General features: G+C 72.6%; 103 protein-coding genes, 4 pseudogenes and 1 riboswitch (2 of these 108 cut by a window edge). Of the genes and pseudogenes, 67 read left to right on the top strand and 40 right to left on the bottom strand.

Annotation, left to right across the window (positions count from 1 at the left end):
- Nucleotides 1-933, bottom strand: the 5' portion of a protein-coding gene (locus ABZ937_RS13050; RefSeq protein WP_361690033.1) for an extracellular solute-binding protein. The gene continues 384 nt to the left of window position 1, outside the view; only the first 933 of its 1,317 coding nucleotides appear in the window; the start codon lies at nucleotides 931-933; the stop codon falls past the left edge of the window.
- A gap of 236 nt (nucleotides 934-1,169) precedes the next feature.
- On the opposite strand from ABZ937_RS13050, the gene ABZ937_RS13045 reads away from it, so the two are divergent.
- The 14 genes from ABZ937_RS13045 to ABZ937_RS12980 all read left to right on the top strand — a co-directional run bounded on the left by ABZ937_RS13045 (nucleotide 1,170) and on the right by ABZ937_RS12980 (nucleotide 16,565).
- A complete protein-coding gene (locus tag ABZ937_RS13045; RefSeq protein WP_361690030.1) occupies nucleotides 1,170-3,191 on the top strand; it encodes a beta-galactosidase in 2,022 nt (673 codons plus the stop codon).
- Nucleotides 3,192-3,297: 106 nt separating this feature from the next.
- Nucleotides 3,298-4,860, top strand: coding sequence for a glycosyl hydrolase 53 family protein (locus tag ABZ937_RS13040; protein ID WP_361690027.1), 1,563 nt, complete (start codon nucleotides 3,298-3,300; stop codon nucleotides 4,858-4,860).
- A gap of 177 nt (nucleotides 4,861-5,037) precedes the next feature.
- Nucleotides 5,038-5,325: an ArsR family transcriptional regulator gene (locus ABZ937_RS13035; RefSeq protein WP_361690024.1), complete on the top strand. Its 288-nt coding sequence runs from the start codon at nucleotides 5,038-5,040 to the stop codon at nucleotides 5,323-5,325.
- A gap of 210 nt (nucleotides 5,326-5,535) precedes the next feature.
- Nucleotides 5,536-5,997 (top strand): fluoride efflux transporter CrcB, encoded by a 462-nt coding sequence (crcB, locus tag ABZ937_RS13030; RefSeq protein ID WP_361690021.1) that lies wholly within the window; start codon nucleotides 5,536-5,538, stop codon nucleotides 5,995-5,997.
- Nucleotides 5,994-6,410 (top strand): DUF190 domain-containing protein, encoded by a 417-nt coding sequence (locus ABZ937_RS13025; protein WP_361690018.1) that lies wholly within the window; start codon nucleotides 5,994-5,996, stop codon nucleotides 6,408-6,410. The genes crcB (ABZ937_RS13030) and ABZ937_RS13025 overlap by 4 nt, the downstream gene beginning before the upstream one ends.
- A complete protein-coding gene (gene crcB, locus ABZ937_RS13020) occupies nucleotides 6,407-6,781 on the top strand; it encodes a fluoride efflux transporter CrcB (protein ID WP_361690015.1) in 375 nt (124 codons plus the stop codon). Before ABZ937_RS13025 ends, crcB (ABZ937_RS13020) begins: the two co-directional genes overlap by 4 nt.
- A 73-nt stretch (nucleotides 6,782-6,854) precedes the next feature.
- Nucleotides 6,855-7,691, top strand: coding sequence for an undecaprenyl-diphosphate phosphatase (locus tag ABZ937_RS13015; RefSeq protein WP_361690012.1), 837 nt, complete (start codon nucleotides 6,855-6,857; stop codon nucleotides 7,689-7,691).
- A gap of 172 nt (nucleotides 7,692-7,863) precedes the next feature.
- Nucleotides 7,864-8,541 carry a FadR/GntR family transcriptional regulator gene (locus ABZ937_RS13010; protein WP_361690197.1) on the top strand — a complete coding sequence of 226 codons (678 nt, stop codon included), beginning with the start codon at nucleotides 7,864-7,866 and terminating at the stop codon, nucleotides 8,539-8,541.
- Nucleotides 8,538-9,977: an amino acid permease gene (locus tag ABZ937_RS13005; protein ID WP_361690009.1), complete on the top strand. Its 1,440-nt coding sequence runs from the start codon at nucleotides 8,538-8,540 to the stop codon at nucleotides 9,975-9,977. The genes ABZ937_RS13010 and ABZ937_RS13005 overlap by 4 nt, the downstream gene beginning before the upstream one ends.
- A gap of 41 nt (nucleotides 9,978-10,018) precedes the next feature.
- Nucleotides 10,019-11,035 carry an asparaginase gene (locus ABZ937_RS13000; protein WP_361690006.1) on the top strand — a complete coding sequence of 339 codons (1,017 nt, stop codon included), beginning with the start codon at nucleotides 10,019-10,021 and terminating at the stop codon, nucleotides 11,033-11,035.
- A 117-nt stretch (nucleotides 11,036-11,152) separates the two neighbouring features.
- Nucleotides 11,153-12,562 (top strand): aspartate ammonia-lyase, encoded by a 1,410-nt coding sequence (aspA, locus tag ABZ937_RS12995; protein WP_361690003.1) that lies wholly within the window; start codon nucleotides 11,153-11,155, stop codon nucleotides 12,560-12,562.
- 50 nt (nucleotides 12,563-12,612) lie between these two features.
- On the top strand, nucleotides 12,613-13,551 hold the full coding sequence (locus ABZ937_RS12990) for a glutaminase (RefSeq protein ID WP_361690194.1): 939 nt from the start codon (nucleotides 12,613-12,615) through the stop codon (nucleotides 13,549-13,551).
- Between the two features lie 198 nt (nucleotides 13,552-13,749).
- Nucleotides 13,750-15,144, top strand: a complete 1,395-nt coding sequence (gene mptB / locus ABZ937_RS12985; RefSeq protein WP_361690000.1) for a polyprenol phosphomannose-dependent alpha 1,6 mannosyltransferase MptB — start codon at nucleotides 13,750-13,752, stop codon at nucleotides 15,142-15,144.
- Complete coding sequence (locus tag ABZ937_RS12980; protein ID WP_361689997.1) at nucleotides 15,141-16,565, top strand: glycosyltransferase family 87 protein; 1,425 nt, start codon at nucleotides 15,141-15,143, stop codon at nucleotides 16,563-16,565. The genes mptB and ABZ937_RS12980 overlap by 4 nt, the downstream gene beginning before the upstream one ends.
- 11 nt (nucleotides 16,566-16,576) lie before the next feature.
- Here ABZ937_RS12980 and ABZ937_RS12975 read toward each other — a convergent pair.
- Both ABZ937_RS12975 and rho read right to left on the bottom strand, forming a co-directional pair.
- Nucleotides 16,577-17,320: pseudogene (locus ABZ937_RS12975) on the bottom strand (serine hydrolase); the annotation flags it as partial.
- Between the two features lie 268 nt (nucleotides 17,321-17,588).
- The gene (rho, locus tag ABZ937_RS12970) at nucleotides 17,589-18,737 is read right to left on the bottom strand and encodes a transcription termination factor Rho (protein WP_361689994.1); all 1,149 of its coding nucleotides are present in this window, start codon (nucleotides 18,735-18,737) and stop codon (nucleotides 17,589-17,591) included.
- 320 nt (nucleotides 18,738-19,057) lie between these two features.
- Between rho and ABZ937_RS12965 the strand changes: the two are divergent.
- From ABZ937_RS12965 to ABZ937_RS12950, 4 genes and pseudogenes are all read left to right on the top strand, one after another.
- Nucleotides 19,058-19,419, top strand: a pseudogene (locus ABZ937_RS12965) (cytochrome P450); the annotation flags it as partial.
- A gap of 89 nt (nucleotides 19,420-19,508) precedes the next feature.
- On the top strand, nucleotides 19,509-20,384 hold the full coding sequence (locus ABZ937_RS12960; RefSeq protein ID WP_361689991.1) for a hypothetical protein: 876 nt from the start codon (nucleotides 19,509-19,511) through the stop codon (nucleotides 20,382-20,384).
- A gap of 91 nt (nucleotides 20,385-20,475) precedes the next feature.
- Nucleotides 20,476-20,952, top strand: a complete 477-nt coding sequence (locus tag ABZ937_RS12955) for a hypothetical protein (protein WP_361689988.1) — start codon at nucleotides 20,476-20,478, stop codon at nucleotides 20,950-20,952.
- A gap of 76 nt (nucleotides 20,953-21,028) precedes the next feature.
- Nucleotides 21,029-21,772: a class I SAM-dependent methyltransferase gene (locus ABZ937_RS12950; protein ID WP_361689985.1), complete on the top strand. Its 744-nt coding sequence runs from the start codon at nucleotides 21,029-21,031 to the stop codon at nucleotides 21,770-21,772.
- Between the two features lies 1 nt (nucleotide 21,773).
- Here the strand turns inward: ABZ937_RS12950 and ABZ937_RS12945 are convergent, their stop codons facing one another.
- Together ABZ937_RS12945 and ABZ937_RS12940 are read right to left on the bottom strand one after the other, a co-directional pair.
- Nucleotides 21,774-22,517 carry a GntR family transcriptional regulator gene (locus ABZ937_RS12945; protein ID WP_361689982.1) on the bottom strand — a complete coding sequence of 248 codons (744 nt, stop codon included), beginning with the start codon at nucleotides 22,515-22,517 and terminating at the stop codon, nucleotides 21,774-21,776.
- 153 nt (nucleotides 22,518-22,670) lie between these two features.
- A complete protein-coding gene (locus ABZ937_RS12940; protein WP_361689979.1) occupies nucleotides 22,671-23,861 on the bottom strand; it encodes a serine hydrolase domain-containing protein in 1,191 nt (396 codons plus the stop codon).
- Between the two features lie 182 nt (nucleotides 23,862-24,043).
- On the opposite strand from ABZ937_RS12940, the gene ABZ937_RS12935 reads away from it, so the two are divergent.
- The gene (locus ABZ937_RS12935) at nucleotides 24,044-24,220 is read left to right on the top strand and encodes a hypothetical protein (protein ID WP_361689976.1); all 177 of its coding nucleotides are present in this window, start codon (nucleotides 24,044-24,046) and stop codon (nucleotides 24,218-24,220) included.
- Nucleotides 24,221-24,239: 19 nt separating this feature from the next.
- Here ABZ937_RS12935 and ABZ937_RS12930 read toward each other — a convergent pair whose 3' ends face one another.
- The 4 genes from ABZ937_RS12930 to ABZ937_RS12915 form a co-directional block, all read right to left on the bottom strand.
- The gene (locus tag ABZ937_RS12930; RefSeq protein ID WP_361689973.1) at nucleotides 24,240-25,208 is read right to left on the bottom strand and encodes an acetylxylan esterase; all 969 of its coding nucleotides are present in this window, start codon (nucleotides 25,206-25,208) and stop codon (nucleotides 24,240-24,242) included.
- A 143-nt stretch (nucleotides 25,209-25,351) separates the two neighbouring features.
- The gene (locus tag ABZ937_RS12925; protein ID WP_361689970.1) at nucleotides 25,352-25,936 is read right to left on the bottom strand and encodes a hypothetical protein; all 585 of its coding nucleotides are present in this window, start codon (nucleotides 25,934-25,936) and stop codon (nucleotides 25,352-25,354) included.
- Between the two features lie 243 nt (nucleotides 25,937-26,179).
- A complete protein-coding gene (locus ABZ937_RS12920; RefSeq protein WP_361689967.1) occupies nucleotides 26,180-26,935 on the bottom strand; it encodes a ferredoxin reductase in 756 nt (251 codons plus the stop codon).
- On the bottom strand, nucleotides 26,928-27,533 hold the full coding sequence (locus ABZ937_RS12915) for a sulfite oxidase-like oxidoreductase (protein WP_361689964.1): 606 nt from the start codon (nucleotides 27,531-27,533) through the stop codon (nucleotides 26,928-26,930). The genes ABZ937_RS12920 and ABZ937_RS12915 overlap by 8 nt, the downstream gene beginning before the upstream one ends.
- Nucleotides 27,534-27,746: 213 nt before the next feature.
- Between ABZ937_RS12915 and ABZ937_RS12910 the strand changes: the two genes are divergently transcribed.
- Nucleotides 27,747-28,517: a GNAT family N-acetyltransferase gene (locus ABZ937_RS12910; RefSeq protein ID WP_361689961.1), complete on the top strand. Its 771-nt coding sequence runs from the start codon at nucleotides 27,747-27,749 to the stop codon at nucleotides 28,515-28,517.
- Nucleotides 28,518-28,521: 4 nt separating this feature from the next.
- On the opposite strand, the gene ABZ937_RS12905 is transcribed toward ABZ937_RS12910, so the two are convergent.
- On the bottom strand, nucleotides 28,522-28,920 hold the full coding sequence (locus ABZ937_RS12905) for a MarR family transcriptional regulator (RefSeq protein ID WP_361690191.1): 399 nt from the start codon (nucleotides 28,918-28,920) through the stop codon (nucleotides 28,522-28,524).
- 126 nt (nucleotides 28,921-29,046) lie between these two features.
- Here ABZ937_RS12905 and ABZ937_RS12900 point away from each other — a divergent pair, with 126 nt between their 5' ends.
- Both ABZ937_RS12900 and ABZ937_RS12895 read left to right on the top strand, forming a co-directional pair.
- A complete protein-coding gene (locus ABZ937_RS12900) occupies nucleotides 29,047-30,135 on the top strand; it encodes a hypothetical protein (protein WP_361689957.1) in 1,089 nt (362 codons plus the stop codon).
- Between the two features lie 253 nt (nucleotides 30,136-30,388).
- Nucleotides 30,389-31,174 carry a putative protein N(5)-glutamine methyltransferase gene (locus ABZ937_RS12895; RefSeq protein WP_361689954.1) on the top strand — a complete coding sequence of 262 codons (786 nt, stop codon included), beginning with the start codon at nucleotides 30,389-30,391 and terminating at the stop codon, nucleotides 31,172-31,174.
- Between the two features lie 66 nt (nucleotides 31,175-31,240).
- Here ABZ937_RS12895 and ABZ937_RS12890 read toward each other — a convergent pair whose 3' ends face one another.
- A complete protein-coding gene (locus ABZ937_RS12890; RefSeq protein ID WP_361689951.1) occupies nucleotides 31,241-33,319 on the bottom strand; it encodes a SpoIIE family protein phosphatase in 2,079 nt (692 codons plus the stop codon).
- Between the two features lie 326 nt (nucleotides 33,320-33,645).
- Here ABZ937_RS12890 and ABZ937_RS12885 point away from each other — a divergent pair, with 326 nt between their 5' ends.
- Nucleotides 33,646-34,527: a hypothetical protein gene (locus ABZ937_RS12885; protein ID WP_361689948.1), complete on the top strand. Its 882-nt coding sequence runs from the start codon at nucleotides 33,646-33,648 to the stop codon at nucleotides 34,525-34,527.
- A 94-nt stretch (nucleotides 34,528-34,621) separates the two neighbouring features.
- Nucleotides 34,622-34,996, top strand: coding sequence for a hypothetical protein (locus ABZ937_RS12880; RefSeq protein WP_361689945.1), 375 nt, complete (start codon nucleotides 34,622-34,624; stop codon nucleotides 34,994-34,996).
- A gap of 4 nt (nucleotides 34,997-35,000) precedes the next feature.
- On the opposite strand, the gene ABZ937_RS12875 is transcribed toward ABZ937_RS12880, so the two are convergent.
- Complete coding sequence (locus tag ABZ937_RS12875) at nucleotides 35,001-35,414, bottom strand: tautomerase family protein (protein WP_361689942.1); 414 nt, start codon at nucleotides 35,412-35,414, stop codon at nucleotides 35,001-35,003.
- A 160-nt stretch (nucleotides 35,415-35,574) separates the two neighbouring features.
- Here ABZ937_RS12875 and ABZ937_RS12870 point away from each other — a divergent pair, with 160 nt between their 5' ends.
- Nucleotides 35,575-37,590: an NADPH-dependent 2,4-dienoyl-CoA reductase gene (locus ABZ937_RS12870; protein ID WP_361689939.1), complete on the top strand. Its 2,016-nt coding sequence runs from the start codon at nucleotides 35,575-35,577 to the stop codon at nucleotides 37,588-37,590.
- A 20-nt stretch (nucleotides 37,591-37,610) separates the two neighbouring features.
- Nucleotides 37,611-38,168, top strand: a complete 558-nt coding sequence (locus ABZ937_RS12865) for a PadR family transcriptional regulator (RefSeq protein ID WP_361689935.1) — start codon at nucleotides 37,611-37,613, stop codon at nucleotides 38,166-38,168.
- Nucleotides 38,169-38,239: 71 nt separating this feature from the next.
- Here the strand turns inward: ABZ937_RS12865 and ABZ937_RS12860 are convergent, their stop codons facing one another.
- Together ABZ937_RS12860 and ABZ937_RS12855 are read right to left on the bottom strand one after the other, a co-directional pair.
- Nucleotides 38,240-38,776 carry a hypothetical protein gene (locus tag ABZ937_RS12860; RefSeq protein ID WP_361689932.1) on the bottom strand — a complete coding sequence of 179 codons (537 nt, stop codon included), beginning with the start codon at nucleotides 38,774-38,776 and terminating at the stop codon, nucleotides 38,240-38,242.
- A 166-nt stretch (nucleotides 38,777-38,942) separates the two neighbouring features.
- Nucleotides 38,943-39,917 (bottom strand): fibronectin type III domain-containing protein, encoded by a 975-nt coding sequence (locus tag ABZ937_RS12855; protein WP_361689929.1) that lies wholly within the window; start codon nucleotides 39,915-39,917, stop codon nucleotides 38,943-38,945.
- A gap of 428 nt (nucleotides 39,918-40,345) precedes the next feature.
- Between ABZ937_RS12855 and ABZ937_RS12850 the strand changes: the two genes are divergently transcribed.
- On the top strand, nucleotides 40,346-41,050 hold the full coding sequence (locus tag ABZ937_RS12850; RefSeq protein ID WP_361689926.1) for a glycoside hydrolase family 75 protein: 705 nt from the start codon (nucleotides 40,346-40,348) through the stop codon (nucleotides 41,048-41,050).
- Between the two features lie 21 nt (nucleotides 41,051-41,071).
- Here the strand turns inward: ABZ937_RS12850 and ABZ937_RS12845 are convergent, their stop codons facing one another.
- The 3 genes from ABZ937_RS12845 to dhaK form a co-directional block, all read right to left on the bottom strand.
- Nucleotides 41,072-41,482, bottom strand: a complete 411-nt coding sequence (locus ABZ937_RS12845) for a PTS fructose transporter subunit IIA (RefSeq protein WP_361689923.1) — start codon at nucleotides 41,480-41,482, stop codon at nucleotides 41,072-41,074.
- Nucleotides 41,475-42,083 (bottom strand): dihydroxyacetone kinase subunit DhaL, encoded by a 609-nt coding sequence (dhaL, locus tag ABZ937_RS12840; RefSeq protein WP_361689920.1) that lies wholly within the window; start codon nucleotides 42,081-42,083, stop codon nucleotides 41,475-41,477. Before dhaL ends, ABZ937_RS12845 begins: the two co-directional genes overlap by 8 nt.
- A 66-nt stretch (nucleotides 42,084-42,149) precedes the next feature.
- Entirely contained in the window at nucleotides 42,150-43,142 is a 993-nt protein-coding gene (gene dhaK / locus ABZ937_RS12835; protein WP_361689917.1) for a dihydroxyacetone kinase subunit DhaK, read from the bottom strand.
- 449 nt (nucleotides 43,143-43,591) lie between these two features.
- Here dhaK and ABZ937_RS12830 point away from each other — a divergent pair, with 449 nt between their 5' ends.
- Both ABZ937_RS12830 and ABZ937_RS12825 read left to right on the top strand, forming a co-directional pair.
- Entirely contained in the window at nucleotides 43,592-45,232 is a 1,641-nt protein-coding gene (locus ABZ937_RS12830) for a TROVE domain-containing protein (RefSeq protein ID WP_361689914.1), read from the top strand.
- Nucleotides 45,233-45,312: 80 nt separating this feature from the next.
- The gene (locus tag ABZ937_RS12825; RefSeq protein ID WP_361689911.1) at nucleotides 45,313-46,464 is read left to right on the top strand and encodes an amidase domain-containing protein; all 1,152 of its coding nucleotides are present in this window, start codon (nucleotides 45,313-45,315) and stop codon (nucleotides 46,462-46,464) included.
- Between the two features lie 61 nt (nucleotides 46,465-46,525).
- Here the strand turns inward: ABZ937_RS12825 and ABZ937_RS12820 are convergent, their stop codons facing one another.
- Nucleotides 46,526-47,083 carry an SHOCT domain-containing protein gene (locus ABZ937_RS12820; RefSeq protein WP_361689908.1) on the bottom strand — a complete coding sequence of 186 codons (558 nt, stop codon included), beginning with the start codon at nucleotides 47,081-47,083 and terminating at the stop codon, nucleotides 46,526-46,528.
- A gap of 334 nt (nucleotides 47,084-47,417) precedes the next feature.
- Between ABZ937_RS12820 and ABZ937_RS12815 the strand changes: the two genes are divergently transcribed.
- Nucleotides 47,418-49,421, top strand: coding sequence for a SpoIIE family protein phosphatase (locus ABZ937_RS12815; protein ID WP_361689905.1), 2,004 nt, complete (start codon nucleotides 47,418-47,420; stop codon nucleotides 49,419-49,421).
- A 15-nt stretch (nucleotides 49,422-49,436) separates the two neighbouring features.
- On the opposite strand, the gene ABZ937_RS12810 is transcribed toward ABZ937_RS12815, so the two are convergent.
- The gene (locus ABZ937_RS12810; RefSeq protein WP_361689903.1) at nucleotides 49,437-50,177 is read right to left on the bottom strand and encodes a VOC family protein; all 741 of its coding nucleotides are present in this window, start codon (nucleotides 50,175-50,177) and stop codon (nucleotides 49,437-49,439) included.
- A 399-nt stretch (nucleotides 50,178-50,576) separates the two neighbouring features.
- Here ABZ937_RS12810 and ABZ937_RS12805 point away from each other — a divergent pair, with 399 nt between their 5' ends.
- The gene (locus ABZ937_RS12805; protein ID WP_361689900.1) at nucleotides 50,577-50,927 is read left to right on the top strand and encodes a DUF3040 domain-containing protein; all 351 of its coding nucleotides are present in this window, start codon (nucleotides 50,577-50,579) and stop codon (nucleotides 50,925-50,927) included.
- Nucleotides 50,928-51,579: 652 nt separating this feature from the next.
- Here ABZ937_RS12805 and ABZ937_RS12800 read toward each other — a convergent pair.
- Entirely contained in the window at nucleotides 51,580-52,143 is a 564-nt protein-coding gene (locus ABZ937_RS12800) for a hemerythrin domain-containing protein (RefSeq protein ID WP_361689897.1), read from the bottom strand.
- 143 nt (nucleotides 52,144-52,286) lie between these two features.
- Entirely contained in the window at nucleotides 52,287-52,868 is a 582-nt protein-coding gene (locus ABZ937_RS12795; RefSeq protein ID WP_361689894.1) for a polysaccharide pyruvyl transferase family protein, read from the bottom strand.
- 597 nt (nucleotides 52,869-53,465) lie between these two features.
- On the opposite strand from ABZ937_RS12795, the gene ABZ937_RS12790 reads away from it, so the two are divergent.
- The 15 genes and pseudogenes from ABZ937_RS12790 to ABZ937_RS12720 all read left to right on the top strand — a co-directional run bounded on the left by ABZ937_RS12790 (nucleotide 53,466) and on the right by ABZ937_RS12720 (nucleotide 69,080).
- On the top strand, nucleotides 53,466-54,473 hold the full coding sequence (locus ABZ937_RS12790) for an NAD-dependent epimerase/dehydratase family protein (protein WP_361689891.1): 1,008 nt from the start codon (nucleotides 53,466-53,468) through the stop codon (nucleotides 54,471-54,473).
- 32 nt (nucleotides 54,474-54,505) lie between these two features.
- The gene (locus ABZ937_RS12785; RefSeq protein WP_361689888.1) at nucleotides 54,506-56,140 is read left to right on the top strand and encodes a carbamoyltransferase C-terminal domain-containing protein; all 1,635 of its coding nucleotides are present in this window, start codon (nucleotides 54,506-54,508) and stop codon (nucleotides 56,138-56,140) included.
- The gene (locus ABZ937_RS12780) at nucleotides 56,137-57,132 is read left to right on the top strand and encodes a glycosyltransferase (RefSeq protein ID WP_361689885.1); all 996 of its coding nucleotides are present in this window, start codon (nucleotides 56,137-56,139) and stop codon (nucleotides 57,130-57,132) included. Before ABZ937_RS12785 ends, ABZ937_RS12780 begins: the two co-directional genes overlap by 4 nt.
- Nucleotides 57,129-57,632: pseudogene (locus tag ABZ937_RS12775) on the top strand (HAD-IIIA family hydrolase); the annotation flags it as partial. The gene ABZ937_RS12780 and the pseudogene ABZ937_RS12775, both read left to right, overlap by 4 nt.
- Nucleotides 57,633-58,069: 437 nt before the next feature.
- Entirely contained in the window at nucleotides 58,070-59,080 is a 1,011-nt protein-coding gene (locus ABZ937_RS12770; protein WP_361689882.1) for a glycosyltransferase family 9 protein, read from the top strand.
- Nucleotides 59,077-60,039, top strand: coding sequence for a glycosyltransferase (locus ABZ937_RS12765; RefSeq protein WP_361689879.1), 963 nt, complete (start codon nucleotides 59,077-59,079; stop codon nucleotides 60,037-60,039). Before ABZ937_RS12770 ends, ABZ937_RS12765 begins: the two co-directional genes overlap by 4 nt.
- On the top strand, nucleotides 60,036-61,268 hold the full coding sequence (locus tag ABZ937_RS12760; RefSeq protein WP_361689876.1) for a glycosyltransferase: 1,233 nt from the start codon (nucleotides 60,036-60,038) through the stop codon (nucleotides 61,266-61,268). Before ABZ937_RS12765 ends, ABZ937_RS12760 begins: the two co-directional genes overlap by 4 nt.
- Nucleotides 61,265-62,002: an SIS domain-containing protein gene (locus ABZ937_RS12755; protein ID WP_361689873.1), complete on the top strand. Its 738-nt coding sequence runs from the start codon at nucleotides 61,265-61,267 to the stop codon at nucleotides 62,000-62,002. The genes ABZ937_RS12760 and ABZ937_RS12755 overlap by 4 nt, the downstream gene beginning before the upstream one ends.
- On the top strand, nucleotides 61,999-63,420 hold the full coding sequence (locus tag ABZ937_RS12750) for a PfkB family carbohydrate kinase (protein ID WP_361689870.1): 1,422 nt from the start codon (nucleotides 61,999-62,001) through the stop codon (nucleotides 63,418-63,420). Before ABZ937_RS12755 ends, ABZ937_RS12750 begins: the two co-directional genes overlap by 4 nt.
- 83 nt (nucleotides 63,421-63,503) lie before the next feature.
- Nucleotides 63,504-64,466: a glycosyltransferase family 9 protein gene (locus ABZ937_RS12745; protein WP_361690188.1), complete on the top strand. Its 963-nt coding sequence runs from the start codon at nucleotides 63,504-63,506 to the stop codon at nucleotides 64,464-64,466.
- Complete coding sequence (locus ABZ937_RS12740) at nucleotides 64,456-65,397, top strand: glycosyltransferase (RefSeq protein ID WP_361689867.1); 942 nt, start codon at nucleotides 64,456-64,458, stop codon at nucleotides 65,395-65,397. The genes ABZ937_RS12745 and ABZ937_RS12740 overlap by 11 nt, the downstream gene beginning before the upstream one ends.
- A complete protein-coding gene (locus tag ABZ937_RS12735; protein WP_361689864.1) occupies nucleotides 65,394-66,302 on the top strand; it encodes a glycosyltransferase in 909 nt (302 codons plus the stop codon). Before ABZ937_RS12740 ends, ABZ937_RS12735 begins: the two co-directional genes overlap by 4 nt.
- 130 nt (nucleotides 66,303-66,432) lie before the next feature.
- Complete coding sequence (locus ABZ937_RS12730) at nucleotides 66,433-66,882, top strand: STAS domain-containing protein (protein ID WP_361689861.1); 450 nt, start codon at nucleotides 66,433-66,435, stop codon at nucleotides 66,880-66,882.
- Between the two features lie 133 nt (nucleotides 66,883-67,015).
- Nucleotides 67,016-68,533, top strand: a complete 1,518-nt coding sequence (locus ABZ937_RS12725) for an ANTAR domain-containing protein (RefSeq protein ID WP_361689858.1) — start codon at nucleotides 67,016-67,018, stop codon at nucleotides 68,531-68,533.
- Between the two features lie 91 nt (nucleotides 68,534-68,624).
- A complete protein-coding gene (locus ABZ937_RS12720; protein ID WP_361689855.1) occupies nucleotides 68,625-69,080 on the top strand; it encodes an RpiB/LacA/LacB family sugar-phosphate isomerase in 456 nt (151 codons plus the stop codon).
- 51 nt (nucleotides 69,081-69,131) lie between these two features.
- Here the strand turns inward: ABZ937_RS12720 and ABZ937_RS12715 are convergent, their stop codons facing one another.
- Nucleotides 69,132-69,497 carry a DUF6479 family protein gene (locus ABZ937_RS12715; protein ID WP_361689852.1) on the bottom strand — a complete coding sequence of 122 codons (366 nt, stop codon included), beginning with the start codon at nucleotides 69,495-69,497 and terminating at the stop codon, nucleotides 69,132-69,134.
- Nucleotides 69,498-69,642: 145 nt separating this feature from the next.
- Here ABZ937_RS12715 and ABZ937_RS12710 point away from each other — a divergent pair, with 145 nt between their 5' ends.
- The 7 genes from ABZ937_RS12710 (at nucleotide 69,643) to ABZ937_RS12680 (ending at nucleotide 76,993) form a co-directional block, all read left to right on the top strand.
- Complete coding sequence (locus tag ABZ937_RS12710; protein WP_361690185.1) at nucleotides 69,643-70,017, top strand: ferredoxin; 375 nt, start codon at nucleotides 69,643-69,645, stop codon at nucleotides 70,015-70,017.
- A gap of 122 nt (nucleotides 70,018-70,139) precedes the next feature.
- On the top strand, nucleotides 70,140-71,318 hold the full coding sequence (locus ABZ937_RS12705; protein ID WP_361689849.1) for an acyl-CoA dehydrogenase family protein: 1,179 nt from the start codon (nucleotides 70,140-70,142) through the stop codon (nucleotides 71,316-71,318).
- A gap of 734 nt (nucleotides 71,319-72,052) precedes the next feature.
- Nucleotides 72,053-72,949: a TauD/TfdA family dioxygenase gene (locus ABZ937_RS12700; RefSeq protein WP_361689846.1), complete on the top strand. Its 897-nt coding sequence runs from the start codon at nucleotides 72,053-72,055 to the stop codon at nucleotides 72,947-72,949.
- Nucleotides 72,946-73,839, top strand: coding sequence for an ABC transporter permease (locus ABZ937_RS12695; protein WP_361689843.1), 894 nt, complete (start codon nucleotides 72,946-72,948; stop codon nucleotides 73,837-73,839). Before ABZ937_RS12700 ends, ABZ937_RS12695 begins: the two co-directional genes overlap by 4 nt.
- Nucleotides 73,836-74,567 (top strand): ABC transporter ATP-binding protein, encoded by a 732-nt coding sequence (locus ABZ937_RS12690; RefSeq protein WP_361689840.1) that lies wholly within the window; start codon nucleotides 73,836-73,838, stop codon nucleotides 74,565-74,567. The genes ABZ937_RS12695 and ABZ937_RS12690 overlap by 4 nt, the downstream gene beginning before the upstream one ends.
- A 45-nt stretch (nucleotides 74,568-74,612) precedes the next feature.
- The gene (locus ABZ937_RS12685; RefSeq protein WP_361689837.1) at nucleotides 74,613-75,671 is read left to right on the top strand and encodes an aliphatic sulfonate ABC transporter substrate-binding protein; all 1,059 of its coding nucleotides are present in this window, start codon (nucleotides 74,613-74,615) and stop codon (nucleotides 75,669-75,671) included.
- Nucleotides 75,668-76,993 carry an LLM class flavin-dependent oxidoreductase gene (locus ABZ937_RS12680; protein ID WP_361689834.1) on the top strand — a complete coding sequence of 442 codons (1,326 nt, stop codon included), beginning with the start codon at nucleotides 75,668-75,670 and terminating at the stop codon, nucleotides 76,991-76,993. Before ABZ937_RS12685 ends, ABZ937_RS12680 begins: the two co-directional genes overlap by 4 nt.
- Before the next feature lie 125 nt (nucleotides 76,994-77,118).
- Nucleotides 77,119-77,227: riboswitch (SAM riboswitch) on the top strand.
- 208 nt (nucleotides 77,228-77,435) lie between these two features.
- Here ABZ937_RS12680 and ABZ937_RS12675 read toward each other — a convergent pair.
- Nucleotides 77,436-77,711, bottom strand: coding sequence for a hypothetical protein (locus ABZ937_RS12675; protein ID WP_361689831.1), 276 nt, complete (start codon nucleotides 77,709-77,711; stop codon nucleotides 77,436-77,438).
- A 3-nt stretch (nucleotides 77,712-77,714) separates the two neighbouring features.
- Nucleotides 77,715-78,641, bottom strand: a complete 927-nt coding sequence (locus ABZ937_RS12670) for a LysR family transcriptional regulator (protein ID WP_361689828.1) — start codon at nucleotides 78,639-78,641, stop codon at nucleotides 77,715-77,717.
- A gap of 137 nt (nucleotides 78,642-78,778) precedes the next feature.
- Here ABZ937_RS12670 and ABZ937_RS12665 point away from each other — a divergent pair, with 137 nt between their 5' ends.
- The 6 genes from ABZ937_RS12665 to ABZ937_RS12640 all read left to right on the top strand — a co-directional run bounded on the left by ABZ937_RS12665 (nucleotide 78,779) and on the right by ABZ937_RS12640 (nucleotide 83,888).
- Nucleotides 78,779-78,859 carry a putative leader peptide gene (locus tag ABZ937_RS12665; RefSeq protein WP_361690182.1) on the top strand — a complete coding sequence of 27 codons (81 nt, stop codon included), beginning with the start codon at nucleotides 78,779-78,781 and terminating at the stop codon, nucleotides 78,857-78,859.
- A 175-nt stretch (nucleotides 78,860-79,034) separates the two neighbouring features.
- A complete protein-coding gene (gene sfnG / locus ABZ937_RS12660) occupies nucleotides 79,035-80,171 on the top strand; it encodes a dimethylsulfone monooxygenase SfnG (RefSeq protein ID WP_361689825.1) in 1,137 nt (378 codons plus the stop codon).
- 41 nt (nucleotides 80,172-80,212) lie between these two features.
- Complete coding sequence (gene ssuE, locus ABZ937_RS12655; protein ID WP_361689822.1) at nucleotides 80,213-80,770, top strand: NADPH-dependent FMN reductase; 558 nt, start codon at nucleotides 80,213-80,215, stop codon at nucleotides 80,768-80,770.
- Nucleotides 80,767-81,963: an SfnB family sulfur acquisition oxidoreductase gene (locus ABZ937_RS12650; protein ID WP_361689819.1), complete on the top strand. Its 1,197-nt coding sequence runs from the start codon at nucleotides 80,767-80,769 to the stop codon at nucleotides 81,961-81,963. Before ssuE ends, ABZ937_RS12650 begins: the two co-directional genes overlap by 4 nt.
- 33 nt (nucleotides 81,964-81,996) lie before the next feature.
- The gene (locus ABZ937_RS12645) at nucleotides 81,997-83,157 is read left to right on the top strand and encodes an LLM class flavin-dependent oxidoreductase (protein WP_361689816.1); all 1,161 of its coding nucleotides are present in this window, start codon (nucleotides 81,997-81,999) and stop codon (nucleotides 83,155-83,157) included.
- Nucleotides 83,158-83,687: 530 nt separating this feature from the next.
- A complete protein-coding gene (locus ABZ937_RS12640; protein WP_361689813.1) occupies nucleotides 83,688-83,888 on the top strand; it encodes a hypothetical protein in 201 nt (66 codons plus the stop codon).
- Here ABZ937_RS12640 and ABZ937_RS12635 read toward each other — a convergent pair.
- From ABZ937_RS12635 to ABZ937_RS12605, 7 genes are all read right to left on the bottom strand, one after another.
- Nucleotides 83,852-84,721 carry a carbohydrate ABC transporter permease gene (locus ABZ937_RS12635; RefSeq protein WP_361689810.1) on the bottom strand — a complete coding sequence of 290 codons (870 nt, stop codon included), beginning with the start codon at nucleotides 84,719-84,721 and terminating at the stop codon, nucleotides 83,852-83,854. The two genes, ABZ937_RS12640 and ABZ937_RS12635, sit on opposite strands and share 37 nt — an antisense overlap.
- Nucleotides 84,718-85,683: a sugar ABC transporter permease gene (locus ABZ937_RS12630; RefSeq protein ID WP_361689807.1), complete on the bottom strand. Its 966-nt coding sequence runs from the start codon at nucleotides 85,681-85,683 to the stop codon at nucleotides 84,718-84,720. Before ABZ937_RS12630 ends, ABZ937_RS12635 begins: the two co-directional genes overlap by 4 nt.
- Nucleotides 85,677-87,038, bottom strand: coding sequence for an ABC transporter substrate-binding protein (locus ABZ937_RS12625; RefSeq protein WP_361689804.1), 1,362 nt, complete (start codon nucleotides 87,036-87,038; stop codon nucleotides 85,677-85,679). The genes ABZ937_RS12630 and ABZ937_RS12625 overlap by 7 nt, the downstream gene beginning before the upstream one ends.
- Entirely contained in the window at nucleotides 87,035-88,033 is a 999-nt protein-coding gene (locus tag ABZ937_RS12620; protein ID WP_361689801.1) for a GNAT family N-acetyltransferase, read from the bottom strand. Before ABZ937_RS12620 ends, ABZ937_RS12625 begins: the two co-directional genes overlap by 4 nt.
- 48 nt (nucleotides 88,034-88,081) lie before the next feature.
- Complete coding sequence (locus tag ABZ937_RS12615; protein WP_361689798.1) at nucleotides 88,082-89,278, bottom strand: DUF1343 domain-containing protein; 1,197 nt, start codon at nucleotides 89,276-89,278, stop codon at nucleotides 88,082-88,084.
- Nucleotides 89,279-89,381: 103 nt separating this feature from the next.
- Entirely contained in the window at nucleotides 89,382-89,747 is a 366-nt protein-coding gene (locus tag ABZ937_RS12610; protein ID WP_361689795.1) for a peptidoglycan-binding domain-containing protein, read from the bottom strand.
- 154 nt (nucleotides 89,748-89,901) lie between these two features.
- Nucleotides 89,902-91,266, bottom strand: a complete 1,365-nt coding sequence (locus ABZ937_RS12605; protein ID WP_361689792.1) for an alkaline phosphatase — start codon at nucleotides 91,264-91,266, stop codon at nucleotides 89,902-89,904.
- Nucleotides 91,267-91,493: 227 nt separating this feature from the next.
- On the opposite strand from ABZ937_RS12605, the gene ABZ937_RS12600 reads away from it, so the two are divergent.
- Nucleotides 91,494-92,345 carry an oxygenase MpaB family protein gene (locus tag ABZ937_RS12600; protein ID WP_361690179.1) on the top strand — a complete coding sequence of 284 codons (852 nt, stop codon included), beginning with the start codon at nucleotides 91,494-91,496 and terminating at the stop codon, nucleotides 92,343-92,345.
- Nucleotides 92,346-92,403: 58 nt separating this feature from the next.
- Here ABZ937_RS12600 and ABZ937_RS12595 read toward each other — a convergent pair whose 3' ends face one another.
- Complete coding sequence (locus ABZ937_RS12595) at nucleotides 92,404-93,528, bottom strand: hypothetical protein (protein WP_361689789.1); 1,125 nt, start codon at nucleotides 93,526-93,528, stop codon at nucleotides 92,404-92,406.
- A 159-nt stretch (nucleotides 93,529-93,687) separates the two neighbouring features.
- Between ABZ937_RS12595 and ABZ937_RS12590 the strand changes: the two genes are divergently transcribed.
- On the top strand, nucleotides 93,688-95,250 hold the full coding sequence (locus tag ABZ937_RS12590; protein ID WP_361689786.1) for an NAD(P)/FAD-dependent oxidoreductase: 1,563 nt from the start codon (nucleotides 93,688-93,690) through the stop codon (nucleotides 95,248-95,250).
- 35 nt (nucleotides 95,251-95,285) lie between these two features.
- Here the strand turns inward: ABZ937_RS12590 and ABZ937_RS12585 are convergent, their stop codons facing one another.
- On the bottom strand, nucleotides 95,286-97,070 hold the full coding sequence (locus ABZ937_RS12585) for a serine hydrolase (RefSeq protein WP_361689783.1): 1,785 nt from the start codon (nucleotides 97,068-97,070) through the stop codon (nucleotides 95,286-95,288).
- 161 nt (nucleotides 97,071-97,231) lie between these two features.
- Between ABZ937_RS12585 and ABZ937_RS12580 the strand changes: the two genes are divergently transcribed.
- Nucleotides 97,232-98,356 carry a nitronate monooxygenase family protein gene (locus ABZ937_RS12580; RefSeq protein ID WP_361689780.1) on the top strand — a complete coding sequence of 375 codons (1,125 nt, stop codon included), beginning with the start codon at nucleotides 97,232-97,234 and terminating at the stop codon, nucleotides 98,354-98,356.
- A complete protein-coding gene (locus ABZ937_RS12575; protein ID WP_361689777.1) occupies nucleotides 98,353-99,903 on the top strand; it encodes an acyl-CoA synthetase in 1,551 nt (516 codons plus the stop codon). Before ABZ937_RS12580 ends, ABZ937_RS12575 begins: the two co-directional genes overlap by 4 nt.
- Nucleotides 99,904-100,280: 377 nt before the next feature.
- Here ABZ937_RS12575 and ABZ937_RS12570 read toward each other — a convergent pair.
- Nucleotides 100,281-100,434: pseudogene (locus tag ABZ937_RS12570) on the bottom strand (IS5/IS1182 family transposase); the annotation flags it as partial.
- A 682-nt stretch (nucleotides 100,435-101,116) separates the two neighbouring features.
- On the opposite strand from ABZ937_RS12570, the gene ABZ937_RS12565 reads away from it, so the two are divergent.
- Both ABZ937_RS12565 and ABZ937_RS12560 read left to right on the top strand, forming a co-directional pair.
- Nucleotides 101,117-101,869, top strand: a complete 753-nt coding sequence (locus ABZ937_RS12565; RefSeq protein ID WP_361689774.1) for a class I SAM-dependent methyltransferase — start codon at nucleotides 101,117-101,119, stop codon at nucleotides 101,867-101,869.
- Between the two features lie 453 nt (nucleotides 101,870-102,322).
- Complete coding sequence (locus ABZ937_RS12560) at nucleotides 102,323-103,819, top strand: acyl-CoA synthetase (RefSeq protein WP_361689771.1); 1,497 nt, start codon at nucleotides 102,323-102,325, stop codon at nucleotides 103,817-103,819.
- Here the strand turns inward: ABZ937_RS12560 and ABZ937_RS12555 are convergent.
- The 3 genes from ABZ937_RS12555 to ABZ937_RS12545 all read right to left on the bottom strand — a co-directional run bounded on the left by ABZ937_RS12555 (nucleotide 103,809) and on the right by ABZ937_RS12545 (nucleotide 105,798).
- Nucleotides 103,809-104,690, bottom strand: coding sequence for a TIGR03620 family F420-dependent LLM class oxidoreductase (locus ABZ937_RS12555; RefSeq protein WP_361689768.1), 882 nt, complete (start codon nucleotides 104,688-104,690; stop codon nucleotides 103,809-103,811). The genes ABZ937_RS12560 and ABZ937_RS12555 overlap by 11 nt on opposite strands.
- A gap of 162 nt (nucleotides 104,691-104,852) precedes the next feature.
- Nucleotides 104,853-105,179, bottom strand: coding sequence for a metalloregulator ArsR/SmtB family transcription factor (locus ABZ937_RS12550; RefSeq protein ID WP_361689765.1), 327 nt, complete (start codon nucleotides 105,177-105,179; stop codon nucleotides 104,853-104,855).
- 55 nt (nucleotides 105,180-105,234) lie between these two features.
- A complete protein-coding gene (locus ABZ937_RS12545; protein WP_361689762.1) occupies nucleotides 105,235-105,798 on the bottom strand; it encodes an ABATE domain-containing protein in 564 nt (187 codons plus the stop codon).
- A 78-nt stretch (nucleotides 105,799-105,876) separates the two neighbouring features.
- On the opposite strand from ABZ937_RS12545, the gene ABZ937_RS12540 reads away from it, so the two are divergent.
- Nucleotides 105,877-107,121: an MFS transporter gene (locus ABZ937_RS12540; protein ID WP_361689759.1), complete on the top strand. Its 1,245-nt coding sequence runs from the start codon at nucleotides 105,877-105,879 to the stop codon at nucleotides 107,119-107,121.
- A gap of 93 nt (nucleotides 107,122-107,214) precedes the next feature.
- On the opposite strand, the gene paaK is transcribed toward ABZ937_RS12540, so the two are convergent.
- Nucleotides 107,215-108,519 carry a phenylacetate--CoA ligase PaaK gene (gene paaK / locus ABZ937_RS12535; protein ID WP_361689756.1) on the bottom strand — a complete coding sequence of 435 codons (1,305 nt, stop codon included), beginning with the start codon at nucleotides 108,517-108,519 and terminating at the stop codon, nucleotides 107,215-107,217.
- A gap of 191 nt (nucleotides 108,520-108,710) precedes the next feature.
- Here paaK and ABZ937_RS12530 point away from each other — a divergent pair, with 191 nt between their 5' ends.
- Entirely contained in the window at nucleotides 108,711-109,547 is an 837-nt protein-coding gene (locus ABZ937_RS12530) for an alpha/beta hydrolase (RefSeq protein ID WP_361689753.1), read from the top strand.
- A 6-nt stretch (nucleotides 109,548-109,553) separates the two neighbouring features.
- On the opposite strand, the gene ABZ937_RS12525 is transcribed toward ABZ937_RS12530, so the two are convergent.
- Complete coding sequence (locus ABZ937_RS12525; protein ID WP_361689750.1) at nucleotides 109,554-109,925, bottom strand: hypothetical protein; 372 nt, start codon at nucleotides 109,923-109,925, stop codon at nucleotides 109,554-109,556.
- A gap of 309 nt (nucleotides 109,926-110,234) precedes the next feature.
- Nucleotides 110,235-111,772: the 3' portion of an acyl-CoA synthetase gene (locus tag ABZ937_RS12520; RefSeq protein WP_361689747.1), read on the bottom strand. It continues 79 nt past the right edge of the window; the window shows 1,538 of its 1,617 coding nt (coding positions 80-1,617); its start codon lies off the right edge, out of view — the gene reads right to left on this strand; the stop codon is at nucleotides 110,235-110,237.

Raw genomic sequence — 111,772 nt, 5'->3', positions numbered from 1 at the left:
GGAGGAGCCGCCCCAGCTGCCGGTGACGTCCTGGTCCAGCGACCACTGGGGGAGCGGGGCCATGGCCCACTTGCCCTTGGTGTCCGGCGCGGCCGTGGTGAGCGTGCCCGGCGCCCACACGGCGCTGACCCAGGCGATCTCCTTGCCCGTGTTGAGCGCCTTGTTCCAGGCCGGCTGGTACATGGGCTGGTTGTCGATGACACCTTCCTTGACCAGCCCGCCCCAGAACCTGGCCACCTTCTGGGTGGCCGCGTCATTGATGGAGACCTTCCACTTGTCGCCGGAGGTGGTCCACCACTTGGCGCCGGCCTGCTGGGCGAGCCCCGCGAAGAGGCCGGAGTCATTGGCGGAGAAGGTGGTCAGGGACTTGTCCGGCGCCTTCTTCTTCAGCGCGCGAGCGGTCTCGGCGAACTGGTCCCAGGTGGTGGGGACCTTCAGGTCGTACTTCTTGAACAGGTCCTCGCGGTAGTAGAACATCATCGGGCCGATGTCCTGCGGTACCGCGTACACCGCGTCGGTGCCGAGCGTGGTCTGCTGCCAGACGCCCTCGGCGAACTTGCTCTTGACGTCGCCGACCTCGTCGGAGATGTCGGCCAGCGCGTCATTGCTGACCAGCGTCGGCAGGGCCTGGTACTCGGCCTGCACCAGGTCGGGGGCGTTCTTCGCCTTGTGCGCGGTGAGGATCTTGGTGACCAGCGTGTCACCGCCGGCCTGCTTCTTCGCCGTGACGGTGATCTTGTCCTTCTCGCCCGGCCCCTTGTTCCACAGGTCGACGACCTTGTCCATGCCGGGTGTCCAGGTCCAGTACGTCAGCGAGACCGGACCCGACTCGGACCTGCTGCCGTCCTCGGAACCGCAGGCGGCTAGTGCGGTGGCGCCGAGAGACGCGGCGACGACGGTTGTCACGAGGCGACGACGCTTCGTGTGCGGCATGGTTTCTCCCCTGACCTGGGTCCCCGCCCGCTGCGGGGACCTGCCATGCAGATGTGCACGTTCACATGACCCGGGTGCTCACCACTGGGGAGCCCCTGCCATGCTTCTGTGAGCGTTCACAGTAGAGAAACGTCCCGGACACTTGTCAATGGTTGTTGCTGTGCGGTTATGTTGGCATCACACCGCCACCGTTGTGTGTGCACGTTCCCAAATGATCGATTTCCCGGGAGACATCCATGCCGGACACCAGTCCCAGGGGCCTCACCAGGCTCGCCTTCGGTGGGGACTACAACCCCGAGCAGTGGCCGGAATCCGTCTGGCAGGAGGACGTCCGGCTGATGCGGAAGGCCGGCGTCACGATGGTGAGCGTCGGCATCTTCTCCTGGGCCCTGCTGGAACCGGAGCCGGGGGAGTACGACTTCGGCTGGCTCGACCGGGTCATCGGCCTCCTGCACGACCACGGCATCCGCGTCGACCTCGGCACGCCCACCGTGGTGCCGCCCGCCTGGTTCTACCGGGCGCACCCGCAGGCCCTGCCGGTCACCGCCGAGGGCATGCGCTACGAGTTCGGCTCGCGCGGCGCCATCTGCCACAGCAACGCCGACTACCGCGCCGCCGCCGCGGCCATCACCACGAAGCTCGCCGAGCGCTACGGCGACCATCCGGCGCTCGCCCTGTGGCACGTCCACAACGAGTACGGCGTCCCCGTCTCGGCCTGCTACTGCGAGTCCTGCGAGGTCCACTTCCGCCGCTGGCTCGCCGACACCTACGGCAGCGTGGAGGCGGTCAACGAGGCGTGGGGCACGGCCTTCTGGGGCCAGCGCTACACCGACTTCGCGCAGATCAACCCGCCCCGGGCCACCCCGACCGTCGGCAACCCGGGCCAGGCCCTGGACTACAAGCGGTTCACCGACGCCACCATCAGGGAGAACTTCCGCGCCGAGCGGGACATCCTGCACCGCCTCTCGCCGGGCGTCCCGGTCACCACCAACTTCATGACCGCGCTCAGCCAGTGCGACTCCATGGACTACTGGGCCTGGGGCCGCGAGGTCGACCTTGTCACCAACGACCACTACCTGATCACCGACGGCCGCCGCACCCACGTCAACCTCGCGATGGCCGCCGACCTCACCCGCTCGGTCGCCGGCGGCGCCCCCTGGCTGCTGCTGGAGCACTCCACCTCGGGCGTCAACTGGCAGCCGCGCAACCCCGCCAAGGCCCCCGGCCAGATGGCCCGCAACTCCCTCGCGCACGTGGCCCGCGGCTCCGACGGCGCCATGTTCTTCCAGTGGCGCCAGTCCCGGCGCGGCGCCGAGAAGTTCCACTCGGCGATGCTGCCGCACGGCGGCACCGACACCCGGGTCTGGCGCGAGGTCGTCGAACTCGGCGCCTCCGTCGACTCCTTGAGCGCCCTCCGCGGCACCCGCACCGAGGCCGACGCGGCCATGCTCTGGGACTGGCCGTCCTGGTGGGCGCAGAACCTCTCCTGGCGCCCCAGCGAGGACCACGACCCGCGCGAGCGCGCCGACTCCTTCTACGAGGTCCTCTACGACCGGCACCTCACCGTCGACTTCGCCCATCCGGAAGCCGACTTGTCGAGCTATCCCCTTGTCGTCGTACCAGCTCTGTACCTGATGACGGAAGCCGCCGGGAACAACGTCCGGGAGTACGTCGAGAACGGCGGCACGCTCGTGGTGTCGTACTTCTCCGGCATCGTGGACGAGCACGACGCCGTCCACGATGGCGCCTACCCGGGCGCGCTGCGCGACGTCCTCGGGCTGGCCGTGGAGGAGTTCTCGCCGCTGCTGAAGGACGAGCGGGTGCGGCTGACCGGCCCGGACGGCTCCGTGTTGACCGGCGACGTGTGGACGGAGTTCGTGGTCCCGCGCGGCGCCGAGACCGTGTGGACGTACGCCGACGGGCTCACCGCGGGCCGCCCGGCCGTCACCCGGCACCGGCTCGGCCGGGGCACCGCCTGGTACGTCTCCACCCGCCTGGACGCCCAGGGCCTGGACACGCTGATCGGCTGGGCGGCCGAGGACGCCGGGCTCGCCCCGCGCGCCGACCTGCCCCGCGACGTCGAGGTCGTGCGCCGCAGCGGAGAGTCGGGCACCTACCTCTTCGTCATCAACCACACCACCGGCGACACCAAGGTGCCGCTGGACACGCCCGGCACCGAGCTGCTGACGGGCGAACGCGCCGCGGGCCGCCTGGCGGTCCCCGCGGGGGCCGTCCGGGTCGTACGACTCGACGGCTGAGCCGGCTCCCCTCCGCCCGCGTGTGCCACGAGAGCCGTGGGCGGAGGGGTTCTCCTCCAGCCCCACTGGGGCCCCCTCCCCAGTCACGTCGAAGGGACGACGGACGATGAAGTTCCATCCCAGACGCACCATCGGAGCCCTGCTGCTGCCGCTCGCGGCCGGGCTCGCCCTCACCGCCCTGCCCGCCCAGACCGCTCAGGCCGCGAGTACCCTCACCAACGGCGGCTTCGAGTCCGACGGTTCGGGCGTGGCCACGCCCGCCGGGTGGTCCGAGTACGGCGACACCGGCGCCTCGTACACCGAGTCCGGCGGACACGGCGGGAGTTACCGCCTCGCCCACTACTCGGCGTCCGCCTACAAGGTGGAGACGTACCAGTACCTGTCCGGGCTGACGAACGGGAACTACACGTTGACCGCGTGGGTCCGTTCCAGCGGCGGGCAGAACGCCGCGTACATGGCGCTCAAGAATTGCGGCAGTTCGGAGCAGCGCACGGATCTGCCGATATCGTCCAGCGGGTGGATCCGGATCGTCACGCCGATCAATGTGACCAACAACCAGTGCACCATCAGCATCAACAGTGATGCGAACGCCGGCAACTGGATCAATGTTGACGATCTCACCTTCACGTCCGGCACCACCGGTACATCCATCCATGGCGCCGACATCTCCTCCCTCGCCAAGAGCGAGGCCAAGGGCGGCGTCTACCGGACCGGCTCCGGCACCACCGCCGACGCCCTCGCCGTCCTCAAGTCCTACGGCATGAACTACGCGCGCCTGAAGGTCTGGGTGAACCCGGCCGACGGCTTCAACGACAAGGCGCACGTCCTCGCGATGGCCAAGCGCATCAAGGCGCAGGGCATGAAGCTCCTGGTCGACTTCCACTACTCGGACACCTGGGCCGACCCCGGCGCCCAGACGAAGCCGGCCGCATGGAAGGGCCATACATACAGTCAACTGAAGACGGACGTGTACAACCACACGTACGACGTGTTGAACGCCTTGAAGGCTCAAGGCACCACCGCCGACATGGTCCAGGTGGGCAATGAGATCAACGGCGGCATGCTGTGGTCCGAGGGATCCACGGACAACTGGAGCCAGCTCATCGGGTTGATCAACTCGGGCTATGACGCCGTCAAGGCGGTCAACTCGTCAACGGTCGTGGCGCTGCACCTGGCCAAGGGCGGTGACAAGGCCGGGACGGAGTGGTGGTTCGACAACGCGGTCGCGGGCGGCGCGAAGTTCGACGCGATCGGCCTGTCGTACTACGGCTACTGGCACGGCCCGCTCTCCGACTTCCAGACCACCCTGGACGACGCGGCCTCCCGCTACGGCAAGCCGGTCTTCGTCGCCGAGACGGCCTACCCCTTCCGCCTGGACAGCGACGACTCGCTCACCAACCAGATCGACACCACGGGCGAACTCGTCTCCGGCTACCCCGCGACCGTGGCCGGCCAGACCAAGTGGATGAACGACGTGGCGAGCATCGTGGAGGCCGTCCCGAACCGCCGCGGTCTCGGCGTCTTCTACTGGGAGGCCACCTGGACCGCCGTCACCGGCAACGGCTGGGACCCGACCGACGCCGCCTCCGGCAACGGCTGGGAGAACCAGGCCCTGTTCGGCTACGACGACAAGGCGCTCTCCTCCATGACGTGGTTCAGCCACCGCTGAGCCGTCCGTGACGGGCCCGGTCGCACGCGGCGACCGGGCCCTGCCGCGTTCCCGGGGCGCGCGAGGACCCTCCTCGGTCGCACTGCCGTTCGGTACCGGACAACGGTCGCCGAGTCCCGGACGCGTCGGCGTCGCCCGGGCCACAGTGGGAACACTGCGTACGAGGAGGGCGGACGGATGACGGTGACTCCCTCGGGCCGGATGCGGCAGACCATCCTGGAGTGGCTCAAGGACCCGGCCGTCCACTTCCCGGCCGCGCCCCGGCGCGACCCCGCCGAGACCGGCGTCACCGCGCGCGCCATCGCCGCCAAGCTGGGCGTACCCCACAGGACCGCCCTCGCCCACCTGGACTTCCTCACCCGCCTCGGCGTCCTGCGCACCCGCCGGATCCACTGGCGCACCCACTACCGGCGCGACGAGATCCGCATCGCCGAGGTGGCCCGGATCTTCGAGAAGGGCTGGTGACGAAGGAACCGGCCCCACCCGGGCCTCCTCCGGTCCGGATTTCCGCACGGCCACCGGCCTCCGCGCGACCGGCGATCGCCCGGTGCCCGGCAGCCTCGGCGAGCCCGGCGTGGCGGTCCGTGCGCGTCCTGCCGCCGCCTGGCCCGGCGGTACCCTGGTTCCGGCCGTGATCACCCGTCGGGGCAGGGCCCGAACAGGAGACGTACCAGCATGTCAGCCCCGGAAACGGAGACCCTCGGCGCCCGCCCCGTGCCACGGCGGAGGTCCGAGTGGCGCACGCAGGCGCCCGTCGTCGCGGTCGTGGCGGCCGGCGGCGCGTTCGGCGCGCTGGCCCGCTACGCGCTCATCCTCACCTGGCCCACGCCACCCGGCGGCTTCCCCTGGGCGACGTTCTGGACGAATGTCGTCGGCTGCGCGGTCATCGGCGTGTTCATGGTGCTCATCACCGAGGTGTGGGTCGCCCACCGTCTGCTGCGCCCGTTCTTCGGCACCGGCGTCCTCGGCGGCTTCACCACCTTCTCCACCTACGCGGTCGACACCCGGGAACTGGTCGGCGCAGGCCGCCCCGGACTCGGCCTGGCCTATCTCGCCGCGACGCTGCTCGCGGCCCTCACGGCGGTCTGGCTCGGCTCGGCCGCCACCCGCCGGCTGCTGCTCAGGAGGCTGCGATGACGTCACGTCCGGGCCCGGCCCTGCGGCTGACGGTCTACCTCGGTGAGGACGACACCTGGCACCACAAGCCGCTCTACTCCGAGATCGTGCACCGTGCGCACGCCGCCGGGCTCGCCGGTGCCAGCGTCTTCCGGGGCGTCGAGGGCTTCGGCGGCACCTCCCGGATCCACACCTCCCGGCTGCTGTCCCTGAGCGAGGACCTGCCGGTCACGGTCGTCGTCGTGGACACCGAGGAGCGCGTCCGGGCCTTCCTGCCCCAGCTCGACGGACTCGTCGGCGCGGGCCTGGTGACGCTGGAGGAGTGCGAGATCGTCCTGCCCGGACCGGAAGAGGACCCGGCCGACGGGAGCCGGGGCGCGCACCGGGCGGACAGTCCGGACGAAACGGACCCGGAGGGTAAGAAGTCGTTGTGAACTGGCTCCTGGTCGTGTCGGGGGCCGTGATCGGCGCGCCCCTGCGCTATCTCACCGACCGTGCCGTGCAGGCCCGCCACGACTCGCTCTTCCCCTGGGGCACCTTCGTGGTGAACGTGGCCGGCTGTCTGGTCCTCGGTCTGCTCACCGGCGCCGCCTCCGCCGGGGCGGCCGGTCCCCATCTGCGGCTCTTCCTGGGCACCGGGCTGTGCGGCGCGCTGACGACGTACTCGACCTTCTCGTACGAGACCCTGCGGCTGACCGAGGCGGGCTCCGGCCTCTACGCTGCCCTGAACGTCGGGGCCGGTGTGGTGGCGGGACTCGCGGCGGCGTTTACCGGCGTCTCACTCGCCGGCGCCCTGTGGGCCTAGGGATTGCCATCCGGCCTGACGCAGCAAGTACTGTCTACAGCACTGTCGACCAACTCTCGCAGAACTGGATCCCATGAGCGCCATCTCCGTCGGCCAGGCCGTCGTCCTCGGAGTAGTCGAGGGCGTGACCGAGTTCCTCCCCGTGTCCTCCACCGGCCACCTCAAGATCGCCGAGGGGCTCATGGACATCCCCGTCGACGACAAGTCGGTCGTCGGGTTCTCCGCCGTCATCCAGGTCGGCGCCATCGCCGCCGTGCTCGTCTACTTCTTCAAGGACATCAAGCGGATCGTCACCGCGTGGTTCCGCGGTCTGACCAATCGCGAGGAGCGCTACCACCACGACTACAAGTTCGCCTGGTGGGTGATCGCCGCCACCATTCCGATCGTGGTGGTCGGCCTGGCCGCGAAGCCGCTGATCGACGGCCCGCTCGCCTCGCTGTGGGTGGTCGCCGGCTCCCTGATCATCGGCTCGGGCGTGATGTGGGCCGCCGACCAGATGGGCCGGCACAAGCGCGGCGAGGACGACACGTCCTTCAAGGACGCGATGTGGGTCGGCTGCTCCCAGATCCTCGCCCTGCTCTTCCCCGGCTTCTCGCGCTCCGGTGCCACCATGTCCACCGCGCTCATCCTGGACCTGGACCGCGTCGCCGCCACCCGGCTGTCCTTCTTCCTCGGCATCCCGGCCCTGACCGGCGCCGGCATCTACGAGCTCAAGGACGCCCTCGGTGCGGGCGTGGGCGCCGCCCCGCTGGCCGTCGGCACGATCGTCTCCTTCGTGGTCGCCTACGCCTCCATCGCCTGGCTGCTCAAGTTCGTCGCCAAGCACTCCTTCAACGCCTTCGTGATCTACCGGATCCTCATCGGCGTGGGCCTGCTCGGCCTGCTCGCCACCGGCACGCTCAACAGCTGAGCGAACACCGCTGATCACCCGCGGGGTGCGGATGCCTGCATACAGGCGCCGCACCCCGCGAATGTTTCCATGCGCGATGCCTTGACAGTCGCCGCTCGCACCCCGCAGGATCGCTCCCGTGAACCTGTCAGACAGCCAGACAGGTGGTAGGGCCCCACGGCGCGTCAGCGCCATGGAAGCGGTGCTCGACCACCTCCGCAGCGCCATCGAGCGCGGCCAGTACGCCATAGGCGACAAGCTCCCCTCCGAGGCCGAGCTGTGCCGCACGCTTGAGGTGTCCCGGCCCGTGCTGCGCGAGGCGCTGCGCGCGCTGCAGACCATGGGCCTCACCGTCTCCCGGACCGGCAAGGGCACCTTCGTCGTCGCGGACGCCGTCGAGGACCCCACCTTCGGCGACTACGCGGCCAGCGACCTGCTGGAGGTGCGCCGCCACATCGAGATCCCGGTCGCCGGCTACGCGGCCCTGCGCCGCACCCCGGAGAACCTGGACCACCTGGCCCATCTGCTCGACCGCATGGAGCGGGAGACGGACACCACCGCCTGGGTCGCGATGGACACCCTCTTCCACCTCGCCGTGGCCGAGGCCGCCCAGAACCCGGTCTTCCGCCGGGTCATCGAGGAGATCCGCGACGCACTGGCGCGTCAGTCGGCCTTCCTCAACGAGCTGGGCGGGCGCCGCGAGCAGTCCAACCGCGAGCACCGGGCGATCGTCGAGGCACTGGTCGACGGTTCCGAACTCGACGCCGTGGAGGCCATGAGCCACCACCTGGACCGCGTCGAGACGACCCTCACCGACATCGTCCGTCCCCAGCGGACGGACTCCCCAACGGAAGGCGGACCCGAGGCGTGAGCGAGCAGCACCTCAAAGACGAGACGCGCCCCTCGTCCGGCCATGTCGACGCCGGAGACGCCGGCTACAGCAAAGGCCTGAAGCACCGGCACGTCAACATGATCGCCATCGGCGGTGCCATCGGCACCGGCCTCTTCCTCGGCGCGGGCGGCCGGCTCGCCGACGCCGGGCCCTCCCTCTTCATCGCGTACGCCGTCTGCGGCGTCTTCGCCTTCCTGGTCGTCCGCGCCCTCGGCGAACTCGTCCTGTACCGCCCGTCCTCCGGTGCCTTCGTGTCGTACGCCCGGGAGTTCCTGGGCGAGAAGGGCGCGTACACCGCGGGCTGGATGTACTTCCTCAACTGGGCGACCACCGGTATCGCCGACATCACCGCGGTGGCCACCTACACGCACTACTGGGGCATGTTCTCCGACATCCCGCAATGGTTGATCGCATTGATCGCCCTTGCGGTCGTGTTGACCGTCAACTTGATCTCCGTCAAGATCTTCGGCGAGCTCGAATTCTGGTTCGCGATCGTCAAGGTCGGCGCGCTCGTCGTCTTCATGTGCATCGGCATCTTCCTGCTGGTCACCCAGCACCCCGTCGACGGCGTCACCCCCGGCCCGTCCCTGATCACCGACAACGGCGGCGTCTTCCCCAACGGCCTGCTGCCCATGCTGCTGATCGTCCAGGGCGTCGTCTTCGCCTACGCCTCCGTCGAGCTGGTCGGCGTCGCCGCCGGCGAGACCGAGAACCCCGAGAAGATCATGCCGAAGGCGATCAACTCGATCATGTGGCGCGTGGGCCTGTTCTACGTCGGCTCGGTGATCCTGCTGTCGATGCTGCTCCCGTGGAACAAGTACACCGCCGGCCAGAGCCCCTTCGTCACGGTCCTGTCCCACATCGGCGTCCCGGCGGCCGGCGGCGTGATGAACCTGGTCGTCCTGACCGCCGCCATGTCCTCGCTGAACTCCGGCCTGTACTCCACCGGCCGCATCCTGCGCTCCATGGCCATGAGCGGCTCCGCCCCGAAGTTCACCGGCCGGATGAGCCGCAGCCAGGTCCCGTACGGCGGGATCCTGCTCACCAGCGGTATCTGTGTCCTCGGCGTGGGCCTGAACTACGTGGTCCCCGCCGACGCCTTCGAGATCGTCCTCAACTTCGCCGCGATCGGCATCCTCGCCACCTGGGGCATGATCATGCTCTGTCATCTGCTCTTCTGGCAGAAGACCCGGAACGGCGAACTGACCCGGCCGTCGTACCGCCTGCCGGGCTCCCCCTGGACCGAGCTGGTGACGCTGGCGTTCCTCGCCTCCGTCCTGGTCCTCATGTACGCCGACGGCGGCGCCGGACGCACCACCGTGCTCTGTCTGCCGCTGATCGTCGCCGCACTGGTCGCGGGCTGGTACGCCATCCGCGCCCGCATATCCCGCACATCCACCGGCGCCGACGCGTGACCCGCGTACCGGCCGGCCCCGACCCCATGATTCAGGCAGTGATGTACAGCAGTTCCCCCGCCGACGCACCCGTCGTCCGCGAACCCCTCCACACCCCCGTCGCCCACCTCATCCGCGGCGGGGTCGTCGAGGGCATCCACTACGGCTCCGTCGTCGTCCTCGGCGCCGACGGCCGGGTGCAGTTCCAGCTCGGCGACATCGAGGCGGCCTTCTACCCGCGCTCGGCCCTCAAGCCCGTCCAGGCCGTGGCCATGCTGCGGGCCGGGCTGCCCCTCGACGGCGCACTGCTGTCGCTGGCCGCCGCGAGCCACTCCGGCGAGGAGCGCCACCTGGCCGGCACCCGGCGCATCCTCGAACTCGCCGGCCTCGCCGAGGACGATCTGCGCAACGTGCCCGACATGCCGTACGACCCGGTCGTCCGGGACGCCTGGGTCCGCGAGGGCCGGGCGCCCTCCCGCCTCGCCCAGAACTGCTCCGGCAAGCACGCGGCCATGCTCTGGACCGCCCGGCTCAACGGCTGGTCCCTGGACGACTACCTCCACCCGGAGCACCCGCTCCAGCAGGCCATCGCCGAGATCGTCGAGGACCTGACCGGCCAGCGCGTCGCCCGGGTCACGGTGGACGGCTGCGGCGCCCCGCTGTTCTCCATCTCCCTGCACGGCCTCGCCCGCGCCCTCGCCCGGATCACCTCGGCCGCGCCCGGCACCCCCGAGGCCCGCGTCGCCGACGCGATGCGCTCGCACGCCGAGATGGCCTCCGGCGCACGGCGTGACGTGGCCGCGCTGATGCGGGCCGTGCCGGGGCTGCTCGCCAAGGACGGCTTCGAGGGCGTGCAGGTCGCCGCGCTGCCTGATGGCCGGGCCGTCGCGGTGAAGATCGCCGACGGGGCGAACAGGGCCCGTGTACCGGTTGCGGCTGCCGCTCTTGCCCGCGCGGGTGTCGACCCCGAGCTGCTTACCGAGTTCGCGGGGGAGCCGCTGCTCGGGGGTGGTGAGCCGGTGGGGTGTGTGCGGCCTGTGCGTGCGCTGGATCCGGTGCCGCTCACCGCGTGCGCGTAGCGCTCCGCTGGTCAGGCCGTTTTGATCTGCGGGCCGGTCGCGGCCGGTCGCGCAGTTCCCCGCGCCCCTTTCAGGGGCGCTGTCACCTCTGTACCTCAGAAAGAGGACCTGTACCTCATGACCGCCGCCACCCGCACCGAGCACGATCTCCTCGGCGACCGTGACATCCGCGCCGACGCGTACTGGGGCGTCCACACCCTGCGCGCGACGGAGAACTTCCCCATCACCGGCACCCCGATCTCCGCCTACCCGCACCTGATCGACGCGCTGGCCGCCGTGAAGGAGGCCGCCGCCCTCGCCAACGAGGAACTCGGCCTGCTGCCGCCCGAGAAGGCCGCCGCGATCGTCGCCGCCTGCCGCGAGATCCGGGCCGGCAAGCTGCACGACCAGTTCGTCGTGGACGTCATCCAGGGCGGTGCCGGCACGTCCACCAACATGAACGCCAACGAGGTCGTGGCGAACCGCGCGCTGGAGCTGCTCGGCCACGCCAAGGGGCAGTACACGCATCTGCACCCCAACGAGGACGTCAACCTGGGCCAGTCAACCAATGACGTCTACCCGACAGCCGTCAAGATAGCGACGGTCTTCGCGGTACATGGACTGCTCAAGTCGATGTCTGTACTGCAGGACGCCTTCGCCCGCAAGGCCGTCGAGTTCCGTGACGTGCTCAAGATGGGCCGTACACAGTTGCAGGACGCTGTGCCGATGACGCTCGGCCAGGAGTTCTCCGCATTCGCCGTCATGATCGAGGAGGACCGCAGCCGTCTCGCCGAGGCCGTCGAGTTGATCCATGAGATCAACCTCGGAGCCACGGCCATCGGCACCGGCCTCAACGCCCCGGCCGGATACGCCGAGGCCGCCCGCCGGCACCTCGCCGCCATCACCGGGCTGCCCCTGGTCACCGCCGTCAACCTCGTCGAGGCCACCCAGGACTGCGGCGCCTTCGTCCAGATGTCCGGCGTCCTCAAGCGGATCGCGGTCAAGCTCTCCAAGAGCTGCAACGACCTGCGCCTGCTGTCCTCCGGACCGCGCGCGGGCCTCGGCGAGATCAACCTGCCGCCGGTCCAGGCCGGTTCGTCGATCATGCCGGGCAAGGTCAACCCGGTCATCCCCGAGGTGGTCAACCAGGTCGCCTTCGAGGTGATCGGCAACGACGTCGCCATCACCATGGCCGCCGAGGCCGGACAGCTCCAGCTCAACGCCTTCGAGCCGATCATCCTGCACTCCCTCTCGGAGTCGATCACACACCTCCAGAGCGCCTGCCTGACGCTCGCCGAGCGCTGCGTGTCCGGCATCACCGCCAACACCGAGCGGCTGCGCGCCACCGTCGAGAACTCCATCGGCCTGGTCACCGCGCTCAACCCGCACATCGGCTACACGGCGGCCACCGACATCGCCAAGGAGGCCCTCATCACCGGCCGCGGTGTGGCCGAACTGGTGCTGGAGAAGGGGCTGCTGCCGGCCGAGCGGCTGGCCGACCTGCTGCGCCCCGAGGTCGTCGCGGGCAGCGGCGCACCGGCCGCCTGACCTGCGGCAACGCCGCCACGACTACGCTCCGGGGCCGACCGGGAGGCACAATAGTGATCATGACAACGACGTCGTCCCTCACCTTCCTGCCGGTCCTGGAGCGCATAGCCGAGGAGATCAATCACACGCCCGGGCGCGGCCGTCCCGCCGACTACATCCCGGCCCTCGCGGCCCGTGATCCGCGCAGCTTCGGCATGGCCGTCGCCGAACTGGACGGCACCGTCTACGGGGTGGGGGACTGGCGGCAGCCGTTCTCCACGCAGTCGATCACCAAGGTCTTCACACTCGCCCTGGACCTGGCCCGCGAGGGCGACGAACTCTGGGAGCACGTGGGCCGCGAGCCCTCCGGCAACCCGTTCAACTCCCTGGTCCAGCTGGAGTACGAGAACGGCATCCCGCGCAATCCCTTCATCAACGCGGGCGCCCTCGTCGTCACCGACCGCCTGCAGACCCGTACCGGCGACGCGGCCGGCGAACTGCTGGCGTTCCTGCGCGCCGAGAGCGGCAATGCCGACCTGGACTTCGACAAGGAGGTCGCCGCCTCCGAGACGGCCCACGGCGACCGCAACGCGGCCCTCGCCCACTTCATGGCGTCCTACGGCAACATCGACAACGACGTGCCGGTCCTGCTCGACCAGTACTTCCGGCAGTGCTCCATCGCCGCCTCCTGCGCCGACCTGGCCCTCGCGACCGGCTTCCTCGCCCGGCACGGCATCCGCGCCGACGGCAGCCGGCTGCTCAGCCGCAGCGAGGCCAAGCAGGTCAACGCGGTCATGCTGACCTGCGGCACGTACGACGCGGCCGGCGACTTCGCCTACCGCGTCGGCCTGCCCGGCAAGAGCGGGGTCGGCGGCGGGATCATCGCCGTCGTACCGGGCCGGTGCACGCTCTGTGTCTGGAGCCCGGGCCTGGACGAACGCGGCAACTCGGTGGCCGGGGTCGCGGCCCTGGACCGGTTCACCACGCTCACCGGTCTCTCCGTGTTCTGACCGTCGGGCCGGAAACGAGGCGGTCCGCCTTCCCGACGCCGAGGAGGTCGAGCAGTGCCACCACGTCCGCGGCCGGCGCCGACGCCGACATCACCCGATCATCACCGCTCACACGCCGGTCACGTGCGGGCCGCCGTCAAGTGGAGGGAGTGTCGCCTTCCGGCCACCCGGCGTTGACACGCTGACCCAGTGTTGGCCATGGCATTCCCCGTCGATCTCCGCCGCTGTCAGGTACTGGGCCTGGCCGGTACCGCCTTCCTCGCCCTCGGCGGTGAGACGGCCGGCGCCCTGCCCGTCCGGGACCTCCTGGCGCCCGCCTCGGTGCAGGCGGCGCTCGGCCTGGTCGGGGTGTACTTCGGGGTCGTCCTGCTGACAGCGGCCTGGGTGCTCCTCGGCCGCCTCGTGCGCGGCCCCCGGCCGCCCACCCCGCGCGCCCTGCTGCTCGTCCTGGCGATCTGGACGGCGCCCCTGCTGCTCGCGCCGCCGCTGTTCAGCCGGGACGTGTACAGCTATCTGGCGCAGGGCGCCATGGTCGACGCCCACCTGGACGTGTACGCCCACGGCCCGGCCGAGCTCGGCGGCCCGCTCGCCGACGAGGTCGCGCCCATGTGGCGGCACACCGGGGCCCCCTACGGCCCCGCCTTCCTGGGCCTGGCCTCCGCGCTGTCCGGGGTGACCCGCGGCGAGGTACCCGCCGGCCTGCTCGGCATGCGCTTGGTCGCCCTGCTCGGCGTGGCCCTCATGGCCGTGGCGCTGCCCCGCCTCGCCCGGCACAGCGGCGCCGACCCGGCCGCCGCGCTGTGGCTCGGCGCCCTCAACCCGCTCGTCCTGCTGCACCTGGTCGCGGGCGCCCACAACGACGCCCTGATGCTCGGCCTGCTCGGGCTCGGACTGGTCGCCGCGCGGGGCCGCAGACCCGCCGTCGGCGCCGTCCTCGTCACCCTCGCCGCCCTGGTCAAGGCGCCGGCCGCGCTCGGTCTGCTGGCCGTCGTGGCCCTGCGGGTCCGCTCAGGCCGCCCGCCGCTGCCGGCCGTCCTGACCACCGCCGTGGCCTCCGCCGCGACCACGGTCGCGGCCACGGCCGTCGCCGGCACGGGCTACGGCTGGATCGGCGCCCTGGACACGCCGGTCTCCGCCCACAACTGGGCGCTGACCAGCCTGCTCGGCCGCGCGACGGGAGCCCTGCTGGAACGCCTCGGCAGCGGTCTGGCCCCGCTCGCCGTCCCCGCCTGGCATCTGCTCGGCCTCGCCGCCACCGCCGTCGCCGTCCTGCTGATCTGGCTACGGCTGCGCCCACGGCCGGTGTACGCGCTGGGCCTGAGCCTGCTCGCGGTCGCCGTCTTCGGCCCGGCGATCCGGCCCTGGTACGTACTGTGGGGCCTGTTCCTCATCGCCGCCGCCGCGCCCAGCACCTCGGTACGGCACCGGGTGGCCGCCCTTGCGGGGGTGCTGGCCCTGGCCGTACTGCCCAGCGGCGGGCCCGCCGACCTCGGCCAGCTGGTGCTGGCCGTCTCCGGCGGAGTGCTCGGCGTGGTCGTCCTGTGGCAGGCCCACCAGGCGGCGCAGGCCCCGGTCCCGGGACGCACCGCATGACCGGGCCCTGGGGACGGCCCGGGCTGCCCGGGCGGGCGGCACCGCTGGGGCCTCGCACGGACCGTGGCCGGCTGATCCTCGTCCTGCTCCTGGTCGCCGCGGTGACGGTGTTCACGGCGACCGTGCCGCTGCTGCGCGACTTCTTCGACCTGCGGGTGTACTACGGCGCCGTGCACACCTGGGCGCACCACGGCGGCCGTATCTACGACTACCGGGTGCCGGGCACCGCGTACGGCTTCACGTATCCGCCGTTCGCCGCCCTCGCCATGCTGCCGCTGGCCCTGCTCGGCCGGACCGCCGCCATCGTCGTGTCCCTGCTGGTGAACCTGGCCGCGCTCGCCGCGGCCTTGCGGATCCTGGCCGGGCGGGACTGGCGGCGCCAGGGCTGGTACCGGTGGGCGCTGTGCCTGTGCCTGCTCGCCCTGTTCGAGCCGCTGCGGGACACGTTCAGCTTCGGCCAGGTGAACCTGGTGCTGCTCGCCCTCGTCCTCGGCGACTGCCGGCTGCTGGCGACCGGCCGGGGGCGCTGGGCGGGCGCCGGGATCGGGCTCGCCGCCGCCGTGAAGCTCACGCCCGCCCTGTTCATCGGACTGCTGCTGCTCGCCGGGCGCCGGCGGGCGGCCGGCACCGCCACGGCCGTCGCCGTCGCCGCGACCGCGCTGGCCGCCTGGGCGGACCCGGCGGCCTCCCGCTTCTACTGGACCGAGGCGCTGTGGGACACCGGCCGGGTGGGCCGCGTCGACTACGTGTCGAACCAGTCGCTGCAAGGTGTGCTGGCCCGCCTGGGCGAGACCGGCCGCCCGCTGTGGGCCACGGCGGTCCTGCTGACCCTGTGCGTGTGGGCGTGGCGCAGCCGCCGGGCGGCCGCGGCCGGCGACTGGACGGCGGCGTTCGCGCTCACCGGGGCGGCGGCCTGCCTGGTCAGCCCGATCACCTGGGTGCACCACCTGGTCTGGCTGCTGCCGTCCTTCGCGGTGCTGGTGCGCGCCGGACACCTGCGGGTCGCGGGCGCCCTGTACGCGGTGCTGTGCACCAGCGTGGTGTGGCTGTGGTTCGACGACGCCTCCGGCCTCGACGGGTTCCTCGGCAGCAACGTCTACACGTGGATCTCGCTGGGCCTGCTGCTCGGCCTGCCGGCAAGTCAGCCGCGGGCGGTCCGGCCCTTGGCCCGCAGCGCCAGCGCCAGGGCTCCCGCGCCGAGCCCGGAGAGCCCAGCGACGACGGCGGTCCCGGACCATACCGAGTCGTCGTCCGGCGCCGGTGACCCGGCCGCCGCCACCGGCGCGGCGGACCCGTCCGAACGGGAGGGCGGGCGCAGCCCGTCCAGCGAGCCGACCGGGTCCACCCGCCCGGCCGCCGCGAAGCCCCAGTCGAGCAGGGCGCGGGCCTCCTCGTACACGGTGAACCCGCCCTCGGCCTGAGGGTTCAGCACGCTGACCACGAGGGTGCGCCCGCCCCGGTGTGCCGCGGCCACCAGGGTGTTGCCCGCGTTGCTGGTGTAGCCGTTCTTGATCCCGATCAGCCCGGGGTACGGCGCCACGCCGTCCTCGCCGGTCAGCAGCCGGTTGGTGTTCTCGATGGGGTACGACGACCCGTCACCGGGGAAGCGGGCCTCGGCGGTGGAGCAGTACCGGGCGAAGTCGGGGTTGCGCAGGCCCGTCCGGCCGAACACCGCCAGGTCGTAGGCGGAGGACACCTGCCCGGGGGCGTCGTAGCCGTCCGGGGAGACCACATGGGTGTCCAGGGCGCCGAGCGAGCGGGCCGTGTCCTGCATCCGGGCGGCCGTGGCCTGCCAGCCGCCGCCCAGCCGGGCGAGCACGTGCACGGCGTCGTTCCCGGAGCTGAGGAAGACCCCACGCCACAGGTCGGCCACCTGGTAGGTGTGCCCTTCCTCGACGCCGACCAGGCTGCTGCCCTCGCCGACGTCGGCCAGTTCGTCGTACCGCACGGTGTGCTGCAGCCCGCTGGGCAGCACCGGCAGCACGGTGAGCGCGAACAGGGTCTTCAGGGTGCTCGCGGGCGGCAGTTCGCGGTGGGCGTCGCTCGCCGCCAGCACCTCCCCGCTGCCCGCGTCGGCGACCAGCCAGGAGAGCGCCGAGACGTCCGGCAGGCCGGGGGCGCCCGGGTGCGGCCGGACCTGGGGGCCGGAGCGGTAGAGCAGGGACGGCCCGGGCATCGTGGCCCGGGGACGGGGCGGGGCGGGTTCCCCGGCCCGGGGTCCGGCGGCGGCAGCGGCCGGCGTGAGCGCCAGCAGACCCGCCACACAGAGGGAGCAGGCCGACACAGCCGCGCGACAAGCGAATCCGGTAACCATATGATCAACGTACGAACATACTGAGCATGCACCACTGCGCCCGGTCCGTTCGGGTCGTCGGGCAACCCGGATGCCGCACCGCGGCCGTCCCGCGCCGCGTTCCCGCACCCGGCCGCCCCCTGACCGGGGGTCAGCCGGTCGGCAGCGTGGGCAGGATCCGCCGCAGGAACGTGGCGTTGTCGGGGGTGCCGCGCAGCCGTTCCAGGAGTGTCTCCAGGGCGGACGGCCCGCCCTCCCGGGAGCGCAGGGCGCGGCGCAGACCGTGGACGGCCGTCAACTCGGCCGGGGTGAGCAGGAGTTCCTCGCGCCGGGTGCCGGTTGCGTCGATGTCCACGGCGGGGAAGACGCGCCGGCCGGCCAGTTCCCGGTCCAGGCGCAGTTCCATGTTGCCCGTGCTCTTCAGCTCCTCGAAGAAGTAGCCGTCGGCACGGGAGCCGGTGTCCACCAGGGCCGTGGCGAGGATGGTGAGCGAGCCGCCCTCCTCGGCCTGGCGCGCGGCGCCGAAGAACCGCTTGGGGCCGATCAGCGCACCCGCGTCGACACCGCCGCTCAGGGTACGGCCGCCGGCGGCGGAGGCGTTGTTGTGGGCCCGGCACAGCCGGGTCAGCGAGTCCAGCAGGACGACGACGTCCTCGCCCGCCTCCACCAGGCGCTTGGCCCGCTCCACGACCAGCTCGGCGAGGGCGATGTGCTCCTTGGGCGACCGGTCGAAGGTGGAGGCGTACACCTCGCCGCGCACCGAACGGCGCATCTCGGTGACCTCCTCGGGCCGCTCGTCCAGCAGGAGGACCATCAGCCGGCACTCGGGGTGATTGCCGGCCACGGCGGCGGCGAGCTGCTGGAGCAGCACGGTCTTGCCGCTCTTCGGCGGGGCCACGATGAGGCCGCGCTGGCCCTTGCCGACCGGGGCGAGCAGGTCGGTGAGGCGTCCGGCCGGGCCGGAGGCGGGGTGTTCGAGGCGGAGGCGCTGGTGCGGGTGGAGCGGGGTGAGGTCCCGGAAGTGCCGCCGGGAGCGCAGCTCCCCGGGAGTGCGCCCGTTGACGCGCGCGACCTCGGTGAGGGCCCGCTGCGCACCCCGGACGCCTTCGACCAGGTCGCCCTTGCGCAGTCCGTGGCGGCGGATCAGCGCGGGCGCGACCTGCGGATCGGCGGGGGTGGGCAGGAGGCTCGGGGCCCGCAGGTGCCCCTTCCCGTGTGCGTCGATGTCGAGGACGCCGGTGACGAGCGGGGCGGCCGGGGCCCGCGTGGCCTCGGGAGGGTGTTCGAGTGTGGTGGTCATGGTGGGAGTCCTTTCGCGGACGGACGTCGGAAGAGAAGGGGGGAGAGGCCGCGAGCGGGAGGCGGCGACGACTGCCTCCGGGCGGCGGGAACGGCACCTCGGGTGCGGCGGAGAGAGCCCGTCACGAGGTGGTGCTGGGAAGCTGACGCGCCGGGAGCCGGACATCCGGACAGCGGCGAACGAGTCAGCGTGAGGAGAGAAACTGGCACCGGCGCCCATGATGGGCGTGCACGAGTGCTGATGGCACGGTACCACTCGACGGGGCGCTGTGTCCGTGCCTCACCCAACAAACCACCGGATCCGGCTGTTCCCGGGTGGGGGTCGTGGCCACCGACACCGGACCCGCCGAGGCCGTCGCCGCCAACTGTCCTGCTGCTGATGAGCATCGCCGTCACGAGACCACCCTGAACCTGATCACCAACGCCGTACGCGCCCTGTGCGCCCACCCCGAGCAGCTCGGCCGTTCCGCCACCCGGTACGGGACCTGACCGTCGACGGCACGTTCATCCCCGCCGGCACCCCCGTGCTCGCCTGCTACTTCGCCGCCGGCCGGGACCCGGCGGCGCACGGCCCGGATGCCGACCGCTTCGACCTCACCCGCCCCGCTCCGCCCGGCGCCGTACGTCACCTGTCCCTCGGCCACGGCGCCCACTACTGCCTGGCTGCGCCGCCGGCCACGGTGCCGTCCTGGATACGTACCAGATGTCCGCAGACCATAACGATCCCGGACGTCGGGGGACTTGACCGCCAACCGTGTACTATCTTCGCGGCATGTCCACGCCACCGCAGTCCCCGCAGCCGGCCGGCCAGCCCGCTCAGCCGCCCCAGCAGCCCGCGCAGCAGCCGGCCGTCCCGCCGCAGCCGACGGCCTATCCGTACCCGAACCCGCAGTCGCCGCCGGCGGGAGCCTTCTACGCGCAGCCCACGCTGGTCGGCCAGCCGGTGCCGGGGCAGCCGCAGCCGGGCAACCCCTACACGCAGCCGCCCCAGTTCGGGCCCGTCCCGCCGGCCGGTGGCGGCGGAGGGGCCGGCCGGGCGGTGCTGTGGGCCGCCGTCGGCGCGGTCGTGGCCTCCGCCGCCTGGGCGGCCGGTGTCTTCCTGATCGGCGGCAAGGGCGCCAGCGCGGACCTGCGCGGCTACTCGGCACCCTCCAACATGTGCTCCAGCGCCGACTACGCGTCCTTCAAGGACGAGTACCCCGAGAACGACTCCTCGCCGACCCGTACCTCCCTCAAGGACAAGGCGCTGGACGAGGGTTACTGCAGCCTGGGCCTGAAGAAGTCCGGCTCGTCGTACTCGGACGCCTACCTGACCATGCAGCTCGACCTGCACAAGAAGACCGACCCCGCAGCCGAGTTCACCGCCACCTGGAAGAACTACGGGGAGAGTCACACGGGTTACGACGTCGACCCGGTCGAGGACATCGGCGACGAGGCCTACCTGGTCAGCCAGGACACCACCAACGGCTCCTCCGGCGGCTCCCGGTACGCCACGCTCGCCGTCCGCGACGGCTGGGTGACGTACATCATGAGCTACAGCACCTACCTGACCTCCTACGACGAGGACAAGGACCCGCCCGCGCTCACCGACGTGACCGACTGGCTGAAGACCGATGCCAAGGCCACGCTGAAGCAGCTCCAGAACTGACGTCGCCGTCCGGGGGCGGGTGATCGCTCATGGGGGTGGTGCTGCCGCGCGGTTCGGCGTGTGACCGCGCGGGGTGCGGCACAGTGGACGGGTGCCTCGCCGACTTCTTCCGCTGCTGCTGGCGGCGCTGGTGAGCGTCGCCGGCTGCACCACCGTCAGCTCCGCTCCCGCGCCCGACACCGCCCCCTCCCGGCGCCCCCTCGCACCGGAGCCCGCGGTGAGACCGTCCGTCCTGCAGGACCCGGTCCGAGAGCCGTCCGCGCGGGCGGCCCTCGTCCGCACGGGCCACAAGCAGCCGAAGGAGTCCGACTCGGCAGCCGCGCCGAGGCGCAGCCTCCAGCCCGGCCGCAGACCCGTGCCCGCGGTGCCTCCCCGCGCCGCGGCACCTGCCGCGCCGCCGGTCCGGCACGCCCGCCCGGAGCGCCGCCCGCCCGTACGGCACCCGGCCCCGCGCCCCCGCCCGGCCTCTCGGCCGCCGGTCGCCGTCGGCATGCCCGACCTGTGCCGCCAGGCGGACGGCGTGGCCGCCGTCGCGATCGTCCAGCTCTGCCAGGACAGTTTCGGCTGAGCGCGCGGTGGTCGCCGGAGCCGCGGCCGACCGCGACCGGTGCGCCCGCCGCGGCCCGCCGTCATAGGCTGACGTCATGTACGGTCCAGAAGGCCCCACCCTCCGTGAACTCGCCGTGCAGGCGCTGTCGTCCGTCGAGCGCGGTTACGACCTGCTCGCGCCGAAGTTCGACCACACGCCGTTCCGGACGCCCGACGGCGTGCTGGACTCCGTGGCGAAGGCGCTGGCGCCGCTCGGCCCGTTCGCCGACGGACTCGACCTGTGCTGCGGCACCGGTGCCGGGACGCGGCTGCTGACCGGACTGTGCCATCGCAGCGTCACCGGGGTCGACTTCAGCGCCGGTATGCTCGACGTCGCCCGGCACCGGGTGCGGCCCGCCGGGGCACCCGGGGTCGCCTGGGTGCGCGGCGACGCCCGGGCCCTGCCGTTCAGGGCCGCCTTCGACCTCGTCGTCTCCTTCGGGGCGTTCGGCCACTTCCTGCCGCACGAGCTGCCGGGACTCTGCGCCCAGGTCCGGTCGGTGCTGCGGCCCGGCGGCCGCTTCGCCTTCCCGGTGTTCGCCCCGCCCGGCCCATCGCACCCCGCCTTCTGGCTGCTGCTCGGCTTCGACGCGGTGATGCGGGTGCGCAACGCGCTGTGGCGACCGCCCTTCGTCATGTACTACCGGGCCCTCCGGCTCGGCGCGTTCCTGGGGGAGCTGGAGCGCGCCGGCTTCTCGGTCGAGCTGCGCGCCCTGCCCGAGTTCGGCCGGCGAGCCGACGGCAGCCCGCGCGGCCGGCTGGTGGTGGCCCGCACCGCCGCCGCGCCGGCGACCCTGTAGGTCATCCCGCGGCGGGCAGTGTGAACTCGTAGACGAGCGCGTCCTGTTCGGCGTTCACCACCAGATCGGTGATCTCCAGCGGGCGCGCGTACTGGTCGTGCACGCGCCGGGTCACCCGCACCGACGAGGCGTCACCGACCTGGGTGATGGCGTCCCGGTGGTGCAGGGTCAGCCCGGCCTTGCGCATCCAGTCGTAGGCCCGCCGCAGCTGCGCGGGGGTGGCCCCGTCGGCCCGGTCCCGGTAGCGGGCCAGCTCCGCCACCTCGGCCAGCGCCACCGCCGAGAACGACGACACCGCCGTCCGTAGCGACCGGCCGTCCGGCGTCACCGACAGATAGCGGTGCACCAGCGTCGGCCGGTGCGGGGCCAGGCCCAGTGCCTGCGCGTGCTCCGGCGGCGGCGCCTCCCAGGTCACCGTGGCCCGGTCGACCGCACAGGGGTCCGCCGACCGGGCCCCCACCGGGAAGGTGAGCGACTGGGGCGCCTCGACCGGCCGGCCGGGCAGCGTGGCATGGCTGCCCCGCCGGTCGGTGGCGACCAGGCCGCCGCGGCGCAGCACCTCCAGCGCCTGTCGGACGGTCTCCCGGCTGACCCCGAAGTGTGCCGCCAAGTGCCGCTCGCCCGGCAGTCGTTCACCTGGTGGAATGGTGCCGCTGCGCAGTTCGTCGAGCAGCAGAGCCGCGATCCGCCCGTACAGGGGCCGGTCGTCGTCGTTCGGGGGGTCGTGCGGGGTGGTGCGGGCCATGCCGCGCCCTCCTGTCGGTGACAAGACGTAGTCGTGCGGGTTCGGTGCGCGACCACAATTAGCATTGGTCTAAACCACGAGGGAAGAGCGGTCCGTCGGTTCGACCGAAATCCACCCGCGCGCACGACCGTCACCAGGCGTCGGGGCGCGACCTCACAGAGCGCTGTAGACAGCGTCGACCAGCGCCGCCTTCCGTGGATCATTGGCGATGCGGGCCCCCATCCGGTTCATGACGTAGCCCAGCGACACCCCCGCGTCCGGGTCGGCGAGCCCGCAGGAGCCGCCGAATCCGTCATGGCCGAAAGCCCGCGGATTCGGCCCGTACGCCCCGTGGGGCCCGCTCAGCCACAGGCCGAGCCCGACCTCGGTCTCGCCCTCGAAGGCCGCGCCGAGCACCAGATCGCGGCAGCTGCCCTGTCCCTCGCGCACCCGCTCCGCAGCTTCCGGCGACAGGAACCGCCGGCCGCCGTGCGAGCCGCGCCCGGCGAAGACCCCGTACAGCGCCGCGACCGCCCGCGCGGTGCCGTGGCCGTTGGCCGCCGGGATCTCCGCCGCCCGCCAGCCGGGGCTGTTCGCCTGAGCCGCTCCGACGGCGGGGTTGGTCAGGGCGGCCAGCGCGGGCGGTGCCAACTGACTGAAGACCGCCGCCTGTCCACCGGCCGCCGCGGCCGGCGCGTGCACCAGTTCGGCCGCCCGGCCGGAGTCACGCGCCGGCAGGCCGACCGTGAAGTCGATCCCGAGCGGTCCGGTCACCTCCCGCTCCAGGAAGGCCCCCGGCAGCAGCCCCGAGACCCGCCGCACGACCTCCCCGACCAGGAAGCCGTATGTCAGCGCGTGGTACCCGGACCGGGTGCCCGGCTCCCACCAGGGTGCCGTGGCCGCGAGCCGCGCGGTGGTCAGCTCCCAGTCGTACAGGTCCTCCAGGCTGTGCGGCTCCCGCAGCCCGGACAGCCCGGCGCGGTGCGACAGCAGGTGCCGTACGAGCACCTTGTCCTTGCCCGCGGCGGCGAACTCCGGCCAGTACGCGGCCACCGGCGCGTCGAAGTCGAGCAGCCCCCGGTCGGCGAGGATGTGCGCGCACAGGGCCACCGGCCCCTTGGTGGTCGACCACACGTTCACCACGGTGCCCCGCTCCCAGGGCCGGGTGCGCGCCGCGTCCGCCCAGCCGCCCCAGAGGTCCACCACGGTCTCTCCGGCGACGGTGACCGCCACCGCGGCGCCGAGTTCGCCGCGTACCCGGAAGTTCTCCTCGAACGCCTCCCGTACCGCGGCGAACCGTGGATCGCAGTGCCCGTGGATCCGTGCGGGCGTCTCCGGTGTCTGCTGCGTCTCCTGTGCGGACATGTGGTGGCCTCCGTCGTCGCCGGGAACCCCGGGCCGCGGCGCAGCGGCCCGGGCGCTCCGAACGTACCGACTGGTCGGACCGTGGGGAAGGGCGGCTGCGCGGCCGGCCGCGCGCCGCCTCGCAAACCCCCTGAGTACGGGTACTCATGCGCGGACCGCCGGCGCGCCCTTACCGTCTCCGGGTGCCAGAGAACCCGACACCGCAGCCGGCCGCCGGTGACCGCACCGGCTGGTGCTGCCTCCTGCTGATCACCGCCCCGACCCTCCTGTGGTTCACCGCGGCCCGCCTCCTTCCGGAGCGGATCCTCTGGTACCCGATCTGGGCGGTCGCCACGGTGTGGCACGCCGCGGGCGGGTGAGGCGGCATCAGCCGCCTGCTCAGGCGTACGACCTCAGCCAGCGCACCTTCGCCGCCTCCTGGAAGGGGCCGCCGCCCTCGTGGTCGTTGAAGTCGTACACCTCGATCGCCTTGTCCTCGTGCGCCCACGCGTTGAACGCCGCGAACACCGTCGACGGCGGGCACGTCTGGTCCTCCAGGGCCGCCGAGAAGAGGGCCGGCGCCCGGCCCCGGGCCGCGAAGTGCACCGCGTCGAAGTAGGACAGGGTGCGCAGCACGTCCTCCGAGCGCCCGCGGTGGGTCTTGAGGAACAGGCCGATCTCACGGTACGGGTGGCGGTCCGTCAGGGTCGCCGCGCGGGGGAAGTCGCACAGGAACGGCACGTCCGGGGCGACCGCGACCAGGTCGGGGACCAGCCCGCCGACGGCCAGGGCGATGCCGCCGCCCTGGCTCCCACCGGTCGCCACGGTGCGCGCCGGGTCGGTCAGCGGATGGGAGCGGGCCGCCTCGACGGCGCGCACCGCGTCCGTGAACACCCGGCGGTAGTAGTAGTTCTCGGGGGTGTCGATGCCCCGCGTCATGAACCCGGGGTACGCGGGCGCCGCGCCCACCGGGTCGGGAGTGCCGCCCCCGCCGCCCCAGGCGCTGCCCTGCCCGCGCGTGTCCATCGCGAAGTGCGCCCGGCCCGTCGACGCCCACAGCAGGTTCTCGTGCGGCAGGCCGCGCCCGCCGCCGTACCCGATGAACTCCACGACCAGCGGCAGTGGTTCCATGGCCCCGGCGGGCAGCCGAAGCCAGCCCTTGACCGGGTGGCCGCCGAAGCCGGAGAACGTCACGTCGTACACCTCGACGGTGGACAGTCCGGTCTCCACCGGCTCGAAACGTGCGTCCAGTTCGTGCTCGCGGGCCTGCTGGAGCGTCTTGCCCCAGAAGGCGTCGAAGTCCTCCGGTTCGGTGGACTCACTGCGGTACGCGCGGAGTTCGTCGAGAGGCAGATCGAACAGGGCCATCAACAACCGCCTTTGTGAAGGGAGACCGTCCGGTCTCACCGTACGTGGGCGATCGAATGACTCGCCAGGGTTGTGCGGAGGGCTGTGCAAGCGCTTACTACGTGAGGGTGTCGAGAAGTTCGCGTGATCGGGTCATCGGGGTGTCAGGTCCGTGGCTGTGTCCAGCGTGGTCCCGTACGGGCCCACTCCCGCTCCCACTCGGCCAGCCGGTGGCGCAGGGCGATCCTGCGTTCGACCGCGTGGCAGAGGAACACCACGGTCGCCGTGCAGCCCGCCGCGGTCAGCCCGACGGTGATCGTGTGCTGCCAGACGGCCGCGTCGTCCGGCGGTGGCGCGACATTGCGGCCCCGGGAGTCGAACCACACGGAGACCGACTCACCGGCGCGGGTCCCCGCCGGCACCCGGGCCCACGCCGTCCGGACCCCCTTGCCCGGCTCGGTCCAGCGGACCTCGGCGCGGTAGGGGTGCTCGCGTTCGCTCTCCACCGCGGACAGCCGCTCGGGCGTGTCGCCGATCACCACGGCTCGCACCTGGTGGCGTTCGGCCCGCTGTGTCGCGGCGAGCGTCCGGGCCCGGTCATGTGCGTGCAGGCCCGCGGCCACGCCGGCCAGGGGCGCGACGACCGACAGCAGGACGCCGACCACGAGCAGCGTCCATGCCTCCACGATGTCCGACCGGCGTCGTAGCGGATTGCGCCGCCAGCGCCAGCCACGCACCCGGATACGCATGTCCACCTCCTCGCACGGCCGGAGCCGGAGAGCCGGAGGAGCCGGGTCGCCGGTCCGCTGCCCGCCGCTCACGCACAGGAACGTTCCACACCCCTCTCGTACCCCGTTCGGCGCACCTCGCGCATGCCGTGAACCGCAAGTTCCAGCCCACCTGGCGCACGACACGTGCCATGCGCCCCACGATCGCGCGCCGGTCCCGACCGCGCGACCCGGGCGCTCAGCCGAACCGTTCGACGCGTGCGTTCAGCCGAACCGTTCGATCCGGATCCGGTCCACCGGCTGGCCTGCCGCGACCAGGAGCCGGGAGGCGTGCTCGGCGAATCCGTTGGATCCGCACACATAGGCCTCCCACCCACCGGTGGGCTGCTCGGCCAGGAGCGGCGCCACATGTGCGGCTTCCATACGTCCCACCCGCACACCGGGCGGAGCGCTGCGGGTGAACACCGGTGTCGTCTCCGCGCCCAGCTCGGCCGCGTAGATCAGCTCCTCGGGGCTGCGCGCCGACACCAGCATCCGCAGCGGGACGGTGAGACCGAGCGCCCGGTGGTGCCGCACCATCGACATCAGCGGTACGACCCCGGAGCCGGCCCCGAGCAGCAGCGCCGGCCGGTCGCCCGGCCAGGCGAAGAAGCCGGCCAGCGGGCCGCGCACCTCGACGGTGTCGCCGGGCCGGGCCACGCTGTGGAACCAGCCGGAGACCTCGCCGTCCGGCACCCGGTCCAGGGTCAGCTCGATGTGTCCGGAGTCGTCCGGCGCCGACGCGATCGAATAGTGGCGCTGCGCCACATAGCCGTCCGCGGCGGTCAGGCGCAGCATCAGGTGCTGGCCCGGCAGATGCCCCGCCCAGCGCGGCACCGCGAGGCGGAACGTGGCCGCGTGGGGTGTCTCGCGGCGGATCTCGGTCAGTGTGGCGGTCTGCCACACCGCCGCCGTCTCGGTGTCCACGGCGATCCGGCCGGGCACCGCGAACCGTGTCCTGGGAGTCGTCGTCTCAGTCACCGGAGTACCGCTGCTCCTCCCACGGGTTGCCGCGCGCGTGGTAGCCGTTGCGCTCCCAGAAGCCCGGCTCGTCGTGGTCGAGGAGCGTGATGCCCGCGATCCACTTGGTGCTCTTCCAGAAGTACAGGTGGGGGACCAGCAGCCGCGCCGGGCCGCCGTGCTCGGGCGGCAGCGGTGCGCCGTCGTACTCCCAGGCGATCCAGGCCCGTCCGCCGGTGAGGTCGGCGAGCGGCAGGTTGGCGGTGTACCCGGTGTGCGAGTAGGCGACGGCATGGGTGGCGGACCCATGTGGCCGGACCACATCCAGGAAGGCGTCCAGCGAGACACCGCCGAACCGCACGCCGAACTTCGACCAGCCGGTCACACAGTGGATGTCGCCGTCGTACGCCGACGCCGGCAGCGCGTGGGCGGCGTCCCAGTCCCAGGTGTGCGGGTGCTCCACCAGGCCGTCGATGCGGAAGGTCCAGTCGGTGGCCGCGAGGTCCGGGGTGACCTCGGCGGACAGGACGGGCCAGTCGTCGCGCGCGTCGTACTGCCCGGGCGGCAGCCCCGGGTTGTGGACGCGCGGGCGGCCCGTGAAGCCTCGCGTGACGTTCATGCTTCAACCGTACCTGCCGTGCCGGATGCTCCGGCCCTGGTGGACGCCGCCATCGTTGCGGCCGTGTGAACACTGTCCGGGGCCGGGAATACCGGCCCGGCGCCGCTCCTTGCCGCCCAGTGCCGGCACCGGTGCGCCGGTGACAGCGCGAGAGAAGCGAGGAACGAGGATGCCCCAGCCGTACGTCTCCAGGACCGTGGTCGAGGTGACCGGATGAGCGTCGTGAGCAGCCCGGGCGGCCCCGGCCGGACCGTCACCGGTGACCCGCACGTCCTCGACAACCCGGCCCTCGCCTCCCTGACCGGCCCGCACGCCCACTTCGCCGAGCGGCGCGGCCGGGTGCTGCGCTACCCCGTCGACGTCTCGCCGTGGCTGGCGCTGCCCGAGGAACCGGACGCGCGGGACTGGGCGGACCTCGCCGCGCTGGCCGGTCCCGGCGCCGAGGTCCCGCTGCCCGGATTCCGCGGCGAGGTGCCGGAGGGCTGGGAGATCACCCTCCGGATCGAGGGCGTGCAGTTCGTGGACGACGGCCTCGCCGCCGCGCCGGACCCGGAGGCGGTCCGTCTCGGCCCGGCGGACGTGCCCGAGATGCTCGACCTGGTGGCGCGCACCCAGCCGGGACCGTTCCTCCCGCGCACGGTGGAACTCGGCACCTACCTCGGCATCCGGCGCGACGGAGCGCTGATCGCCATGGCGGGGGAGCGGCTGCACCCGCCGGGCTGGACCGAGATCAGCGCGGTCTGCACCGACCCCGCCTTCCGCGGCGAGGGCCTGGCCACCCGTCTGATCCTCGCGGTCGCGCACGGCATCCGGGAGCGCGACGAGACGCCGTTCCTGCACACCAGTGCCGAGAACGCGGGCGCCATCCGGCTGTACGAGGCGCTCGGCTTCCGGCTGCGCCGCCGCACGATGTTCCTCGCGGCCCGGGCGCCGCAGCGGCTGACGGACGACCACGCGGCCGTGCCGGTGCCGTTGCCCAGGTGATCCCTCAGTCCGAATCGACGTCCGCCGCCCCCGCGTTGTACCGCTCCAGATAGGCCGCGAACCGCACCAGATCCTCCTCCGCCCAGCCTTCCAGCCGCTCCCGGAAGGCGGCCCGACGGCTCCGGGTGACCTGGGCCAGGATCTCCTGGCCGGCCTCCGTCAGATGCAGCACCTGGACCCGGTGGTCCTCCGGGTCCAGCCGGCGCTCGATCAGCCCGGCCCGCTCCAGCGCGGCCACCTGGCGGCTCACCGTGGACTTGTCCAGCGCGTAGTGCGCCGCCAGGTCCGTCGCCCGGCAGCCGCCGCGCTCCTCCAGGTGGCCGAGCAGGGTGTACGACACCAGGGACAGCTCGGGGTGCATCCGGCCCGCCGAGGCGCGGGCCCGGCGGGCGAAGATGGTCATCTCGCGTTGGATCGTCTCGACGGCCGACTCCGCTGCGCTCACGGGAATACCTCCTCCGGCGTTCTAGTTGTATAGTACAACTTGAAGTGAAAGTTGCATAAGCCAACCTTTGGAGGGTCGCGCGCGATGAGGTCACCGGCACTGCGTCATGTGCTCACGCACCTGATCACCCCGCTGCTGATGTGCATAGGCATGGGGCTCGCGTACATGGGGGCGTTCGTCACCCCCGAGCCGCACCACATGCCGGTCGCCGTCGTCGGCACCGCCCCGAAGGCCAAGGTCTTCGCGCAGACGGTCAAGGACACGGCGGGGGACAAGCTCGACGTCCGTACCGTGGCCACGCGTGCCGAGGCCGTCGACCTGCTCACGTCCCGCGCTGTGACCGGCGCCTATGTGCCGAGCGCCAAGGCGCCCGAACTGCTGGTGGCGAGCGCCGCCTCCGACATGGGGGCGACGGCCGTGGAGAAGGTGTTCACTCCGGTCGCCGCCGAGCAGGGCGTACCGCTGAAGGTCACCGACGTGGCCCCGCCGGTCGCCGACGACCCCACCGGCCAGGGCCTCTTCTTCCTGCTGATCGCGGTCAGCATCGGCTCCTACGCCTCGGTCGCCGCGCTCGGCGCCGCCGGGGCGGGCCTCGCGATGCGGGTCCGGGCACTGCTCGCCCTCGGTGTCTCCGCCGTGGTCAGCGGCATCGGCGCGCTGCTCGCCGGGCCGGTGTTCCACCTCGCCCACCACGACCTCGCGGGCGTGTGGGGCATGGCCTGGCTGTACTCGGCGGGCATCCTCTTCATCGGCGTCGGCCTGCACACCTTCCTGAAGCGGTGGACCACGCTCACCATGATGGTGCTGTTCGTGATGCTGAACTTCACCAGCTCCGGCGGCCTGTTCCGGCCCGAACTGCAGGACGGCTTCTTCGGCACCCTGCACGCGTTCTGGAACGGCGCCGGCTTCGTCGAGGGCACCCGCAGCCTGCTCTACTTCGCCGACGACGGCCTCTCCCGCAACCTCTGGACCCTCGCGGCCTGGCTGCTGGCCGGCTTCGCCGTCACAGCGACAGCGGCCCTGTACGAACGCACCCGCCGGCCCCGCCAGGACTCCGCCGAGTCCGCCACCACGTCCGCCGTGACCGGGGCGGAGACGGAGACGGAGCACGAGACCGGACGGAAGGCCCAGCAGGAGGCCGAGGAAGAGGTCGAGGAGACGGTCGGCGTCTGACACCCGCACCGCGCCACGCCGTCTTCCCGGATTCGGCGTGGCCGGTGGCGTGTCGCAAGCCCCGTCCACCTCACGGGCGGTGGGGTAAGGTGGCCGTCCGGTCGCGGACGTTCGTGGCCCCGAAGATGAGGAGGTGAGACCCATTACCGCTGTGTCGGCTGGGGTGCTCTCTCCTCGTGACGGCGCGGCTCACCGGCAGCGGTGACCGCGGGAGCGCCCTGCAGTTTCGCGCTCCCGAAAGGCTCCGGCTTTCATGCCCTTTCCCGTACCGCTCTCCCCGTCCGCCGTCGTCGCCACGCTCCGCGCAGCCGGCTGTGTCTTCGCCGAGGACGAGGCCGAGTTGATCCTCGGCACCGCCCGTACCCCCGAGGAAGCGGCCCTCATGGTGGACCGGCGCGCCGCCGGGCTGCCGCTCGAACAGGTCCTCGGCTGGGCCGAGTTCCACGGGCTCCGTGTCGCCCTGGAACCAGGGGTGTTCGTCCCCCGACGCCGTACCGAATTCCTGGTCGACCAGGCGCTGGCCCTCGCGCCGGACGCCACCGTCGTCGTGGACCTGTGCTGCGGTTCCGGCGCGCTCGGCGCGGCCCTGGCCGCCGCCCTGGCCGGGGCCGAGGTGCACGCCGCCGACATCGACCCGGCCGCCGTGCGCTGTGCCCGCCGCAATCTCGCCGCCTTCGGCGGCCGGGCCCACCAGGGCGACCTGTACGGCGCCCTGCCCGCCGGCCTGCGCGGCCGGGTGGGCGTCCTGACGGCCAACGTGCCCTACGTACCCACCGCCGAAGTCGCCCTGCTGCCGGCGGAGGCCCGCGACCACGAGCCGCTCGTCGCACTGGACGGCGGCGCCGACGGCCTCGACGTGCTGCGCCGGGTGGCCGCCGGGGCCCCCGAGTGGCTCGCCCCCGGCGGCTGCCTCCTGACCGAGACCAGCGAGCGCCAGGCACCGGACGCCGTGGCGGCGTTCACGGACGCCGGCCTGACGACCCGTCTGGCGGTGTCCGACGAGCTGTACGCCCACGTGGTGATCGGCGTGCTGCCCTAGGCCGGCTGCCGCCGCTCGGCCGGCGCAAGGAGCCGTACGTCGGATCTACGGCGAGATCGGCCGCCGCTACGACAGCTCCTGCGCCCGGGCGATGAGAAGCGCCACGTCGTCGTGGTTGTCCGGGTGGTGGAGCGTGCGCAGCAGGAGGTCGCACATCTCCTCCAGCGGGCGGGCGGGGTCGTCGAGCAGGGACAGCATGGCGGCCAGGCGCTCGTCCAGCGAGTGACAGCGGGTCTCCACCAGGCCGTCGGTGTAGAACACCAGCTCGTCGCCGGGTTCGAAGTCGACCGTGACGGTGAGGAAGCCGACCCCGCCCACCCCCAGCGGCACCCCGGTGGGCAGGTCGAGCAGCTCGGGCGGACGGCCGGGCCGTACCCGGGCCGGCGGCAGATGGCCGGCGTTGGCGATCCGGCACTGGCGCAGATGCGGGTCGTGGACGGCGTACACGCAGGTCGCGATGGAGTGGTCCAGCGCCGAGGTCGTCTTGTCCAGGTGCTCCAGCAGCCGGGCCGGGTCGAGATCGAGGGCGGCCAGGGTGGTCGTCGCCGTACGCAGCCGGCCCATCGTGGCCGCGGCGCTGATGCCGCTGCCCATCACGTCACCCACCACGAGCGCGGTCTTGCCCCCCTCCAGCGGGATGACGTCGAACCAGTCCCCGCCCACCTCGCTGGTGGCCCCCGCCGGCTGATAGCGCGAGGCCACCTCAAGGCCGGTGGTGACCGGCGGATGGCTGGGCAGCAGACTGCGCTGCAGGGTGAGCGCGGTGTTGCGGGCGTTCTGGTACCAGCGGGCGTTGTCGATCTGCACGGCCGCTCGGGCGGCCAGCTCCCGCGCCAGCAGTACATCGTCCTCGTCGAAGGGGACGGGATTGCGGGTGCGCTTGAGGTCGAGCGCGCCCAGTACCTCACCGCGCGCGATCAGCGGCACCGCGAGGTACGAGTGCAGGCCCGCCCGGCCGAGCAGGACGGCCGCCTCGGGGGAGCGCGCGATGCGCGGCAGGTCCTCGTCCTTCACCTGGCGCACCAGCACCGCCTCGCCGGTGCGCACACACTCGGTGACCAGGCGGTCGGGCGCGTACCGGGCGATGTGGCCGGGCGGATCGGCGGCCCGTACGGCGTCCGTGCCCTGCGCCGGGCGCAGGGCCAGCGCCCGGATCACCGCGGGCTCCGAGGGGCCCAGGGTGACGGGGCGGCCCTCGACCACCGCGTCCAGCAGGTCCACGGCCGCAACGTCCGCCAGTTCCGGCACGGCGACGTCGGCCAGCTCGCAGGCGGTGCGCTCCAGTTCGAGCGTCGTGCCGATCCGGGCGGAGGCGTCGGCGACGATCGCGAGCCGGCGCCGCGCGGCCTCCGCCTCCACGGAGGCCCGGTGCTGCTCGGTGATGTCGACGACCGAGACCGCCACGCCCAGCACGTTGCCCATGGCGTCTTCGAGCCGGTACAGCGAGTGCGCCCAGGTGTGGTCCTCGTCCGGGTCGGCGGGGGTACGACCGGCCAGCGTGTCGTCGATCACGGGCACGCCGGTCTCCAGCACCCGCCGGGCTCTCTCCTCCAGGGGACCGGAGTCCAGCAGGGGCAGCACCTCGCGCAGCGTCCGCCCCACGTGCTCGGCGGCCGGCACGCCGTTGATCTTCTCCAGGGCCGGGTTGACCGAGACGTACCGCAGTCGGGTGTCGAGGACGGCGTAGCCGATCGGGGACTGCTTCACCATCCGCTCGGACAGCGCCACGTCCTGCTCCAGCCGCCGTACGGTCGACTGGTCGGCGGCGAGCCCGAGCGCGTACACGTCGCCGCGGTCGTCCATCAGCCGCATGTTGCGGAACTCCACCAGACGCGTGCTGCCGTCCTTGTGGCGGACGGGGAAGCCGCCGGCCCAGCTCTGCCCGGTGCGCATCACGTCGGCGAAGAGCTGGCCGACCAGCTGGATGTGCCGTTCGTGCACCATCAGCCGGGCGGCGTACTGGCCGAGGGCCTCCCGCGCGGTGTAGCCGAACAGCTCCTCCGCCTGCGGGCTCCACAGGACGATCCGGCCGGCGGTGTCCAGCACCACCGACGCCACGCCGAGTACGTCGAGCAGACCGCCCGGACGCATCGGCCCGCGCGCCGGCTCGCCGCTCTCCGTCGCCGGAGCCTCGGCTGCACTCATGCCACGCACCGCCTTCGCCCGTCCGCACGGCACGCCGTCCCCCGTGCCGACTCCCCTTGTTCTACCGCGCTCACACCCGACTCTCCGACGCCTTCGCCGTGTATCTCCACCATCCCTCAACACGGCGGCGGACGTCCGCCGAAGCCGCCGCGCCGGTGGTGCGCGCGCACGGGGCCTCCTGCCGAGACCGTACAGCGCGGTGCGGCGGGCCGTGAGAGTTCACGCTCATGTTGCTGTATTGGCCTGTACATGACCACGACGCCACGCCAGACTGTCCGCCGACCGAGTGTCCCCGCCCACCCCTACCCCCCTCAGAGGAGTCGGCCATGCCCGCGTCCGCCCGGCAACGGTGTCACGCAGTTCTCGCCGGACTCGTCACCCTCGCCACCGCCGCCGTCGTGTCCCTCGCCGCACCCGTGCCGGCCAGCGCGGCCGACACCTGGACCGAGACCGGCTCCGACCGCGCCGACCCGCTGACCGAGAGCCAGGGCCTGACGTCGGTGGAGGTCCCGGCGAACAGCCCCAACCGGTACACCGGCATCGGCACCATCCCCCTCGGGGTCTCCAGCCGCGGCTGGAACCACGTCGGCGACCCCGACGCCTCGTACAACGGCTACTACATCGAGCCCTACCAGCGGGACTCCGGCAACTCGAAGATGTTCCGTGTGCAGGCGCCCGGCGGCACCTGGTCGGAGTACGTCCACACGCTGAGTCCCGGCGAGGCCCTGAACAACTCCTGGGACGCGATCTCACCGGACGGCCAGTGGATGCTGTCGGGCGAATGGGGCACCATGAACCGCCTGCTGGTCTTCCCGACGCCGGGCGTCAACGCGTCCACCTCCCCCTCGGCGAATCTCCCGCAGGTCTCGGCCGTCCGCCTGGACCACGCCGTGCGCGACGTCCAGGGCTGCGACTTCTCCGGCCCGACCACCCTGCTGTGCTCCTCCGACGACCCGGACGGCAGCCTCTTCGGCATCACCAAGCCGCTGCTCCAGGTCGACCTGTCGGCCGCACCGAACGGCACCACGGACGTCTTCGGCCATGTCACCGCCCTGCGGCAGCTGCCGCTGCGCAGCTCCTGCTCGGGCACCTTCGAGGCGGAGGGCATCGACTACGACCGCCGCAGCGGCATCCTGCGCGTGATCGTGGTCTCGCCCGGCTTCTGCGTGCTGACGGACAGCAAGACGTACAAGTTCTCCCGCGGCTGAGGTGTGCGGGGCGGTCCGTGGTGCTTTCCTGAGGGTGGACGCGGTTCGGCGGGGTACCCCGTTCCACCGCAGCGCGGCCACGAAAGGAGCGATCATGGCAGACACGGAGCGGTCGCATCCGGAAACCGTCTCGGTGGAGATCAGCGGGTATTCCAAGGACGACGCCCGGCTCGTCTTCGAAGCGCTCAGCGCCTGCTTCGCCTCCGACCGGGCTCCCGAAGAGGTGCCGCAGCAGCTCCACGAGACACGTCCGATGGTGTGGCTCGGCACGTACGACGTCGCGGACGCCCGCGGCGGAGGCTGCCCGCCGGTCCACCTCGGCTCGCCCGTCCAGGCGGACCTGCAGGGCAGCTACTGGGCGGTGGAGCGCTTCCGCCACACCCTGGACTCGATCTTCACCGTGAAGGAGACCTGCACGGCCTCCGGCGACCAGGAGCGGGACCTGCACCTGCGCCTGGAGAGCCGCTGAAGACCTAGGGCAGCGCCCCGGCCGGCTCACCGTCGGCCGGGGCGTACTGCGCCAGGCCGTGCCCGAAGGACCAGTCGGCGGGGCCGTTCTCGGTCAGGGTGATGAACACGTTGCGCGGCTCGGTGCCGGTGCGCTCGTGCACCAGCTCGGCGATCCGCCGGTACATCGCCCGTTTGCGGTCCGCGCCGCGCCCGGCGCGCAGCGTGATCGCGACGAACACCACCGAGTCGTCGCGGTGCACGCCGAGGTAGTCGTCGTGGCGCAACGTGCTGGTGACGCCGTCGTGGCCGGTCAGCACCTGGAAGCGGTCCTCGGGCGGCACCCCGAGCGTCTCCACCAGGGCGTCCTGGACGGCCTGGCCGAGCGCGTCGAGGCGGGCGGGGTCGGTGCCTAGCGCGTCTATGCGGACGAAGGGCATGGTGAGGGTCCTTTCGAGCGGCGGTCGGTCGCGGCATGCGTGTACATACTAGTAGGTACAGAGTGGTTGGAGTCACTCCTCCTCGGTTGTGCAACTAGTTGCATAAAAGGGCGGGTGTCCTCTACAACAAGAAGCGACGACACCGCGCACGGAGGGCCCGATGAGCCGTTACCCGCACCTGATGACCCCGCTCGACCTGGGCTTCACCACGCTGCCCAACCGCGTGCTCATGGGCTCGATGCATGTCGGCCTGGAGGAGGCCGAGCGTGGCTTCGAGCGGATGGCGGCGTTCTACGCGGCCCGCGCGCGCGGGGGAGTGGGGCTCATCGTCACCGGCGGCATCGCCCCCAACGACGAGGGACGGCCGTACGAGGGCGGAGCGAAGCTCACCACCGAGGCGGAGGCCGAACAGCACCGGGAGATCACCGAGGCCGTGCACCGCGAGGGCGGCCGGATCGCGATGCAGATCCTGCACTTCGGCCGGTACGCCTACCACCGCGACCTCGTCGCGCCCAGCGCCGTCCAGGCACCGATCAGCCCCTTCGTGCCCCGCGAGCTGACCGACGCCGACGTCGAACGCACCATCGACGACTACGCCCGCGCCGCCCGCCTGGCCCGGCGGGCCGGCTACGACGGCGTCGAGATCATGGGCTCCGAGGGCTACCTGATCAACGAGTTCATCGCCGCCCAGACCAACCACCGCACGGACCGCTGGGGCGGCTCGTACGAGAACCGGATGCGGTTCCCCGTCGAGATCGTCAAGCGGGTGCGCGAGGCCGTCGGCGAGGACTTCATCGTCATCTACCGCCTGTCCATGCTGGACCTGGTCCCGGGCGGCTCCTCGCTGGACGAGGTGATCGCCCTCGGCAAGGCCGTCGAGGCCGCCGGGGCCACGATCATCAACACCGGCATCGGCTGGCACGAGGCCCGCATCCCCACCATCGCCACCTCCGTGCCGCGCGGCGCCTACACCTGGGTCACCAAGAAGCTCATGGGCGAGGTCTCCGTGCCCCTGGTGACCACCAACCGCATCAACACCCCGGAGGTCGCCGAGGAGCTGCTCGCCGGCGGCTACGCGGACATGGTCTCCATGGCCCGCCCGATGCTCGCCGACCCCGACTTCGTCGCCAAGGCCGCCGCGGGCACCCCGGAGGCCATCAACACCTGCATCGGCTGCAACCAGGCCTGCCTCGACCACACCTTCAGCGGCCAGATCACCTCCTGCCTGGTCAACCCGCGCGCCTGCCACGAGACCGAGCTGGTCCTCGCCCCCACCCGGCTGAAGAAGCGCGTCGCCGTCGTCGGCGCCGGCCCGGCCGGCCTCGCCTGCGCGGTCTCCGCCGCCGAACGCGGTCACACCGTCACCCTGTTCGACGCGGCGAGCGAGATCGGCGGCCAGCTCAACGTCGCCCGCAAGGTGCCCGGCAAGCAGGAGTTCGACGAGACGCTGCGCTACTTCCGCCACCAGCTCGACGCGCACGGCGTCGACGTACGCCTGGACACCTGGGTCGCCGCCGCGGACCTGGCCGACTACGACGAGGTCGTCGTCGCCACCGGCGTCGTCCCGCGCACCCCGGACATCCCCGGCGTCGACCACCCCCGCGTCGTCGGCTACCTCGACGTGCTGCGCGACGGCGCCCCCGTCGGCGACCGCGTCGCCGTCCTCGGCGCCGGCGGCATCGGCTTCGACGTCGCCGAATTCCTCACCGACGGCGGCGACAAGGCGAGCGAGGACGCGGAGACGTACTTCCGGCACTGGGGTGTCGACACGGCCTACGAGGCGCCGGGCGGGCTCGCCGCCCCGGAGCGGCCCGCGCCGCCCCGCCAGGTCCACCTGCTCCAGCGCAAGACCACCAAGGTCGGCGCCGGACTCGGCAAGACCACCGGCTGGATCCACCGCACCGAGCTGAAGCACCGCGGCGTGACCATGGTCCCGGGCGTGCGCTACGACCGGATCGACGACGCCGGCCTGCACATCACCGTCGGCGAGGAGAGCACGGTCCTGGAGGTCGACACGGTGGTGCTCTGCACCGGCCAGGAGCCGCGCCGCGACCTGTACGAGGAGCTGGTCGCCGCCGGGCGCAGCGCGCACCTGATCGGCGGCGCGGACGTCGCGGCCGAACTGGACGCCAAGCGCGCGATCAAGCAGGGCACGGAACTGGCGGCGGCGCTGTAGCCCGTCCCTAGGATGAGCCCATGTCACTCCCGCACGCGATCCTCACCGCCCTGCTGGAAAAGCCGTCGTCGGGGCTGGAGCTGACGCGCCGGTTCGACAAGTCGATCGGCTACTTCTGGTCCGCGACGCACCAGCAGATCTATCGCGAACTGGGAAAGCTGGAGGCCGAGGGCTTCATCCGCACGCTGCCGGCCGAGCAGCCGGCCCGCGGGCAGAAGAAGAGCTACGAGGTGCTGCCGGCGGGCCGCGCCGAACTGGCCCGCTGGGCCGCCGCCGCGCAGGACCCCAAGCCGCAGCGGGATCCGCTCCTGCTGCGGCTGCGCGCGGCGGCCGTGGTCGGCACCGGCGGCCTGGAGTCCGATCTGCGGCGCCATCTGGAGCTGCACCGGCGGCAGCTGGCCGAGTACCAGGAGATCGAGAAGCGCGACTTCCCGCCGGACCGGGACACCCCCGAGGACCGGCTGCGCCATCTGGTCCTGCGGGCGGGGATCGACCTGGAGACCTTCTGGACCCAGTGGCTCACCCACGCCCTCGCGGAGTTCGCCGAACTGCCCGGGGAGGCGCCCGAGCAGAACTGACGCCGCGCCGGGTGCCCTTGCCGCTACGGTCCTTCCGAGCCGCTACGGCCGCTCGGAGCAGTCACGGCCGCTCAGAGCCGGTACGGCTTGGAGCGGCGGCGCAGCACCCAGCCCGTGGCGACGACCCCGGCGCCGACCAGGGCCGCACCGATCCCCAGCGTCAGCGGGCCGTAGTCGCGGGCGGCGCCGCCGAGGCCGCCCATCACGCCCCGGGAAGGCGCCGGCTTGGAGGTCGCCGAGATCGTCGGGCTCGTGGACGAGGAGACGATCACCGACTGGCTGCCCGCGGTGCTGCCGCTGGAGCAGACCACCACCACCGTGTACGTCCCCGGGCTCACCCCCGACCAGGCCGCGGACTGGCTGACGGACGTGCCGGACAGGCTCACCTGCCGGCCCTGGGCGAAGCTCGCCTGCCGGCTGGTGAGCAGGGCGGCGGTTCCCCAGCTGCCGTTGATCTGGGTGCATGCGCTGGTGACGACCGAGACCGTGGAGCCCGTGGTGCTGACCGAGATGCCCGAGGCCGCGGCGGACGGCCCGGCGAGCGCGGCCGGGAGCGCGGCAGCCGCCAGGGTCAGGCCGGAGCGGAGCAGGAGTCGCGAGTTGTGCATGGGGTGGCCTCCGGCGGCACGGTTGGCGGTACGTCCCATGCGCCGCCGAGGGTCGGGAAACGCCCGTGCTGCCTCAACCGCAGCCAACGCCGCCCCGGGCACGCCCGCACGCGGGGCGGACCCGGTCGGGTGACGAATTCCTCCGACCGGCCCCCGGGTACGGCCGTCAGCCGCCCGTGGTCACCGTCCGCTCCGCCGAGTAGCCGCCCCAGGTGCCGTCCGGCAGTCGCGCCCGCAGCCGTACGCGGTGCTCCTCCCCGGCGGCGGTGCCCACATAGAAGCTGTGGTGCGCCCGGCCGGGCGGCGGGGTGCCGCCCCACACCAGCGAGGTGGCCGCGGTGCCGTCCAGCTGGATCTGGTACTCGGTGATCACCCCGTCCGCGCGCGGCGGGTCCCAGGCCAGGTCGAGGTAGTAGGCCCCGCCGGAACGGCGGGTGGCGGCGGTGAACGCGGTGGGCGCGGTGTTCCGGCCGTCGTCGCTGCCCGGCGTGGTGAGCCGGACCTGCGGACCGGCGGGGGAGAGGTTGTCGGCGGCGTCCCGGGCGCGCACCGTGAAGACGTAACGGCTGCCCGGGCGCAGGCCGGTGACGACGGTGGCGGTCTGGTTCCCGCCGACGCTGTGGATCTTCACCCCGCCCTGGTAGACGTCGTACGACACCACGCCCCGGTCGTCCTCGGACGCACCCCAGGCCAGCTGGACCGCGCGGCTGCCGACGGCCCGTCCGGTGGTCCTCGGCGGCCGGGTCGGTGCCGAGCGGTCCGCCGCCGCCACGGCCGGCGTCCGGGCCCGCACCTCCCGGCTCGGCGGGCCCAGCCGGTCCCCGGTGCCCCGGGCCCGCACGGTGAAGGTGTACAGGGTGGACGGCCTGAGCCTGGTGACGTCCACCATGTGCTGCGAACCCGGTACTTCGGCCGCTTTCGTGGTGCCTCGATAGACCTCGTAGGAGCGGACCCCGGAACCCTCCGGCGCCGCGTTCCACATCACATGCACGCTCGTGGCGCTGCCCGCCGCCGCGGTGATCCCGGCCGGCGCGCCCGGCGCCCGGCCCTCGCCGCCGTCGTCGGCCCGGCTCCAGCCGCAGGACGCGACGAGCAGCAGCGCCCCGCAGACCAGCACGGGCGGAAGGGGAACGCGTCGCACGGCTCTGCCTCCCCGGGACGGCCTCGGCATCACGTAAAGGTCCGGACCAATATGACCCGGCCGGTGCGGCCACGGCAAGGGGGCGTTGGTGACCATCCCCGGACGTTACGTATGCTGAGGCTCCCTACGGCTGAACTACCCGAGAGGGCAGGGCAGTTCATGCCTGTGGCGCGGACACGCTGTCGTCGCCGATCCCGCGCCCGGCGCGGGTGGCCGGGGGATCCGGTCCGGAGCAGGTCTGGATCCCCGGCCCCTGTTGTCGCCTCCGCCGACCCGGTTCCGTCTCCCCCTCCGGGGTGTCCCCTGACGGAGTGTCAAGGGCGTGCTCCATACGGCCCCTTCACGGCGGCTTCCGTGGCAGTGGGCCTGCCCCCGCCGCACAGTGGCCTGAATGTCCGCCTTGTCCCCCGACGAGAGGGTCCCTCATCGTGCGTGTCCCGTCGCTGACGCTCGCCGCGGCCGGTGCCGCCCTGCTCGCCCCGGCGGCGCTGCCCGCCCCGGCCACCGCTGTCCCGCCCTCCGAGCGGCGGAACGCGGCGGGCGGCGAGGATGCGGTCACCGCCGCCGACCTGCTGGCCCGGGTCGACAAGTGCACCCAGCTCTCCCCCCGCCGGTATCGCACCGACGCCGACGACCGTGCGACCGTCCGCGTCTGCGGCACCCGCGACGTCGTCTTCTGGAAGGCCGATCTGGACATCGACTGCGACGGGCGGCCCACCGCCCGCTGCAACCGCCGCACCGACCCGCTGTTCGCCGCCACCACCGCCTTCCAGCAGTCCGACGGCCGCCAGCTGAACGCGGCGACGCTGCCCTACATCGTGGTCCCGGCGCCGAGCCGCCGCTGGGACTTCCGCGAGCACGGCGTACGGGGCGGCGCCGTGGCCGCCGTGGTCTACCGGGGCCGGGTGCGGTACGCGGTCGTCGGCGACACCGGCCCGCGCGACCTGATCGGCGAGGCCTCCTACGCCACCGCCCGCAGCCTCGGCATCCGTGCCGACCCGCGCGACGGCGGGGTGGCCTCCGGCGTGACGTACATCGTCTTCCGGGACTCCCGGATCGAACCCATCGAGGACCACGCGGCGGCGGTCTCGACGGGAGAGCGGCTGGCCAGACGCTTCGTCGGGAAGAACTGACCAGCCCTGACGGGGAACCCGTCACACCTTCCGGTAGCTGTACGCCTCCATCGCCGCGGCCTGAACCGCGTCCAGATCGGCACCCGCTGCGGCGGTGACCACCGCGGCCACCGCGCCCTCGACGAACGGCGCGTCCACCAGGCGCGTGCCGTCCGGCAGTTCGTCTCCCTCGGCGAGCAGCGCCTTCACCGTGAGCACCGCGCTGCCCAGGTCGGTGAGCACCGCCACCCCGGCCCCGCGGTCCACCGAGGCCGCCGCGGCGGAGATCAGCTCGGCGCTGGTGCCGAGCCCGCCGCCCTCCGTGCCGCCCGCAGCGGCCACCGGCACCGCGGTCGCCCCGCCCGCCAGGCCCTTCGCCAGTTCGCCGACCGAGGCGGCGACCTCCGCGCTGTGCGACACCAGCACGATCCCGACCAGCTTCTCCTCACTCACCGTCCGCCTCCGCCGTGTCGGCCAGCGCGGCGATCAGCAGCGCCGACGAGGTCGCCCCCGGATCCTGGTGGCCGATGCTGCGCTCGCCCAGATAGCTCGCCCGGCCCTTGCGGGCCTGCAACGGCGTGGTGGCCAGGGCGCCCTCCTGCGCGGCGGTCCGCGCGGCGGCGAACCCGGATCCGAGCGCGTCCACGGCCGGCAGCAAGGCGTCGATCATGGTCTTGTCGCCGGGGGCCGCCCCGCCCAGCGTCATCACGCCCTCCACTCCCGCGCGCAGCGCCGCGGCCAGCTGCTCCTCGCCGACCTCGGAGTCATCGCCGAGCGCCTTGCCGGTCCGGCGCAGCAGCGTGCCGTACAGCGGCCCGGAGGCACCCCCGACCGTCGAGATCAGCTGCCGTCCGGCCAGGACCAGGACGGCACCCGGGGTGCCCGGCCCTTCCTTCTCCAGGGCGGCCGTCACGGCCCGGAACCCGCGCTGCATGTTGCTGCCGTGGTCGGCGTCCCCGATGGCCGAGTCGAGGGCGGTGAGCCGTTCCGCCTCGCGGTCGACGGACGCGGCGGCCGTCGTCATCCAACGGCGGAAGAAGTCGGCGTCGAGCACTGGATCTCCTTGCGTGGTGGGGCTGTCGGGCGTAGGGCCGAAGCGGTGGCCGGATGCCGCGCCGGATCACATCCCCCAGCGCAGCGCCGGGGTCTTCACCGGCGCGTCCCACAGCCGCAGCAGCTCCTCGTCGGCCTGGCACAGCGTCACCGAAGCGCCCGCCATGTCCAGGGAGGTGACGTAGTTGCCGACGAGGGTGCGGGCCACGGCGACACCCCGTTCCCGCAGCACCCGCTGCACCTCGGCGTTGAAGCCGTACAGCTCCAGCAGCGGCGTCGCGCCCATGCCGTTGACCAGCACCAGGACGGGGCTGCGCGGCGGCAGGTCCTCCAGAACGGCGTTGACCGCGAAGTCGGCGATCTCCCCGGAGGTCATCATCGGGCGCCGCTCCCGACCCGGCTCGCCGTGGATGCCGATGCCCAACTCCAGTTCGCCCTCCGGCAGATCGAAGGTCGGGCTGCCCTTCGCCGGGGTCGTACAGGCGCTGAGGGCCACGCCGAAGCTGCGGGAGTTCTCGTTGACCTGGCGGCCGACGGCCTCCACGCGCTCCAGCGGCTGCCCCTCGGCCGCGGCGGCGCCCGCGATCTTCTCCACGAAGAGCGTCGCGCCGGTACCCCGCCGGCCGGCCGTGTAGAGGCTGTCGGTGACCGCCACGTCGTCGTTGACGAGCACCTTGGCGACCTGGATGCCCTCGTCCTCGGCCAGCTCGGCCGCCATGTCGAAGTTCAGCACGTCACCGGTGTAGTTCTTCACGACGAACAGCACACCCGCCCCGCTGTCCACGGCCGCCGCGGCGCGCGCCATCTGGTCCGGCACCGGCGAGGTGAAGACCTCTCCGGGGCAGGCGGCGGAGAGCATGCCCGGGCCGACGAACCCGCCGTGCAGCGGCTCGTGCCCGGAACCGCCGCCCGAGATCAGTGCGACCTGCCCGGCCACAGGGGCGTCCCGGCGGACGATCACCCGGTTCTCCACGTCCACGTTCAGGTCGGGATACGCGGCGGCCATGCCGCGCAGCGCGTCCGCCACGACGGTCTCCGGCACGTTGATCAGCATCCTCATGGGTGTCTCCTCGCGAGCTCGGCACGGGGGCGCATGACCTGCTTGGTTGTATTGGCAGTATCGACCTCGCGTCAGGGAAGGTCACCTGCGTCTCTGTGTTTTCACGCTTCGTAGCACTATATGAACCAACGGTTATCATGATTTCTGTGCCCGCTGCGCGTCGGTCAGCGGCACACCGTCCGTGTCGTCGGAGCCCGGGGCCGGGCCCGCGTTTAATCGCTGGTGTGCGGTCCGGTGGCCCTTGTAGGTTGGCAGCGCGACCGCGCCTCCGATGCGCCCGGCTGCGGCTACTTCCTTCTGACAACCAAGTGACGCCGCCGCCCTCTTTGATCTCGGCAGGCGCGGGCGTCTTCGCCCGGCCGGACCTTTTGGCCGGGCGCCCCATACTCTGAATCCGGGGGGATTCGCTGCCTCGTCACACCCCACGTGTCTCCAAGATCTGGCCCGAGATGCTCGTGGCGCCGCACGTCTCGGCGGCTGCCCGCTCCCTGTCCCCACCACCCCGGCTCCAGCACGGGCCCGCCAGGCCGGACTTCCGCACCCATCAGGGCGGCCCGGCCTTCGTCCGGGAGCCCCGCGACGAGCTCTTCCTCCTGGCGGTCGGCAACTTCGTCTCCCAGCGGACCTTTTACGAGAGCGGTGAGGAGCGGGACGACCGGTACGCCCGTCTCGTCGGGGAACTCGCCGTCCAGGACCCCGTGTGGACGGCCGGCCTGCTGCGCTGGCTCCGCGGCGAAGGCAACATGCGCACGGCGTCCCTGGTGGGTGCTGCCGCGTACGTGCGGGCCCGGCTCGCGGCCGGGGCGTCCGGCGGACCGTCCAACCGGTCCGTGATCGACTCGGTGCTCCAGCGCGCCGACGAGCCCGGCGAGCTGCTCGCCCACTGGATCTCCGCGTACGGGCGGAACGTGCCGCAACCCGTGAAACGAGGCATCGCCGACGGCGTGCGCCGGCTGTACACGTCCCGGTCCCTGCTCAAGTACGACACCGCGTCCAAGGCCTTCCGCTTCGGCGACGTGCTCAACCTGGTGCACGCCTCCCCCGACCCGGACAAGCCCTGGCAGGGCGCGCTCTTCCGGTACGCCCTGGACCGCCGCCACCACCCGGAGCAGGCGGTTCCGCCGGCCTCCGACCACCTGCTGACCGCCCACCGGGCGCTGATGGCGTCGCCCGCGGACGAGCGGCGGGCGGTGGTGACCGGGCCGGGCGGCAGCGAGCGGCTGGCCGCGGCGGGCATGACGTGGGAGGCCCTGGCGGGCTGGCTCCACGGACCGATGGACGCCGCCGTCTGGGAGGCCGTGATCCCCACGATGGCGCCGATGGCGCTCCTGCGGAACCTGCGGAACTTCGACGAGGCGGGGATCTCGGACGAGGCCGCGGCCCGGGTCGCCGCACGGCTCGCGGACGCCTCCGAGGTCGCCCGGTCCCGGCAGTTCCCCTTCCGCTACCTGGCCGCCCACCAGCACGCCCCGTCACAGCGCTGGGCACCCGCGCTGGAGCGGGCGCTCGGCCACTCCCTGGCCAACGTGCCGTCCCTGCCCGGCCGGGCCCTGATCCTGGTGGACCGGTCCGACTCCATGTTCTGGGACACGGTCTCCGAGCGGTCCAAGCTGACCCGGGCGGACGCGGCGGCCGTGTTCGGTGCCGCGCTCGCCCTGCGTGCCGAGCAGGCGGATCTGGTGGAGTTCGGCTGGGGCAGCGCAGCGGTGCCGTTCGAGCCGGGCGAGCCGGTGCTCGAAGTGATGAAACGGTTCCGCAGTATGGGGGGCACCTACACCGCGAAGGCGGTGCGCAGGCACTACCGGGAGCACGACCGGGTCCTGATCGTCACCGACGAGCAGGCGGCCCCCTACGGCCCCGGCGATCCGACCGAACCCGTCCCTGCCGACATCCCGGTCTACACGTGGAACCTGGCCGGGTACCGGCCCGCCCACGCCCCCACGGGCCCCCACCGGCACACCTTCGGCGGCCTCACGGACGCCGCGTTCCGGATGGTCGGCCTCATCGAAGCGGGCCGCGAGGCCGCCTGGCCGTGGACCCCCGAGGGACATTCGTCGTCGACGGTGACGAGCCGGACCAGTCGATCGTGAAGAGATCGCGAAGGTTGAGGAGGACATGCAAAGATTCCATCGCCCGGTCTCCGATCAACCCGGGCGAGGAGAACCCCCCCATGAAATCAAGTGTGTTGAGCCGCGGCTGTCCGGTCGTGGCGGCGGTGGCCCTGTGCGCCGGGCTTCCCCCGCTGTCCGCCGCGTACGCCGCCGACGCCCCGGCGACGCCCCACCTGTCCCGGACGACCGTCGACAGCTTCGGACGCGTCGCGCAGGCCGTCCTCGGCAACCGTACGAGCGCCCTGCTCGACGGCGTGCCGGCCGTGCGCGGGGAGGTGGGCGCCGTACACGGTGTGGGCCTGTCCACCGCCCTGGCCCGTTCCGAGAGGACGGCCCTGTCCGCCCTGCACGGCACGCGCGCGCGGCTCGCCGCGATGGGCGAGTCGTACAGCGCCGCCACCACCGAGGTCACGGTGGAACGGACCCGGCTGCACCGGGCCGGGGCGACCGTCGACGTCACCGAGAGCACCGTCCTGACGTACCGGCGGATCCACGGTGACGAGCCGCCCACCACGGGCTTCAGGGCGCACCACCGGCTCACCTTCACCGCGCGGCCGGACGGCACATGGCAACTGACAGGTGTCCGGCTGACGGACGACGGCCCCCGCCCGGTCAATGAGCCCCTCACCGCGGCCACGCAGGGCTCGGTGCGGCCGGGCGCCGTCATCGATGCCCCTCGCGCCTCCACCGCCTACCCGGCGCCGGCCAGGCCCAAGAAGCTCACCGGCAGGACCAAGTACAACTATCCGGCGATGGCGAACTACGCCGAGAAGTACTGGAAGAAGTACAACGCCTCCTACCGGAACTTCAACCGCCACCGCGGCGGCGGCGACTGCACCAACTTCCTGAGCCAGTCGCTGAAGGCCGGTGGCTGGAAGGCGGTCACCAAGTCGCGCCAGAGCTACGGCACCTGGTGGTACGGCTCCTCGGACCAGTCCGAGACCTGGGTGGGTGTGAACGAGTGGTCCTGGTTCGCGCAGACCGCCAGGCGGACGACTCCGCTGAAGTACGCCTACCAGATGGACAAGGGTGACGTGCTGCAGATGGACTTCGACCAGGACGGGTCCAAGGACCACTCCATGATGACCACCTATCGCGACTCCGCCGGCGTCCCGTACCTCACTTACCACGCGCTGGACACCTACCGACGCTCGCTGCCGAGCATCATCGCGTCGAATCCGCGTTCGGCGTACTACGCCTACCGCACCTGAGCGGGTCCGGGCGGGGATCCGGCGATCGGCTCCCCGCCCGGCCTCCGCGGCCGACCCCGTGTCACATCCGGGCGAGGATCTCGGCCTTCTTGGCGGTGAACTCCTCCTCGGAGAGGATGCCGGCGTCCCGCAGCTGCGCGAGCTGCTGCAGCTGCTCGACCGGCGTGGTGGTCTGCGGCGACGGCGGAGCGGAATGCGCCGGGTAGGGGGCAGCGGCGGGCGTCGGGGAGGGGGCGGCGGCGGGCGCCTGACCGACGGCCGGGTGCTTGCCGAGAACCAGATCCGTGAGCAGCGACTTGATACCCGCGGCCGCGTCGTGCGGCACACGGAAGTCGATGGTGTTCCCCGACGCGACGATCACCACCTTGGTGAACATCAGGCCGTCCCGCTTGGTGACCACGCTGGAGACGCTCTTGACGGGAATCATCTCGCTCCCCGCGCCGCCGCCGCGCACACCGGTGGCCAGCAGCGACACGCCTCCCGTGAGAAGGCCCGCGGTGAGCTTCTTCCCGCTGAGACCACGGTTCCTGGACCACTCGATCCGGTCGGGGTAGATCGCCACGTCGGCGTTCCTGCCCTCGATGTGACTCTTGAAGGTCATCAGGGGTGCGCTGTGCATGAGTGGTCCCGTTCGATGGTTGAGCGGTGAAGAATTTATGGAGCCGCCAGATAGTAACTACAGGTCAGACGCTTGCGCACCACTTTGTTGTAGACACAAGCAATCTGTGTCCGTGCCGGATCCGCAGCGCGCCCCACTGGCCGTCCCGGCGCCCGTGTCGCATCGTGTAGAGACCCGCTCACCTCCAGGAAGGCCGTCGCATCTGAACTTCGTGGTGAGGCTGGCACGCCGGTGAGGTCAGCAGGCGAAAGGGGCCAGTGCGATGAGTTCGGCGGAACAGCGTTCAAACCGATCAGGCCACCCGGAGGACGCCGCCTCGGGCCCGAGCGGCTTGATGGATCTGCTGGGCGTCGCCGCGGTACTGCTGGAGGCCGACGGCCGCATCGACATGTGGAGCCCGCAGGCCGAGAAGCTCTTCGGCTACACGGGCACCGAAGCGCTCGGCCGCTACGCGGCTCCCCTGCTGCTGCACCCGGAGCACCAGGACGCGGCGATCATGCTGTTCGCCGAGGTGATGGAGACGGGCCGGGGCTGGGCGGGCGCGTTCCCCATCCGGCACAAGGACGGCAGCACACGGATGGTCGAGTTCCGCAACATGCGGCTGACGGACAACATCGGCGACCACTACGCCCTGGGGCTGGCCACCGACCGCACCACGCTCCGGCAGGTGGAACGCGGCGTGGCCCTGTCCACCCGGCTGGTCACCCAGGCGCCGATCGGACTGGCGATCCTGGACGCCGACCTGCGGTACGTGGTGGTCAACCCGGCGCTGGCAGCGATGCACGGCGTCCCCGAGGACGACCACGTCGGCCGCAGCTTCGGCGAGATCCTGCCCGGTGCGGACTTCCGGGCGGCGGAGGCTGCGATGCGCCGGGTGCTGGCGTCCGGCGTCCCCGTGGTGGACCAGCAGGTGGTGGGCCGCACGAACGCCGACCCGCGCAGCGACCACGCCTGGGCGGTGTCGTTGTACCGGCTGGAGGACCAGCACGGGAACGTGCTCGGTGTCGCCAACATGGTGGTGGACGTCACCGACCGGTACCGGGCGGCGAGGAAGGCCGACCGGGCCCAGCAGCGCCTGCGCCTGGTGGCCAGCGGCTCGGCCCGCATCGGCACCACCCTGGAGGTGGAGCGGACCGCGCAGGAACTGGCCGACGTCGTCGTGCCCGACCTGGCCGACATGGTGGCTGTGGACCTCCTGGACTCCATTCTGCAGGCGGGCCACGCGGACATCGACGACAGCCCGCCGCTGTTCCGCGCCCTGGCGGTGAAGACCGCCTACCCCACGGCCGCCGCCGGCGCGATCGTTCCGCCGGGCCGGCTCACCACCTACCACGCCGACCACCCGGCGGCCTATTGCGTCCGCACCCGCAAACCCCACCTGGTCACTCATCTGAACAGCGGCGACCACGACCGGATCGCCGCCGACTCCGAGGCCGCCCGCCTGCTCGCCGAGGCCGGTGTGCACACCGACATGGCGGTACCGCTCATCGCCCGCGAGCAGGTCATCGGCGTCATGGGGCTGGCCCGCGCCCGCAACCCCCTGGCCTTTGACGAGGACGACGTCGCCCTCGCCTGCGAACTCGCCTCCACTGCTGCTCTGAGCATCGACAACGCCGTCCTCCACCATCACATCCGCAGCGCCGCCGAAACCCTCCAGCGCAGCCTGCTCCCGCAGCTCTCACCCCGGCACCCCGGCCTGGAGGTGGCCGCCCGCTACCGGCCCGCCCAGGCGTTCAGCGAAGTCGGCGGTGACTGGTACGACGTCATTCCCCTCGAGGGCGACCGCACCGCCCTCACGGTGGGCGACGTCATGGGCAATGGCGTTGCGGCCGCAACGACGATGGGCCGTCTGCGTACCGCCACCTCGACCCTCACCGACCTCGACCTCGACCCCGCCCGGATCCTCACGCACCTCGACAAGATCATCCTCGGCCTGGACCCGTACATCGCCACCTGCGTGTACGCCGTCTACGACCCCCACCGCGCCCGCCTGCAGGTGTCCTCCGCCGGCCACCTTCCCCCGGTCCTGATCCGGTCCGGCAGACCACCCGAACTCCTGGACCTGCCCACCGGCGCGCCTCTCGGAGTCGGAGGTGTCCCCTTCGAGACCACCACCCTCGCCCTGGAACCCGGCGATCAACTGGTCCTCTACACCGACGGCCTGGTCGAAACCCGCAACGATCCCATCGACGAACGCCTCGACGACCTCCTGCGACTCCTGAGACGGCCGGATCACTCCACGGAGGAGACCTGCGACCGCCTGCTGCGACAACTCAGGCACCCCGCCGGGCACGACGACGTCGCCCTGCTCATCGCCCGTGCGGAACCAAGCAGTTGACGGTGCGTCGCCGCCTCAGGTCAGGGCGAGGACGCAGAACTCGTGGCCCTCCGGGTCGGTCAGGCACGTCCACGGGACGTCGCCCTGGCCGAGGTCGAGGTCGGTGGCGCCGAGCGCCCGTAGCCGGGCCACCTCCGCTGCCTTGTCGTCACCGGGGTACGGCAGCAGGTCGAGATGGACGCGGTCCGGCACGGTCTTCACACCGGGCGTGCGGAGGAACTCCAGGTACGAGCCGACACCCTTGGCGGAGCGCAACACCGCCTGATCGTCGGTCACCTCATGCACGGTCCAGTCCATCGCCTCACCCCAGAACCGAGCCATGGCCCGCGGATCCGCACAGTCGATCACCACCCGGGCGATCGGCCCGGTGTCCCGGTAGATCTCCCGAGGCTCCAGCACGCAGAACTCGTTGCCCTCCGGGTCGGCGAGGACCGTCCACGGCACGTCGCCCTGGCCCACGTGGGCGGGCGTCGCACCGAGCGCCCTCAGACGTGCGACCAACTCCGCCTGATGGGCCGCGGAGGTGGTGGCGAGATCGAGGTGCACACGGTTCTTCGTCGCCGTCTTGGGTTCCGGGACGGGAACGACGTCGACGCAGACGGCGACCGGGTCCGGCCAGACGAGGCCGCCGGCGGGGCCGACGTAGGTGGTCACGCCGGGGCTGTAGGCGGTCCAGCCGAGTGCCTGCGCCCAGAACCGGCCGACCGCCGAGGCGTCAAGAGCCTTTACGTTCACCATCACGGGTCGCAGTGCCATGCCGGCGATCCTATGCGCCCACCCGCTGGTCGGGGCGCCGCGCTGTCAGGCCGCCAGAAGGAGGTTGGCGAGGACGATGACGATGCCGGCCGTGACGGCCCCGATGACCACCCAGGGCCATATCGGGTGTTCCTCGGGCGGCTGCACCTCGGTGGACTTGGACACGATGGCTCCTCGTGAGCGGACGGCGAGGCGGGATCGCCTCCATCGTGGACCGCGCGCGGGCGTGTTTCAGTCAGGGTGGCCACCGGTCTCCGGGTGGGGTTTCTTCCACCTGATCCGTCAGCGGGACCGGCTCCGGCCCGCTCTCCCATGGCGACACCGCGTCGGCCGGGCCGTCCGGGGAACTCGGTGGCGCGGAACCGGGGGTCGCCGACCGGCGGAGGAGGTGCCGTCGCCGTGGACGACTGGGAGATGTGGGAGAAGCATGACGAGGTCCAGCTGTCACTGCGCGAGCGGCTCGCGCTGTTGCAGATCGAGGCGGACCTCCGGCAGGACCGGCGGTTCGCGCGCCGCATGAGCCCGGCACGGCACGCGGTACGGCACGAGGTCTGGCTCCCCGTGGCGGTGCTGCTGCTGGCGTCGGCGTCGGTGTTCGTCGCCGTGATGGGCATCCGCACCTCCGACCCCGCGTTGCTGTGGTGCTTCGCGCTGCTGTGGCCGCTGACTCTCTGCCAGGCGTTCCGACTGCTGTGCCGAGCGGTCCGCCCCCGTCCGGCCGCCGGCGCCCGGGTCACTCCACGCCGCTGAACCGGGTGGTCATGCCCCGGCACCGCGGGCCCAGCAGATGCCGCCGCCCGACCGTGCGGGCCGGGTGGCGTGCCGGTGGAGACAACTCGGGGTCGCCGTCCGGTCCGGCCCCGGTGCCCGGGTCGCCGCGGCACTGAACCCGTGGGTACGAGCCTGGCACCGCGGGCCCCTTGATGGCGCCGTTCGATCGTGCGGGCTGGGTGGCGTGCTGATGGAGACAACTGGGTCGGTGTCCGGTCCCAGCTCGGTGCTCCGGTCGCAGCGGCGCTGAACTCGGTGGTCTTGCCCCCGGCATCGCGGGCTCAGTCGATGCCGCCGCCCGACCGCGTGGGCCGGGTGGCGTGCTGATGGAGACAATCGGGGTCGGTGTCTGGTCCCGCCCCGGTGCTCGGGTGGCAGCGGCGCTGAACTCGGTGGTCTTGCCCCCCGGCACCGCGGGCCCAGTCAATACCGCCGCCCGACTGCGTGGGTACGACTGGCGTGCTGGTGGAGACAGCCGGGGTTGTTCTCCGGTCCCACCCCGGCGCGTGGGGCACCGCCGCGCTGAACCCCGTGGATACGCCCCCGGCACCCGAGCCCCCCACCGCATCGCCCGGGCGGGCCGGGCGGTGCGGTGGTGGAGACAAGTGTTGCGTGCTCGCCGGAGGCGTGTTCAGCGCTCCTTCCCCCGGCCCGTCAGCGCGTCGCGCATCCGGTCCACCAGGCCGACTCCCGGTGCCAGCAGCTTGTTGGCCGGGGGAGTGTCCGGTGCCGACGGGTGCGGGCGCGTCGGCGCCATCTTCTTCGCCCGGCGGACCTTCTCGCCGAGGTCCATCAGCGCGTCGGCGGGACAGGCCGCCTCCATCTTCGGGAAGAGGTTCTGCTCCTCGTCGGCCACATGGGAGCGGATCTCGCTCGTCAGCTGCGCCATGAGCATGTCGAACTGCGGATCGTCCGCCTGGAGACCCTCCAGATCCTTCATGATCCGCTCGGCCCTGGAGTGGTCCTCGATCTCCTTGTCCGCCAGGGCGTCCCCGTCCGTCAGATGCTCGCGCACCGCCGGGTACAGGTACGCCTCCTCGGCCACCGAGTGCCGGACCAGCTCGATCGTGGCCTGGTCGCAGAGGTTCTTGCGTTCCGCGGAGCCGGGCGGCAGCGCCTCGATGCGGCCGAAGAACTCCTCGACCTCACGGTGGTCCGTGATCAGCTCCTGGATGACGTTTCCGCCGTGACCCATGGTGGTTACCTCCCTGCGTGAAACGCGGCGGCCCGGCAACGGCCGTCCGTCGCCGCGCCGAGTGCCCCGGGCACGGCCCGCTACACGGCCCGGTCAGCCCTCGCGTGGCGGGCGGCGGCCATCCGCCCCGCCCCGGACAGCGCTCACTCCCACCAGTGGTCCAGGAGCCGCGCGGTCAGCGCATCCTCCGCCACCAGCGCCGGCCGGCCCACGGCCCGAGCCTGGGCGCTGACCTCGGCGCCGCCCGCGACCGGGTCGACGGCGAGCACCGGGGTGCCGGTGCGCAGGCCGAGGACCAAGCCGTGGAGCCGGGTGGTGACGACCACGTCGAAGCGGGCGACGAGGGCCAGGAACTGCTCGGCGGTGGCGCACAGCCGCCAGTCGTCGGTGGCCGGCTGGGTCTCGGCCGGCACCCGCGCGCGGTCCTTGCCGGCCGGCCAGCCGGTGATCCGCGCGTTCACCTCCGCGTGCCGCCGGCGCTCGCCGTACTCGCCCTGCCCGTGGGACGGCACCACGCCGGCCACCGGCGGCAGCGGCCCCGCCGGGGCGTCGGCCGCGACATCGGGCCGGGCCGGGGCGCCGGTGCCGTCCCGGGCGACGGCCGTGTGGAAACCGGTGGCCGCCGCATCCGCCGGATCGACCACCGAGACGCCGGCCGCGAGTCGCCGACAGGCCTTGAACCTGGCATGCAGGGCGGCGACTTGGGTCCGTACACCGGACCGCACACGAAGAGCAGCATGTCGTACGCCCGCGGGTCGGCCGTCTCCAACGACAGCGCGCGGGGCCGGAAGACGGGACTCCATGCCGTGTCGTGCGGGATGCCCGACCCGGTCAGCGCGGCCGACATACGGTGCTGGGCGAGGACGTCGCCGGCCGTCGCCTCGCCGTCCCGGAAGCTGAACCAGCCGGTGAGCAGCAGCCGGTCGAGGGGCCGGCCGGACGCGCACAGCGTGTGCGGCACGGCCGCCGCGACGTCGTCGTGCATGAGTGTCTCCACTGTGGTAAGGCGGTCGCCGGAGTCGCACGAGCACCCCTGATGCCGGAGAATGAGTCAACGTGTGAAACCAACTGGCAGGGGAACCCAGCTGCCCGTGCCGTCCAGCCAGCGGCGGCCGGCAGAGTGGTCCTGAAGGATCCGCGGGACCCGAGCCCTGCCATCCCCATCTTCCTCACCCGGTTTCCGCCCCGCCGGGCCGACGATGTCGTCGCCCCGGCGACGGCACGCACGCGCCGATCGCCCGCGCAGAGCCCCTCCTGGGCCGCGGACGACGCGTTCCGTGGCGTGCACGGCGAGGACGAAGGACGACGAAGGGAAAGCCTCCATGACTGGTGACACACCGTTCTCCTGGCGGCGCGCCCTCGTGACCGGCGGCGCCGGCTTCCTCGGCTCCCATCTGTGCGAGCGGCTGCTGGATTCGGGAGTCGAAGTCGACTGCGCCGACAACCTGGCCTGCGGACGGCGCGAGAACGTCACACACCTGGAGGACCGGTCAGGCTTCCGGTACGTGCACTGTGACGTCTCGGCCGCCGAATGCCCCGAGCGGCTGCCGGGCCCGTACGACCTGGTGCTGCACTTCGCCTGCCCGGCCTCGCCCGCCGACTATCTGCGCATGCCGCTGGAGACCCTGGACGTGGGCAGCCTCGGCACCCGCAACGCCCTGACGATCGCCGCACGCGACCGGGCCCGCTTCCTCCTCGCCTCCACCTCCGAGGTGTACGGCGATCCGCTGGTCCACCCGCAGCACGAGGGCTACTGGGGCAACGTGAACCCGGTCGGGCCCCGCAGCGTGTACGACGAGTCCAAACGGTTCGCCGAGGCCCTGGTCACCGCGCACGTCGGCACCCGGCGGACGAACGCCGGGATCGTGCGGCTGTTCAACACCTACGGGCCGCGTATGCGGGCCCACGACGGCCGCGCGGTGCCCACCTTCATCGCCCAGGCCCTCGCCGGCGAGCCGCTCACGGTGACCGGTGACGGCAGCCAGACCCGCTCGCTGTGCTACGTCGACGACACGGTCGACGGCATCCTGCAGGTGGCCGCGAGCAGGTCCGTGCGGCCGGTGAACATCGGCGGCAGCGACGAGATCACCATGGCGGAGCTGGCCCGCCGGGTCGTCGCCCTCACCGGTTCCCGCTCCCCGATCGCGTTCATCGACCGGCCCGTGGACGACCCCGGCCGGCGCCGCCCCGACACCACCCTCGCGCGCGAGCTGCTCGGCTGGTCGCCGCAGGTCCCGTGGGAGGAGGGCCTGAAGCAGACCATCGCCTACTTCGCGGCCCTGCCCCCGGAACCCGTCCCGCGCGCGCAGGACCCGGCCGCGCAGTCCTGACCCCCGCCCGTCCCCGGCACTGGAGACAGCGCATGCACGTCCTCGGTATCAACGCACTCTTCCACGACCCCGCCGCCGCCCTGATCAGCGACGGCCGGATCGTGGCGGCGGCAGAGGAGGAGCGGTTCTCCCGCCGCAAGCACGGCAAGCGGCCCGTACCCTTCTCCGCCTGGGAGCTGCCCGAGCAGTCGGCCCGCTGGTGCCTGGAGCAGGCCGGCCTCACCCCGTCCGACCTGGACGCCGTCGCGTACTCCTACGACCCGGACCTCGCCCGTCCCGCCGAGCGGATGGGTCTGCACGACCCCTGGGACCATCTGCGCCAGCGGTACGCCCGCGAGGCCCCGGACTTCCTCGCCGAGGCGCTGCCCGGACTCGACCCGGCGAAGGTGAAATTCGTCCCGCACCATGTGGCGCACGCCGCCTCCGCCGGGCCGGTCTCGCCGTACCCCGACTGTGCCGTCCTCGTCCTGGACGGACGCGGAGAATGCGGCTCCCACCTGGCCGGACGCTACACCGACCGCGAACTGACCGTCCTCGGCACCCAGCAACTGCCGGACTCCCTCGGCCTGTTCTACGAGGATCTCACCCAGCACCTCGGCTTCCTGCGCAGCAGCGACGAGTTCAAGGTGATGGCGCTCGCCTCCTACGGCACCCCGCGCTTCGCCGCACGGCTGCGGGAGTACGTCCACGCCGACGACGCGGGCGGCTTCCGGGCCCGTCCGGTGCCCTGGGCCGACCTCGTCCCGCCGCGCCCGGCCGGCGGCGCCTGGAGCCAGGACCACGCCGACCTCGCCGCAAGTGCCCAGCTCTGCCTGGAGGAAGCCATGCTGGCCCTCGCCCGGTGGCTGCGCGAGCGCACCGGCGAGGACGCGCTCACCATGGCCGGCGGGGTCGCGCTGAACTGCGTGGCGAACACCCGGCTGTGGCGGGAGAGCGGCTTCACCCACGTCTGGGTACAGCCCGCCGCGGGCGACGCCGGTACCGCCCTGGGCGCGGCGGCGCACGTCGCCGGACAGAAGGACGCCCTGGAGCCGATGCCGACGGCCGCCCTGGGGCGCGGCTGGAGCGACACCGAGCTGCGGGCGTGGCTGGAGCGGGCGGCCGTACCGTACGAGGAGCCCGCCGACATCGCCGAGACGGCCGCCGAGGCGCTGGCCGCCGACGGGATCGTGGCCTGGTTCCAGGGGCGCGGCGAGTACGGGCCGCGCGCGCTCGGCCACCGCTCACTGCTCGCCCACCCGGGCGAGGCCGCCAACCTGGAGCGGCTCAACGCCGTGAAGGGGCGCGAGGAGTTCCGGCCCGTCGCGCCCATGGTGCTCGCCGAGCGCGCGGCCGACATCTTCGACGGGCCGCTGCCCAGCCCGCACATGCTGTTCGTGCACGAGGTCGCCGACGACTGGAAGGCCCGGATACCGGCCGTGGTCCACGTGGACGGCACGGCCCGCATCCAGACCGTGGACCGCGCCCAGGAGCCCCTGGTGGCCCGGATGATCGACGGCTTCGAACGGCGCACCGGACTGCCGGTGGTGGTCAACACCAGCCTCAACACCGCCGGGCGGCCGATGGTCGACGACCCCCGCGACGCCCTGGAGTGCTTCGGCTCGGCCCCCGTGGACCTGCTGGTGCTCGGCCCGTTCGCGGTCCGGCGCGGGAAGGCGTTCGCATGACCGGCGCGCCCGCCTACACCGTCGTCGTGCCGACGATCGGCCGGCCCTGCCTCGCCGAGTGCCTGCGCGCGCTCGCCGTGGCCGCGGACCATCCGCCGCACGAGGTGATCGTCGTGGACGACCGGCCCGCGCCCGACGGCGCACTGCCGCTGGAAGCGGCCGGGCAGCTGCTCGACCGGGTCCGCACCCTGCGCACCGGAGGCAGGGGGCCGGCCGCCGCCCGCAACGCCGGCTGGCGGACCGTCCGTACGCCGTGGACGGTCTTCCTGGACGACGACGTCCAGGTGCTGCCGGACTGGTCCCGGCGGCTCGCCGCGGACCTGCGGGAGGCCGGCCCGGACGTCGGCGGTGACCAGGGGCGGTTGCGTGTCCCCCTGCCCCCGGACCGCCGGCCCACCGACTGGGAACGCACCACCAAGGGCCTGGAGAACGCCGCCTGGGCCACCGCCGACATGGCCTACCGCACCGAGGCCCTCAAACGCACCGGCGGCTTCGACGAACGCTTCCCCAGGGCCTTCCGCGAGGACGCCGACCTCGCCCTGCGCGTACAGCGGGCCGGCTGGACCCTGGTCCGGGGCGCGCGGGTCACCCGGCACCCGGTCCGCCCGGCCCCCCGGTGGGCCTCGCTGGCCGCGCAGCGCGGCAACGCCGACGACGCCCTGATGAACCGGCTGCACGGCCGCGACTGGTGGGACCGCGCCCAGGCGCCCCGCGGTCGGCTGCCCCGCCATCTGGCGGTCACCGGCGCGGCCCTCGCCGCCGCGTCCTGCGCCCTGGCCGGGCGGCGCCGGTCCGCGACCGCCTGCGCGGTCCTGTGGACGCTCGGCACCGCGGAGTTCGCCCTCGCCCGCATCCTGCCCGGCCCGCGCACCGCCCGCGAGATCGCCGGGATGCTCGGCACCAGCGTGCTCATCCCGCCCCTCGCCGTACGGCACTGGCTGGGCGGAGTCGTCCGCCACAGGCACGCCGAGCCCCTGGGAGGTGCCCGGTGAGCACCGTGTCGGCCGTCCTCTTCGACCGGGACGGCACCCTCGTGGCGGACGTGCCGTACAACGGCGACCCCGGCCGGGTACGGCTGCTGCCGGGCGCCGCGGAGGCCGTCGCGCTGGCCCGGTCGCAGGGCCTGGCCACCGGCGTGGTGAGCAACCAGTCCGGCATCGGGCGCGGACTGCTCACCGTCGAGCAGGTGCAGCGCGTCAACGAGCGCGCGGACGCGCTGCTGGGCGGGCTGGACACCTGGGTCTTCTGCCCGCACACCCCGGACGCCGGCTGCGCCTGCCGCAAGCCCCGGCCCGGCCTGATCCACACCGCCGCCGCCCGGCTGGGCGTACCGCCCGCCGAGTGCCTGGTCATCGGCGACATCGCCGCCGACGTGCTCGCCGCCCGCGCGGCGGGTGCCCGGGGCGTACTCGTGCCGAACGCGGCCACGGCCCCGGCGGAGGTGGCCCACTTCGCCGCCCAATGCGCCCCCGACCTCCTCACCGCGATACGCACGGCCCTGACGGAGGCGGCAGAACCGACGGCGGTGCGGGCACCCCCTGACCGGCACGGCCCACCCCAACCGGCCACGCCGCTCGCGAACCGGGCCCGCTCGTCCTCGCCGGACGGAACGGTCGCGGCCGGTGCGCGGTTGTCCCCGCAGGACTCTGCGGCGACGGCTGGCCGCCGGCGGCCGTCCGAGCCGGGCTTGCCGCTCGTGGACGGGGCCTGCTTGTCCTTGCCGGATGGGGCGGTCGCGGGCGGTGTGCGGTCGTCCCGGCGGGGCTCCGCGGCGGCTGGCGGTCGGCGGCTGTCCGAGCTGGCCACGCCGCTCGTGGGCGGGGCCCGCTCGTCCTCGCCGGACGGAACGGTCGCGGCCGGTGAGCGGTTGTCCCGGCACGGTCCTGCGGTCGCCCCTGTGTGGGTGGTGTCGGTGGGGAGGTGGTTGGGGTGAAGTGCCTTGTCGTGCGGCTCGACAGCTTCGGTGATGTGCTGCTCGCCGGGCCCGCCGTACGCGCTGTCGCCGCCCGCAGCGCGCACGTCACCCTGCTGTGCGGCCCGCGCGGTACGGACGCCGCCCGGCTGCTGCCCGGCGTGGACGAGGTGCTGGTGTGGGAGGCCCCCTGGGAGGGCTTCGACCCGCCCCCGGTGAGTCCGGAGGACATCGACGCACTGGTCCGGCGGCTGCGGGCCGGCGCCTACGACACCGCGCTGATCCTCACCTCCTTCCACCAGAGCCCGCTGCCCACCGCCCTCCTGCTGCGGCTCGCCGGCGTCGGGCGGATCGGCGCCGACAGCGTCGACCACCCCGGCCGGCTCCTCGACGTACGCCACCGGCGCCGGGACGGCCGGCACGAGGCCGAGGCGGCTCTCGACACCGCCGCCGCGCTGGGCTTTCCGCTGCCCCCGGGCGACGACGGCCGCCTGCGCGTGCTCCCGCCCCCGGACACCAGCGCCCTCACCGGCCACGGCCCCTATGTCGTCCTGCACCCGGGCGCCAGCGCCCCCGCCCGCGCCTGGAGCCCGCACCGCTGCGCCGAAGCCGTCGCCCTGCTCGCCGACGCCGGGCACCGCGTCGTCGTCACCGGCGGCCCCGGCGAGCAGGCCCTCACCCGGCAGGTCAGCGGCGACGTGGCCGTGGACCTCGGCGGCCGGACCGGCGCGCGGACCCTCGCAGGGGTGCTGCGCATGGCCGACGCCGTGATCAGCGCCAACACCGGACCCGCCCACCTCGCCGCCGCCGTCGGCACCCCCGTCGTCTCGCTGTTCGCCCCCGTCGTACCGGCCGAGCGCTGGGCGCCGTACGGCGTCCCCGTCATCCTGCTCGGCGACCAGTCGGCGCCGTGCGCGGACACCCGGGCCCTCAGCTGCCCGGTGCCCGGCCACCCCTGCCTGGACGAGGTCACCGGGCAGGACGTGGTGCGCGCGGTGCACAAGATCGTCCAGGAGCGGCACTCATGAACATCCTCGTCTGGCATGTGCACGGATCCTGGCTCACCGCCTTCGTCCAGGGCCCGCACACCTACCTGGTCCCGGTCACCGAGGACCGCGGACCCGACGGGCTCGGCCGGGCCGTGACCTGGGACTGGCCCGGGTCCGTACGGGAGAGGACCCCGGAGGAACTACGGGACTGCGCCATCGACCTGATGGTGCTCCAGCGCCCGCGCGAACTCGACCTCGCCCAGCGCTGGACCGGCCGCCGCCCCGGCGTGGACGTGCCCGCCGTGTACGTCGAGCACAACAGCCCCGACGCGTCCCCCGAGCGGCAACTCCACCCGCTGGCCGGCCAGTCGAGGATCCCCGTCGTGCACGTCACCCACTTCAACCGGCTGATGTGGGACAGCGGCCGGGCCCCGACCGAGGTCGTGGAGCACGGCATCATCGACCCCGGCCCGCTGTGGACCGGCACCGAACGGCGCGCCGCCGTCGTGGTCAACGAGCCCGTGCGCAGGGGCCGTACCACCGGCACCGACCTGCTGCCCCGGTTCGCCCGGTCCGCGCCCCTGGACGTCTTCGGCATGCGCACCGAAGGACTCGCCGGGCACCTCGGCCTGCCGCCCGAGCGCTGCCGCACCCGGGACCTGCCGCAGCACGCGCTGCACCGGGAGATGGCCAGGTGCCGCCTCTATCTGCACCCCGTGCGCTGGACCTCGCTCGGCCTGTCCCTGCTGGAGGCCATGTTCCTGGGCATGCCGGTGGTCGCCCTGGACACCACCGAGGTCCGGGAGGCCGTCCCCGACGGCGCCGGGGTGGTCTCGAACCGTATCGACGTGCTGGAGGACGCCGTGCGGGAGTTCCTCGCCGAGCCGGAGCACGCGCGCCTGACGGGCGAGGCGGCCCGGGCCGCGGCGCAGGCCCGCTACGGAGAGCGGCGCTTCCTGGACGACTGGGAGCGCCTGATCAAGGAGGTCACCCGATGAGCCGCATTCCGCACACGGCCGGGCGTGTCGCCATGGTCTCCGAGCACGCCAGCCCGCTGGCCGCGCTCGGCGGACCGGACGCGGGCGGCCAGAACGTGTACGTGGCACAGGTCGCCCGGCAGCTCGCCAGAAAGGGGTACCGGGTCACGGTGTACACCCGGCGGGACTCGGCGGGCCTGCCGGACCGGGTGACCCTCATCGACGGCGTGCAGGTGGTGCACGTGCCCGCCGGGCCGCCCGCACCCGTCCCCAAGGACGAACTCCTGCCGCACATGGCCGAGTTCGGTCACTTCCTGGCCCGGCAGTGGCGGCAGAGCCCGCCCGACGTCGTGCACGCCCACTTCTGGATGTCAGGACTGGCCGCCCTGACCGGAGCCCGCGACCTCGGCATCCCCGTCGTACAGACCTACCACGCGCTGGGCACCGTGAAGAAGCGCTACCAGGGCGCCGCCGACACCAGCCCGCAGCAGCGCCTCGCCATCGAGGAGACCATCGGCCACGAGTGCGCCGGGGTCATCGCCACCTGCAGCGACGAGGTGGCCGAACTGAAGGCCATGGGGCTGCCGGAGGACCGGATCAGCGTCGTACCGTGCGGCGTCGACCCCGACCAGTTCACGCCGGCCGCCCGTACCCGGCCGCCCGGCGCCCGCAGGCGGCTGCTGGCCGTCGGCAGGCTCGTGCCCCGCAAGGGCTTCGACCGCGCCATCCGGGCCCTGGCGGGCATCCCCGACGCCGAACTCCTCATCGCCGGCGGCCCCGAGGCCGACCTGCTCGGCGCCGACCCCGAGGCCGCACGCCTCTACGGCATCGCCGCCGAGCACGGGGTCGCGGACCGGGTGACCCTGCTCGGCGGGGTCGGCCGGGCCCGCATGCCCCGGCTGATGTGCGGTGCCGACCTGGTGCTGTCACTGCCGCTGTACGAGCCCTTCGGCATCGTCCCGCTGGAGGCCATGGCCTGCGCCACGCCGGTCGTCGCCACCGCGGTCGGCGGCCAGCTCGACACGGTCGTGGACGGCACCACGGGCCTCCTGGTCCCGGCCGACGACGACTACGACCTCAGCGCGGCCGTCCGCGCCCTCCTCGCCGACCCGGACCGGCTCGCCCGGTACGGAGCCGCCGGCCGCACCCGGGTCCTCGCCCAGTACACCTGGGACCGGGTGGCCGACGGCGTGGCCGGGGTCTACGGCGCCGTGTCCTGTGTCCGCTCGCTCTCGGGAGTCGTCCGATGAAGACAGCCACCGGCACCACGCGGGGCCACGCCGTCACCGACACCACCCACTGCGACGACCTGATGAAGGCCCTGGAGACCTTCCGCGACAGCGGGGCGCTCATCGAACGCTGGGGCACCGGACTCGCCCGGCGGCTGGGCGCGGGCGCCCGGCTGCTCGTGGCGGGCAACGGCGGCAGCGCCGCGCAGGCCCAGCACCTCACCGCCGAACTCGTCGGCCGCTACCGCGACGACCGCCCGCCGTTCTCGGCGATCGCCCTGCACGCCGACACCTCCTCCACCACCGCCATCGCCAACGACTACGGCGTCCAGGAGCTGTTCGCCCGCCAGACCGCCGCCCACGGCCGCCCCGGCGACGTGCTCCTGCTGCTGTCCACCAGCGGCGCCAGCGCCAATCTGCTGACCGCCGCCGAGCGCGCGCACCGGCTCGGCATGACGGTGTGGGCCCTGACCGGGCGGCCCCCCAATCCGCTGCAGCTCGGCGCGGACGAGGCACTGTGCGTCGACGCCCCCGTCGCCGCCACCGTCCAGGAACTCCACCTGGTAGCCGTGCACATGCTCTGCGAGGCCTTCGACCAGGCCGTGGAACGCGGCGAGGCCGACGGTGAGCGCGTCGACGGCAAACCGGCCGCCGACGGCAAACCCGGTGTCGTCGGCCGGCTGGTCGGCCGCGCCCGCACCGTCGCCCGGACCGGGCCCGGCGCGCCCGCGGCGCCCAGGAAGGGGCACGCATGACCCCCACGCGCACACCCCTGGTCGTCGTCGGCGACGCCCTGCTCGACCACGACCTGTGCGGCCGGGCCGAGCGGCTGGCCCCGGACGCGCCCGTGCCCGTCGTCCACGGCACCCGGCGCAGCTCCCGGCCGGGCGGCGCGGCCCTCGCCGCCTGCCTCGCGGCCGGCGACGGACGCCCCGTCACCCTGGTCACCGCGCTCGGCACCGACGCCGCCAGCGACACCCTCCGGGAGCTGCTGGCCGGCCGGGTCGCCCTGGTCGAGGTGCCGCTGGAGGGCACCCTGAGCAGCAAGACCCGGGTCATGGCGGGGGACCGGCCGCTGCTGCGCCTCGACGACGGCGAGGGCCGTGCCCGTGAGGCCACCCCGGAGGCGGTGTCCACGATCGCGGCGGCCGGGGGCGTCCTCGTCGCCGACTACGGCCGCGGCACCGCCGACGTCCTCCGGGCCGCGGTGGCCCGTACGGCCGCACCCGTCGTCTGGGACCCCCACGTCCGCGGCCGGCCCCCGGTCCCCGGCGTCCGCCTGGCCACCCCCTCGGCCCAGGAGGCCCGCGCCTTCGCCCGGCGGCCGGACGAGGAGGAGGCCGGCGACACGGCCGGGCTGCGCACCGCCGCCCGGGACGCCCGTACCCTCGTCCGGGCCTGGCGGGCCCAGGCCGTCGCGGTGACCCTGGGCGAGCGCGGCGCCCTGCTCTCCCACGGCGAGACCCCGCTGCTCGTGCCGACCCCGGCCGCCGCCACGGGCGACCCCTGCGGCGCCGGCGACCGGTTCGCCGCTGCCGCCGCCGGCCTGCTCGCCGACGGCGCCCTCACCGAGGCCGCCGTACAGGCCGCCGTCCACGCCGCCACCCGCTACGTCGCCGAGGGCGGCGCCCGCGCGGTCGCCACCGACGACGAGCCCGAGCCGGCCGCCGAGCCCCCGGCCGACGGCGACACCACCGCCGACGCCGTGCGCACCGCCGCCCGGGTCCGGGCCGCGGGAGGCACCGTCGTCGCCGCCGGCGGCTGCTTCGACCTGCTGCACGCCGGCCATGTCGCCCTGCTCCAGGCCGCCCGCCGGGCCGGTGACTGCCTCGTCGTCTGCCTCAACTCCGACGCCTCCGTGCGCCGCCGCAAGGGCGACGGCCGCCCCCTCGTCCCGGCCGCCGACCGGGTGCGGGTGCTGCGCGCCCTGGAGTGCGTGGACGCCGTCGCCGTCTTCGACGAGGACACGCCCGAACGCATCCTCGGCGAACTCCGCCCGCACATCTGGGCCAAGGGCGGCGACTACGCCCGGACCCGGCTGCCCGAACAGCCCCTGGTGGAGAGCTGGGGCGGCCAGGTCCTGCTGCTGCCCTACCTGGACGGCCGCTCCACCACCGGCCTCGCCCGCCGTGCGGCCCTGGCCCCCGCACCGACCGGAGGACGGACGAGGTGACCACCCCCGACCGGCGGCAGTACCCGGCGACCGCCCGCGACCGCAAGACGGACGGGACCGCCCCCGAGCCCGCTCCGCGCGTCCTGCTCCTGCGGGCGCTGGGACTGGGCGATCTGCTGGCCGGCGTGCCCGCACTGCGCGGCATCCGCCGGGCCTTCCCCGGCCACCAGGTCGTCCTCGCCCAGCCGCCGGGCCTCACCGGACTCGCCCTGGCCACCGGAGCGGTCGACGCCGTCCTCCCCGCCGAGGCGCCGGGCCGCGCCGTGCCGGACCTCGGTCACTGGCCGGGCCCGCCGCCCGACGTGGCCGTGGACCTGCACGGCAACGGCCCCGAGAGCCGTGACGCCCTGGCCGCGCTGCACCCGCGCCGGCTGCTCGCCCACGCCTGCCCCGACGGCCCGCCCTGGCTGGGCCACACCCACGAACGGAACCGCTGGTGCGCCTTCCTGGGCGCCTACGGCATACCGGCCGACCCCCTGGACCTGCGGCTGGACCCGCCCACGACGCCGTCCCCCGCCCCGGGCGCGGTCGTGGTGCACCCCGGCGCGGCCTCGGGCTCCCGCCGCTGGCCCGGGGAGCGGTTCGCCGCCGTCGTACGGTGCCTGCGCGCCGCCGGACACCACGTGGTCCTCACCGGCGGTCCCGGCGAGGACCCCCTGGTCCGCTCGGTCGCCGAACGCAGCGGCCAGGCCGGCGGCGACGTGCTGAGCGGCGGCCTGCCGCCGGAGCAGCTGTCCGCGCTGGTCGCCGAGGCGTCCCTGGTGCTCAGCGGCGACACCGGCCTCGCCCACCTCGCCGTGGCCCACGGCACCCGCTCCGTCACCCTGTTCGGGCCGGTCTCCCCGCGCCTGTGGGGGCCGCCCCCGAGCCCGGACCATCTGGCCCTGTGGAAACCCGGCCCGCCGGGCGACCCGCACGGCCGCACCCCCGACACCCGCCTGCTGCGGATCGGCACCGGCGAGGTCGCCGCGGCCTGTCTGATGCTCCTGCGGGACGTCCGCGGACACCGCCGGCAGCCCGGACCGGAGGTGTCCCATGTCCACTGAGCACGCCCCGGACCGCACCCGCCGGCGCGCCGCCCCGGGCGATCCCCGGATCACCGTCGCCGTCATCACCCGCGACCGCAGCGCCAGCCTGCTGCGCACCCTGGACGCGCTGGCCGCGCTGCCCGAACAGCCGCCGGTCATCGTGGTCGACAACTCCCGCGACGACACCACGCGCCGGGCGGTGACCGGCCACCCCGCGATCACCCGCCTGCTGCGGCCCGCGGGCAACACCGGCGCCCTCGGCCGCAACCTGGCCGTGCGGCACGCCCGCACCCCCTACGTCGCCTTCAGCGACGACGACTCCTGGTGGGATCCGGGCAGCCTCGCCCGCGCCGCCGACCTGCTCGACCGGCACCCCCGGCTCGGCCTGCTCGCGGCCCGCACCCTGGTCGGCGCCGAGGCCGCCGACGATCCCCTCAACGCCGTGCTCGCCGCCTCGCCCCTGCCGCCCGACCCGGACCTGCCCGGCCGCCCGGTGCTCGGCTTCCTCGGCTGCGCCTGCGTGGCCCGCCGGGAGGCGTTCCTCGCCGTCGGCGGCTACCACCCGCTGCTCTTCTTCGGCGGCGAGGAGACCCTGCTCGCCTACGACCTGGCCGCAGCCGGCTGGGGCATCGCCTACGAGCCCGCCCTGCGTGCCCGCCACCACCCCGAGGACCACGGCCGCACCGGCCGTTCCTGCCTCGTGAGGCGCAACCACGTCCTCACGACCTGCCTGCGCCGCCCCTGGCCGGTCACCCTGCGGGCCGGCACCGACCTGGCGCTGGCCGCGGCGGCCGGCCGCCCCGGCGCGCGCCGCGCCCTCAAGGAGACCGTCGCCCGGTTCCCGGCCGCGCTCGCCCGTCGCCGGACGCTGCCCCCGCACGTCGAACACGCCGCCCGTCTGCTCGACCGGGAGGCGGCCGGCCGCACGCGAGGAGGCACCGCACGATGACCAGGGCCGGCCCCGACGACCGTACGACCGTCGTCCTGATCACCCACAACCGCCGCGACGAACTGCTGCGCACCCTCGCCCGGCTGCGGCGGCTGCCCGAACGCCCGCCCGTGATCGTCACCGACAACGCCTCCGCCGACGGTACCGCCGAAGCGGTCGCCCGGGACTTCCCGGAGATGACGCTGCTGCGCCCCGGCCGCAACCTGGGCGCCGTCGGCCGCAACCTGGCCGTCCAGCGGGTGCGCACGCCCTACGTCGCGTTCTGCGACGACGACACCTGGTGGGCGGCCGGGAGCCTCGGCCGGGCCGCCGACCTGCTGGACACCCGGCCCCGCCTCGCGGCCGTCACCGCGCGGATCCTGGTCGAACCGGGCGGCACCGAGGACCCGGTCGTGCGCGAGCTGCGCGAGTCCCCGCTGCCCGGCCCCGACTGGCTCCCCGGCCCCGCCCTCGGCTCCTTCCTCGCCGCCGCCACCGTGCTGCGCACGGAGGCCTTCCGGGCCGGCGGCGGCTTCCACCCCGGCCTGTGGCTCGGCGGCGAGGAGGAGCTGCTGGCCTGCGATCTGCTGCGCCAGGGCTGGTGGCTCGCCTACGCCGAGGAACTCACCGTCCACCACCATGCCTCCCGACTGCGCGACAGCACGGCCCGCCGCGTCCTCGGACTGCGCAACACGCTGTGGTTCACCTGGCTGCGCCGCCCGCTGCTGCCGGCGCTGCGCCGCACCGGGTACCTCATCCGGACCGTGCCCCGGGACGCCGCCTCCGCCCGGGCGTTCGCCCACGCCACCGCCGGCCTGCCGTGGGTGCTGCGCCAGCGCGACCCGGTCCCCCCGGACCTGGAACGCCGGCTGGCGACGCTGGAACGGGCCCGCCGGGGCTCCACCGCACGGCGGTACGTCGGCTGAGGGCGCCGGCGCCGGTGCCACGACACGCCCGGAGACGTTGTTGCGTGCGAACCCCAGGTGAGGGCACAGTGAACTCCCGGTCAAGAAGCGGCCGGCCGATCCTTCCTCCCCGCCCAGGAAGCCCGTCCCCATGGAAATCGGTCCGTCGTCCCCCGCGCCCGCCCGCCCCGGCGGCCCGGCCCCGCTGCTCCTGACGACCGCGCGCGAGCAGCGCGTCGGGCTCGGCGGGATCAGCGTTCTGAAGGCACGGGGCACCGTCGACGCCGGCAACGCCGGGCGGTTCTCCGAGGCCCTCGGCGAGCACGTCGCGGACGCCGGCCGGGCCGGCGACCACCCCGTGCTGGACCTGACCGAGGTGTATCTCGCCTGTGCCGCCGCGGTGCACGCCCTGGACCTGGCCACCGGGGGCCTCGCCCGCTGCGGCCGCGCGCTGTCCGTCGTACAGCCCCGGCCGCATGTGCGGGAGACCCTGACCGCGGCCGGCCTGCCGGGGGTCCGGGTGTACGGCACCCTGGCGTCCGCCCTGCACGCCCTGGCCGGCCACGGACCGGCACGCGCGGAGTCCGGCGGGCCCGGCTAGCGCACCCGCGCCCGCCGCTGCCGCGCGGCGCGGTGGATGGCGCGGTCCAGGGCGGGGCTCTACCGTGCGAGGTGGTGCAGCGGTCGGGAAGAGGCCGAGCGAGTTCCTTGTGACGTCCTGTCTGGGTGATGCGATGAAACCCTCTTCCGGCCGCCCGGCCGCACCGGTGCCCCTCGTCATCGAGTCCTCCGTCATCGAAGGACTGCCCGCCGAGGGCGCCCTGCTGCTGCGCACGTCGGGCAGCCTCGACGCCCACGGCGCCCAGGCGTGGTCGGACGCGCTGCGCGGTCATCTGCGCCAGGCCGACCGTGCCGGACTGCGTCCCGTGCTCGACATGGCCCACGTCCAGCTCGGCGGCGCCGCCGTGCTGCGCACGCTCAGCGAGACGACCCGGGCGCGCACCGGACGCCCCGACCTGATCATCGTCCGGGCCCGGCCCGGGGTGCGCGAGGCGGTGCACCTGGCCCGCCTGGACGGCGTCCGGCTCTACGCCACCCTCGACGAGGCACTGCGCGAGCTGGCCCGCACCGCCTCCCGGGTGGAGGAGCTGCCCGCCTGGCGGTCGCAGATGGCGGACCCGCTGCGGCCCTCGTACGACGACCTGCACAAGGAGGTCCGCGCGCTGCGCGCCCGGGTGCGCACCGCGCCGGTGATCGGCATGGCGCAGGGCGCGCTCATGGTCCGCTACGGCCTGCCGGACTCCGGCAGTGCCTTCCGGGCCCTGCGCGAGGCCTCGCAGCGGTTCAACGTGCCGCTGCGCGTGCTCGTCTCCGCCGTGGTGGCGGCCCGGCCGCCGGACGGCGACGTGTGGTTCCTCGGCCGCCGCGCCCTGCCCGTGCCCCAGCTGCGGATCCTGGCCCGCGCCGACCGGGACCCCCGCTACCGGCGGCAGATGATCGACGCCGTCCTGCACGAGGCGCTGGCCATCGGCCGGGCACCCGCCGGTCATGTGCAGTTCGTGGACCCGGCCGTGAACGCCCTGACGCTGGAGGCCCACCACGGCTGCGGGGAGGCGTTCCTCGACCACCTCGCGGGCGGCCGGGGCGAGGGCACCGCCGACGCGGCGGCCCGCACCCGGGGCCGCCAGGTGAGCATCCCCGACGTCGCCACGGACGCGCTGCTCGCCGACGCGTGCCGGCGCGCCCTGCTGGCCACCGGCACCCGCGCCCTGCACAGCGTCCCGGTGCTCTCCTCCGCCGGCCTGTGCACCGGCGTGATCACCCTGCACTGGCCCGACGCAGGCCACCGCCCGACCGCCGCACAGGCCGCGGCCTTCACCCTGCTGGCCACGGACACGGCGGCCTGGCTCAGCTGGTACCACCGCTCGGTGCTCACGGACGCCCTCGAACATCTCCACCGGTCACTGACCCCCGCCTTAGGCGGCGTGCGTCACCCGGGCCGCCCTGGGAACCCGGACCCCGCACAGAGCACGCACAACCCGGAGGGAGTCCGGCGCATGTCCAATCCGCAGCAGCCCGAACGCCGGCGCAGTGACAAGGGAGGCGCCACCCCGCAGGACAGCGGCGAGCTGAAGGCCCGGCAGGCGGCCCGCCGCGACGCGGAAGCCCGTCCGCACGGTTCGGACAAGGGCGAGAAGGGCGGGGGAGAGGGCGGCGGAGTGCCTCCGGCACAGCGGCCCGATCATCCCTGACCCGCGCGATGCCTACCGAACGGCCCTGAGGGGCCGTTCGCCCTGTACAAGGGTGTCCGGCCGGCCGGGGGCAGGCGCTACGCTCCGGAGTATGCGGATCTCCGTCTCCTCCGACATGGACGAACCCGTGGCCCGCCTGCTGGTGGCGGAGCTGCGGCGCCGTGGCCACGACGTCCGGGAGCACGGCGCGCTGCGGCCCGGGGCCGACGCGCAGTGGGCGGCCTGTTCGGAGGCCGCCGCCCGGGAGGTGACCGAGGGCACGGCCGACCAGGCGGTGGTGTGCTGCTGGACCGGCACCGGCGCGTCCATCGCGGCCAACAAGGTGCCGGGCGTACGCGCGGCGCTGTGCACGGACGCCGCCACGGCCGACGGCGCGCGCCGCTGGAACGACGCCAATGTCCTCGCGCTGAGCCTCAGACTGACCTCCGAGCCGGTGCTCAAGGAGATCCTCGACGCCTGGTTCGCGGCCGAGCCCAGCCGGGATCCCGAGGACGTCCAGAACGTGGCCCGCGTCGGCCGCCTGGACGCCGCCCGGAAGTCTTCCTAGGGGCGTACGGCGGTCCGGCGCGGGCCGGGGCGGAGGGGAGGGGGCCGGGGCTCAGTGGGCGCCGAGTCCGCCGCCGCCGAACGAGCCGCTGGAGCCCCTGCTCCAGCGCGGGCGGTCCTTGGACGCACTCGGCTTGGTGTCCATGTTGGTCAGTTCGTACGGGGTGAGCGGGCGTTCGCCCTTGGGGATCTGTGGGATCTCCGCGGACTCCCTGTTCTCCCGGAGTTCGCGCACCGGCCCGTCCTCCGGCATCTTGGGCTGTTCCTCGGGGCGGGGGCGCGGGGACTCGCGGTACTTCTCGCGGGAGGTCAGCCAGTAGCCGCCGGCGAGCAGCGCGAGGACACCCAGGGCCACGATGAACAGAACCAGGCTCATCAGGCCGCTCGCCGCGGCCAGCTGCATCGATGCGGTGTTCATAGGACAGGAATACCCCACCCAGAACGGGACGAACCCGGACACTATGGGTGACCGATGGTGATGCAGGGTGAGTGCGGTGCACGGCATGGTCCGCCCTGACCACGGCCAGTGGTTTGTGGCCGCCCGCCCCGGCTACCCGGACGCTGTGACAACGCCGACTTCGCAGCAGCAGCTCTACCGGTTCCTGGAGGACCGTTTCACCTGCGCCCAGGCGTGCACGGAGTGCGCCCGGGCCTGCGCCGTGCGGGCGAGCCTCGTCGACCCGGGCGGCACCGAGGGGCAGGAGCACATGCGCCGGCTGGGCATCATGTGCGCCGAGGTGTGCGACACCACCTGCCGGGTGCTGAGCGAGGAGAACCGGCAGGACGAGGAAGGGATGCGGGTCCGGGTGGACGGGTGCCGCTCGGTCTGTCTGGAGTGCGCCCGCGCCTTCGACGGCCATCCCGGCTCCGAGGCGGCCGCGGACGCCTGCCGGGCCTGCGCCGACGCCTGCGCGGCCTTCCTGGAGATGCTCGGATGACTCCCCGTACCCGTACCTCGGGGCCGTGAGCCGAATTCGCCCCGGCCCCGGCATTCCCAATTTCTGAAACACGTTCTACGGTGTGCGCCGTCAGGACCGCCCTTGGGGAGCCTGGAGGCGCCGTGCACCTCGACCACACGCCCGAGCAGCAACGGCTGCGCGCCGAACTGCGTGCCTACTTCGCCGAGCTGGTTCCGGACCACGCCTACGCCCGGTACGCCGACCCGGCCGCGCAGAAGCGGTTCTACCGCGACACCATCCGCCGGCTCGGCACCGACGGCTGGCTCGGCGTCGGCTGGCCCAAGGAGTACGGCGGGCGCGGGGCGACGGCGATGGAGCAGTTCATCTTCTTCGACGAGGCGGCCCAGGCCGGCGTACCGCTGCCGCTGATGGCGCTGAACACGGTCGGCCCGACGATCATGCGGTACGGCACCGACGAGCAGAAGGCGTACTTCCTGCCCCGCATCCTCTCCGGCGAGATCGACTTCGCGATCGGCTACAGCGAGCCCGACGCCGGCACCGACCTCGCCTCGCTGAAGACACGGGCCGTACGGGACGGGGACCAGTACGTCGTCAACGGGCAGAAGATCTGGACGACCAACGGCGACACCGCGGACTGGGTGTGGCTCGCCGTGCGCACCGACCCCGGGGCCCCGCCGCACAAGGGCATCACCATGCTGCTGGTGCCGACCTCCGACCCCGGCTACTCCTGCACGCTCATCCGCACCCTCGCCTCCCACGACACCACCGCGAGCTACTACGAGAACGTCCGCGTCCCCGTCTCCCGGCGCGTCGGCGAGGAGAACCAGGGCTGGCGGCTGATCACCAACCAGCTCAACCACGAACGCGTCACCCTCGCCGCCCACGGCACCATGGCGATCCGCGCCCTGCACGACGTACAGCGCTGGGCGATGGAGACCAAGCTCGCCGACGGCCGCCGGGTCGCCGACCTGCCCTGGGTACGCCGGCTCCTCGCCCGCACCCACACCCGCCTCGACGCGCTCAAGCTCCTCAACTGGCAGATGGTCTCCGCCGTCCAGGACGGCACGCTCACCCCGCAGGACGCCTCGGCGGTCAAGGTCTACGGCTCCGAGGCCCGCCGGGACGCCTACGCCTGGCTCATGGAGATCGTCGCCGCGGCCGGCCCGCTCAAGGAGGGCTCGGCGAGCGCCGTCCTGCACGGCGAACTGGAACGCGGCTACCGCTCGGCGGTCATCTTCACCTTCGGCGGCGGCAACAACGAGATCCAGCGCGAGATCATCTCCTGGATCGGCCTGGGCATGCCCCGGGTACGGCGCTGACCGTCTGTGTGACGAGGCTTTTAGTTGGCATAAAAGCGGGATGATCGGCACTGAGTGCCGTGCGGGGCTGAGGCGGCGGCCGATACTGAGGTCGCCGGCGTCCGGGATGTTGAACGGCGCCAGCGCGATCCCGTGGCCTCCGGCTGCCAGGAATCTCCTTCTTGCCCCTCGATCGAGCGGATCCTGCGCGGCTGTCGGCGACGGTGGGCGAGCAGTACCGAGCGGCGGCCCTCGACAGGCGCAGCGGTTCCGCGTGTCCGTAATGCAAGACCTGTCCTGGAAAGCATTGACCAACGTGGTGGCCGTCTGCTGAACTCCCGTCCCATGAACCCGCGCGTGGACCTGACCCGGCGGCGCCACATCGATCTGGCGCACGTCTCCAGCGCGTTCTGTTGTCGCTGACCCGGCAAGCGGTCGTCGGCATTGGCCGGTGTGCGTAGTCGGCGCGCGCCTGGCTGAGGCGGAAACCGCCCGCACGGCGCTGCTTCCCCACCGGATCGTCGTATCCACCTCCTGTGAGCTCTCCGCCTCGTATGAGCCGGGAGCCTCCTCGCATACGCCGACCGGGTCGCTGAGAACGCGGCCGTAGCGGTCCTGCGACCACGCTTTTTCTCTCCGGCCCGGCCGATTCGGCGTTCCGTGTGCCGGGTCGATCAGTCCTGCGCGCTACCAGCGCCTTCATCCAGCTGCCCGGCACGCCTCGGTGTGCCCATCCATCCGGGAGGGACCCCCTCATGCCTCCGTCCATCCGCAAGCTCACCGGCCGTATCGGCGCAGTCGTCGAGGGCGTCGACCTCGCGACGCCGCCGGACCTCTCGACGATCACCACGCTCCGAGACGCCCTCAACGAGCACAAGGCGATCGTGTTCGACGACGTGCGGCTCGACAACGCCGACCAGGAGCGTGTGGCCGGGTGGTTCGGCGAGCTGACGACCGCTCATCCGAACGTGCCGGCGGCAGAGGGCACGACGAACGTGCTCGCCGTCGACAGTGGGACCTCCAAGGCCAACGCATGGCACACGGACGTCACTTTCGTGGTCAACCCTCCGCAGCTGACCACACTCCGGTCCGTCGTGATCCCGCCCTACGGCGGCGAGACCCTCATCGCCAACGCCGCCGCGGCCTACCGCGACCTCCCCGAACCGCTGCGCTCCCTTGCAGACACGCTGCGCGTCGTGCACACCAACCAGTACGACTACGCGCGCCCAGCAGCCGCGACCGCCGAACAACGGGAGTACGACCGCATCTTCGTCTCGACGCCCTACGAGGCCGAGCACCCGGTCGTGCGGGTGCATCCGCTGACGGGCGAACGCGGTTTGTTCATCGGCGGGTTCGCCAAGCAGATCGTCGGCCTGTCGAGCAGCGACTCGGCGGATCTGCTGCGCATCTTCCAGTCGTACGTGACGCGTCCGGAGAACATCCTGCGCTGGAGGTGGTCCCGAAACCAGCTGCTGATCTTCGACAACCAGATCACGCAGCACTACGGGGTGGACAACTACGACGACCACCCGCGCCGCCTCAACCGGGTGACGGTCGCGGGTGAGGTGCCGACCGGTGTCGACGGCCGCCGCAGCGAGCAGCTCGTCGGCGATCCCTCGCACTACAGCGGCGTGTCGGCGGTGGCGGCATGACCGAGCTCAGCCTCAAGGCGCCGGCCGTCACCGAGCACCCGGACGCCGACACGACGAGCGTGCGGGAACGCGAAGTGTTCCTGCCGCGCGACGTCCGCCGAAGCACACCGCTCAGCACAATCCGCGAGCGCCTGCGCTGGCCGCTGGGCATCTACACGGCTCCGGTCGCGATCCTCATCGCCTGGGAGGCGCTCGCCCGGGCCGGAGTGGTGTCGAAGACCTACGCCCCGGCGCCGACCTCGATCGTGAAGTCAGCCGCCGACCTGTGGCAACAGGGCGTCCTCGGACCCGACTTGACCATGTCGCTGCAGCGGGCCGGCATCGGTCTGGCGATCGGGCTGACGGTGGGGATCGTCACCGGCGTGCTCGGTGGGCTGCTGCGCAGCGGCGAGTACCTGTTCAACGGCCTCGTGCAGGTGCTCAACACGATCCCGCTCCTCGCCGTACTGCCGCTGATGATCGTGTGGTTCGGCATCGACGAACTCACCAAGGTGCTGTTGATCTCCTTCGGAGCCGGTGTCCCGATGTATCTCAACCTGTTCGCCGCGATCCGGGGCGTCGACCAGCGGCTGATCGAGATGGCGCGCACGACGGGTGCGGGCACCTGGCGCCTGGTGACGCGGGTGCTGGTGCCCGGAGCCCTGCCCGGTTTCCTCGTCGGCCTCCGGTTCTCTCTCGCCTACAGCGTCCTGGGCCTGGTCGCAGCCGAAACGGTCAACGCCGACCAGGGACTTGGCTTCCTCATCACTCAGGGGCAGACGTATCTCCAGACCAACCAGGTCTTCGTGGGGCTGGTGATCTACTCGCTCCTCGGTCTGCTCGCCGACCAGTTCGTCCGGGTTCTCGAGCGGGTGCTGCTGAGGTGGCGCCCCAGTTATGAGGCGTCATGAGCAGCACGATCGCGACGGAGCCCCGTCGGCAGACCGGGGTCGTGGTCGAGCAGGTGGTCCGTCGGTTCGGTGACCGGACGGTCCTCGACCACCTCGACCTCACCATCGCCGACGAGGAGTTGGTGATCCTGCTCGGCCCCTCGGGCTGCGGCAAGAGCACCCTTCTGCGGCTGCTCGCCGGACTGGACCGGCCCGACGGAGGGCGCGTGGAGGTCCCGGCACGGCGTGCGATCGTCTTCCAGGCCGACCGGCTGCTGCCGTGGCAGCGGGTGCTGCGCAATGTCACCCTCGGCCTGCACGGGCCCGACGCGGAGCAGCGGGCCCTCGAAGTGCTCGCCGAGGTCGGGCTCTCGGGCCGTGAGAAGGCATGGCCCAAGGAGCTCTCCGGGGGCGAGGCCCAGCGGGTGTCGCTCGCGCGAGCGCTGGTCTCGGAACCCGAACTCGTACTGCTCGACGAGCCGTTCGCGGCCCTCGACGCCATCACGCGGCTACGCATGCACGACCTCGTACGGGCGCTGCGGACCAAGCATCACGCCGCCATGTTGCTCGTCACCCACGACGTCGACGAGGCGATCGCCCTGGCGGACCGCATCGTCGTCATGAGCAATGGCCGTATCGGCACCTCGCACGAGGTTCACCTCTTGGCCGCGGACCGCGAAGCGAGCGTCGCACGCGAGGAACTCCGCGCCCGGCTCCTGGAAGACCTCGGCCTCGCCGGCCAGCACTGACCTCCCCGAACACTCTTCCTCTCAAGCACAGAAAGCACGAGAACCATGCGAAAGAGAACCCCCCGACTCATCGGCGCCGTCGGCTCGCTCGCCCTGGCGGGCACCCTCGTCGCCTGCGGATCGTCGTCTTCGGACAGCGCCGCGCCCCTGAGCAACGCCGTCGCAGCGAGCGACGCCAGACACCCCGAGTGGAGCAAGTACACCTTCACCATCGGCGACAACGGCGGCGACGGCAGCCAGGAGCTGGCGAAGATCACCGGCGTGTTCGACAATGCGCCCTACAAGGTGAAGTTCGCCCGCTTCACCTACGGCCCGCCCCTCGTGCAGGCCGCCGCCTCGGGCGACATCGACCTCGGCAGCGTCGGCGACGTGCCGCCGATCACCGGTGCCGCGAAGGAGTACGGCTTCAAGGTCGTCGCCGTCAACCGTTCGCTCACGCCCGACCAGGCGGTGGAGAACATCATCGTTCCGGAGGGCTCGAAGCTGAAGACGGCCGCCGACCTCAAGGGCAAGAGGATCGCCGTTCCGCAGGGCAGTTCAGCCCACGGCCTGGCCCTGAACGCGCTGAAGAGCGTCGGCCTCACCCCCAAGGACGTGAAGCTGACCTTCCTGGACCCGGCGGCCGGCGCTACGGCGTTCAACACCGGCAAGGTGGACGCCTGGTCGATCTGGAACCCCCAGTCCGCCATCGCGGTCAAGAACGGCGCGCGGATCCTGGTGAAGGGGCTCCCGCCGATCGACCAGACGAGCAGCTACTACGTCGCCAGTGACACGTCGCTGAAGGACAAGACCAAGCGTGCCGCTCTCACGGACGTACTGAAGAGGCTCTCGCGAGAGTTCGCCTGGGCCGTCAAGAACCCCGACGAATACGCGCAGGCGCTGTCGAAGGAGCAGGGCATCCCGCCGGCCGACGCCAAGGCGTCCCTGGCCGCCTACTCGAACCGGGTGACCCCGGTGGAGCAGTCGGACCTCGAACTGGAGCAGAAGCTCGCCGACGCCTTCCTGGAGGCCGGCCAGATCACCAAGAGGGTCGACGTCAAGTCGATCACCGACAACCTCCTCCCGGCCGGCTACGACAGCTCCAAGCTGAAGGTCACCTCATGAGCGCGAGACGGCGTCTCCACCTCAACGCCTTCCTCATGGAGGCGGGCCACCACGAGGCGGCGTGGCGGCTCCCGCACAGCAATTCCCGGGCGGACTTCGACCTGCGGCACTGGACCGAGCTGGCGCAGCTGGCCGAGAGCGCCAAGTTCGACTCGCTGTTCCTCGCGGACGGCCCGGCACTCATCGGCACCGGCGAGTTCCGGCCGCCGGGGCAGCTCGAACCGCTGACGCTGCTGACCGCGCTGTCCCAGGCGACCAGCAGGATCGGCCTCATAGCGACCGTGTCGTCGACGTACAACGAGCCGTACAACCTCGCCCGTCGGCTCGCGTCCGTCGATCACGTAAGCGGCGGCCGCGCCGGCTGGAACATCGTCACCTCGGCCGGGGCTGACGAGGCCGCCAACTTCGGCCTCGACGACCGCCCCGGCCACGCCGAACGTTACGCCCGCGCCGACGAGTTCCTGAAGGTCGCCAAGGCGCTGTGGGACAGCTGGGAGTCCGAGGCAGTCCTGGCGGACAGGGCCACCGGACGCTACGCCGATCCCGCGCGTCTGCACCGCCTCGACCACCGGGGCCGGTACTTCAAGGTGGCCGGCCCCCTCAATGTCGAGCGTCCACCGCAGGGTTACCCGCTGCTCGTCCAGGCCGGCTCCTCCGAGGACGGCAAGGACTTCGCGGCCCGCCACGCCGAGGCAATCTTCACCGCGCACACGACGTACGAGCGCGCGGCCGCCTTCTACGCGGACATCAAGGCGCGGACCAGGGTCGCAGGCCGCGACCCGGACGGTGTGATCGTCCTGCCCGGCATCGTCCCGTACATCGGGTCGACCGAGGAGGAGGCCCGGGCGCTTGCCCGGCAGTTCGACGAGCTGCGTATTCCGGAGTACGGGCTGCGTCAGCTGGCCGCCGTGTTCGAGACCGAGCCGTCGGTCTTCGAACTCGACAAGCCACTGCCGGACTTCATCCTCGCCAGGCCGAAGCTGGAAGGCTCGCAGAGCCGCTCCGACCTGATCATCGACCTCGCGGTGCGTGAGCAGCTGACGGTCCGGCAGATCATCTCCCGGCTCGGCGGCGGACGCGGTCACTTCGAGTTCATCGGCACACCCGAGCAGATCGCGGACACGATCATCAACTGGTTCGAGGGCGGTGCCGCGGACGGGTTCAACATCATGGCGCCCGCCCTGCCGTCGGGTCTGGTGGCCTTCGCCGAGCACGTGCTGCCGATCCTGCGCGGCAAGGGCCTGTTCCGCGAGGAGTACGAGGGCACGACCCTGCGTGAGCACTACGGGCTGCCGGTCCCGGCGAACCAGTTCCATGGCTGACCCGCTCACGACTCCCGCCGCTTCCCGGAGCGGCGGGAGTCCGCCCGCGCCGCGGGTCGAGGACCCGCTCTGCCGGACCGGCGTTGACAAGTGTTCGGGCCGTTGTTTCAACCACCGCCCAGAACGGTCAAGAGCGTCAGCCACAAGCCCTGGCTCGCTGACCGGCAACCCTCCCACCGCGGTGGGGTGCCCCAGGTGACGACCCGGCCGATGAAGTTTCGGTAAGCGCGAGGCCCACAGGGCCGGAAGAGTGACGGTGACGCCATGGCGTCGATCTGCTCCGCGTGCACAGCGCGCTGTGTACGCCGGGCCGCGCTCGCTGTCGGGGCTGACCTCTCCCCGCGGCCCCCGCACCTCCGGTCCCCACATCGAGGTGCTTGAACCGCAGGACAAACGTGACGACTTGGCCGAGCCGGGCGCTTGCACAGCCGCCCGGTATCGGTCAGCCCGCTGCCAGGCCGCGGAGGAGCAGAGCCACTGACTGCTGCGGGCTCTGTCCCGCGGTGTCGACGATGACGTGCTCGCGGTCGACGACCTGCTGCCGGTCAGGCAGCGGCAGGCCTGGAATGTGGGTCGACCGCGAGGTCACGCGGAGCTGGTGCTCCGCCGGATCCGAGCACACCACCTCCACCCCCACGACACGCACGCCCGTCCCGGCGGCCGTGTCCCGCCAGGCGTCACGCGTCACACTCAGCGGATTGACCGATTCCGTGATCACGGGTCATCCCACCGTCAGCCGTCGCGACGAAGCGCCGTACGCCTGGGCGTTGCGCACGAAGAGGTCGTGCAGGTCGCGGACCGCCCGCGGCACGGCGCCGGAATGGCGGCGCTGCAGCACCAGCAGCACGTCTGTCGCATCCCGCGCGAGCGGCCGCACAGTGATCGCGCCACTTCGCTCCAGAGGGTCGCCGACGACGCTGAAGTCCGGCAGCACCGTGGCCCCCAGCCCCTCGGCCACCATCAGCTTGCCCATCTCAGCGCCGTCGGTGGAGTACGAGAAGGACGGCGTCCGGCCGCGCAGCAGCCGGTGCACGAAGCGGTGCATCACATACCCGGACCGCATCACGATCAACGGCTCGGCCAGGAGACTGTCCGCGTCCACCGCATCCAGGGCCGCCAGCGGACTGTCCGGACGCACACACACCACCGGCCGCCCGCAGAGCAACTCCGTCGTCTCGAAGCCGGGCGGCAGGTCGTCGCCCCGCAGGTAGTTCACCAGTCCCAGGTCGAAGGCGCCCTCCAACAGCCCGCGGTGGATGTCGGCCTGCTGCGCGCCGACCAACTCCACCTGGGTGACCGGGTGCGAGGCCCGGAACTCGCGCACGGTCGGGATGACCAGCGGCACGGTAGCCGTGTTCACCGTGCCGAGCCGGACCATGCGGCTGATGCGGTGCTGGTCGCCGGCCGCGCCGCGCAGCCGGTCGACCGCGTCCAGCACGCTCATGATGTGCGGCAGCAGCTCGCGTCCCTCGTCGCTGATCTTTGCCCCGGACCGCTTGCGCTCCAGCAGGTCCACGCCGAGCTCGCGCTCCAGATTGCGTACGGTTTCGCTGAGCGCGGGCTGGGACAGGTGCAGTTCGTCGGCGGCGCGCCGCAGCGAACCGAGCCGCGTGACGGCAGCGATGTATTCGAGCTGTTCGATACGCACGAAAAGGAGACTGAGCCTTCCCCGGAGCGGGTTCAAGGGAATCCCTGTCACAACCTCGTGAATACCGACTCTCACCATGTGGAATCACCACCGGGCATTCTTGACCGGCCGGAGTCCCTCCTGGTTCGATCGGTGGCATGAAGCGACAGGACCTCACGCGGCGACGCCACGTCGACCTTGCGCGTGTCTCCAGCGCCTTCTGTCGCTGTCGAGCCTGAGCGCACCCGAGGGAAACCCTCCCACCCGCTCCCTCTGTGACTTCCTTCCGTGAATTCCGGGCCCGGCTTGTTTCCGTCGTGACGACGGATTTCCCGGAAACGCCGCTCCAGCGTGCCTGAATTCCGCGGAGCTCATTCGTCCTGCCCGCGCAGCATTCTCCTGCCAGGAGTTCCCATGCCCGCATCCTCCGCACACCCCGTATCCGACCCCGTCCGCTTCGCCTACTGGGTCCCGAACGTCAGCGGCGGCCTGGTCACCAGCACCATCGAGCAGCGCACCGACTGGGGCTACGACTACAACCGCGAACTCGCCGTCCTCGCCGAGAACAACGGCTTCGACTACGCGCTCAGCCAGGTCCGCTACATGGCCAGCTACGGCGCCGAGTACCAGCACGAGTCGACCAGTTTCAGCCTGGCCCTGCTGCTCGCCACGCAGCGGCTGAAGGTCATCGCCGCCGTCCACCCCGGCCTGTGGCACCCGGGCGTCCTCGCCAAGCTCGGCGCCACCGCCGACCACCTGTCGAACGGCCGCTTCGCCGTCAACGTCGTCAGCGGCTGGTTCAAGGGCGAGTTCACCGCGCTGGGCGAGCCCTGGCTGGAACACGACGAACGCTACCGGCGCTCGGAGGAGTTCATCCGCGCCCTGCGGAAGATCTGGACCGAGGACCACGCCGAACTCGCCGGTGACTTCTACCGGTTGCGCGACTTCTCCCTCAAGCCCAAACCGCTGAACACCCCCGAGCGCCCGCACCCGGAGATCTTCCAGGGCGGCAACTCCACCGCCGCCCGTGCCATGGCCGGCCGCGTCTCCGACTGGTACTTCTCCAACGGCAAGGACTTCGACGGCGTCACCGAGCAGATCGCCGACGTCCGTGCCTCCGCCGCCCGAACGGGCCGTACGCCGCCGAAGTTCGGCCTCAACGGCTTCCTCATCGCCCGCGACACCGAAGCCGAAGCCCGCGAGACGCTCCGCGAGATCGTCGCCAAGGCCGACACGCAGGCCGTGCACGGCTTCCGCGACGCCGTCCAGCAGGCCGGCCCGTCCACCGCCGACGGCAAGGGCATGTGGCAGGACTCGAGCTTCGAGGACCTCGTCCAGTACAACGACGGCTTCCGTACGGGTCTGATCGGCACCCCTGAGCAGATCGCCGAGCGGATCGTCGCCTACAAGCGGCTCGGCGTCGACCTCTTCCTCTTCGGCTTCCTGCACTACCTGGAGGAGGTCGAGTACTTCGGCAAGCGGGTGCTGCCCCTGGTGCGCGAACTGGAGGCACAGGAAGCCGCGTCCGAGCCCGCCGCCGCCCACGCCTGACCGCGGCCCGCACACGAAACGACGAACCGAAAGGTCCTCCCATGGCCACTGTCCTGTCCGTCTCCGGAAGCCCCTCCGCCACCTCCCGCACCGCTCGGCTGCTGCGCCATCTGGACGAGCGGCTCATCGCGCAGGGGCACGAGGTGATCGCGCTGGACGTACGCACCCTGCCTGCCGAGGCGCTGCTCGGGGCCGACTTCGCTCACCCGGCGATCGTCCGCACCACCGCCCTGTTCGAGCAGGCGGACGGGGTGGTGATCGGTACCCCCGTCTACAAGGCCGCCTACTCCGGACTGCTGAAGTCCCTGCTCGACCTGCTCCCGCAGTACGCCCTGGCGGGCAAGACGGTCCTCCCGCTGGCCACCGGCGGCACCACCGCCCACGTCCTGGCCATCGACTACGCCCTGCGCCCGGTGCTGGCCTCCATGGGCCCCGCGCACATCACGCCGGGCTGGTTCACGCTCGACAAGGACATCACGGTGGGCGAGGACGGCACGCTGAACGTCGCGCCGGGACCGGCCGAGGCTCTGGCGCAGGTCACGGACCAGTTCTCGGTCGCGCTGGGCGGGCGGACGGCACTGCTGGCGGCCGCCGGATGAGCGCCGCGCACGTCATCGCGGACGACGCCGAGGCCCTCGCCGTGGCCGCGGAGCTGGCCGCGGACTTCCGCAAGGACGCCGCCGAGCGGGACGCGCGGCGCAGGCTCCCCCACGCGGAGCTGGAGCGACTCTCTGCCTCCGGGCTGCTCGCCGTGACCGTGCCCGCCCGGTTCGGCGGCGCGGACGTCCGTGCGGACACGCTCGCCGAGATCTTCCGACTGCTGGCCGCCGCCGACGCCAGCCTGGCCCAGATCCCGCAGAGCCACTTCGTGTACGTCAACGTGCTGCGCCGGCACGGGACCGACGAGCAGCAGGAGTTCTTCTTCGGCGAGGTACTGGCCGGAAAGCGGTTCGGCAACGCCCAGTCCGAGGCGGGCACCCAGCACGTCCAGGACATCCGCACCCGCCTCGCCCGGCTCCCGGACGGGTCGTACGTCCTCGACGGGGTCAAGCACTACTCCACCGGCGCGCTGTTCGCCCACTGGATCCCCGTCCTCGCCCGCACCGAGGACGAGACCCTGCACGTGGCGTACGTCCCGCGCGACGCGCCCGGCCTTACCGTCGTGGACGACTGGGACGGAATGGGACAGCGCACCACCGCCAGCGGAACCGTCCGCCTGGAGTCGGTGCCCGTGCCCGCCGACCGCGTCGTACCGCACCACCTCACCTTCCGGGGACCCCAACTCCACGGCGCGGTCGCTCAGTTGCTGCACGCGGCCATCGACGCCGGTATCGCCTCCGGGGCGCTGGCCGAGGCGGTGGAGTTCGTCCGTACGAAGAGCCGCCCCTGGTTCGAGAGCGCCGCCGAGGGGCACGCGACCGCCGCGGACGATCCGCTGCTGATCCAGCGGTTCGGCGAACTGGCGATCAGGGAAAGGGCTGCCGAAGCGTTGCTTCGCGAGGCCGCCCGCGCGGTCGACGACGCCCGTGCCGACCTGACCGACGACTCCGCTGCCGAGGCCTCGATCGCGGTGGCCACCGCAAAAGTGGCGGCGGCCGAGGCCGCCGTGGAGGTCGCCAGCGCCCTCTTCGAGGTGTCGGGTACCCGCTCGGCGCTCGACTCCCTGGGACTGCATCGCCATTGGCGCGACGCGCGCACCCACACCCTGCACGACCCTGCCCGCTGGAAGGTCCAGCACATCGGCCGTTACGTGCTCAACGGCACCAGGCCGCCCCGGCACGGCCTCCTGTGACGAACGCTGACGAACACCGATCGGAGCCCTCACGTGTCCCTCACCTTTCACTGGTTCCTGCCCACCAACGGTGACAGCCGCCACGTCGTCGGCGGCGGCCACGGCACCCCCGCCACGCAGTCCGGGCGCGACCGGCCACCGACGGTCGCCTACCTGAGTCAGATCGCCCGCGCCGCCGAGGACCTCGGCTTCGTCGGCGCTCTCACGCCGACCGGCGCGTGGTGCGAGGACGCGTGGCTGACCACCGCCATGGTCAGCCAGAACACCGAGCGTCTGAAGTTCCTCGTCGCCTTCCGCCCCGGCCTCGTCTCGCCGACGCTCGCGGCACAGATGGCGTCCACCTTCCAGCGCCAGACCGGCGGACGGCTGCTGCTCAACGTCGTCACCGGCGGCGAGAGCCACGAGCAGCGGGCCTACGGGGACTTCCTCGACAAGGACGCGCGGTACCGCCGTACCGGTGAATTCCTGGAAATCGTCCGGGGGTTGTGGGAGGGCAAGACCGTCGACCTCGCCGGCGAGCACCTCCAGGTCGAGGACGCCAGGCTGGCCCGGGTGCCCGACCCGGTGCCCGAGGTGTACTTCGGGGGCTCCTCGCCGACCGCCGGAGAAGTTGCCGCCAGGCATGTGGACGTCTACCTCACCTGGGGTGAGCCGCCCGCCGCCGTCGCGCAGAAGATCGTCTGGATCAGGGCGCTGGCCGCGAAGGAGGGTCGCAGCGTCCGCTTCGGAATCCGGTTGCACGTCATCACCCGCGACACCTCCGAGCAGGCCTGGGCCGAGGCGGAGCGACTGCTGGCGGGCTTCGATGCGGAGACCGTGCGGCAGGTTCAGGCCGGGCTCGCCCGCAGTGAGTCCGAGGGACAGCAGCGGATGCTGGCCCTGCACGGGGGTGGGAGCCGGGAGGGGCTGGAGATCCATCCCAACCTGTGGGCGGGCATCGGGCTGGTGCGGGGTGGAGCAGGGACCGCCCTGGTCGGCAGTCACACTGAGGTCGCCGAGCGGATCAAGGAGTACGCCGCGTTGGGGATCGAGGAGTTCATCTTCTCCGGGTATCCGCATCTGGAAGAGGCGTACTGGTTCGGCGAGGGCGTGCTGCCGAAGCTTCAGGCGCAGGGTCTGTGGCAGCACCCGTACGGGCAGCAGGTGGCCCCCGTCGCCCAGGTCCCCTTCGCCGACGCCGGGAGCGTGCGATGACCCATGTGATCGCCGCGGTTCGACGGCTTCGACCTCGTCTACGCCACCACCCCTGGCACCTTCGCCGACTTCATCGAGCTCGTCGTCCCGGATCTGGGCAGCCCCGGCAGGATCCCGGCCCCGTCCGGCGGCGCCAGGCTTCGCGTAAGGACTATGAAGCCGACCCGTCACGGTGCACCGCCGCACTCGCGCCGACCGAACTCGGGGGAGACGGTGGGGACTGGCGTACGGTTTACGCGGTCGTCCGGACCGTTGCCGCGGCCGACGGGGCCATCGGACACCCGCTGGGCAACCACTACTTCCCGTCCTGCAGCGCCCGGTTCTTCGCCGACCGTACCCGTGCCGCCCGCATCGAGCGAAAGTCGACGGCGGGGCAGTGGTGCTGGGGAGGCGGTATCGCCGCAGATGAACCACCACTCCTGTCACCCTTCGCCTCGCCGGCCGCGCCGACCGCACGTCTGGTCTCCGTCCAGTTCTGTCTTGGCGTGGCAGAGGGCCTGCTGGCCGAGTTTCGCGAGCGCGGAAGGGGCATGAGGTCCTCCGGGCAGCCGCTCTCGCCTCAGCCCTGGCCGGGCGGCCCGCCGCACGATCCGTACGCGCTGACCGCGTACGGCGGGCTCACCGTCGTCGCACGTGCCGCGTCCGCCCTCGCCGAGGAGGCGGTGGATGCCCTGGAGAGCCGCCCTGGTCACAGTCACTTGAGGCCGCTGAGCATGACCCCGCGGATGTAGTGCTTCTGCAGCAGCAGGAAGACGGTCAGCACCGGCAGGATGCTCAGGACCAGGCCGGCCATGACGATGGGCAGGGTGCGGGTCGGGTCGACGTAGTCCTGGAGGAGCTGGATGCCGACAGGGAGCGTCATCACGTCCGGGGCGGCGGTCGACACGAGCAGCGCCCAGATGTACTCGTTCCAGGCGTCGACGAAGGTCAGCAGCCCGAGCGTCACCACGACCGGCTTGGTCTGCGGCACCACGATCCGCCACCACACGGCGAACTCGCCGGCCCCGTCGATGCGCGCCGCCTCCAGAACCTCGTCCGGGATCGAGACCATGAACTGGCGCGTCAGGAAGATCCCGAAGCCGTTGACGAGGAACGGCATGACGAGCGCCGCGATGCTGACCGTCAGGCCCGCTCCGCCCCGCCCGAGCAGGTCGTTCCCACCCGCCAGCGGCCAGTGCACGAGGATCATGAAATGCGGGATGAGGAAGAGGAACGGCGGGAACATCATCGTCGACAGCACCAGACGGAAGACGAAGTCCCGGCCGGGAAAGCGGAGCTTGGCGAGCGCGTAGCCCGCGAGCGACGACGTGAGCAGCACCGATCCGGTGATCACGGCGGTGGCGATGACGCTGTTGCGGAAGAGCACCGGCAGATCGAGCTGGTCGAACGCCGCCCGGTAGTTGGACAGGTCGAACGCCTCGGGCAGGAACCGGTACGGCAGCGTTCCGGCCTCGCCGGGCCCCTTGAAGGACGTCATCACCATGTCCAGGAACGGCACCACCGTGAGCACGGCACCGGTCACCACCACCAGATACGACAGCCACGGGAAACGGCGGCGGATCATGCGTCCTCCCCCTTGCGCCGGAAGATCCACAACTGCACCAGGGTGACCGCGAGGACCACCACGAACAGCACGAAGGCGGCGGCGCTCGCGGTGCCCCAGTCGCCGTACGAGAAGGCCTGCCGGTACATCTCCAGCGCGGCCACATCGGTCGCGTCGCCCGGCCCGCCCTTGGTCATCACGATGATCAGCGCGAACGACTGCAGGCCGGTGAGGAACTGGGTGACGCACACGAAGAGCAGGGACGGCCGCAGCAGCGGCAGCGTGATCCTCCAGAAGACGGTGACCGGTCCGGCGCCGTCGAGCGCGGCGGCCTCGTAGTACGCATCGGGGATCGACTTCAGCCCGGCGGTCAGGATGAGGATCGCCGAGCCGACCGAGGCCCAGGCCTGCACGACCACGACCGAGGGCAGCGCGGTGTCCGGGTCCTGGAGGAACGCCATCGAGCCGAGCCCGAGGGCGTTGAGGACGCCGTTGACGAGGCCGCTCGGCTCGTACATGTACTTCCACACGTTGCCGACGGCGACGACGGTCGTGACGATCGGCAGGAAGTACAGGGTGCGCCACAGCCCCTGGAACCGCAGCCTGTCGATGCAGGTGGCGACCAGCACGGAGCCGGCGAGCGCGAGGGCCACCGTGCCCAGGGCGAACAGCAGGGTGTTGGTGAGGACCGGCGCCAGGAACGTCGATCCGTCCGCGAAGAGCCCCGTGAAGTTGTCCAGGCCGACCGGATCGATGTCGCCGAGGGCGAAACCGGCCCAGCGGGACATCGACAGCAGCAGCGCGAATCCGAGCGGCAGGACCAGGAAGACGGCGAAGAACAGCAGCGTCGGCGCGAGGAAGAGGTAGGCGACGACGGCCTGGTGGCGCCGGCGCCGCGCCGGGCCGCGGGCGTCGACGGCGGGCCCGGCGGACCGCGGGCCGTGCTCCCGTCCGGTCCGCTCCGGCGTCAGGGTGTTCACCATGAGCGCGACACCTCCTGGTCGACCTGACGGCGGATGGTGCGCAGGGCCTCGTCGACCGACTGCTGGCCGGTCCACAGCGCCTCGATGTTCTTGCGCAGCAGCGACTTGGCCTGCTGCGCCCCCGGCACGTTCGGCTCCGGCACCGCGTACGCCAGCGCGTCCAGGAACGGGCGCAGGTTCGGATCGCCGCCGGTGCCGAGGAGCGTCCGCATGTCGTCGGCGCGGCCGGTCAGGGAGCCGACCGACACCTGCAGGGCGCTCATCCGGGTCGCCGCCGCACCCTTCTCCCGCACCTTCTCGGCGTTGAGCCAGCGCAGGAACTCCCAGGCCTCACGCGGGTGTTCACTGGCCGTGTTGACGCCGAGCATGAAGCCGGTGGAGAGCGTGGCCCGCCTGCCGCGCGCCTCGGGGAGGGGCACCGGCACGACGCCGACGTCGCGGTAGGCCCCGCCCATCAGGGGCTTCAGGTTCGCCGTCCACCAGCCGGCGCTGATCACCATGGCCACCTGCCCGGACGCGAACGCCTTGTAGACGTTGACGCCGGGGTCGCTCGCCCCCTCGGCGACGAGCCGGTGCTCCAGATCGAACACGGCCCGGCCGGCCGGCGAGTCGATGGCGGTGCGTCGGCCGTCCGCGGAGACGAAGGTTCCGCCGGCGGTGCCCAGCAGGGCGAGGGTCTGACCGACGGTGGTGGAGTCGTCGAAGGTCGACAGCCCGAACCCCTGGACCAGCGTGTTGCCGTACCGGTCCCGCCTGGTGGTGCGGTACGCCGCCTCCTCCAGCTCCCGCCAGGTGCGCGGAGGGCCGTCGATGCCGGCTTCGCGCAGCAGGCGCTTGTTGCAGTAGAGGGCGTACGTCTGGACCTCGGTGGGGTAGCCGTAGACCTTTCCGCCCACCGACGAGGAGCCGACCGCGGCCTCGCCGTAGCCGCGCCGGACCTCCTCGGCGTGCTCGGGCGGAGCGGGCCGCAGGACACCGGCCCGGACGAGCTGGCCGTTCCACAGGCAGTACGGGTGCAGGATGTCGGTGCCCTGCCCCGCGGCCTGTCGGACCATGATCGTGGTCAGCAGGTCGGTGAACTCGACGGCCTTCGTCTCCACCTTGACCCGGTCGTGCGTGGCGTTCCACTCGTCGACCGGGCGTCGCAGGGCCTCCTTGAGCGCCCCGCTCGCGTAGTGGGAGAGCAGGGTGAGGACGATCGGGTCCCCGGGCCGACCCGTGCCCCGGTGCGGCGCGGCACATCCGGCGGCGAGCAGCGCCGGGGGGAGCGCGAGCGCGAAGTGACGGCGGCTCAGGGCACCTGTCCGCGGCGGCTGACGGCGGTTCACGTCTTCGGTGCGCAGCGCCCGCGTCACCGGGCGGCCTCCCGGCGCATCACGCGGAACCTCCGGGTCGTGGTGAACCCGGCCTTGCGGTACAGGTGGCCCGCCGGGGACTGCTCGCCGGTCCACAGGAACCACGCGGAGTGCGCTCGGCGCGCCCGCATCCGCTCCAGGACGAGGTGGAGCAGGACCTCGCCGAGTCCGGTGCCGCGCATGTCCTCCAGCACACCGATCGGCCCGAACCGCTCGTCCACCGACTCGAACGCGCCGTGCATCGCCCAGCCGGTCATACGGCCCGATGGGTCCCGGGCGACGACGATCCGGTCGAGCGGCGTGCCCGCGGTCAGGCAGTCCCGGATCGTGCGCGCCCAGTCCGGGCCGAAGTGGGTCCCGGCGAGCGCGAACAGGTCCACCAGGTCGTCGTCGGACGGGGTGGCGAACCGGTGGCCCCGCGCCGTCAGTTCGTCCAGGCGGCCCGCGACCTCTTCCGGGACGCGGTAGCCGACCAGGCGGCGGTCCATCGCCGCCGCCTCGTACAGCGTGCGAAAACCCAGGGACCCGAGGAGCCCCGCCGCCTCCGGGTACGCCTCTGCGTCCAGGCCGGGGAAGACATAGTTCGGGGTGTACGACGAGAAGTCCACCCGGGTCCGGCCGTGACTCTGCAGCCAGTCGAGGGCGTCGGTCAGCAGCCGGCGGCCGAGGCCGCGCCCGCGGGCGGCCGGGTCGACGAAGAAGAACGGGATCCAGCCCTGCTCCGGCTCCAGATCGGTGCCGGCCATCGGCGTCAGCCGGCGCACCGCGTAGGCCGCGCCGACGACACGGTCGCCGTCGACGGCGACCCGGAGCCCCTCCGGGTCGAAGTTGGCGTCGAGCAGGACCAGGGAGCGGAAGCGGTCCGCGGTGATGGGGTCGGCGGGCGCGCTCCGGCGCCACGCCGCCACCAGCCGCGGGCCGTCGCCCGCGCGAAAGCCACGAATGTCACGAATATCAGGAATGCGGCTGTGGGACGGCGTGGTGCTGACGGTCATCGACGGGGGTGTCCTTCCATACGCGGGCCCGCGGCGGGGCGTGGCGCCTCAGGGGTAGAGCAGCGCGTCGTCGCCGGCCCACCGGCCGGGCGGCGCCGGCGGATCGCACAGCGTCAGCGGGTCCTCGCCCGCGTCGACGGCGCGCCGCAACCGGTCGGACCCCCAGAGCAGGTCGATGAAGTGACGGTGGCCGGTCCCCTCCGCGCCACCGTCCGTGGTGTGCCAGGCGAAGTCGTCGGGGTACAGCCGCCGGAGCGTGGCGAGCATCGCGACGGCGGTGCGTACGGGAGCGAACGCCTCGCGGTCGGTGACGTGGAGCTGGACCCCGCGCAGCGGCCGTCCGGCGTGTTTGTGGAAGGCCGGGACGAAGTACAGGTCACGGAAGTGCACTCCCGGCAGGGCGAGTTCGGCGAGCGCGGGTGCGAACCGCGGGTCGATGTACGGGGCCCCGACGAGCTCGAAGGGCTGCGTGGTGCCCCGGCCCTCCGAGAGATTCGTCCCCTCGAACAGGCAGGTGCCGGGGTAGACGGCGGCGGTGGCGGGCGTCGGGATGTTGGGCGAGGGCGCGACCCACGGCAGTCCGGTGGCCCCCGCGTCCGCGGCGCGCCGCCAGCCGAGGACCTCGATCACCGTCAGGTCGGCCGCGCTGCCCGCCGCCTGCGGCACGGCCGAGGCGTTGAGATGCCGGGCGAGTTCGCCGCAGGTCAGGCCGTGCCGGACGGGTGTCGGCGCGCGCCCCACGAAGCTGGCCCACGCCGGGTCGAGCAGCGGGCCCTCGCTGACGAGCCCGCCGAGGGGATTCGGCCGGTCGGCGACCACGAACCGGACGCCCGTACGGGCCGCCGAGACCATCAGGTCGAACATGGTCCACACATAGGTGTAGAACCTGGCCCCGATGTCCTGCAGGTCGTACACCAGGGCGTCGACTCCGCTCCCGGCCAGCAGTTTGTCGAGGCGCTCGCCGCTCAGCCGGTAGGTGTCGTGGACCGGCAGACCGGTGCCGGGGTCGGTCCGGGCGGTCTCGCTCTCGCCGGCCTGGCCGGTCCCGTGCAGCCCGTGTTCGGGGCCGAACAGGGCGACCAGCCGCGCTCCGGCCCGGAGCAGCGCGGGCGCGGCCGGGCGCAGGTCGGGGAGGACACCGGTGTGGTTGGTCACCAGCCCGAGCCGGCCCGGCCCGGCGAGGCCGGGCGACGCGTGCAGTCGCGCGATCCCGGTCGTCACCGCGACGCGGTCGGCCGTGCTCATCCCATTGCCCCCGTCTGCCGGTGACATCTCGAAGCGGTGGGCGGAAATTTACTTGTATGTCCCGGAATTTTTCAACGATTCACCAGCAGGGCGCGCCGAGGACTCAGTCCGGATAGGGGAGGTAGCAGTCCAGAGCGGGGTGATAGAGCACCTGCCAGGTGCGGCCCTCGATGACACCGCTCGGCGGCAGACCGTGGCAGCCCTGGATCCACTCGATCTTGTTCAGCATGACGGACCCGAACACGCCGTTGACGGCCAGCTTCGGCGGCTCGCCTCCCCACACGTTGCTCAGGCACTGCGCCTGCCTGACCGCCGTACCGGAGTCCCCGTACGTGAGCGTCGGCCGGTACGACGCTGACGTGTAGGCACACCGGTCGGGGGCGGCCGCGGCGGCATGGGGCACGGCCAGGACGAGTGCCGAGGCCGTGCACAGCGCCGCGACGACGGCGGCCGATCTGCTCTCGCGCATGGCGCTCCTTCCGGTCCGGCCGGCCGCTCGGGAGGCCCGGCGGCCAGAGGCGGAGGGTCTCTCCATGGTCCCGCACATGCGGCGGCCATCGCGAGTCGACACGCGACGGGGGGAGCGCCGACCGTGGTCGGCGCTCCCCCCGTCAGCGGCGGGTTCAGCGCAGGCGCAGTGCCTCGCGGATCGTGGTGAACAGGTCGGTCTGGTTGGTGACGCCGAGGACGCGGTACGCCTGCGGGCCCTGGGCGGCGATCCGGACCTGGGTGCCGGTGTGCTCCTGGGACTGGCCCGGGGTGTTGGTCGAGTAGTTGACCTTCAGCCGCTGGCCCTCGTCGGTGACGAGCGTGGAGGACAGACCGGGCGGGGTGGCCTCCAGCGGGACGATCTGGCTGGTGTGGCCGTGGTCGGCGGTGGTGACGACGAGGGTGTCGGGGTGCTTGGCCGCGTAGGCGCGGGCGACCTTCACCGCCTTGTCGAAGGCCGCGGTCTCACCGATCTGGCCGCAGGGGTCGGCGGCGTGGTCCTGCTTGTCGATCGAGGCGCCCTCGATCTGCAGGAAGAAGCCCTGCTGGGAGTGGTTCTGCCGCTGCTTCGCCTCCAGCAGCTCGATCGCCTTGGTGGCGGAGTCCGCGAGGCTCGGCGTCGTCGACGGGCGGTTCGGGTTGGACGTCACGCACCGCTGCGGGTCCGTGCCGCCGACGGCCGCCGCCTTGCCGCTCCACTCCACCGGCACGTTGCCGTTCGCGAGCAGGCCGAGCACCGGCTTGCCGGCCTTCACGCTCTTCAGGCCCGCCTTGTCGGTGACGACCTGGTAGCCGAGCTTCTTCGCCTGCTCGGTGACGGTGAGGCCCTTGTACCTGCCGTCGGTGACCTTCTGGTCGAAGCGCTGCTTGCCGCCGCCGATGAGGACGTCGACCTTGTGGTTGACGGACTGCTCGGCGATCGAACCGGGGCCGCCGGCCGCGATCGTGTCGGCGGGGCACTTGGCCATGTCGGCCGGGCCCTGGCAGGAGCGGTCGGTGGCGTGGGAGGCGAGCACGGCCGGGGTGGCGTCGGTGAGTTCGGCGGTGGTGACGCTGCCGGTGGCGTAGCCGCCCTTCTGCGCCAGCTCCAGGATGGTCCGGACCGCCTTGTCGGTGCCAGGAGTCTTGGAGATCCGGCCGTTCACCGTCTTCACACCGGTGGCCCAGCCGGAGCCGCTGGCGGCGGAGTCGGTGACGTAGTCCGGGGTGCCGTCGGCGTGGACCGCGTAGGTGGTGTAGGCGCCGGTCAGCGGGAACTTGTCCATGTTCAGGCGGCCGTTGGCGCCGACGGTGTAGTCGCGGGCGAGAGTGATCTCCGAGTCGCCCATGCCGTCACCGATGAGCAGGATGACGTTCTTCGCCTTCCCGTCCTTGATCGCGTCCTTCGCCCGCTGCGCGTTGTCGAAGGCGCCGGCGGCGTTCGTGACGGCCACGGCGGCCGTGGTCGCGGCGACCAGGGCGGTGGCGACGGTGAGGCGACGGCGGGTGGCTCTGTGCATGGATGCGACTCCTTGGCGCTTTCTCTGTGCTGATCCGGTGACCAACGCGTGCCAGATGACCATGTACCGGCAAAGGCGAGGTAAATGGCCGGTCGTGCCGGTGTAGCCGGAACATGACACGAAGGGGGAGTGCCGGACCGGACTCCCGTGGCCCCGCGTCGGGTGTCCACGTGGCCAGGGCCTTGCCACCGCGCCCGCGCACTGCCCACACTGCCGCTGTGGACGGCATGGACACCCCTGGCGACCCGGGCCTCTTCGGCCCCGGCTCGGTGACGTGGCAGACGCACGGCGACCCCATGATGTGGGTCGCCGGCGTCCGCGCGCTCTATCTCCAGGCCCTGCACCCGCGCGCGGTCCGCGGGGTGATGCAGAACTCCGACTTCCGGCGCGACGCCTGGGGGCGGCTGATGCGCACCGCGAACTTCGTCGGGACGACGACCTACGGCACGAGCGAGGCGGCCGAGCGCGCCGGTGCCCGCGTGCGCCGGATCCACGGCCTGCTGCGGGTGACCGACCCGGACACCGGCGAGCGGTACGGCGTCGACGAGCCCGCACTGCTGCTGTGGGTGCACTGCGCGGAGATCGACTCCTATCTGCACGTCCTGCGTCGCTCCGGATACCCGCTCACCGACGCCCAGGCCGACCGGTACATCGCCGAACACCGCGTCAGCGCCCGGCTGGTGGGGCTCGACCCGCGGACCGTGCCGGCGAGCCGCGCCGAACTGGCCGCGTACTTCGAGAAGGTGCGCCCGGAACTGGCCGCGGGACCCGAGGCCCGCACGGTGGACGACTTCCTGCGCCGCCCGCCCACGCACCCTCTCCTCGTCCCGGCGCGCGCACTGCTGTGGCGGCGGGTGGCCCGACTGGCGTACGGCTCCCTGCCGCCGTACGCGCACGAGCTGTACGGCAGGCCCGCCCCCGCGCCCGCCACCGTCACCCGACGACTCCGCGCCACGGGCGCCGTGCTGCGCGCGATACCGGCGCGGCTGCGCTGGCAACTGCCGCCGAAACACATCCTGCGGGCGATGGCCAGACTCGGCCCGCAGGCGCGACCGACGCGGGACAAGCTGGGGCGCTAGGCCGCCCTGGCACCGGCCCTCGCCCGTCGCGCGCGCGAGCCGCACGGTCCGTCCCGCCTCAAGGCCGGTTGTCCTCGCCCGGCTTGTAGGCGCTCTGCGGGCCGCGGACGGCGTCCAGCACGGCCTGCCCCTGGCTGTCGACGGATTTCGTGAACAGCTGCTGGGAGTAGCCGAGGACGACCGACCAGGCGATGATCTGGGCCGTGGAGTCGAGGGCGGTGAGCCCGGGCAGGAAGCCACCGCGCATCAGCAGCAGTCCCAGCACCGCCGTGAGCGCACCGGTCGGGAGCTTCAGGAGCGCGAGCACGACCGGGACGTCGTACGGCAGCGATGTTCCCCTGATCCGGCGCAGCGACGCCGCGGAGGCGATGCCCGCGGCCACCAGGCCGACCAGCTCGACGACGAGGTAGTCCGCCGGGCTGGACGCCTTGCCGACGGCGCCCGTCCCGGGCGGCGACGCGAGACCCGTCACGGTCCGGGTGGGGCACACGATGGAGAAGCTCCCGTGGGACTCGGGCGTGAAGCACAGGGGAACCAGGTTGTCCCAGCGGTAGGCGGCCCAGGCGACGGCGACCGCCGCGATGATCAGGCCGACGGTCACGACCGTCACGATCCGCACGAAGCTGCGCACACGGAGGGTCTCCTTGCGCAGCAGCCGCCGGGCGAGGCTGACCGTCTCGCCCAGGAAGAAGCGATCGCTGGGCTCCAGGATCCTGTTGTCCGGCTGGCTCAGTCTGCGGGTGATCTCCTTGACGCGGACCCTGCGCGGGTCACGGACCGGGAAGTGCTCGTCGACCAGGGCCGCCATGTCCGGGAGGAGGGCCCTGATGTCGTCGAGCGACGACGTCCACACCATGAGGTTCAGTGCGGCGTCCACATGTGACTGGGCCACACCCAGGTGCGAGGCCCGCCGCATCCTCGAGTGCGCCTTGTGCCCGAGGACATCGCGCGCGGCGTCGAGTTCCAGACGTGCCTTGGCCACATAGGACGGCGCCAGATCACTCCGCTCGCTGTCCGCCTGCGCCCGGGCCGAGATGGCGTCGAGGACGGCCTCCAGCTCCGTGATCCTCGCCCGGAGCAGCTCCCGCTGCTCCCACGGTCCCATCTCGCCCCGGGACGCCCAGTACGGCATCTTGTCGAGCCAGGCACGCGCCCTCGCTCCCCACGCCGCCATTCTGCCCATGTGCGACTCCTCGCTCGCGCCTCCGCCGTGGCAGGTCTGCGCAGGTGAGCGTCGACGCCCCGGCCGCAGGACTTGACGGCGGCTGGTCCGATTGGAGGGCGCACATCACCACAGAAACGTTTGGCTTCCCAGGCCGATCACCACGTGCTACGAAGAACCATGTCCGCGAACGAGGAAACCCGCGCGTACGACGCCGTCATCGTCGGCGGCGGCCACAACGGCCTGGTCGCCGCCGCCTACCTGGCCCGCGCCGGCCGCTCCGTACTGGTGCTGGAACGCCTGGACCACACCGGCGGCGCGGCCGTCTCCACCCGCCCCTTCCCCGGGGTCGACGCCCGCCTGTCGCGGTACTCCTACCTGGTCAGCCTGCTGCCGCGGAAGATCGTGAGCGACCTCGGTCTTGACTTCCGGGTCCGCGCCCGCACCATCTCGTCGTACACCCCGGCGGTACGGGCGGGGCGGCCCACCGGACTCCTGGTCGGCGGCGGCGAGCAGCGCACCCGGGAGGCGTTCGCCCGGCTGACCGGCGGCGACCGCGAGTACACCGCCTGGCAGCGCTTCTACGGCATGACGGCCCGCGTCGCCGAGCGCGTCTTCCCGACCCTCACCGAACCCCTGCCCACCCGCGACGAACTGCGCCGCCGCATCGACGACGAGACCGCCTGGCGGGCCCTGTTCGAGGAGCCGATCGGTGTCGCCGTCGAGGAGAACTTCACCGACGACCTGGTCCGGGGCGTCGTCCTCACCGACGCGCTCATCGGCACCTTCGCCGACGCCCACGACCCCTCCCTGACCCAGAACCGCTGCTTCCTCTACCACGTCATCGGCGGCGGGACCGGCGCCTGGGACGTGCCCGTCGGCGGCATGGGCGCGCTGACCGACGCGCTCGCCGCGGCGGCCCGCTCGGCGGGCGCGGTCATCGCGACCGGCCACGAGGCGGTCCGGATCGACACCGACGGACACACCGCCGAGGTCGCCTACCGCACCCGGGACGGCGAGGGCGTCGCCGCCGCCCGGCACGTCCTGGTCAACGCCTCCCCGCAGGAACTGGCGACCCTCACCGGCGGCCCGGCGCCCGAACCCGCCGAGGGCGCCCAGCTCAAGGTCAACATGCTGCTCACCCGGCTGCCCAGGCTCCGCGATCCCGCCGTGGACCCCCGCGAGGCCTTCGCCGGCACCTTCCACATCGCCGAGGGCTACGGCCAACTGGCCACCGCCCACGCCCAGGCCGCCGCGGGCGAACTCCCGGCCACACCGCCCTCGGAGATCTACTGCCACTCCCTGACCGACCCCACCATCCTCGGCCCCGACCTCGCCGAGCGCGGCTTCCAGACGCTCACCCTCTTCGGCCTGCACACCCCGGCCCGGCTCTTCGACCGGGACAACGACGCCGTGCGCGAGGAACTCCTGAAGTCCACCCTCGCCCAGCTCGACGCCCACCTTGCCGAACCCCTCGCGGACTGCCTGGCCACCGACGCCGACGGCCGCCCCTGCATCGAGGCCAGGACCCCGCTCGACCTCGAACGCGACCTGCGGCTGCCCGGCGGGAACATCTTCCACCGGGCGCTGTCCTGGCCGTACGCCCAGGAGGACTCCGGCCGCTGGGGCGTGGCGACGCGGCACGCCAACGTCCTGCTGTGCGGGGCGGGCGCGGTGCGCGGGGGCGGGGTGAGCGGGGTGCCGGGGCACAACGCGGCGATGGCGGTGCTGGAGCGGCCCTGACCACCGCGTGACCGACGCGCCGCTCGGCGTCCGCCTCAGTCGGCCGCGTCCTGCCAGCCCACCGCCGTGATCCGGGCCGCGTCCGCCGGGCGGGCCCCGTCGAACAGCACCGCCCCGCCCGCCTCGACGCAGAGCGCGTCGACGTACGCGCCCCGGCCGACGTACAGCCGGTCGGTGGAGTACCGCCAGCGCAGGGTCAGCCGAGGGTCGGCCGGGAGGTCCGCGGTCACCCGGTGCCAGACGCGGCCCGACCAGCCGGTGACCGTGCCCGCCGGGTGCTCCTCGGGGTTCTCGCCGTGGCGCACGGTGGTGAAGGGGACGGGCTGCCAGGTGGTCCCGCCGTCCGTCGTGGACTCCAGGGCCACCGCGTCGGAGCGGGGTTCGGTGTCCCACCACAGGGCACAGCGCAGGCGGGCCGTGCCGGGGGAGGTGTCCAGCGCGGGCAGGGCGAGCGTCGCGGCCGTGGCGTTCGCCATGCCCGAGAACCAGGCCGTACGGCCCCGCGCGGGGCGGACGGGTACCGCGCGGGCGAGGTGGTTGCCGGCCGCGACCCGGGGCGCGGAACCGGATCGCCAGGTGCGCACCGGGTGCACGGAGTTGCCGAGGACGACCAGAAAGGAGTCGGTCGTGGGATCCAGCACCAGGGAGGTGCCCGTGAAGCCGGTGTGGCCGGCCGTGCGCGGGGTGGCCATCGCCCCCATGTACCAGTGCTGGTACAGCTCGAAGCCGAGGCCGTGCTCGTCGCCGGGGAAGGCCGTGTTGAAGTCGGTGAACATCAGGTCCACCGACTCGGGCCGCAGGATCCGGGTCCTGCCGTAGGAGCCGCCGTCGAGCAGAGCCCGGGCGAGGACCGCGAGGTCCCACGCGCACGAGAACACCCCCGCGTGGCCCGCGACCCCGCCCAGGCTGTACGCGTTCTCGTCGTGCACCTCGCCCCACACGAGCCCGCGGTCCAGCCCGGACCAGGGCCTGCGCGCGTCCTCGGTGGCCGCGATCCGCGCCCGCCAGGAGGCGGGCGGGTTGTAGCGGGTGCTGTCCAGGCCGAGCGGGCCGGTGATCTCGTCGCGCAGCAGCGTGTCCAGGGGCCGGCCGGTGATCTCCTCCAGGACGAGGTGCAGGGAGATCAGGTTCAGGTCCGAGTACAGGTACGCGGTGCCGGGCGGGTGCAGCGGGGCCTCGTTCCAGATCAGCTCCAGCTTCTGCTCGTACGTCGGCGCGTCGTACAGCGGGATCCAGGAGCGGAAACCCGAGGTGTGGGTGAGCAGGTGGCGGACCGTCACCTCCCGCTTGCCCGCGCGTCCGAAGTCCGGGAGGTACGAGGCGACCTTCCCCTCCAGGTCCAGCGCGCCCCGCTCGATCTGCTGCACGGCGAGGAGGGACGTGAACAGCTTGGAGACGGAGGCCAGGTCGAACACGGTGTCCCGGGTCATCGGGAGCTGCCGGTCGGGCGGGAACTCGACGCCGGTGTCGGTCTTCTCGTCGTACGCGGCGTAGCGCACCGCCATGCCGATCGGCTCGTGCAGCGCCACGGTGCTGCCGCGCCCGGCGAGCAGGACGGCGCCCGCGTACCACGGGTGGCGGGGGGAGGGGCCGAGGAACGCCTCGGCGTCGGTGACGAGTTGCCGCAGGTGCTCGGGGAGCAGCCCGGCGCGTTCGGGGGAGCCGTGGCGCAGGGGGGTGCGGCGTCCGGACGCGGGCGCGGCGGCGGGGGACACCGGGAGGCTGCCGAGGGCCAGTGCGCCGCCCGTGGCCAGGGAGCCCGCCATGAGCCGACGGCGCGTCAGTCCGCTCCCCTGTCTGCTCGCAAGGTCGTCCGTCATCGCGGCCTCCCGCCTGAAAGTATCTTTCGGGGCTTGCCCTGCCGGTGAAACGCTCCTGTCAGGTGCTGGGCGTGTCAACGGGGCGTGTACCCTCGGCAAGAATCTGACGGAGCATCAGAAAAGGCCTTCCGTCGTCCGCCCGGCTGCGGCATCCTGCGCCCATGCAGACGGAGCTGAGCAGGAAACTGGGAGTCGAGCACGCCGTCTTCGGCTTCACGCCGTTCCCCGCCGTCGCCGCGGCCATCAGCCGGGCCGGCGGCTTCGGCGTGCTCGGCGCGGTCCGCTACACCGCCCCCGACGACCTCAAACGCGACCTCGACTGGCTCGACGCACACGCCGGCGGCCGGCCCTACGGCCTGGACGTGGTCATGCCCGCGAAGAAGGTGGAGGCCCCGAAAAATCAAACACTGAGCGAGGCGGATGTCGAGGCGATGATCCCCGAGGGGCACCGGCAGTTCGTGCGGGACACCCTCGCCAGGCACGGGGTGCCGGAGCTGGCCGAGGGCGAGGCCTCCGGGTGGCGTATCACCGGCTGGATGGAGCAGGTCGCCCGCACCCAGCTCGACGTCGCCTTCGACTACCCGATCAGGCTGCTGGCCAACGCCCTCGGCTCGCCCCCCGCCGACGTCGTCGCGCGCGCCCACGACCAGGAGGTCCTGGTCGCCGCGCTCGCCGGCAGCGCCCGGCACGCCCGCAAGCACCAGGAGGCGGGCATCGACATCGTGGTGGCCCAGGGCTACGAGGCCGGCGGCCACACCGGGGAGATCGCCACCATGGTGCTCACCCCCGAAGTCGTGGAGGCCGTCGCCCCGCTGCCCGTCCTGGCCGCGGGAGGCATCGGCAGCGGCCCGCAGGTGGCTGCCGCGCTCAGCCTCGGCGCCCAAGGCGTGTGGCTGGGCTCCATATGGCTGACCACCACAGAGGCGGACCTCCACTCGCCCGCCCTGACCCGCAAGCTGCTCGCCGCCGGCTCCGGCGACACCGTCCGCTCCCGCGCCCTGACCGGCAAACCCGCACGCCAGCTCCGTACCGAGTGGACCGATGCCTGGGACGACCCGGCGGGTCCCGGCACCCTGCCCATGCCCCTGCAGGGCCTGCTGGTCGCCGAGGCGGTCTCCCGGATCCAGAAGTACGAGGTCGAGCCGCTGCTCGGTACCCCCGTCGGCCAGATCGTGGGCCGCATGACCGGCGAACGCAGCGTCCAGGCCGTCTTCGACGACCTCACCCGCGGCTTCGAACAGGCCGTGGACCGCATCAACCGCATCGCCGGAAGGAGCGGCCGGTGAGCACACCCCCCGCCGGGTTCTGGGCCCAGGCCACCCAGGCCCCCGACCGTACGGTCCTGATCGCGCCGGACGGCGAGGAGTGGACCGCCGGACGGCTGCACGCCGCCGCCAACCGCCTCGTCCACGGCCTGCGCGCCGCCGGCCTGAGGCGCGGGGACGCCTTCGCGGTCGTCCTGCCCAACGGCGCCGAGTTCTTCACCGCGTACCTGGCCGCCAGCCAGGCCGGCCTCTACCTCGTCCCCGTCAACCACCACTTCGTGGGCCCGGAGATCGCCTGGATCGTCGCCGACTCCGGCGCCAAGGTGCTCATCGCCCACGAGCGGTTCGCCGGCCCGGCCCGTCACGCGGCCGACGAGGCCGGACTCCCGGCGAGCCACCGGTACGCCGTCGGCACGGTCGAGGGCTTCCGGCCGTACGCCGAACTCCTCGAGGGACAGCCCGGCTCGGCGCCGGAGGACCGCGAGCTGGGCTGGGTCATGAACTACACCTCGGGCACGACCGGCCGCCCGCGCGGCATCCGCCGCCCGCTGCCCGGCAAGCGCCCCGAGGAGTCCTACCTCGGCGGCTTCCTCGGCATCTTCGGCATCACACCGCACGACGGCAACGTGCATCTCGTCTGCTCGCCGCTGTACCACACCGCCGTACTCCAGTTCGCCAGCGCCTCCCTGCACATCGGCCACCGCCTGGTGCTGATGGACAAGTGGACGCCCGAGGAGATGCTCCGTGTCATCGACGTACACAGGTGCACGCACACCCATATGGTCCCGACCCAGTTCCACCGGCTGCTGGCCCTCCCGGACGAGGTCAGGGCCCGCTACGACGTCTCGTCCATGCGGCACGCCATCCACGGGGCCGCGCCCTGCCCCGACCATGTGAAGCGGGCGATGATCGACTGGTGGGGCGGGTGTGTGGAGGAGTACTACGCCGCCAGCGAGGGCGGCGGGGCCTTCGCCACCGCCGAGGACTGGCTGAAGAAGCCCGGCACCGTCGGCAAGGCCTGGCCCATCAGCGAACTCGCGATCTTCGACGAGGACGGGAAGCGGCTGCCGCCCGGCGAACTCGGCACCGTCTACCTGAAGATGAACACCGGCGGCTTCTCGTACCACAAGGACGAGGCCAAGACGAGGAAGAACCGCATCGGCGACTTCTTCACCGTCGGCGACCTCGGCTACCTCGACGAGGACGGCTACCTCTTCCTCCGCGACCGCAAGATCGACATGATCATCTCCGGCGGGGTGAACATCTACCCGGCCGAGATCGAGTCCGCGCTGCTCGCCCACCCGGCCGTCGCCGACGCCGCGGTCTTCGGCATCCCGCACGACGACTGGGGCGAGGAGGTCAAGGCCGTCGTCGAACCGGCCCTGGGCCAGGAGCCGGGCCCGGAGCTGGCCGCCGCCCTCCTCGGCCACTGCGCCGAGCGACTCGCCGGCTACAAGCGGCCCAGGAGCGTCGACTTCATCGCCGAGATGCCCCGCGACCCCAACGGCAAGCTGTACAAGCGGCGGCTGCGGGACCCGTACTGGGAGGGACGTACACGTCCCGTGTGAGAGCGGTGTGGTCCCGCCCCATGGGGGACGGGACCACAGGATCAGCGTTCGCTCACGTGGACGACCCTGGGCACGGGGGAGGAGTGGCCATCGGGCTGTCCGTCGCCCTGTGGATGGCGGTACCCAGGCCCCCGGCCGCGATCGCCGGGACGGCCGCGCCGCGCCCGGCAGCTGCCGCGGAGCAAGCGGGCCTGCGGGCGCTGTTCGGATCGGAGAACCGCGTGATCCGCACGCGCGAGCTCGTGGTCGCAGTGACGTTCAACGCAGCCTGGAACGACGCCGGCCTGAACCGTGTCCTCGGCGAACTCGCCCGCCGGCACGCGCCCGCCGCGTTCTTCCTGACCGGCGACTTCGCTCACCGATACCCTGAGGCAGCTCTTGTCGTACCGGGTCGCCATGGCGCGGAACCCCTTGAGTGCGTTTACGGTGCGCTCGACTTCGTCGCTACGATCGCGATCGGGGCGGGAGGCTCACAGCTCTTTGATCCAGCGGTTGTACTGGCCGGTGGTGGGGCAGTGGACGGCGCCATAGCGGTGGATCGTCTTCGCGCCGGCCACTGTTCCCATGTTGGTTACGATGCGCGCGAATCCCGCCTCACGCAGTACATCGAACATTCGCTGCATGAGCGTGTCGACCATCAGTCTGCGGGACGCCGGATCGACATGCGGAAGACAGAAGAACCATCCGACTTCGGCCGTATCCTGCCCCGGCGGTCGCTCTGTCGGTATGCAGAACTGACCGCCCAGTATGTCATCCTGCGCGTCCACTGCGACCAGGTGCTTGATGCCGGGACCGAGTCTGCCGTCCAACGAGGAACGCGTGAACTCCAAGGGGTTGTCCACCGAGTAGCCAGGGTCATTGAACTGCGCCCCTGCGAACGATCTCCGGATCGCGGACTCGATGTCGGGCCATCGCGCCTTCATGTAGTGCTCGTCGACGAACAGGATCTCCATGCTTGTCTCCACTCCTGTGGGCGCCTGGGTGCGCAACTGACTCGTCGGAGCGAGCGCGAACCGAGGTCGGTCGCCGTAGTCGTGCGGCGACCGCTCTGCGCGCCTACACACAAATGTTCGTTCCCCGCTTCCCTGCCTGCTCCTTCCGGTGGGCTGATCGGGTGATCGCGGCCATGCTCACGCGCGTCACCGAGCCGGAGTCGCCTTTCATGTTGCGCAGAGTGCGTTTGTCTGGATCTGCGTACCTGGTGAGGAATGCGATGGCATTGACGACCGACTGGCAGGCGTGGCAGGACAGCTGGGACCGCCAGCAGGAGTGGTACATGCCCCGCCGCGAGGAACAGTTCCGGAGCATGCTCGACCTCGTCGAGGCCGTTGCCGGCACGGCACCACGCGTTCTGGACCTCGCCTGCGGTACTGGCAGCATCACCGATCGCGTGCTCCGGCGCTTCCCACGCGCGACAGTGACGGGTGCCGACCTCGACCCGGCTCTGCTCACCATCGCCCGGGGCAGTCACGCGGGTGACGAGCGCGTCACGTTCGTCGCCGCCGACCTGCGGGACCCGTGCTGGACGCATCTGCTGCCGCAGGGGGAGTACGACGCCGTTCTGACCGCCACTGCACTCCACTGGCTGGACACCGAGTCACTGGAGCAGCTCTACGCGCAGGTCGCGGGCCTGCTGCGCGAAGGCGGTGTCTTCATGAACGCTGACTACATGCCCGACGCGAGCACACCACGCCTCAACAGCGCAGAACGAGCACTGCGGCACCGGCGCATGCACCAGGCACGTCGCAACGGCGTCTTGGCCTGGGACGCATGGTGGGACGCCGCCGCCGACGACGAACGGCTTGCCGAGCACGTCGCTCGGCGCAAAGAGATCTTCGGCGACCGAACGGACGGTGAAACGCAGCCCATCGAATGGCACGAGGAGGCGCTGCGCCGGGCAGGCTTCGACGAGGCGCGCTGTGTGTGGCGCTCCGTGATCTACGCGATCGTCCTCGGGCTCAAATAGCGTGGCGGCGAGGCCGAGGGGGTTACGCGGGCGTCCAGGGCTTTGGCCGGGCAAGAGATACCTTCGTCGGGCCGCTGCCAGGTAGGTGTGCTCCTGGTCGTGGTTGATGTGGTCCTCGGTGAGCTCGACGATGCGGGTCAGGGGCAGGGCGTAGAGACGGACGAGACCAGCCCCGCCCCGGACGTCCAAGGGCAACGCGGTGTCGTTCAAGCAGCGCAGCAGCTCGTTTCGGGCCGTGTCCTCGGGTTGGAAGTGGCCGGGACGGGCGGCGGGGCTTCGGCGCAGCCACCGCAGGATGCGGCAGGGGTTTTCCGCGCCGGTCAGGACGACGGCGACGCACGCCGTGCCTCCCAACATCATTGAGGGAAGGCGCGGTTGAGCGTACCAACCGGTATGTGTCCGGGTCCCCCGGGTGCTTGACCTGCCCCCGTGACGGACCGAGGATCATGAGTCATGACGCAGGGACATGGCAGCACGGTTGACGGGGTGCTCCGGCGCAGCGCCCGGCGCACCCCGGCGCGGGTCGCGGTGGAGTACGGCGACCGCACCTGGACGTACGCGGAACTGGACGAGGCCGTCTCCCGCGCGGCGAGCGTCCTGCTCGGCCAGGGCCTCGCCGCCGGCGACCGGGTCGCCTCCTACGGCCACAACTCCGACGCGTATCTGATCGGCTTCCTGGCCTGCGCCCGGGCCGGCCTCGTGCACGTGCCGGTCAACCAGAACCTGACCGGCGACGACCTCGCGTACCTGGTCGGCCAGTCCGGGAGTTCGCTGGTCCTCGCCGATCCCGATCTCGCGGGCCGGCTCGCCGCCGACGTCCGCACCCTGCCGCTGCGCGACGCCGAGGACTCGCTGCTGGCGCGCCTCGCGACGGCGCCCGCGTACGACGGCCCGGAGCCGCGCACCGAGGATCTGGTGCAACTGCTCTACACCTCGGGGACCACCGCCCTGCCCAAGGGCGCGATGATGACGCACCGGGCCCTGGTCCACGAGTACCTGAGCGCGATCACCGCCCTGGACCTCAGCGCCGGCGACCGCCCCGCGCACTCCCTGCCGCTGTACCACTCCGCGCAGATGCACGTCTTCCTGCTGCCCTACCTGGCCGTCGGGGCCACCAACCTGATCCTCGAAGGGCCGGACGGGGACCGGCTCCTCGACCTGATCGAGGCGGGGCGCGTGGACAGCCTGTTCGCCCCGCCGACGGTCTGGATCGGGCTGGCGGGCCGCCCGGACTTCGCGACCCGGGACCTGTCCGGACTGCGCAAGGCCTACTACGGCGCGTCGATCATGCCGGTGCCGGTCCTGGAACGCCTGCGCGAGCGGCTGCCGGAACTCGGCTTCTACAACTGCTTCGGGCAGAGCGAGATCGGCCCGCTGGCCACCGTCCTGGCGCCCGACGAGCACCGGGGCCGGATGGACTCCTGCGGGCGGCCCGTACTGTTCGTGGACGCCCGGGTGGTCGACGAGGACGGCAAGGACGTCCCGGCCGGCACACCCGGCGAGATCGTCTACCGCTCACCGCAGTTGTGCGAGGGCTACTGGGACAAGCCCGAGGAGACCGCCGAGGCGTTCCGTGACGGCTGGTTCCACTCCGGGGACCTCGCCGTGCGGGACGCCGAGGGCTACTTCACCATCGTGGACCGGGTGAAGGACGTCATCAACTCCGGCGGCGTGCTGGTGGCTTCACGCCAGGTCGAGGACGCCCTGTACACCCATGAGGCGGTCGCCGAGGCCGCCGTGATCGGACTGCCCGACGAGCGGTGGATCGAGGCCGTCACGGCGGTGGTCGTCCCGCGCGGCGAGGTGACGGAGGACCAGCTCATCGCGCATGTGAAGGCGAAGCTCGCGCCGTTCAAGGCTCCCAAGCGGGTGCTGTTCGTGGACGAGTTGCCGCGCAACGCCAGCGGCAAGATCCTCAAACGCGAGCTGCGCGACCGCTTCAGCGGCTAGCCGCGCCCTTCGACGGCGCCAGCGCGTCAGCCAGCAACCGCCACCGGTCCAGCGCCGATCGTCCCGGCTCGACCCCGATCACCTGTACGGCCACATGGTCGGCGCCCGCGTCGACGTGGCCATGCAGCTTCCGTACGACGGTGTCCGGGTCGCCCCAGAACACCAGGTCGTCCACGAAGCGGTCGCTGCCGCCGCCGGACAGATCGTCCTCCGTGTAGCCCAGCCGGCGGAACTTGGCGAGGTTGTACGGCGTCTGAAGGTAGCCGTGCAGATGCTCGCGGGCCAGCGAGCGGGCCCGGACCGGGTCGGTCTCGAACAGTACGGCGTGCTCGACGGCCAGGAAGGCGTCCGGGCCGACGATCTCCCGGGCCTGCGCGGTGTGGGCCGTGTTCACGTGGTAGGTGTGGGTTCCGTCGGCGCGGTCGCGGGACAGCTCCAGCATCTTCGGCCCGTACGCGGCGAGCAGCCGCCGGACCGGCGTCCTGGGGCGGGGGTTGGGAGTCTCCAGGGTGTCCAGCTCGTCCAGGTACGCGGCCATCGCGGCCAGCGGCTTGACACCCGGGCGGGGCTCGCCGCCGAAGCCGAGGCCCAGCGTGTGCCGGCCCGGGTAGGCGTCCGCGAGCAGCAGTGAGGCGCCGTGCGCCCAGCGGGCCTCCCGGGACCAGATCCGGGCGATGCCGTTGACGACATGCAGCCGCTGGGTGACCGAGAGCAGGAAGCCGGCGTGCGTGAACGCGTCCCGGCCGAGCGCCTCGGGGATCCACAGTGCCCGCCACCCCAGGTCCTCCAACTGCTGGACGGAGTCCCGGATCTGCGCGGCCGGCTGATGCTCGAAGTCGAAGGTGTAGATCCCGAACGTGCCGAGGTCCATCGGTGTGCTCCCTAGCAGGACGGATTGGTGCGCCGCTTCATCGCGTCGTCAGTTCGCTGTATCCCGATACCAATCGTAATATCGCAGAATCTCGATATGAAGCGCAAGAGGGGGGTGTCGACGGTTCGAAGCGGTGAGGAATGGCTGGACGGGGTGGGGCGGTCAGAGTGTCTGGCCCAGTTCCGCGACCAGGCCGGCGATCCGCTGCTCGTCCCGCTTGTAGTGGGTCCACTTGCCCACGCGGGTCGCCCGGACCAGCCCCGCGCGCTGGAGTTCGGCCATATAGGCCGACACGGTGGACTGGGCCAGCCCGGCCTTCGCCTGTATGTGGCTGACGCACACACCCACCTCGGCCGGGTCGGCGATGGCCGTCTCCGTCGGGAAGTGCCGCTCGGGTTCGCGCAGCCATCGCAGCATCTGCAGCCGCATCGGGTTGGACAGCGCCCGCAGCGCGTTGACCAGGTCCGGATCCGGGGCGGTGTCTGTCATGGCTCCGGAGTATAGGCCGACACCGGTGTTTCGAGTTACGTCGATACGACCCTGGTCAGTCGGTGGCCCGGCGGCGCAGCGCCGCCTTCTTCGCGCGGTTGCCGCATGTGTCCATCGAGCACCAGCGCCGGGTGCCCGGGCGCGAGGTGTCCAGGAAGAGCGCTCCGCACGCGGCTCCGGAGCAGTCGCGCACCCGGTCCAGCGCCGGGGAGGTGACCAGGTCCAGCACGTCCCGGGCGACCAGGGCCAGGGTGGCGCGCACCGGGTCGCCGGCGTGCCAGGCCAGCTGCCCCGAGGCGGTGAGCGCGGGCACGGGCACGGCGTGTGCCGCGGCCTCGTTGACCAGGGCGCGCGCCTCCGCGTCCGGTGTCCGCCCGGCGCGGGCGGCGCCGATCAGCCGGTGGATCGCCTCGCGGAGTTCCTGGGCCGTCCCGACCAGGCCGGATGCCGCGTCGCCGGTCTCGGCGGGGCAGGGGCCGCACTGTCGTACCCAGGCGGCCAGAGCCTCGGCGTCGGGCAGTTCCTCCACGGCCTCGGCCGTGCCCCGGTGGCGCAGGGTCCGGATGAAGTCCAGGCAGGGGCGGCCCGCGCCCTGGCGGAAGCGGATGGTCGTCGGCACCCCCTCACCTTACAGGGGAACCGGTTTAACTGGTACCTTGCGGGAACCGTTCAAACCGGTTCTCCGAGAGGTGTACGTGTGTCCGCGTCCTCCGCGTCTCCCGCACCACCGACCCTGTCCCAGCGGGTGATCCTCGTCCTGGCGCTCGCCTGCGGAGTGAGTGTCTCCACCATCTACTTCCCGCAGGCGATCAGCTCGCTGATCGCGGCCGATCTGCACGTTGCGGAGGGCTCGGCGGCTCTGGTCGTCACCGCGGCCCAGTTCGGCTACGCGGGCGGCATCTTCCTGCTCGTCCCGCTCGGCGACCGGCTGCCGCACCGCCGGCTGCTCGTCACCCTGCTCGCGCTGACCGCGGCGGGCCTCGTCGTCGCCGGCGCCGCACCGACGCTGCCCGTCCTCGTCGCGGCGAGCGCGGCCACCGGCGTCACCACCGTCGTCCCGCAGATCATCATCCCGATGGCCGCCGGACTGGTTCCCGCGGACCGGCGCGGCGCCGTCACCGGCACTCTGCTCAGCGGGCTCATCGGTGGCATCCTGCTGGCCCGGACCTTCAGCGGCACCCTCGGCGAGTGGCTGGGCTGGCGCGCCCCCTACCTCGCCGCCGCGGCGCTCGTGCTCGCCCTCGCGCTGGTGCTCGCCCGTGTGGTGCCGGACACCACACCGTCGTCCACTCACCGGTATCCGGAGCTGATATCCGCCCCGCTGCGCCTCCTGCGCGAAGAACCCGACCTGCGTCGCTCCTGCCTCTACCAGGCCACCGTCTTCGCCGGCTTCAGCGCCGCCTGGACCGCGCTCACCCTGCTGGTGACCGGGCCGACGTACGGCATGGGCGCCCAGACCGTGGGCGTGCTCGGGCTCGTCGGCGCCGCGAGCATGTTCTGCACCCCGCTCGCCGGCCGCGCCGCCGACCGCCGGGGACCGGACGCCGTGACCCTGTGGTGCCTGCTCGGGGTGGTCGGCTCGGCGGCGGTGCTGCTGCCCGGCGGCATGGGCGGCGCGGCCGGGCTGGTCGTGCTGGCCGCCGGCATGCTGCTTCTCGACGTCGCCATGCAGAGCGGCCAAGTCGCCAACCAGGCACGCAACTTCGCGCTCCGGCCGGACGCGCGGGCGCGGATCAACACCGCCTACATGACGTGCGCGTTCCTCGGCGGCAGCGCCGGATCCTGGCTCGGGGTGCGGGCGTACGACCGACTGGGCTGGCCGGGTGTGTCGGGCCTGGTGGCCCTGACCGCCGTGATCGCGCTGACCCGGCACCTGACCAGGGCGCGCACGACGGCGGCACCGGCCGGGGACGCGACGGTGACGCCGAGCCGGGTGCCGTGACGGCCGGGGCGGGGGAGGGCGGGGCGGAGAGCCGGCTCCGCTCCGCGCACCCGTACCCGCCCCCGCCTCGCCGCCTCCCGCCGTCGCGCGCTCCTATCCGGCGGCCCGCGGGCGCAGGTCCACGATGCGGCGGATCTTGCCCACCGACCGCTCGAGCGACTCCGGGTCCACGATCTCCACGTCGACCGACACCCCGATGCCGTCCTTGACGGCCGCGACGATGGCCCGGGCCGCCGCCTCCCGCACCTCCGTCGGCGCGTCCGCGCGGGCCTCGGCGCGGACGGTCAGGGCGTCGAGGCGGCCCTCCCGGGTGAGACGCAGCTGGAAGTGCGGGGCCACACCGGGGGTGCGCAGCACGATCTCCTCGATCTGGGTCGGGAAGAGATTGACCCCGCGCAGGATCACCATGTCGTCGCTGCGCCCGGTGATCTTCTCCATCCGCCGGAACACCCGGGCCGTACCGGGCAGCAGCCGCGTCAGGTCCCGTGTCCGGTACCGGACGATCGGCATGGCCTCCTTGGTCAGCGAGGTGAACACCAGCTCACCCCGCTCGCCCTCCGGCAGCACCTCGCCGGTGATCGGATCCACGATTTCCGGATAGAAGTGGTCCTCCCACACATGGAGGCCGTCCTTGGTCTCCGCGCACTCCTGCGCGACACCGGGACCGATCACCTCGGACAGTCCGTATATGTCGACGGCGTCGATCGCGAACCGCTCCTCGATCTCCCGTCGCATCTGCTCGGTCCAGGGCTCGGCCCCGAAGACACCCACCCGCAGCGAGGTGGTGCGCGGGTCCACGCCCTGCCGCTCGAACTCGTCGAGCAGCGTCAGCATGTAGGAGGGGGTCACCATGATGACCGACGGTCCCAGGTCCTGGATCAGCTGTACCTGCCGGGCGGTCATGCCGCCGGACGCCGGGACGACCGTACAGCCCAGGCGCTCTGCGCCGTAGTGGGCGCCCAGGCCGCCGGTGAACAGTCCATAGCCGTACGCCACATGCACCACGTCACCCGGGCGGGCGCCGGCCGCACGCATCGACCGCGCCACCATGTCGGCCCACATGGAAAGGTCGTTGTCCGTGTAGCCGACGACCGTGGGGCGCCCTGTGGTGCCGCTGGAGGCGTGCAGCCGGCGGATCCGCTCCCGGGGCACGGCGAACATGCCGTACGGATAGTTCGCCCGGAGGTCGGCCTTGGTGGTGAAGGGGAAGCGGGCCAGGTCGGCGAGCGAACGGCAGTCCTCCGGGCGGACGCCGGCCTTGTCGAAGGACTCCCGGTAGAACGGCACGTGCGCGTACGCGTGCCGCAGCGAGGCGCGCAGCCGCTCCAGCTGCAGCGCCCGCAGCTCCTCGGGCCCGAGCCGTTCGCCCGCGTCGAGCAGGTCCGTCACATCCGCCATCGGGACGTCTCCCTTGCCAGCCGTACATTCCGGACGACCGATCATTCGGTCGATGCGTTCAGGGGTCAGTAATTCAGGCCCCTCCACCTCCAGGCAAGAGGTCTGCGGGATTTTCCGGGCGGCGTGCCCCGCCGCCCGGCCCGCGGGCAAAGGCGTTGCGGCCGGGCGGTGCGGCCCAGGAGGATCACCGCATGCCGACCTTCACCGCGGGCGACGGAACCCGGCTCGCCTACCACCTGCGGGGCGCCGGAGAGCCCCTCGCGGTTCTTCCCGGTGGCCCCCTGCGCGCCTCCGCCTACTTCGGCGATCTCGGCGGGCTGACCGCCTACCGCCGGCTGGCCCTGCTCGACCTGCGGGGCACCGGTGACTCGGCGGTGCCGGCGGACCCGGCGACATACCGCTGCGACCGGATGGTCGAGGACGTGGAGGTATGGCGGGCCCACATGGGCCTGGAGCACATGGATCTGCTCGCCCACTCGGCGGGTGCCGCCCTGGCGATGCTCTACGCGGCCCGCCACCCGCACCGGATCCGGCGGCTGCTGCTGATCACTCCCAATCCGTCCGCCCTGGGCCTGCGGGGAACGCCCGGGGACCGGCTGGCCGCGGCCCGGCTGCGCGCGGGCGAGCCGTGGTTTCCGGAGGCGTTCCCCGCCTTCCGGGCCTGGCTCGCGGGCGAGGCGGACTTCGACGACGTGTTCCTGCCGTTCTTCTACGGCCGCTGGGACGACACCGCCCGGGCGCACGCCGACGCCGAGCCGGCGCAGACCAACGAGGAGGCGGGCGAGCGCTACTTCGCGGAGGGCGCCTTCGCCCCGGACACGACCCGGGCCGCCCTCGCCGCGCTGACCGCGCCGGTCCTCGTGTACGCGGGCGGACTCGACGGCTCCCCGCGCCCCGACCTGGCCCACCGCGCCGCGCGGGCCTTCCCGAACGCCGAGGTCGCCGTCCAGCCGGGTGCCGGCCACTACCCGTGGCTGGACGACCCGGAGGCGTTCGTGAGCCGCACGGTGGACTTCCTCGCCCGGTGACGTGGTTCAGCCCGGTGACGGACTTCGGCCCGGCTGGGGGCCGTACGCCCCCAGGAACCGGTCCCGGAACGCGTCCATGGCCCGGACAGGGGCGTCCGAGGTCGGCCGCAGACCCTCGCTCCAGCCCCAGCCGGAGATCCGCGCCGGCACCTTCGGATCGCGGGCCACGAGGTCACGGGCACGTCCTTGCTGGGGCTGTGCCCCGGTGGCCGCCGCTGTGTCCCGCCGGGCACACGGCAGCAGTACGAGCAGCAGGGCGGCGAGCACGATGCCCTCGGCCGGGAGGCGCAGGAACGCGGCGGGGGTGAGGCGGTCGCGCTGGTCCGGCAGCAGCAGCGCGGCCGGGAGGAGGGCGGCGGCGAGGACGGTGCCGCCCACGGTGAGGACCTGTACGACCCGGGTGTCGCGGCGCAGGCGCCCGAGCAGGGAACGCTGCCGCCCGCCGCGATCACAGGTCCGGACGCCGCCCGTGCCCGTTCCCCTTCGCTGTCCGGCGGTCGCGCAGGCGTGCGGTCCGGCACCTGTCGGTCCTTCCGTGCGCGGCCCTCGGCCGGGGCGATGGGCCGGGCACGGAGGATCATCCGTCACCCTCCATGAAGGGGCGCGGCCGACCGTGCGCACAGAGTAGTCATCGCCGGCGGATCGGCGGTGTGGGACACCCCGACGGCGGTCGGGACACCCCGGCGGCTACGGCCGCTCCGCCGCCACCGCCACCTCCCGCGCCCACCGGTAGTCGGCCTTGCCGCTCGGGGACCGCTGGATGGTGTCCATGATCACCAGCTGGCGCGGGACCTTGTAACCGGCCAGACGGGTACGGCAGTGCCGCTGGATGTCGGCCAGCGAGAGGCCCGGCGCGCCCGCGCGCAGCTGCACCACGGCCGCCACATGGTTGCCCCACCTGGCGTCCGGCACGCCGGCGACCAGCGCGTCGTACACATCCGGATGCGCCTTGAGCGCCTGCTCGACCTCCTCCGGGTACACCTTCTCGCCGCCGGTGTTGATGCACTGCGAGCCCCGGCCCAGGACGGTGACCACGCCGTCCGTGTCGACCGTCGCCATGTCGCCCAGCAGTACCCAGCGCCGCCCGTCCTTCTCGAAGAACGTCTCGGCGGATTTCACCGGGTCGTTGTAGTAGCCGAGCGGCACATGGCCGCACTGCGCGACCCGGCCGATCTCGCCGGGCCCGACCGGCTCGTGCGTCGCCGGGTCGACCACGCGGGTGCGGGAGTTGACCCGGATGCGGAAGCCGCGCTCGGGGCCCGAGTCCTCGGTCGCGGTGCCGTTGAAGCCGGACTCGGAGGAGCCGAAGTTGTTCAGCAGCAGGGCGTTCGGGACCAGTGCGCGGAACTGCCGGCGCACCGTCTCCGACATGATCGCGCCCGAGGAGGAGACGCTGAACAGGGCCGAGCAGTCGGTCCCCCTCAGCGGTCCGCTCAGCGCGTCGATCAGCGGCCGGAGCATCGCGTCGCCGACCAGCGACATGCTGGTGACCTTCTCCCGCTCCACGGTCCGCAGCACCTCCTCCGGCACGAACTTGCGGTGCAGGACGACCCGTTGGCCGAAGTTGAAGCCGATGAACGCGGTGAGCGTCGACGTGCCGTGCATCAGCGGGGGAGTGGGGAAGAAGGTGATCCCGGAGCCGCCCGCGGCGACCCGCTCGGCCAGCTCCTCCGGTGCCTTCACCGGCTCCCCGGTCGGCGCCCCGCCGCCGAGGCCGGCGAAGAACAGGTCCTCCTGACGCCACATCACCCCCTTGGGCATGCCCGTCGTACCGCCCGTGTAGATGATGAACTGGTCGTCCCCCGAGCGCGCGGGAAAGCCCCGCCCGGGCGACCCGGCGGCCTCCGCCGCGGCGAACGGCACCGCCCCCGGCACCTCCGCCGGACCCGCGCCCACCCGCAGCAGATGCCGCAGCCCCGGCGCCTGCGGCAGCGCCCCCGCGACCCGGTCCCCGAACTCCGCGTCGAAGGCCAGCGCGACCAGGTCCGCGTCCCGGTAGAGGTACACCAACTCCTCTTCGACGTAGCGGTAGTTGACGTTCACCGGGACGATCCTGGCCTTCAGGCAGCCCAGGACCGTCTGCAGGTACTCGACCCCGTTGTACAGGTGGAGCCCGAGGTGCTCACCGGGTCGTATGCCGCTGTCGACGAGGTGGTGCGCGACGCGGTTGGTGGCGGCGTCCAGCTCGGCGTACGTCAGCCGGCGCTCCGCGCCCGTGCCGGGAT

Origin of the sequence: Streptomyces sp. NPDC046727, from assembly GCF_040645635.1 — a bacterium.
Taxonomy (GTDB): domain Bacteria; phylum Actinomycetota; class Actinomycetes; order Streptomycetales; family Streptomycetaceae; genus Streptomyces.
Note: the sequence above shows the minus strand (reverse complement) of the source record. Positions and strands in the feature narration are given on the sequence as shown.

Excerpts from the sequence above, each read along its gene's own strand:
- paaK (WP_361689756.1), bottom strand. The coding sequence starts at position 108,519 with ATGGCGGATGTGACGGACCTGCTCGACGCGGGCGAACGGCTCGGGCCC.
- ABZ937_RS12730 (WP_361689861.1), top strand. The coding sequence starts at position 66,433 with ATGGAAATCGGTCCGTCGTCCCCCGCGCCCGCCCGCCCCGGCGGCCCG.
- ABZ937_RS12760 (WP_361689876.1), top strand. The coding sequence starts at position 60,036 with ATGAGCCGCATTCCGCACACGGCCGGGCGTGTCGCCATGGTCTCCGAG.
- sfnG (WP_361689825.1), top strand. The coding sequence starts at position 79,035 with ATGCCCGCATCCTCCGCACACCCCGTATCCGACCCCGTCCGCTTCGCC.
- ABZ937_RS12565 (WP_361689774.1), top strand. The coding sequence starts at position 101,117 with ATGGCATTGACGACCGACTGGCAGGCGTGGCAGGACAGCTGGGACCGC.
- aspA (WP_361690003.1), top strand. The coding sequence starts at position 11,153 with ATGACCGCCGCCACCCGCACCGAGCACGATCTCCTCGGCGACCGTGAC.
- ABZ937_RS13000 (WP_361690006.1), top strand. The coding sequence starts at position 10,019 with ATGTACAGCAGTTCCCCCGCCGACGCACCCGTCGTCCGCGAACCCCTC.
- ssuE (WP_361689822.1), top strand. The coding sequence starts at position 80,213 with ATGGCCACTGTCCTGTCCGTCTCCGGAAGCCCCTCCGCCACCTCCCGC.
- ABZ937_RS12700 (WP_361689846.1), top strand. The coding sequence starts at position 72,053 with ATGCCTCCGTCCATCCGCAAGCTCACCGGCCGTATCGGCGCAGTCGTC.
- ABZ937_RS12615 (WP_361689798.1), bottom strand. The coding sequence starts at position 89,278 with ATGAGCACGGCCGACCGCGTCGCGGTGACGACCGGGATCGCGCGACTG.
- ABZ937_RS12685 (WP_361689837.1), top strand. The coding sequence starts at position 74,613 with ATGCGAAAGAGAACCCCCCGACTCATCGGCGCCGTCGGCTCGCTCGCC.
- ABZ937_RS12650 (WP_361689819.1), top strand. The coding sequence starts at position 80,767 with ATGAGCGCCGCGCACGTCATCGCGGACGACGCCGAGGCCCTCGCCGTG.
- ABZ937_RS12915 (WP_361689964.1), bottom strand. The coding sequence starts at position 27,533 with ATGAACGTCACGCGAGGCTTCACGGGCCGCCCGCGCGTCCACAACCCG.
- ABZ937_RS12885 (WP_361689948.1), top strand. The coding sequence starts at position 33,646 with ATGCCCGCGTCCGCCCGGCAACGGTGTCACGCAGTTCTCGCCGGACTC.
- ABZ937_RS13010 (WP_361690197.1), top strand. The coding sequence starts at position 7,864 with ATGGAAGCGGTGCTCGACCACCTCCGCAGCGCCATCGAGCGCGGCCAG.
- ABZ937_RS12620 (WP_361689801.1), bottom strand. The coding sequence starts at position 88,033 with ATGACCGTCAGCACCACGCCGTCCCACAGCCGCATTCCTGATATTCGT.
- ABZ937_RS12605 (WP_361689792.1), bottom strand. The coding sequence starts at position 91,266 with ATGCACAGAGCCACCCGCCGTCGCCTCACCGTCGCCACCGCCCTGGTC.
- ABZ937_RS13035 (WP_361690024.1), top strand. The coding sequence starts at position 5,038 with ATGACGGTGACTCCCTCGGGCCGGATGCGGCAGACCATCCTGGAGTGG.
- ABZ937_RS12820 (WP_361689908.1), bottom strand. The coding sequence starts at position 47,083 with ATGCACAGCGCACCCCTGATGACCTTCAAGAGTCACATCGAGGGCAGG.
- ABZ937_RS12925 (WP_361689970.1), bottom strand. The coding sequence starts at position 25,936 with ATGCGTATCCGGGTGCGTGGCTGGCGCTGGCGGCGCAATCCGCTACGA.
- ABZ937_RS12825 (WP_361689911.1), top strand. The coding sequence starts at position 45,313 with ATGAAATCAAGTGTGTTGAGCCGCGGCTGTCCGGTCGTGGCGGCGGTG.
- ABZ937_RS12715 (WP_361689852.1), bottom strand. The coding sequence starts at position 69,497 with ATGAACACCGCATCGATGCAGCTGGCCGCGGCGAGCGGCCTGATGAGC.
- ABZ937_RS12865 (WP_361689935.1), top strand. The coding sequence starts at position 37,611 with ATGTCACTCCCGCACGCGATCCTCACCGCCCTGCTGGAAAAGCCGTCG.
- ABZ937_RS12910 (WP_361689961.1), top strand. The coding sequence starts at position 27,747 with ATGAGCGTCGTGAGCAGCCCGGGCGGCCCCGGCCGGACCGTCACCGGT.
- ABZ937_RS12755 (WP_361689873.1), top strand. The coding sequence starts at position 61,265 with ATGAAGACAGCCACCGGCACCACGCGGGGCCACGCCGTCACCGACACC.
- ABZ937_RS13025 (WP_361690018.1), top strand. The coding sequence starts at position 5,994 with ATGACGTCACGTCCGGGCCCGGCCCTGCGGCTGACGGTCTACCTCGGT.
- ABZ937_RS12695 (WP_361689843.1), top strand. The coding sequence starts at position 72,946 with ATGACCGAGCTCAGCCTCAAGGCGCCGGCCGTCACCGAGCACCCGGAC.
- ABZ937_RS12585 (WP_361689783.1), bottom strand. The coding sequence starts at position 97,070 with ATGACGGACGACCTTGCGAGCAGACAGGGGAGCGGACTGACGCGCCGT.
- ABZ937_RS12610 (WP_361689795.1), bottom strand. The coding sequence starts at position 89,747 with ATGCGCGAGAGCAGATCGGCCGCCGTCGTCGCGGCGCTGTGCACGGCC.
- ABZ937_RS12945 (WP_361689982.1), bottom strand. The coding sequence starts at position 22,517 with ATGGCCCGCACCACCCCGCACGACCCCCCGAACGACGACGACCGGCCC.
- ABZ937_RS12815 (WP_361689905.1), top strand. The coding sequence starts at position 47,418 with ATGGATCTGCTGGGCGTCGCCGCGGTACTGCTGGAGGCCGACGGCCGC.
- ABZ937_RS12550 (WP_361689765.1), bottom strand. The coding sequence starts at position 105,179 with ATGACAGACACCGCCCCGGATCCGGACCTGGTCAACGCGCTGCGGGCG.
- ABZ937_RS12800 (WP_361689897.1), bottom strand. The coding sequence starts at position 52,143 with ATGGGTCACGGCGGAAACGTCATCCAGGAGCTGATCACGGACCACCGT.
- ABZ937_RS12630 (WP_361689807.1), bottom strand. The coding sequence starts at position 85,683 with ATGGTGAACACCCTGACGCCGGAGCGGACCGGACGGGAGCACGGCCCG.
- ABZ937_RS12950 (WP_361689985.1), top strand. The coding sequence starts at position 21,029 with ATGTACGGTCCAGAAGGCCCCACCCTCCGTGAACTCGCCGTGCAGGCG.
- ABZ937_RS12765 (WP_361689879.1), top strand. The coding sequence starts at position 59,077 with ATGAACATCCTCGTCTGGCATGTGCACGGATCCTGGCTCACCGCCTTC.
- ABZ937_RS12725 (WP_361689858.1), top strand. The coding sequence starts at position 67,016 with ATGAAACCCTCTTCCGGCCGCCCGGCCGCACCGGTGCCCCTCGTCATC.
- ABZ937_RS12640 (WP_361689813.1), top strand. The coding sequence starts at position 83,688 with ATGAGGTCCTCCGGGCAGCCGCTCTCGCCTCAGCCCTGGCCGGGCGGC.
- ABZ937_RS12875 (WP_361689942.1), bottom strand. The coding sequence starts at position 35,414 with ATGCCCTTCGTCCGCATAGACGCGCTAGGCACCGACCCCGCCCGCCTC.
- dhaK (WP_361689917.1), bottom strand. The coding sequence starts at position 43,142 with ATGAGGATGCTGATCAACGTGCCGGAGACCGTCGTGGCGGACGCGCTG.
- ABZ937_RS12740 (WP_361689867.1), top strand. The coding sequence starts at position 64,456 with ATGTCCACTGAGCACGCCCCGGACCGCACCCGCCGGCGCGCCGCCCCG.
- ABZ937_RS12870 (WP_361689939.1), top strand. The coding sequence starts at position 35,575 with ATGAGCCGTTACCCGCACCTGATGACCCCGCTCGACCTGGGCTTCACC.
- ABZ937_RS12930 (WP_361689973.1), bottom strand. The coding sequence starts at position 25,208 with ATGGCCCTGTTCGATCTGCCTCTCGACGAACTCCGCGCGTACCGCAGT.
- ABZ937_RS12600 (WP_361690179.1), top strand. The coding sequence starts at position 91,494 with ATGGACACCCCTGGCGACCCGGGCCTCTTCGGCCCCGGCTCGGTGACG.
- ABZ937_RS12750 (WP_361689870.1), top strand. The coding sequence starts at position 61,999 with ATGACCCCCACGCGCACACCCCTGGTCGTCGTCGGCGACGCCCTGCTC.
- ABZ937_RS12680 (WP_361689834.1), top strand. The coding sequence starts at position 75,668 with ATGAGCGCGAGACGGCGTCTCCACCTCAACGCCTTCCTCATGGAGGCG.
- ABZ937_RS12785 (WP_361689888.1), top strand. The coding sequence starts at position 54,506 with ATGCACGTCCTCGGTATCAACGCACTCTTCCACGACCCCGCCGCCGCC.
- ABZ937_RS12590 (WP_361689786.1), top strand. The coding sequence starts at position 93,688 with ATGTCCGCGAACGAGGAAACCCGCGCGTACGACGCCGTCATCGTCGGC.
- ABZ937_RS12830 (WP_361689914.1), top strand. The coding sequence starts at position 43,592 with ATGCTCGTGGCGCCGCACGTCTCGGCGGCTGCCCGCTCCCTGTCCCCA.
- ABZ937_RS12580 (WP_361689780.1), top strand. The coding sequence starts at position 97,232 with ATGCAGACGGAGCTGAGCAGGAAACTGGGAGTCGAGCACGCCGTCTTC.
- rho (WP_361689994.1), bottom strand. The coding sequence starts at position 18,737 with ATGACCACCACACTCGAACACCCTCCCGAGGCCACGCGGGCCCCGGCC.
- crcB (WP_361690021.1), top strand. The coding sequence starts at position 5,536 with ATGTCAGCCCCGGAAACGGAGACCCTCGGCGCCCGCCCCGTGCCACGG.
- ABZ937_RS12635 (WP_361689810.1), bottom strand. The coding sequence starts at position 84,721 with ATGATCCGCCGCCGTTTCCCGTGGCTGTCGTATCTGGTGGTGGTGACC.
- ABZ937_RS12890 (WP_361689951.1), bottom strand. The coding sequence starts at position 33,319 with ATGAGTGCAGCCGAGGCTCCGGCGACGGAGAGCGGCGAGCCGGCGCGC.
- ABZ937_RS12810 (WP_361689903.1), bottom strand. The coding sequence starts at position 50,177 with ATGGCACTGCGACCCGTGATGGTGAACGTAAAGGCTCTTGACGCCTCG.
- ABZ937_RS13045 (WP_361690030.1), top strand. The coding sequence starts at position 1,170 with ATGCCGGACACCAGTCCCAGGGGCCTCACCAGGCTCGCCTTCGGTGGG.
- ABZ937_RS12665 (WP_361690182.1), top strand. The coding sequence starts at position 78,779 with ATGAAGCGACAGGACCTCACGCGGCGACGCCACGTCGACCTTGCGCGT.
- ABZ937_RS12980 (WP_361689997.1), top strand. The coding sequence starts at position 15,141 with ATGACCGGGCCCTGGGGACGGCCCGGGCTGCCCGGGCGGGCGGCACCG.
- ABZ937_RS12560 (WP_361689771.1), top strand. The coding sequence starts at position 102,323 with ATGACGCAGGGACATGGCAGCACGGTTGACGGGGTGCTCCGGCGCAGC.
- ABZ937_RS13040 (WP_361690027.1), top strand. The coding sequence starts at position 3,298 with ATGAAGTTCCATCCCAGACGCACCATCGGAGCCCTGCTGCTGCCGCTC.
- ABZ937_RS12780 (WP_361689885.1), top strand. The coding sequence starts at position 56,137 with ATGACCGGCGCGCCCGCCTACACCGTCGTCGTGCCGACGATCGGCCGG.
- ABZ937_RS12860 (WP_361689932.1), bottom strand. The coding sequence starts at position 38,776 with ATGCACAACTCGCGACTCCTGCTCCGCTCCGGCCTGACCCTGGCGGCT.
- ABZ937_RS12530 (WP_361689753.1), top strand. The coding sequence starts at position 108,711 with ATGCCGACCTTCACCGCGGGCGACGGAACCCGGCTCGCCTACCACCTG.
- ABZ937_RS12940 (WP_361689979.1), bottom strand. The coding sequence starts at position 23,861 with ATGTCCGCACAGGAGACGCAGCAGACACCGGAGACGCCCGCACGGATC.
- ABZ937_RS13015 (WP_361690012.1), top strand. The coding sequence starts at position 6,855 with ATGAGCGCCATCTCCGTCGGCCAGGCCGTCGTCCTCGGAGTAGTCGAG.
- ABZ937_RS12735 (WP_361689864.1), top strand. The coding sequence starts at position 65,394 with ATGACCAGGGCCGGCCCCGACGACCGTACGACCGTCGTCCTGATCACC.
- ABZ937_RS12555 (WP_361689768.1), bottom strand. The coding sequence starts at position 104,690 with ATGGACCTCGGCACGTTCGGGATCTACACCTTCGACTTCGAGCATCAG.
- ABZ937_RS12720 (WP_361689855.1), top strand. The coding sequence starts at position 68,625 with ATGCGGATCTCCGTCTCCTCCGACATGGACGAACCCGTGGCCCGCCTG.
- ABZ937_RS12595 (WP_361689789.1), bottom strand. The coding sequence starts at position 93,528 with ATGGGCAGAATGGCGGCGTGGGGAGCGAGGGCGCGTGCCTGGCTCGAC.
- ABZ937_RS12895 (WP_361689954.1), top strand. The coding sequence starts at position 30,389 with ATGCCCTTTCCCGTACCGCTCTCCCCGTCCGCCGTCGTCGCCACGCTC.
- ABZ937_RS12900 (WP_361689957.1), top strand. The coding sequence starts at position 29,047 with ATGAGGTCACCGGCACTGCGTCATGTGCTCACGCACCTGATCACCCCG.
- ABZ937_RS12960 (WP_361689991.1), top strand. The coding sequence starts at position 19,509 with ATGTCCACGCCACCGCAGTCCCCGCAGCCGGCCGGCCAGCCCGCTCAG.
- ABZ937_RS12690 (WP_361689840.1), top strand. The coding sequence starts at position 73,836 with ATGAGCAGCACGATCGCGACGGAGCCCCGTCGGCAGACCGGGGTCGTG.
- ABZ937_RS12880 (WP_361689945.1), top strand. The coding sequence starts at position 34,622 with ATGGCAGACACGGAGCGGTCGCATCCGGAAACCGTCTCGGTGGAGATC.
- ABZ937_RS12790 (WP_361689891.1), top strand. The coding sequence starts at position 53,466 with ATGACTGGTGACACACCGTTCTCCTGGCGGCGCGCCCTCGTGACCGGC.
- ABZ937_RS12905 (WP_361690191.1), bottom strand. The coding sequence starts at position 28,920 with ATGACCATCTTCGCCCGCCGGGCCCGCGCCTCGGCGGGCCGGATGCAC.
- mptB (WP_361690000.1), top strand. The coding sequence starts at position 13,750 with ATGGCATTCCCCGTCGATCTCCGCCGCTGTCAGGTACTGGGCCTGGCC.